The sequence below is a fragment of the Flexivirga endophytica genome (assembly GCF_014640635.1).
In the GTDB taxonomy this organism is placed as follows: Bacteria; Actinomycetota; Actinomycetes; order Actinomycetales; family Dermatophilaceae; genus Flexivirga; species Flexivirga endophytica.
The window spans coordinates 56,621-137,638 of the sequence record NZ_BMHI01000008.1 but is presented as its reverse complement, the minus strand read 5'-3'; the positions used below and the strand labels follow the sequence as shown (position 1 = coordinate 137,638).

78 protein-coding genes, 1 pseudogene and 1 riboswitch (1 of these 80 running past the window's edge) are annotated in these 81,018 nt (G+C 68.3%); of the genes and pseudogenes, 28 read left to right on the top strand and 51 right to left on the bottom strand.

Features of this window, described 5'->3' with window-relative positions; all coding sequences use genetic code 11:
• Positions 1 to 82: 82 nt before the first annotated feature.
• The 5 genes from purH to IEX71_RS21650 form a co-directional block, all read right to left on the bottom strand.
• Positions 83 to 1,690: a bifunctional phosphoribosylaminoimidazolecarboxamide formyltransferase/IMP cyclohydrolase gene (purH, locus tag IEX71_RS21670; RefSeq protein WP_188839170.1), complete on the bottom strand. Its 1,608-nt coding sequence runs from the start codon at positions 1,688 to 1,690 to the stop codon at positions 83 to 85.
• A 29-nt stretch (positions 1,691 to 1,719) separates the two neighbouring features.
• Positions 1,720 to 1,796, bottom strand: a riboswitch (ZMP/ZTP riboswitch).
• A 1-nt stretch (position 1,797) separates the two neighbouring features.
• Positions 1,798 to 2,430: a phosphoribosylglycinamide formyltransferase gene (gene purN / locus IEX71_RS21665; RefSeq protein ID WP_229749946.1), complete on the bottom strand. Its 633-nt coding sequence runs from the start codon at positions 2,428 to 2,430 to the stop codon at positions 1,798 to 1,800.
• 14 nt (positions 2,431 to 2,444) lie between these two features.
• Positions 2,445 to 2,780, bottom strand: coding sequence for a TraR/DksA family transcriptional regulator (locus tag IEX71_RS21660; protein ID WP_188839169.1), 336 nt, complete (start codon positions 2,778 to 2,780; stop codon positions 2,445 to 2,447).
• Between the two features lie 67 nt (positions 2,781 to 2,847).
• A complete protein-coding gene (locus IEX71_RS21655; protein WP_229749945.1) occupies positions 2,848 to 3,819 on the bottom strand; it encodes a putative endonuclease domain-containing protein in 972 nt (323 codons plus the stop codon).
• Between the two features lie 127 nt (positions 3,820 to 3,946).
• Positions 3,947 to 5,170, bottom strand: coding sequence for a cell division protein PerM (locus IEX71_RS21650; RefSeq protein WP_188839168.1), 1,224 nt, complete (start codon positions 5,168 to 5,170; stop codon positions 3,947 to 3,949).
• 162 nt (positions 5,171 to 5,332) lie between these two features.
• On the opposite strand from IEX71_RS21650, the gene IEX71_RS21645 reads away from it, so the two are divergent.
• The 3 genes from IEX71_RS21645 to IEX71_RS21635 all read left to right on the top strand — a co-directional run bounded on the left by IEX71_RS21645 (position 5,333) and on the right by IEX71_RS21635 (position 7,417).
• Entirely contained in the window at positions 5,333 to 5,695 is a 363-nt protein-coding gene (locus IEX71_RS21645) for a DUF192 domain-containing protein (RefSeq protein ID WP_229749944.1), read from the top strand.
• On the top strand, positions 5,692 to 6,351 hold the full coding sequence (locus tag IEX71_RS21640; protein WP_188839167.1) for a prepilin peptidase: 660 nt from the start codon (positions 5,692 to 5,694) through the stop codon (positions 6,349 to 6,351). The genes IEX71_RS21645 and IEX71_RS21640 overlap by 4 nt, the downstream gene beginning before the upstream one ends.
• A 61-nt stretch (positions 6,352 to 6,412) precedes the next feature.
• On the top strand, positions 6,413 to 7,417 hold the full coding sequence (locus tag IEX71_RS21635) for a hypothetical protein (RefSeq protein WP_188839166.1): 1,005 nt from the start codon (positions 6,413 to 6,415) through the stop codon (positions 7,415 to 7,417).
• 78 nt (positions 7,418 to 7,495) lie between these two features.
• On the opposite strand, the gene IEX71_RS21630 is transcribed toward IEX71_RS21635, so the two are convergent.
• Both IEX71_RS21630 and IEX71_RS21625 read right to left on the bottom strand, forming a co-directional pair.
• Positions 7,496 to 8,863 (bottom strand): hypothetical protein, encoded by a 1,368-nt coding sequence (locus IEX71_RS21630; protein WP_188839165.1) that lies wholly within the window; start codon positions 8,861 to 8,863, stop codon positions 7,496 to 7,498.
• Positions 8,860 to 9,315, bottom strand: a complete 456-nt coding sequence (locus tag IEX71_RS21625) for a hypothetical protein (RefSeq protein ID WP_188839164.1) — start codon at positions 9,313 to 9,315, stop codon at positions 8,860 to 8,862. The genes IEX71_RS21630 and IEX71_RS21625 overlap by 4 nt, the downstream gene beginning before the upstream one ends.
• Before the next feature lie 332 nt (positions 9,316 to 9,647).
• On the opposite strand from IEX71_RS21625, the gene cpaB reads away from it, so the two are divergent.
• The 9 genes from cpaB to IEX71_RS21580 all read left to right on the top strand — a co-directional run bounded on the left by cpaB (position 9,648) and on the right by IEX71_RS21580 (position 17,813).
• A complete protein-coding gene (gene cpaB / locus IEX71_RS21620) occupies positions 9,648 to 10,382 on the top strand; it encodes a Flp pilus assembly protein CpaB (RefSeq protein ID WP_188839163.1) in 735 nt (244 codons plus the stop codon).
• Entirely contained in the window at positions 10,379 to 11,992 is a 1,614-nt protein-coding gene (locus tag IEX71_RS21615; RefSeq protein WP_188839162.1) for a CpaE/TadZ family protein, read from the top strand. Before cpaB ends, IEX71_RS21615 begins: the two co-directional genes overlap by 4 nt.
• Positions 11,989 to 12,327: a TadE/TadG family type IV pilus assembly protein gene (locus IEX71_RS21610; protein ID WP_188839161.1), complete on the top strand. Its 339-nt coding sequence runs from the start codon at positions 11,989 to 11,991 to the stop codon at positions 12,325 to 12,327. The genes IEX71_RS21615 and IEX71_RS21610 overlap by 4 nt, the downstream gene beginning before the upstream one ends.
• On the top strand, positions 12,324 to 13,679 hold the full coding sequence (locus tag IEX71_RS21605; protein WP_188839160.1) for a TadA family conjugal transfer-associated ATPase: 1,356 nt from the start codon (positions 12,324 to 12,326) through the stop codon (positions 13,677 to 13,679). Before IEX71_RS21610 ends, IEX71_RS21605 begins: the two co-directional genes overlap by 4 nt.
• Complete coding sequence (locus IEX71_RS21600) at positions 13,676 to 14,608, top strand: type II secretion system F family protein (RefSeq protein WP_188839159.1); 933 nt, start codon at positions 13,676 to 13,678, stop codon at positions 14,606 to 14,608. The genes IEX71_RS21605 and IEX71_RS21600 overlap by 4 nt, the downstream gene beginning before the upstream one ends.
• Positions 14,605 to 15,507 (top strand): type II secretion system F family protein, encoded by a 903-nt coding sequence (locus IEX71_RS21595; protein ID WP_188839158.1) that lies wholly within the window; start codon positions 14,605 to 14,607, stop codon positions 15,505 to 15,507. Before IEX71_RS21600 ends, IEX71_RS21595 begins: the two co-directional genes overlap by 4 nt.
• Before the next feature lie 46 nt (positions 15,508 to 15,553).
• Entirely contained in the window at positions 15,554 to 16,666 is a 1,113-nt protein-coding gene (locus IEX71_RS21590) for a sensor histidine kinase (RefSeq protein ID WP_188839157.1), read from the top strand.
• A gap of 16 nt (positions 16,667 to 16,682) precedes the next feature.
• Positions 16,683 to 17,360 carry a response regulator gene (locus IEX71_RS21585; RefSeq protein ID WP_188839156.1) on the top strand — a complete coding sequence of 226 codons (678 nt, stop codon included), beginning with the start codon at positions 16,683 to 16,685 and terminating at the stop codon, positions 17,358 to 17,360.
• Between the two features lie 243 nt (positions 17,361 to 17,603).
• Positions 17,604 to 17,813, top strand: a complete 210-nt coding sequence (locus IEX71_RS21580) for a hypothetical protein (protein WP_188839155.1) — start codon at positions 17,604 to 17,606, stop codon at positions 17,811 to 17,813.
• 120 nt (positions 17,814 to 17,933) lie between these two features.
• Here the strand turns inward: IEX71_RS21580 and IEX71_RS21575 are convergent, their stop codons facing one another.
• The 10 genes from IEX71_RS21575 to IEX71_RS21530 form a co-directional block, all read right to left on the bottom strand.
• Positions 17,934 to 18,569, bottom strand: coding sequence for a hypothetical protein (locus tag IEX71_RS21575; RefSeq protein WP_188839154.1), 636 nt, complete (start codon positions 18,567 to 18,569; stop codon positions 17,934 to 17,936).
• The gene (locus IEX71_RS21570) at positions 18,566 to 19,198 is read right to left on the bottom strand and encodes a hypothetical protein (RefSeq protein ID WP_188839153.1); all 633 of its coding nucleotides are present in this window, start codon (positions 19,196 to 19,198) and stop codon (positions 18,566 to 18,568) included. Before IEX71_RS21570 ends, IEX71_RS21575 begins: the two co-directional genes overlap by 4 nt.
• Complete coding sequence (locus IEX71_RS21565) at positions 19,198 to 20,247, bottom strand: OmpA family protein (RefSeq protein ID WP_188839152.1); 1,050 nt, start codon at positions 20,245 to 20,247, stop codon at positions 19,198 to 19,200. The genes IEX71_RS21570 and IEX71_RS21565 overlap by 1 nt, the downstream gene beginning before the upstream one ends.
• 50 nt (positions 20,248 to 20,297) lie before the next feature.
• Positions 20,298 to 20,969, bottom strand: coding sequence for a pilus assembly protein TadG-related protein (locus IEX71_RS21560; protein WP_188839151.1), 672 nt, complete (start codon positions 20,967 to 20,969; stop codon positions 20,298 to 20,300).
• A 58-nt stretch (positions 20,970 to 21,027) separates the two neighbouring features.
• Positions 21,028 to 21,210, bottom strand: a complete 183-nt coding sequence (locus IEX71_RS21555) for a hypothetical protein (protein ID WP_188839150.1) — start codon at positions 21,208 to 21,210, stop codon at positions 21,028 to 21,030.
• Positions 21,211 to 21,376: 166 nt separating this feature from the next.
• Positions 21,377 to 22,261, bottom strand: a complete 885-nt coding sequence (sucD, locus tag IEX71_RS21550) for a succinate--CoA ligase subunit alpha (protein WP_188839149.1) — start codon at positions 22,259 to 22,261, stop codon at positions 21,377 to 21,379.
• Between the two features lie 36 nt (positions 22,262 to 22,297).
• Entirely contained in the window at positions 22,298 to 23,470 is a 1,173-nt protein-coding gene (sucC, locus tag IEX71_RS21545; protein ID WP_188839180.1) for an ADP-forming succinate--CoA ligase subunit beta, read from the bottom strand.
• A 410-nt stretch (positions 23,471 to 23,880) separates the two neighbouring features.
• The gene (locus IEX71_RS21540) at positions 23,881 to 26,433 is read right to left on the bottom strand and encodes an FtsX-like permease family protein (RefSeq protein ID WP_188839148.1); all 2,553 of its coding nucleotides are present in this window, start codon (positions 26,431 to 26,433) and stop codon (positions 23,881 to 23,883) included.
• A gap of 88 nt (positions 26,434 to 26,521) precedes the next feature.
• Positions 26,522 to 27,247, bottom strand: a complete 726-nt coding sequence (locus IEX71_RS21535; RefSeq protein ID WP_188839147.1) for an ABC transporter ATP-binding protein — start codon at positions 27,245 to 27,247, stop codon at positions 26,522 to 26,524.
• On the bottom strand, positions 27,244 to 27,837 hold the full coding sequence (locus tag IEX71_RS21530; RefSeq protein ID WP_188839146.1) for a PadR family transcriptional regulator: 594 nt from the start codon (positions 27,835 to 27,837) through the stop codon (positions 27,244 to 27,246). The genes IEX71_RS21535 and IEX71_RS21530 overlap by 4 nt, the downstream gene beginning before the upstream one ends.
• Before the next feature lie 201 nt (positions 27,838 to 28,038).
• On the opposite strand from IEX71_RS21530, the gene IEX71_RS21525 reads away from it, so the two are divergent.
• Positions 28,039 to 28,848: a M23 family metallopeptidase gene (locus tag IEX71_RS21525; RefSeq protein ID WP_188839145.1), complete on the top strand. Its 810-nt coding sequence runs from the start codon at positions 28,039 to 28,041 to the stop codon at positions 28,846 to 28,848.
• Positions 28,849 to 28,959: 111 nt separating this feature from the next.
• On the opposite strand, the gene pcrA is transcribed toward IEX71_RS21525, so the two are convergent.
• Genes pcrA through IEX71_RS21510 form a run of 3 tightly spaced genes read right to left on the bottom strand, consistent with a single transcriptional unit; the run spans position 28,960 to position 33,034 of the window.
• Positions 28,960 to 31,365 (bottom strand): DNA helicase PcrA, encoded by a 2,406-nt coding sequence (pcrA, locus tag IEX71_RS21520; RefSeq protein WP_188839144.1) that lies wholly within the window; start codon positions 31,363 to 31,365, stop codon positions 28,960 to 28,962.
• Between the two features lie 45 nt (positions 31,366 to 31,410).
• A complete protein-coding gene (locus IEX71_RS21515) occupies positions 31,411 to 31,746 on the bottom strand; it encodes a TfoX/Sxy family protein (RefSeq protein WP_188839143.1) in 336 nt (111 codons plus the stop codon).
• A 40-nt stretch (positions 31,747 to 31,786) separates the two neighbouring features.
• Positions 31,787 to 33,034: an MFS transporter gene (locus tag IEX71_RS21510; protein ID WP_188839142.1), complete on the bottom strand. Its 1,248-nt coding sequence runs from the start codon at positions 33,032 to 33,034 to the stop codon at positions 31,787 to 31,789.
• Positions 33,035 to 33,127: 93 nt separating this feature from the next.
• On the opposite strand from IEX71_RS21510, the gene IEX71_RS21505 reads away from it, so the two are divergent.
• Positions 33,128 to 33,739, top strand: a complete 612-nt coding sequence (locus tag IEX71_RS21505) for a TetR-like C-terminal domain-containing protein (protein ID WP_188839141.1) — start codon at positions 33,128 to 33,130, stop codon at positions 33,737 to 33,739.
• Between the two features lie 26 nt (positions 33,740 to 33,765).
• On the opposite strand, the gene IEX71_RS21500 is transcribed toward IEX71_RS21505, so the two are convergent.
• The gene (locus IEX71_RS21500; protein WP_188839140.1) at positions 33,766 to 34,779 is read right to left on the bottom strand and encodes a DUF2804 domain-containing protein; all 1,014 of its coding nucleotides are present in this window, start codon (positions 34,777 to 34,779) and stop codon (positions 33,766 to 33,768) included.
• 626 nt (positions 34,780 to 35,405) lie between these two features.
• On the opposite strand from IEX71_RS21500, the gene IEX71_RS21495 reads away from it, so the two are divergent.
• Positions 35,406 to 35,765, top strand: a complete 360-nt coding sequence (locus IEX71_RS21495; RefSeq protein ID WP_188839139.1) for a hypothetical protein — start codon at positions 35,406 to 35,408, stop codon at positions 35,763 to 35,765.
• A 375-nt stretch (positions 35,766 to 36,140) separates the two neighbouring features.
• Here the strand turns inward: IEX71_RS21495 and IEX71_RS21490 are convergent, their stop codons facing one another.
• Together IEX71_RS21490 and IEX71_RS22870 are read right to left on the bottom strand one after the other, a co-directional pair.
• Entirely contained in the window at positions 36,141 to 36,773 is a 633-nt protein-coding gene (locus IEX71_RS21490) for an HNH endonuclease (protein ID WP_229749943.1), read from the bottom strand.
• Between the two features lie 49 nt (positions 36,774 to 36,822).
• Positions 36,823 to 37,416 (bottom strand): annotated as a pseudogene (locus tag IEX71_RS22870) (DUF222 domain-containing protein); the annotation flags it as partial.
• A gap of 315 nt (positions 37,417 to 37,731) precedes the next feature.
• On the opposite strand from IEX71_RS22870, the gene IEX71_RS21480 reads away from it, so the two are divergent.
• Positions 37,732 to 38,286 (top strand): GNAT family N-acetyltransferase, encoded by a 555-nt coding sequence (locus IEX71_RS21480; protein ID WP_188839137.1) that lies wholly within the window; start codon positions 37,732 to 37,734, stop codon positions 38,284 to 38,286.
• Here IEX71_RS21480 and IEX71_RS21475 read toward each other — a convergent pair.
• Together IEX71_RS21475 and IEX71_RS21470 are read right to left on the bottom strand one after the other, a co-directional pair.
• Positions 38,279 to 38,845: a dihydrofolate reductase family protein gene (locus IEX71_RS21475; RefSeq protein ID WP_188839136.1), complete on the bottom strand. Its 567-nt coding sequence runs from the start codon at positions 38,843 to 38,845 to the stop codon at positions 38,279 to 38,281. The genes IEX71_RS21480 and IEX71_RS21475 overlap by 8 nt on opposite strands.
• Before the next feature lie 55 nt (positions 38,846 to 38,900).
• The gene (locus IEX71_RS21470; RefSeq protein WP_188839135.1) at positions 38,901 to 39,683 is read right to left on the bottom strand and encodes an exodeoxyribonuclease III; all 783 of its coding nucleotides are present in this window, start codon (positions 39,681 to 39,683) and stop codon (positions 38,901 to 38,903) included.
• Positions 39,684 to 39,733: 50 nt separating this feature from the next.
• On the opposite strand from IEX71_RS21470, the gene IEX71_RS21465 reads away from it, so the two are divergent.
• The 3 genes from IEX71_RS21465 to IEX71_RS21455 all read left to right on the top strand — a co-directional run bounded on the left by IEX71_RS21465 (position 39,734) and on the right by IEX71_RS21455 (position 42,151).
• The gene (locus tag IEX71_RS21465) at positions 39,734 to 41,086 is read left to right on the top strand and encodes a serine hydrolase domain-containing protein (protein ID WP_188839134.1); all 1,353 of its coding nucleotides are present in this window, start codon (positions 39,734 to 39,736) and stop codon (positions 41,084 to 41,086) included.
• An 18-nt stretch (positions 41,087 to 41,104) separates the two neighbouring features.
• Positions 41,105 to 41,770, top strand: a complete 666-nt coding sequence (locus tag IEX71_RS21460) for a DedA family protein (protein ID WP_188839133.1) — start codon at positions 41,105 to 41,107, stop codon at positions 41,768 to 41,770.
• Between the two features lie 135 nt (positions 41,771 to 41,905).
• Complete coding sequence (locus IEX71_RS21455; protein ID WP_188839132.1) at positions 41,906 to 42,151, top strand: hypothetical protein; 246 nt, start codon at positions 41,906 to 41,908, stop codon at positions 42,149 to 42,151.
• Positions 42,152 to 42,364: 213 nt separating this feature from the next.
• On the opposite strand, the gene IEX71_RS21450 is transcribed toward IEX71_RS21455, so the two are convergent.
• Entirely contained in the window at positions 42,365 to 43,027 is a 663-nt protein-coding gene (locus IEX71_RS21450) for a LuxR C-terminal-related transcriptional regulator (protein ID WP_188839131.1), read from the bottom strand.
• The gene (locus IEX71_RS21445; protein ID WP_229749942.1) at positions 43,024 to 44,277 is read right to left on the bottom strand and encodes an ATP-binding protein; all 1,254 of its coding nucleotides are present in this window, start codon (positions 44,275 to 44,277) and stop codon (positions 43,024 to 43,026) included. Before IEX71_RS21445 ends, IEX71_RS21450 begins: the two co-directional genes overlap by 4 nt.
• Positions 44,278 to 44,402: 125 nt before the next feature.
• Here IEX71_RS21445 and IEX71_RS21440 point away from each other — a divergent pair, with 125 nt between their 5' ends.
• Positions 44,403 to 45,782: a PspC domain-containing protein gene (locus IEX71_RS21440; protein ID WP_188839129.1), complete on the top strand. Its 1,380-nt coding sequence runs from the start codon at positions 44,403 to 44,405 to the stop codon at positions 45,780 to 45,782.
• On the top strand, positions 45,779 to 46,195 hold the full coding sequence (locus IEX71_RS21435; protein WP_188839128.1) for a hypothetical protein: 417 nt from the start codon (positions 45,779 to 45,781) through the stop codon (positions 46,193 to 46,195). The genes IEX71_RS21440 and IEX71_RS21435 overlap by 4 nt, the downstream gene beginning before the upstream one ends.
• A gap of 4 nt (positions 46,196 to 46,199) precedes the next feature.
• Here IEX71_RS21435 and IEX71_RS21430 read toward each other — a convergent pair whose 3' ends face one another.
• The gene (locus tag IEX71_RS21430; RefSeq protein WP_188839127.1) at positions 46,200 to 47,306 is read right to left on the bottom strand and encodes a glycosyltransferase family 4 protein; all 1,107 of its coding nucleotides are present in this window, start codon (positions 47,304 to 47,306) and stop codon (positions 46,200 to 46,202) included.
• Positions 47,307 to 47,366: 60 nt separating this feature from the next.
• Between IEX71_RS21430 and IEX71_RS21425 the strand changes: the two genes are divergently transcribed.
• Together IEX71_RS21425 and IEX71_RS21420 are read left to right on the top strand one after the other, a co-directional pair.
• Entirely contained in the window at positions 47,367 to 48,170 is an 804-nt protein-coding gene (locus IEX71_RS21425; RefSeq protein ID WP_229749941.1) for a PIG-L deacetylase family protein, read from the top strand.
• Positions 48,167 to 49,327, top strand: a complete 1,161-nt coding sequence (locus IEX71_RS21420) for a lysylphosphatidylglycerol synthase transmembrane domain-containing protein (protein ID WP_188839125.1) — start codon at positions 48,167 to 48,169, stop codon at positions 49,325 to 49,327. Before IEX71_RS21425 ends, IEX71_RS21420 begins: the two co-directional genes overlap by 4 nt.
• On the opposite strand, the gene IEX71_RS21415 is transcribed toward IEX71_RS21420, so the two are convergent.
• The 8 genes from IEX71_RS21415 to IEX71_RS21380 form a co-directional block, all read right to left on the bottom strand.
• Positions 49,324 to 50,184, bottom strand: coding sequence for a phosphatase PAP2 family protein (locus tag IEX71_RS21415; RefSeq protein WP_188839124.1), 861 nt, complete (start codon positions 50,182 to 50,184; stop codon positions 49,324 to 49,326). The genes IEX71_RS21420 and IEX71_RS21415 overlap by 4 nt on opposite strands.
• Before the next feature lie 208 nt (positions 50,185 to 50,392).
• A complete protein-coding gene (guaA, locus tag IEX71_RS21410) occupies positions 50,393 to 51,970 on the bottom strand; it encodes a glutamine-hydrolyzing GMP synthase (RefSeq protein WP_188839123.1) in 1,578 nt (525 codons plus the stop codon).
• Between the two features lie 34 nt (positions 51,971 to 52,004).
• Positions 52,005 to 52,379 carry a DUF3817 domain-containing protein gene (locus tag IEX71_RS21405; protein ID WP_188839122.1) on the bottom strand — a complete coding sequence of 125 codons (375 nt, stop codon included), beginning with the start codon at positions 52,377 to 52,379 and terminating at the stop codon, positions 52,005 to 52,007.
• Positions 52,372 to 53,166 (bottom strand): SURF1 family protein, encoded by a 795-nt coding sequence (locus IEX71_RS21400; RefSeq protein WP_188839121.1) that lies wholly within the window; start codon positions 53,164 to 53,166, stop codon positions 52,372 to 52,374. Before IEX71_RS21400 ends, IEX71_RS21405 begins: the two co-directional genes overlap by 8 nt.
• A 175-nt stretch (positions 53,167 to 53,341) precedes the next feature.
• Complete coding sequence (locus IEX71_RS21395) at positions 53,342 to 55,069, bottom strand: GMC oxidoreductase (protein WP_188839120.1); 1,728 nt, start codon at positions 55,067 to 55,069, stop codon at positions 53,342 to 53,344.
• Positions 55,066 to 56,688 carry a succinic semialdehyde dehydrogenase gene (locus IEX71_RS21390; RefSeq protein ID WP_188839119.1) on the bottom strand — a complete coding sequence of 541 codons (1,623 nt, stop codon included), beginning with the start codon at positions 56,686 to 56,688 and terminating at the stop codon, positions 55,066 to 55,068. The genes IEX71_RS21395 and IEX71_RS21390 overlap by 4 nt, the downstream gene beginning before the upstream one ends.
• Before the next feature lie 66 nt (positions 56,689 to 56,754).
• Positions 56,755 to 57,876 (bottom strand): GuaB3 family IMP dehydrogenase-related protein, encoded by a 1,122-nt coding sequence (locus tag IEX71_RS21385; RefSeq protein ID WP_373284666.1) that lies wholly within the window; start codon positions 57,874 to 57,876, stop codon positions 56,755 to 56,757.
• Positions 57,877 to 57,936: 60 nt separating this feature from the next.
• Complete coding sequence (locus IEX71_RS21380; protein WP_188839118.1) at positions 57,937 to 59,328, bottom strand: MFS transporter; 1,392 nt, start codon at positions 59,326 to 59,328, stop codon at positions 57,937 to 57,939.
• A 379-nt stretch (positions 59,329 to 59,707) separates the two neighbouring features.
• Between IEX71_RS21380 and IEX71_RS21375 the strand changes: the two genes are divergently transcribed.
• Together IEX71_RS21375 and IEX71_RS21370 are read left to right on the top strand one after the other, a co-directional pair.
• Positions 59,708 to 61,234 (top strand): fatty acyl-CoA synthetase, encoded by a 1,527-nt coding sequence (locus IEX71_RS21375; protein ID WP_188839117.1) that lies wholly within the window; start codon positions 59,708 to 59,710, stop codon positions 61,232 to 61,234.
• Positions 61,235 to 61,297: 63 nt separating this feature from the next.
• A complete protein-coding gene (locus tag IEX71_RS21370; RefSeq protein WP_188839116.1) occupies positions 61,298 to 62,545 on the top strand; it encodes a phosphodiester glycosidase family protein in 1,248 nt (415 codons plus the stop codon).
• 103 nt (positions 62,546 to 62,648) lie between these two features.
• Here IEX71_RS21370 and guaB read toward each other — a convergent pair whose 3' ends face one another.
• Complete coding sequence (gene guaB, locus IEX71_RS21365) at positions 62,649 to 64,184, bottom strand: IMP dehydrogenase (RefSeq protein ID WP_188839115.1); 1,536 nt, start codon at positions 64,182 to 64,184, stop codon at positions 62,649 to 62,651.
• A gap of 88 nt (positions 64,185 to 64,272) precedes the next feature.
• On the opposite strand from guaB, the gene IEX71_RS21360 reads away from it, so the two are divergent.
• Positions 64,273 to 64,941, top strand: coding sequence for a hypothetical protein (locus tag IEX71_RS21360; RefSeq protein ID WP_188839114.1), 669 nt, complete (start codon positions 64,273 to 64,275; stop codon positions 64,939 to 64,941).
• A 151-nt stretch (positions 64,942 to 65,092) separates the two neighbouring features.
• Here IEX71_RS21360 and shbA read toward each other — a convergent pair whose 3' ends face one another.
• The 10 genes from shbA to IEX71_RS21310 all read right to left on the bottom strand — a co-directional run bounded on the left by shbA (position 65,093) and on the right by IEX71_RS21310 (position 76,009).
• Positions 65,093 to 65,671, bottom strand: coding sequence for an RNA polymerase sigma factor ShbA (gene shbA / locus IEX71_RS21355; RefSeq protein ID WP_188839113.1), 579 nt, complete (start codon positions 65,669 to 65,671; stop codon positions 65,093 to 65,095).
• Between the two features lie 291 nt (positions 65,672 to 65,962).
• Positions 65,963 to 67,570, bottom strand: a complete 1,608-nt coding sequence (gene groL, locus IEX71_RS21350) for a chaperonin GroEL (protein WP_188839112.1) — start codon at positions 67,568 to 67,570, stop codon at positions 65,963 to 65,965.
• Positions 67,571 to 67,668: 98 nt separating this feature from the next.
• Positions 67,669 to 67,965, bottom strand: coding sequence for a co-chaperone GroES (gene groES, locus IEX71_RS21345; protein ID WP_188839111.1), 297 nt, complete (start codon positions 67,963 to 67,965; stop codon positions 67,669 to 67,671).
• A 239-nt stretch (positions 67,966 to 68,204) separates the two neighbouring features.
• Positions 68,205 to 69,197: a hypothetical protein gene (locus IEX71_RS21340; protein ID WP_188839110.1), complete on the bottom strand. Its 993-nt coding sequence runs from the start codon at positions 69,195 to 69,197 to the stop codon at positions 68,205 to 68,207.
• A gap of 32 nt (positions 69,198 to 69,229) precedes the next feature.
• A complete protein-coding gene (locus IEX71_RS21335; protein ID WP_188839109.1) occupies positions 69,230 to 70,327 on the bottom strand; it encodes a hypothetical protein in 1,098 nt (365 codons plus the stop codon).
• A gap of 140 nt (positions 70,328 to 70,467) precedes the next feature.
• Positions 70,468 to 71,502, bottom strand: coding sequence for a hypothetical protein (locus tag IEX71_RS21330; protein WP_188839108.1), 1,035 nt, complete (start codon positions 71,500 to 71,502; stop codon positions 70,468 to 70,470).
• A complete protein-coding gene (locus IEX71_RS21325) occupies positions 71,499 to 72,623 on the bottom strand; it encodes a hypothetical protein (protein ID WP_188839107.1) in 1,125 nt (374 codons plus the stop codon). The genes IEX71_RS21330 and IEX71_RS21325 overlap by 4 nt, the downstream gene beginning before the upstream one ends.
• Positions 72,624 to 72,682: 59 nt before the next feature.
• The gene (locus IEX71_RS21320) at positions 72,683 to 73,666 is read right to left on the bottom strand and encodes a ribose-phosphate diphosphokinase (protein ID WP_188839106.1); all 984 of its coding nucleotides are present in this window, start codon (positions 73,664 to 73,666) and stop codon (positions 72,683 to 72,685) included.
• A 347-nt stretch (positions 73,667 to 74,013) separates the two neighbouring features.
• Positions 74,014 to 74,667, bottom strand: a complete 654-nt coding sequence (locus tag IEX71_RS21315; protein WP_229749940.1) for a potassium channel family protein — start codon at positions 74,665 to 74,667, stop codon at positions 74,014 to 74,016.
• A 13-nt stretch (positions 74,668 to 74,680) separates the two neighbouring features.
• Positions 74,681 to 76,009 (bottom strand): TrkH family potassium uptake protein, encoded by a 1,329-nt coding sequence (locus tag IEX71_RS21310; protein ID WP_188839104.1) that lies wholly within the window; start codon positions 76,007 to 76,009, stop codon positions 74,681 to 74,683.
• A 61-nt stretch (positions 76,010 to 76,070) separates the two neighbouring features.
• Here IEX71_RS21310 and IEX71_RS21305 point away from each other — a divergent pair, with 61 nt between their 5' ends.
• Both IEX71_RS21305 and IEX71_RS21300 read left to right on the top strand, forming a co-directional pair.
• Complete coding sequence (locus IEX71_RS21305) at positions 76,071 to 77,297, top strand: class I SAM-dependent methyltransferase (protein WP_188839103.1); 1,227 nt, start codon at positions 76,071 to 76,073, stop codon at positions 77,295 to 77,297.
• A 14-nt stretch (positions 77,298 to 77,311) separates the two neighbouring features.
• The gene (locus IEX71_RS21300; RefSeq protein ID WP_229749939.1) at positions 77,312 to 78,610 is read left to right on the top strand and encodes a glycoside hydrolase family 3 N-terminal domain-containing protein; all 1,299 of its coding nucleotides are present in this window, start codon (positions 77,312 to 77,314) and stop codon (positions 78,608 to 78,610) included.
• Between the two features lie 29 nt (positions 78,611 to 78,639).
• Here IEX71_RS21300 and tsaD read toward each other — a convergent pair whose 3' ends face one another.
• The 4 genes in view from tsaD to tsaE are tightly spaced (at most 19 nt apart) and all read right to left on the bottom strand, a layout consistent with a single transcriptional unit that may run on beyond the window.
• Complete coding sequence (gene tsaD / locus IEX71_RS21295) at positions 78,640 to 79,686, bottom strand: tRNA (adenosine(37)-N6)-threonylcarbamoyltransferase complex transferase subunit TsaD (protein WP_188839102.1); 1,047 nt, start codon at positions 79,684 to 79,686, stop codon at positions 78,640 to 78,642.
• On the bottom strand, positions 79,683 to 80,147 hold the full coding sequence (gene rimI, locus IEX71_RS21290) for a ribosomal protein S18-alanine N-acetyltransferase (RefSeq protein ID WP_188839101.1): 465 nt from the start codon (positions 80,145 to 80,147) through the stop codon (positions 79,683 to 79,685). The genes tsaD and rimI overlap by 4 nt, the downstream gene beginning before the upstream one ends.
• Positions 80,144 to 80,821 (bottom strand): tRNA (adenosine(37)-N6)-threonylcarbamoyltransferase complex dimerization subunit type 1 TsaB, encoded by a 678-nt coding sequence (gene tsaB / locus IEX71_RS21285; protein ID WP_188839100.1) that lies wholly within the window; start codon positions 80,819 to 80,821, stop codon positions 80,144 to 80,146. The genes rimI and tsaB overlap by 4 nt, the downstream gene beginning before the upstream one ends.
• A gap of 19 nt (positions 80,822 to 80,840) precedes the next feature.
• Positions 80,841 to 81,018, bottom strand: partial view of a tRNA (adenosine(37)-N6)-threonylcarbamoyltransferase complex ATPase subunit type 1 TsaE gene (tsaE, locus tag IEX71_RS21280; RefSeq protein WP_188839099.1) — the end only. 287 nt of this gene lie beyond the right edge of the window; the window shows 178 of its 465 coding nt (coding positions 288-465); the start codon falls outside the window, past its right edge; it ends in the stop codon at positions 80,841 to 80,843.

Here is an 81,018-nt window from a genome sequence, read left to right as displayed (position 1 = left end):
CGAGGCCGGCCGGAGGAGGAGCGGCGCACAAGAACACAGCCATTGAGCTGTGGCACCGCGAGCTCGCTCGCGGTGCCACAGCTCAATGTGCGAAGTGCCGGGTGCCGGTGAAGTACATGGTCACGCCGGCTTCGACGGCGGCGTCGATGACCGACTGGTCACGCATCGAACCACCAGGTGCGACAACGGCTTTCACGCCGGCGTCGAGGAGGACCTGTAGGCCGTCCGGGAACGGGAAGAACGCGTCCGAGGCAGCGACGGAGCCGCGGGCCCGCTCCTCGCCGGCGCGGTTGACCGCGAGGTGGCAGGAGTCGACCCGGTTGACCTGGCCCATGCCGACTCCGACGGAGGCACCGTCGGAGGCGAGCAGGATGGCGTTGGACTTCACCGCTCGTATGGCGCGCCAGGCGAACTGCAGGTCGGCGAGCGTAGCCTCGTTCGCGGCCTCCCCGGACACGAGCCGCCAGTTGGCTGCGTCGTCGCCACCGGTGATGTTGCCGTCCTCGTCCTTGATCTCCGCGTCCACCTTGTCGACCCGCTGCATCAGCATCCCGCCGCTGATCGGCCGGATCTCCACCGGGTCACGCTGCTGCGCGTCCTCCGACGACAGCTTGAGCAGCCGGATCGCCTTGCGCTTGCTGAGGATCTCCACGACGCCGGGCTCGAAGTCCGGCGCAACGACGACCTCGGTGAAGATGTCCTTCACCGTCTCTGCCATCTCGACCGTCACCGGCCGGTTGGTGGCGATCACGCCGCCGAACGCCGACATCGGGTCGCAGGCGTGCGCCTTGCGGTGCGCGTCCGCGATGTCCGAACCGACTGCGATGCCACAGGGATTCGCGTGCTTGATGACCGCGACGGTGGGCTGGTCGCCGTGGTCGTATGCCGCCCGCACCGCGGCGTCGGCGTCGACGTAGTTGTTGTAGGACATGGCCTTGCCGAAGAGCTGCTCGGCCGAGGCGATGCCGGGCCGCCAGTGGCGGTAGAGCGCGGCGCCCTGGTGGGGGTTCTCGCCATACCGCAGGTCCTGTGCCTTGCCGAAGGTCGCGCCGGACCAGTTCGGGAATCCGGTGCCGTCGCTGGTGTCGACATAGACGTTGCTGATCCAGTTGGCGACGGTGTTGTCGTAGTCGGCCGTGTGCTGGAACGCCTGCGCTGCCAGCAACTTTCGCTCATCGAGCGTGAAGCCGCCGGCGGCGACTGCGTCGAGGGTGGCCCCGTACGCGTCCGGCGAGGTGACGATCGCGACGCTCGGGTGGTTCTTGGCCGCGGCACGCACCATCGACGGACCGCCGATGTCGATCTGCTCGATGCACTCGTCCGGAGTGGCGCCGGAGGCGACCGTCGCCCGGAAGGGGTAGAGGTTGGAGACGACCAGCTCGAACGGCGCAACGCCGAGTTCGTCCAGCTGCGAGAGGTGTTCGGGGATGCGGGTGTCGGCCAGGATGCCGGCGTGGACCTTCGGGTGCAGTGTCTTGACGCGCCCGTCGAGGCACTCGGGGAAGCCGGTGAGGTCCTCGACCTTGGTCACCGGGATGCCGAGGCCCTCGATGAGGGCGGCGGAGCCACCGGTGGAGACCAGCTCGACGCCGGCTTCGTGCAGGCCGCGGGCGAGGTCTTCCAGCCCGGTCTTGTCGTAGACGGAGACGAGTGCGCGCTTGACGGGACGACGATCTTGGGGCTCGGACATGACTCTCCTTGCAGGGGTGCCTTGACGGGTGCGCGCACCCAGGCGGGCGATGCACGCGACTCCACTCCCTGGTGGTTACCCACCTGCGCCAGTCGTGTGACCGCAGTTTATCCGATGCGCACGCGTCGGCCGTCCACGGCGAAACCGTCCCGTGCCAGTCGGCCGACCCACTCCACGAGTTGGGGTCGCTCGGCCTGCTTGATCCGCTCGGTCAACGAGTCGACGGTGTCGTCGTCCTGCACCGGCACGGCGCACTGGGCGACGATCGCGCCGGTGTCGACGCCGGCGTCGACGACGAAAAGCGTTGCACCGGCGAGCTTCACGCCATACTCCAGGGCATCACGCGGGCCGTGTATGCCGGGAAAGCTCGGCAACAATGCGTTGTGACTGTTGAGGTAGCGGCCGCCGAACGACGCCAGGAAACGCTCCCCCACCAGCTTGAGGAAGCCGGCGGAGACCACCAGCGAGGGCTCGTATGTCGCCACCTGCTCGGTCAACGCGACGTCCCAGGCGGTCCGGTCCGGATGATCCTTGACGCGGCAGACGAACGTCGGCACCCCTGCGCCCTCGGCCCGGGCCAACCCCTCGATGTCGGGGCGGTCGGCCCCGACAGCGGCGATGCGCACGCCATACGCGGGATCCTGCGCGGCGTCGAGCAACGCCTGCAGCAAGGTCCCCGATCCGGAGACGAGAACGACGATCGGCACCGGCTGTCCGCTGTACTCGCGAGGGGAGGTCACCGCAGAAAACTACCTCAGCTGCCCGCGCACCCGATGCACAGCGTGGTCGTCGGCAACGCCTCCAGCCGTGCGTCTGCGATCGGGGTGCCGCACCGCTCGCACGTGCCGTAGGTGCCGGCCTCCACCCGGGCCAGCGCCGCATCGATACGCACCAGTTGCGCACCGGCATCGCGGCGCAGTGCATCGACCATCGCGCGGTCCACCGCGATCGTGTGTCCCTCGGGGTCGTGCTCGTCGTCGGCGTTGCTGTCCCGCAACGCGGCGACGACATCGTCGAACGTCTCGTCGAGCAGCCCGGCCCGCTGGATGACTTCCCGGCGCAGCTCGGTCAGCAGCAGCTCGGGGTCCATGGTCCTACCGTAGGCTCAGCACGACCTTTTCGTTGTGCCGAACGCGCCCCATGGAGCGCGTTCGGCACTACCGAATCTGGTTCCGCGCCAGCACGTCATACATCTGACGGACCTGCGCCAGAAATTCGTTCGGCGTCAACCGCAGACCGATCACCGGGATGCGGATGACCCGCTCGCCGGCGACGACCCGGTCGTTCTGCCGGAGCGCGTCGTCGATCGGATTGAGCGCGAGCGCGTGGTGCCCGCCATCGATCTCCACGACCAGTCCGACATCGTCCCAGCTGACGTCGAGGTAGACGCGACCCTTCGGGCCTTCCCGCACCACTTGGCGCGTCGGCTCCGGCAATCCGACCGCACGCACCATGCGCGTGAAGTCGAGCTCGCCCAGGGAGTGTGCTCCGTCCGTGACATCACCGATCACCGCACCCAGGAACGCCCGTCGTGGCGACCGGGTCACCCCGCGCCAGGCAAGTCCCAGTCGCGCCGGACTGGTCAACCGTTGCTGCACCGACAAACAGATCAACAATGCCGCCTGGCGGTTCGACACCGCCCACTGTCCAGCGTGGATCGCCGCGACCTCGGTGGCCACCCGCGGGATCCCGGCTCTGACGTTGGGCGACGGGACGGCCACCCGGTGCAGGCGGACACCCTCAACCGGATGATGCCGGTTGTCGGCAGCCAGCGACACGTCGATCAGCGCGTGGGTGAAGCCCGTCAAGCCATCCGCGATCAGCGCGGATGCGCCGTCCAGCCGAGCTCCGGAGCCGCTCTCCCACACCGCACGCCACAGCAGCGCTTCGGGTCCGAGGTCGGGTCCGGTGACTGCCACGGTGTGTCGCCCGGCGCGGAACCACCGACCAGCCTCCATCTCGTGTCGTATGCCGTGCCGGTCGATGCCGTGCTGTGCCAACGTCCGGCGATGCACGACGCCACCGTGCTCGGCAGCAAGCTCCCGAGCGATCGTGCGACGCTGCACGCCATACAGCAGCGGTCGGCCGACGATGGTGCGCTCGACGGCTGCGCCCGCTGCTGCATCCATTCCGAGAGCTTCGCCGATTTCCGCGACCGACGGCAGAACGCCTGTGGACAGCCGTCCTCCCCAGCGACTCGATCGTGCCGAACGCGCTGTATACGGCGCATTCGGCACGATCGAGTCCGCTGACCGGTCAGCGGCGCAGCGCGCGCTTCCAGTGCAGGAAGAGCGTCGCGAGCAGCGCGCCCAGCAGCAACTCGACGACCAGCAACGGCACGATCATGAGCGACGGACCGACGTAGTCCAGCGAGCCGCCACTGACACCTGCAGTGGACAGCCAGCTGAGCAGCAGCACCATCGCGACGGTCATGCCGGCCGCCTGTGCGGCGGTGATCGCCTTGGTCCGCAGGGACGCGTAAGTGGTCAGGTTGCCCAGCGAGCGGTAACCGACGAAGACTCCGAGCAGCACCGGCAGGAGCGGCGCGGCAACGGTGATGGCGGGCAGTGCTCCGGCTCCGGGCACCGCTCCGAGCACCGGGATCATCGGCAGCAGGCCACCGTGCACGGAGGTGCCGCCGACGCTGACCGCGCCCAGCTGCATCGATGCACCGGTGGTCCAGCCGGCCGACCAGACGAGCAGATTGGGCAGGGCCGCGAGTTGGCCCAGCCACAGGACCACGCCGCCGAGCAGGCCTGTGTCCAGTTGTCCGCTCAGATCGCCGACCTGCGAAGCATGCGTCACCAGCAGCAACAAGACCACGACGAGACCGACGCCCAGGTAGCCGAGCAGGCCCTCCGTCGCCGGGCGCAGCGCGCGCCGCGTCGACAGCGAGATGCGCTGACCCACAAACGTTTTGGCCTGCTCCGCGACGGGTTCATCACTGCGCAGCAACGCCCACACGCAGCCCGCGAAGCCCACCACGAGAGCGCCGGGGAACACCGTGAACAGGTTGGGGTGTGCCGGGCCGCTCAGCGAGAGGCCGGTGATGACCAGCCCCGACACGACATAGCCCGCGATGTATGCCGCAGGCCCCTCCCACCACGCGCCAGCGCGTCCGGACAGGTGCGTCAGCATCGCCTTGGCCGCCATCCGGGCGAACACGACGGCGAGCGCCGTCAGCACCAGCGGCGCGAACGTCACCGAGTGGGTCGCCGCATCGGCCGCGACGGAGACGTGACCGCGATGGGCCAGCGCCCAGCCGTCACCGGCGAAGCTCAGCGCATCGGTCCACGACGTCGTGCTGCGCGCGTCGGCCGCCCAGGCTGCCATCACCGGGACGATCAGGAGGAGGCCGAGGGTGACGGCGCCGACGGCGCCATACCCGGCGGCGATGGACAGTTGACGCCAGTCCCGCGGCTCGTCGGACGAGGCGAGGGACGTCGGCAGAGTGGTGCGAACGCGATCAAGGAGACTCATGTGGGCTCCATGGTCGCCGCCACCGTCGCCGGAGTCCTGGCGACTCGCCGGTAGCTGTCATATCCGGGTGCGGCGGAACGGGGTCCGCGGACCCAACCACGCCCCCCGCGTGGCGGCTACTCTCGGTGCGCGTCGCACCATGGCGCAGGGAGAGGGGAATCCGTGGGCACCAGGACATTCGGGCCGGGACCGCACCGGTTGCTGTGCAACGGCAGGGCGGTCGGGGCATGTGCCGTCGCCGACACCGCGCGCAGCCGGCGCAAGGGACTGCTCGGCACCGACGAGGTCGAGGGAGCTCTCTGGCTGACCCGCTGCCCGTCGGTCCACATGGTCGGCATGCGCTATCCGATCGACGTCGCCGTGCTCGACAAGGAGGGCACCGTGCTGCGCGTCGCCACCCTGCGGCCATGGGTCGGTATGACGCGGCCGCGCCGGCGCGCAGCCGTCACGGTGGAAGCGGCGGCCGGGGCACTGGCTTCGTGGGGCGTGGAACCAGGTGACCGCCTCGCCGTCGAACGAGGATGAATGCCTGGCTTGTCGGCGCCATCGCGTGCTGCATCGCCCTCCCTGTCGGCGTGCTCCTGCGTCGCAAGCTCCTGACGGCGGCCCATCGACGCGAGGACGAGGTGGATACGCCGCCGCGAGCGCACCTCTGGGTGGTCGTCGTCCTGCCGGTGGTCGCGTTGCTGGTCGGTCACGCCCTGGCCGACGCCCATGACCCGGTCGTCGCCGCCGCCTACTGCCTCAGCCTGCCGTTGCTCGCCGCGCTGACCGCCATCGACCTCGACGTGCACCGGCTGCCGGATGCGCTGACCTTCCGCCTCGCACCCGTCGCGGTCGTCATCGCCGCGGTGGCCAGCGTGTCGACGGGCCACTGGTTCGCCCTGCTGCGCGCGGTCGTGGCCGGCGCAGTGCTCGGCGCGGCATACCTCCTGTTGCTCCTGGTGTCCCGCGGCGGCGCCGGGCTGGGCCTCGGCGACGTCAAGCTCGCGCTCGGGCTGGGCACCCTGCTCGGCTGGTTCTCCTGGTCCACCGTCCTGAGCGGCACGTTCGCCGGGTTCATCCTGGGCGGCCTGTGGGCGGCCGGCCTGCTCATCACCCGGCGGGCGACACGACACAGTTACATCGCGTTCGGGCCGTTCATGATCGGTGGCACCGTGCTGGCACTTCTCGCGTCATAGCCATGACGAAGGGCCGTCGTTCGCAGACGTCGCCCGTGGACAGCACGTCCGAGAGGAAGAGATGAACCAGCTTTCCGCGCCCATGCTCGGGGTGATCGCACGGGGCGGTGCCGGTCCGACCGGTGACGCACCGGCGGTGACGGTGACCGACCCGGGCTCGCCGACCTGGGCCAACGATCTCTTCCGCAGCAGGGGTGCCGCCGGTGATGCCATCGTCTTCGTGCCCGACCTGGAACGCGATCCGCGGATCGGTCAGGGCACCCAACTCGACGAGCTGCTGCCGGAGCAGAGCCCGCAGGTCGCCGTCGTCCCCCTGCCCACCCACGTCACCGGTGTCCTGGCCGCCATCCGGGACTGCGCTCCGCGCCTGCAGCATCGGGCGGAGTTCATCGCAGCGGTCCGCGCCCACGTCGCCAGTTCGTATGCCGGTGCGTGGCTGAAGCGGGTCGGCAAGCTCGAGTCGCCGAGTCCGTCCTTCGGGCAGCACCTCGGGTCCTGGTGGCCGTTCCACGGCGGTTACTTCGTCACGCTCCAGCCCACCGCGGAGGTCCGGCGACGTCCGGAGGCCGCAGTGCCGAACGCAGCCGCAGTGCGCGTGTTGCGCACGAGCAGCGCGCCGGACCGGCGGGTCGGTGAGCGACTGTGCTCGGCGTATGCCGTGCAACACCAAGAGGTTCTGGGCGCTCCACACCGGCTGGCCGCGCGTTGGGGCCTGGACCGGGCTGTCGAGTATGTCGTCAGCCCCGAGCCCGCCGCGCTGCAGTTGTCGCCACCGGACGGGCGCTGCCCGACCTGTGGTGATCCGGTCTGGGCCCAATGCGCGTTCTGCCACCTGACCCCGCCGCGACTGACCCACTGGATGTCCGTCCAGGTCCCGGGTGTCGCGCCCGTCATACCGACTGCACCGGTGCCGCCGGCCTCGCCGCCGCCCGCCCAGGGGCAGCCGCCGGCCGACCCACAACCGGTCAAGCGGGCGTTCCAGCTGCCGCGGGCCCGCCCAGCCGCGCCGCCGGCCGACAACCCCTGGTTGGCCACGGGCGACCGGTCGCCCGGCGACGCCCGCTGACGCCTCCGCGCCTCGTCACTCGTGCATGGCGATGCGGCCGGCAGCTTCTACGCTGCCGGCCGCAGTTGCCTATCGGGGTCAGGCTCCTCCGCCGCAACCCGGCCAGTCCACGAACTGCGTGCCGTCCCAGTACTGTCCGCCGGTAGCGGTCAGGTTGCTGGTGTTGACCTCGACCGATCCGCCGACCTCGGCCAGCAGCTTCGCGTCGAAGTCCGCACCGTAGCTGTGGCTGTCCTCGGTGAAGTCCTGCTTGGTCACGTAACCGTGGTCCCGTGCCGCGTCGGCGAACGCCACTGTCGTGGGCACGGTCGCGACGGCCCCGGCCACTGCGGCCGGCGGGTAGATCATCGAGCCGCCGAGTGCGAGACCTTGAGCGAGTAAGAAGTTGTTCGCGACGCTCGCGTCCTGAGCGTTCTTGATCGGAAGCGTCATCGTCGTCTCCTGGTAGCCGGCCGCGTCCGGCTTCCCGCCGGCGTACCCGTCCTCGGTGGCGTTCGCGGTGCCGGCCATCATCGTCTTGACCGTGACGCCGGTGACCTTGCCGTTCTTGTCCCTGGTCACCTGGGTCAGCAGCTTCATCTTGCCGTCAGCGGCGGCCTTGGCCTGCTTCGAGTTCTCGCCATACAGCATCTCGGCCTGGACGCTGCCCTTCACCTCCGCCTGGTAATAGGCAACCGTCGAGCCGTCGCTGTTCTTCTGGTAGCCGAGGCCTTCGGCGACACTGACCTTGGCGGCCGCGCCGTCGGCGACCGCGGTCACGTTCGCCGCTGCACCGCCTTCGATACCGCCCTCGATGAACTCAGAGGTGGAGTCCGGCAGGTCCTTCTTGACCCCGGCCAGATCCAGCGCCTGGTCCGAGAGCCACCGGAACGGTCCGTCGTGCCCGACCATGTGGTCCTCGACGGTGTCCTGCATCAGGGCGCTCATCACGTTCTCGAGCTCGGCACGCGAGTGGGCGGTGTAGACCTTGCCCTCGGTGAACTGGAGGCCGATGTGCGCGTTGGCGTTGGCGCTCGCGCCGTACTTGTTGTTGTCCCACGTCCCGGTCACATCGAATCCCACGCCGACCCCGATCGACGCGCCCCCGGTCTCTGCGTTGGTGATGCGGTAGGTACCGTCGCTCATCTTCTCGACCTGGTACTTCTGGCCCTCGCTGCCGGTCACGATGAAGCTCACCGAGACCTTGGCGTCCGCGGACTGGGCGCTGACGACGCACGCGTCCTTCGGCTGGTGCGATATCGCCTCGGGGCTACTCGCGTGGCAACTGCCCTGGCCGAGTGTGACGACCTTGCAGATCGCGGCACGCGCCTGGCTGGCAAGCGCCGGCGCACCCGTCGTCATCGAGGCGACCAGCGCCAGCACGAGCAGCGCAGCAAGCGCCAGCATGCCGGTGGTCTCGAGTGTCGCTTGGCCCCGATCGTCGCGAATCCTCTTGCGGCACATCATGATCGGTACCCCTCGCTCACGTAACTGTTCGCGTGGAGCGAGCGGCTGGCTTCCGGACGCACGAGGCGTGCGCCGAGAGTGACGGTGAGTGCGCCGGTCAGGACCAGCAGCAGAAGCAGGTCGACGACTGCGGCCAGCAGACCGGAGCCCAGCACCACCTGGGCGACGTACGCGCGTCCGCCCCAGGTGGCCGGATCGAGCAGGAAGCCGATCGCCGAACCCAGCATCACCGAGCCGGCGAAGGTATGACGCTGCCCGAGGCGCACACTGCGGCCGGCAAGGATCACCACCGTCGCAAGCACCACGACGGTCAGCACGGCGACCCGCATCACGTAACCGCGGCTGATGTCGTTCCCCGCCCCGGCGATCAGTGCACCGGACAACGCTGCCACGGTGCCGCCCACTGCGGTGATCACCGCGGCGCGCCACACCGTCCCCACCTGAATGTCCATCGTCAAACTCCTCCACGAGCAGCCGATCACCTGTGCCGGCCGTGCCCGCAATGCTTCCGATGCGGACACCGGCGGCGATGGGTCCGAGACCCCCAAGGCAGACCCAGCTCCGGTGGGACCAAATGTGGGCCCACGGTCCCTTACGCAACCGGGCCCGTTGGCGAACTCTGTAGGTGCAGCCGGTCGCATGTCCAGGGTTGCGTGGCCCGGTGCCGGTGAGATCCATGGAACCGATTTGCGTTCTGCCACATCGATATTCGGGTGAGCAGCGCAATGCGCGTCACTTATGGAACGACATACAGGGCGCACCCGTCGGAAGGAAAACCAGAGCGATGAACCCGCGTCAGCGCAGGGGCATGGTGTTGATCATCATCGCGGTCCTCGGAGCCATCGGAGTCTTCGCCGGGGTCTCGTCATACGTCAGCAACGTGAACACCCAGGTCGGCTCGAAAGTCACCGTATTGGCTCTCAAGAAGTCCCGTTCGGCGTTCGCGGTGATCCGGCAGAGCGACCTCAAGACGGTCGAGGTTCCGAAGCGGTGGGTCGGCGCCCGGTCGATCACGGACCCGAGTGAGGTCGTCGGCCACAAGCTCGCCGTCAGCGTCTCGGCCGGAGCCACGCTGACCTCGGACCTGCTGGTCGCACCGACCGACCAGACGCAGCACCAGCGGTTCATCACCATCAAGGTCGACTCCGTGACGGGCGGCGCCAACAACCTGCGCGCCGGCGACTCGGTGGACGCCTACGCGGTCTATTCGGACGTGGAGGGCCTGCCCAAGCAGGTGCGTGTGCTGGTGCACGACGTGAGGGTCATCTCCGTCAGTTCCCCACAGTCAGAACAGGGTTCGTCGAACAGCAAGGGGTCCGGCAACTCCCCCGCCAACTACATCGCCGTGACTCTGGCACTCACCGCCGAAGACTCGATGGCGGTGACCTACGCCTCGGCGTTCGCCGCCGACCTGCGCGTCGTGAAGCTACCGCCGGTCAGCCACCAGGACCCGAAGAAGGACGATCCGTATGACGCCACGAAGCTCGGCGGCAAAGCGGTTCCGGAGGGATCGAAATGACCAAAACCGTCGTGATCGGCTGCGCCGATCAGGCCCTCGCCTACGAATTGCGTTCTCAACTGGACGAGATCGGCGACCTCGAGATCGGCTACATCGCCGAGACGACCACTGAGTTCAGCGCCGCGGTGATCCGCCTCGAGCCCGACGTGGCGATCCTGCACGACGCCGTCGGCCCGCAGACCGCGATCGACGCCGTGCGCGAGTTGTCGCTGCGTCGTCCGACGATGTCGACGATCGTGGTGTGCAGCGACCCGTCACCGGAGTCGCTGATGCCACTCGTGGAGGCCGGCGCACGGGGGATCCTCACCTATCCACTGGCGTTCGAGGAGGTCGAGGCGAGGTTGCGCGCGGCCACCGAGTGGTCGCGTGCGATGACCGATGTCGTTGCGGCGCCTCATGATCCGGTCAGTGGTGTCGGGGCACGGGTGATCTGTTTCGCCGGCTCCAAGGGCGGTGTCGGGACGTCGACGGTCGCCACACACATCGCGCTCGACGTCGCCCGCGAGGTGCCCAACTTCCGTGTCGCGCTGCTCGATCTCGACCTGGAGAAGGGCGACGTCTCCAGCCTGATCGACGTCCGCTACCGCAGCTCGATCGCGGACGTCGCGCGGGTGTCCGACGACCTCAACGTCCGCACCATCGCCGACGCGGTCGTCCCCCATGACTCCGGTCTGCACCTCCTGCTGACACCGCATCAGGTGCAGGAGGTCGAGTTCATCACCCCGCAGTCGGTGCGGGTCATCATCGCGACTCTCCGGCAGGCCTACGACCTGGTCATCATCGACGGCGGCTCGCACGTGACGCCGACACAGGTCGCCGCCGTCGAGCTGGCGGACGAGGTCGTCATGGTCACGACACCCGACGTCCTCTCCCTGCGCGGCGTACGACGCAACCTCGACTCCTGGGACGGACTCGGTGTGCGCAAGGCCGACACCACGCGCGTGCTGGTCAACGACAGCAGCAAGCGCAACGCGATCCAGGCCGACCTGGTCCATCGTCTCGCGCAGGCGCCGGTCATCTCGGTGGCGCTTCCATCGCTACACAAGCAACTCGAGGCAGCCGTCAACTCACGCGACCCACTCACACTGCGGGAGAGCTCCTGGTGGAAGGCGCTGCGCGCCATCGGCAAGGAGATCGAACTTGTGCCGGTGAAGCCGCGCACCGACATCGCCGCCGAGGCGATCAAGGCGGAGATCACCACCCGGCGCGACGAACGCCGGCGTGGTCGCGGCAAGCGCTGGCAACGGGGTGCCAAGCCGTCCGGCGCCGAATCTGGCCAGATCAGCATCGAGACGGTCGGCCTGTTGCCCACCATCCTGCTGGTCTGCGTCTTCCTCTGGCAGATCGCGCTGGTCGGTATGTCGTCCATCTACGCCTCGCACGCCGCCGACGCCGCCGCGCGTCAGGCGTCGATGGGTCAGGCGCCCGGACCGACGGCATACGAGAAGGTCCCCAGCTACTTCCGCGACGGCATGTCCGTGGACCCGAGCTCGAAGGCACCGGCCGACGGCGTCGTCCACGTGCACGTGAAGGTGCCGATCTTCGTGCCCGGCGTGCTGTCCGGGCCGTGGTCGATCGACGCCACGCGCAAGGTGGTGCAGGAACCGTGAGCCGTCACGCACCGGCTCGCCGGGACCGTGGCGTGGCCAGCATCGAGATCGTCGGACTGCTGCCGCTCGTCGCCCTCGTCGTCTCGATGGTCCTGCAGTTCGTCGCCGCGGCATACACGGCGAACGCGGCGGAGTCCGCCGCACGCGCCGCTGCGCGTGCCTACTCGCTGGGTCAGGACCCGACGACCGCGGCCCGCCGGTCCCTCCCGTCCGGGATCGGTCCGGCGAAGGTCACCGTCCACGGCCCGGACCATGCAGCCACCGTCACGGTGCACATCCCCCGGACGAGCGTGCTGCCGCTGCACGACGTCAGCAAGACGGTCGTGATGCCATGAGGGGCCACTTCTCCACCGCATCGGACGAACGCCACGCGGTTGCCCCGCGGGCCGGACGTCGCGAAGCCACACCCGTCGATGACGCCGACGAAGCGGTGATCCGCAGGTTCAAGGCGATCCTGCTGGAGGAGATCGACCTGGGCGAACTGAGCCGGATGGACGCCTCGCAACGGCGGGTCCGTCTCGAGCGGGTCATGGCGCATCTCGTCTCCCGCGAGGGACTGATCCTCAGCTCCCGGCAGCGCAATCAGCTGGTCCGCCGAGTCGTCGACGAGGCCGTCGGGCTCGGTGTGCTCGAGCCGCTCCTCGCCGACGACACGATCAGCGAGATCATGATCAACGGCCATCACGAGCTGTATGTCGAGCGTTTCGGCAAGCTGCAGAGGCTCCCCTCGGCGTTCTCCAGCGAGGAGCAGCTGGTGCAGACCATCGACCGGATCGTCTCGACCGTCAACCGTCGGGTCGACGAATCGAATCCGATGGTCGACGCGCGGTTGCCGCCGGATGCTCGTATGCCGCGTGGCGCCCGCGTGCACGTGGTGCTCCCGCCGCTCGCACTCAACGGCCCCGTGGTCACGATCCGGTTGTTCCCGAAGGCCTACGGTCTCAGCGAACTCCTCGCCCGGGGAACGCTGGACGAGACCACCGCAGAGTTCCTCCGCCGGTGCGTGCAGGCACGACTGAACGTGATCGTGTCCGGTGGCACGGCCTCCGGCAAGACCACGATGCTCAACGCGCTGTCCGCGTTCATCCCCGACCACGAGCGCATCATCACCATCGAGGACGCTGCGGAGCTGTCCCTCGAACAGGAGCACGTCATCCGGCTGGAGACCCGGCCGGCAAACGTGGAGGGCAGCGGCGCGGTGCCCATCCGGGAGCTGGTCCGCAACTCACTGCGCATGCGTCCCGATCGCATCGTGGTCGGCGAATGCCGTGGCGGCGAGGCATTGGACATGTTGCAGGCGATGAACACCGGCCACGAGGGGTCACTGACGACGGTGCACGCCAACACCGCCGGCGACGCGCTGACCCGGCTGCAGACGCTGGCGTCGATGAGCGACGTCGAGATTCCGTTCCAGGCGCTGCACGAACAGGTCAACCAGGCGGTCGACGTGATCGTCCAGCTCCAGCGCGGCTCGGACGGCGCTCGTCGTGTCGTGTCGTGCGACTACGTCGTCTCCGAGTATGACGCGCCGTTCCGGCTGCACTCGCTGATGCGATGGGACCCCACCGTCGCGGGATCGGGCTCGGCGCCCGGCGGATTCGTCCTCGGCTCCGCTCCCGCGCGTCTGCGGGATCGACTGGAGTCGACCGGGGAGCGCCTGCCGGACGGAATGCAGGTGGCGCAATGACGACGAACAGTCCGGTCCTCCTCCTGGGTGCGACCCTGCTCGTCGCCGCGGTCTTCGTCGCAGGCGTCCGCGACATCGCGGGAGTCCTCAGCGAACGAGCCCGGCTGCACGACCTGATCCTCGCCGAGGACGACGCGCCGCAGACCAGCGGATTCAGCGCCCTCGACGCCCGTTTCCGACGGACCCGTCCCGGCCAGTGGGTCACCACCCATCTGCTTCTCGCCGGCATCAAACGATCGCCGCTGCAGGTCGTGTTGTTGTCCACTGCGGCCGCGTTCCTCGTCGCTCTGATCCTCGACAAGCTGCTCGCGCCCGCCTTCGGGATCCTCGGACTCGCGTTGTCCGTGCAAGGCCTCCGTGTGTTCCTGCGCCGAGCACGTGAACGGCGCCGGGAGGCCTTCATCCTGCAGATGCCCGAACTGGCCCGGGTGCTGGCGAACGCCACCGGTGCCGGGCTGTCCATCCGCACGGCTGTCTCCCTCGCGTCGGACGAGCTCGCCGAGCCGGCGTCGGAGGAGTTGTCCAGGGTGGCCCGGGCCATGCAGTTCGGCGACTCGTTGGAGAACGGCCTGACCGGCATACACGATCGGCTGCCCTCCCGCGAGATCCAGGTGCTGGTCTCGACGCTGCTCGTCTCTTCCCGCAGCGGTGGCTCGCTGGTCACCTCGTTGCGCGACATCGCCGACACGCTCGAGGCGCGCAAGGAGACCCGCCGGGAGATCCGCACCACGCTCGCGCAGGCGACCCTCACCGGCTACATGGTGGCTGCGATGGGTCTGCTGATGCTGGTCATGCTCAACACCATCAACTCCGGCACCGTGGAGAAGATGACCACGTCGCCCTTCGGCCAGGTCGCCCTGGTCGTCGCCGGTGGCCTTTACGGGCTCGGGCTTTTCCTCATTCGTCGCATCACCCGGATCGAACCATGAACGACTTCATGCCCCTGTGGGCCGGCCTCGCGGTGACCACCTGTTTCGTCGTCTTCCTGGTCGGCTACCGCTGGCTGCGTTCCGACGCCGCCGAGGGACTCGCGGTCGAGGACCTGGTCCTGCTGCGCGGCGCCCAGCAGGACGAGGCCAAGGGCTTGCGGCCGCTGGAGAAGCTCGCGTCCCGTTTCGTCCCGGCGGTCCGCCGGGCGCTCGGCCCGAAGCGGACGGCCGACCTGCAGCGCCGCATCAACGAGGCCGGCCGCCCGAACGGTATGACGATCGACTCGTTCCTGCGGCGACTCGTCATGTGGTACCTCCTGACGCTGCCGCTGTGCCTGATCTTCCTCGGCCAGGGCAACCTCCTGATGGCGCTCGCGCCCCTGGGCGTGCCGTTGCTGATGACCTTCGGAGGCCTGAGTGGTGCCCGCCGCAAACGACGTGAGGCCATCGACAACAACCTGCCCGACTTCCTGGACATCCTCGCGGTGACGGTGAAGGCAGGCGTGGCCTTCCGGCCCGCCCTGGCACGGGTCGGCGAGCGCTTCGGCGGACCGTTGGGTGACGAGATCACCATCGTGCTCGGACAGTTGCAGAACGGCGCCAGCATCCGGCAGGCCTTCACCGGCCTGAAGGAACGCAACGCTGCGGCATCGATGACACAGTTCGTCGCGGCCTTCCTGCAGTCCGAGGAACTGGGTGCGCCCCTGGCCGACACGCTCAACACCATCGCGTCGGACATGCGACGTGAGTCCGCTCAGCGGATGCGCCGCAAGGCGGCCCGCGCCGCTCCGCAGATCACGCTGGTCACGTCGCTCATCCTCGTGCCCGCCGTGCTGATCATGGTGCTCGTCGGCATCGTGATCGGCTCCGATGCCGATCTGAGTGGTCTCCTTGGTTGAGCATCTGAATCCGGCTGCGCCACTGTCGAATCGATTGTTCCGCACGGTGGTGCGCAGTGCCCTGTTCATCAGGCTCGCGGCACTCGTGCTCGCCGTCTCGGCGTCGGTCTCAGGCAGTCGGAGCGCCGGCTTCTGGGTGTGGGCACTGCTGCTCGCGGCCCTGACCCTCGTGGGCGTGACCGACCGCGTCGACGGGATCGGCTGGCTGCGGCGTCACCCGGCGCTTGCGATGCTGGATGTCGGCGTGGTGACGATCATGATCTCGGCCTCCGGCCCGGACAACGTCCTGCTGCTCGCCACCTTCCCCACCGCGTTGCTCATCGGTGCGCTCTTCCCCTGGTTCGTCGGAATGCCCTTGTTGTTGGTCCTGGAACTGGGCTACCTCAGCGCGGTGCAAGCGCACACGGGGTTGACCGGGGCGCCATACATCGCAACGGTCGGAGTGCCGTTCGTCTACCTCGCGATGGCCGGCATCGGATTCGCGATGAGCTACGGCACGCGGCAGCTGGCCGAGATGTTCGTCGAACTGCAGCGCGTGCAGGGCGATCGCGCGGCCGCCGACGAGCGAGCGCGGCTGGCACGCGACATGCACGACTCGCTGGGCAAGACGATGCACGGGATCGCTTTGACCGCAACGTCATTGCCGCACTGGATCGAGCAGGACCCGCATCGGGCGAACACCCTCGCGGCCGACCTGGCGGCGCACGCGGAACGTGGCGCGCAGGAGGCGCGAGCGATTCTCGTCGGCCTGCGCACCCACCAGAGCGACCGGCCGCTCGTCGAGGTGCTCACCGAGCGTTGCCGGGAGTGGTCCGAGACGACCGGCATACCCGTCCACACCAGCAGCGAAGGTGTCGCCGATGTCGGCGACCGCGAGCGCGAGGTCGTGCTGGCGGTGCTCGCCGAGGCCCTCGAGAACGTCCACCGGCACGCGGCCGCGGAGACGGTCGAGGTGGTCTTCTCCGGTGACGCGCAACAGATCGCCCTGCGCATTCAGGACGACGGGGTCGGTTTCACCGACAGCTTCGCCGGGGCGGTCAAACGCAAGCGGTTCGGCCTGCTCGGCATGCGCGAGCGTGCCGTGGCCGCCCACGGCTCCTTGTCCATCGCACGTGGTGCCCCGCGGGGCACCACCGTCCAGCTCTCCCTGCCCAGATGAAGGAGCACCTGCCGTCATGACGACCACGGACACCGGCGGACCGGAGCACACGGTCCCCGGCACCAACCACCTACGAATCGCCGTCGTCGACGACAACGAGATCATCCGCGTCGGACTGCGCAACATGCTGGAGGTCGACGCCTCGCTCGAAGTGGTGGGCGAGGCCGGCGACGGGCGTGCGGCGATCAGCCTGATCCGGCGAGAACTCCCGGATGTCGCGCTGGTCGACGTCCGGATGCCGTTCGCAGACGGGATCAGCGTCGCGCAGGACGTCCACGAGATCACCAAGGTGCTGATGCTGACGTACTCCGACGCCCCTGACGTCATACGCGGCGCACTCACCGCGGGCGCGCGTGGCTATCTCGTGCACGGTGCGTTCTCGCCGCAGGAACTGTCGGCCGCGATCCGGTCGGTCGCCCAGGGCGGATCGGTGCTGTCCCAGCCGGCGATCGACGCCGTCCACAGTGCCCTCACCTCATCGGCACCGCTGCCGGACACGAGTCGGCACGATGTCTACTGCCTCAGCCGCCGCGAGCTGGAGATCATGGATCTCATCGCCGCCGGCCTGGCCAACGGCGACATCGCCGGCAAGCTCTTCCTCGCCGAGAAGACCGTCAAGAACCACGTCAACCACATCTTCGCCAAGCTCGGTGTCACCACCCGCTCTGCTGCCGTGTCTCTGTGGCTGACGTGAAGATTTCGTTCCTCATCTTCCCGTCGACCACCGTCACCTTGGATGCGCGCCTCCAGCGCGACGCTGACGTGAGGACGGCCCTCGGGCCCAGTGCGATCGGTCGCACAGATGGGCCCGGGAATGGGCCTGCAGGCCCTGCCGGGAAATAACGCACTCGCCTAATGTTTTCTTCATCAGGAAAACAAATTCCCCGAGGGGGGACGGGAACAAAACTTCCCGATGAATTAATCAAGGAGAAGACCAATGACTCGTGCACTTGTTTCCACCCGGATCCGTCTCGCCCACGCTTTCGAGAACCGCGCCGAGAAGGGCCAGGGAACCCTGGAATACGTCGGTATGATCGCCCTCGCCGCCCTGTTGGTCATGGCCATCGTGACCGCCTTCGGTAACGGCACCGCGCTGGGCACGAAGGTGACCTCCGCCATCACCAAGATCACCGGCATCGGTGGCTGAACACCCTCAAGCCGAAAGGTGACCGTCTCCATTCAGGAGGCGGTCACCTTTCTTTGTGTATGCCGTCGGATATTCGTGAGCACCTTTGCGTCGATCGTCAATTTGCACGAATGCGTTGATTCAGCTGTCGTCTGTTGCCGCACCCGTGCGCAATGAGCCGCAGATAGCGTCGACGTCGAGTGGATCGGCCAGTGCGTGCGGCGCCTTGGCCGTCACGGAGACGTACTGCCCGGTGCTGGTGGTGCCCATCAGGACCAGCGTCTGCATGCCCGGCGACACGTTGTGATCGGTGTAGGCGAACTGGTAGGCGTCACGCAGCCCCGGCCAGGTCACTCGCACCATCCGCAGGTCCTTGACGTGCTCGACGTCGAGCAACTGCCCGCGGAAGGCCTGCGCCTCCTGCTTGGCCGACTTCGTGTGCTCGGAGGCGGACCAGGTGATGCCGATCGCGACCCGTTGCTTCCCCTCGCGGCGGGACGACGCGTAGGTGACGGTCGTCGACTTGCTCTGCTTGACCTCGTCACCCTGTTTGTCGAACGTCGACGGCATCGCGATCGACACCGGGCCGTGGGTGACCCGGTCCGCACCGGCGGGGCCGGACGAGGGCGGGAAGATCGGCTTCGTCGCCTTCGCCGCCGAGCGTGGCAGCGACGTGGACGGTGTCACGGACGCCGGGGTGTCGCTCGATCCCCCGCCGCATCCGGCGGCGAGCACGATGACCCCCAGAGCGGCCGGAATGCCGAGCAGCCGTTTCACGACGAGCTCACCTTCACACCGGTCATCGTCGTGAAGCCGGGCAGCGTCACGTTCACCGATGAGGTGCCCACGGGCAGCGGCGGCAGGACGGCATACAGCACGGTGCCAGCGGCGTTGACCGAGTCCGGGAGACTGCTGCAGGCACAGCCGTTGTCCAAGCCGTTCCCGCCGGCTGGGACGAACGTGTAGGGGTGCAGCGTCGACTTCGTCTTAGGGTCGACCAGGCCGAGGAGCCGGGTGTCGAAGAGCGGCGGCCGGGCGAACTGGAACGACTTGGTGTTCGCCGTCGTCGACGAGGCGCTCTTGAGCCGCCAGGTGACCCGGGTCGCCTGGGGCGACCTCATCACCTGAAGTATCTCCGCCACCACGGTCGACGAACCACCGCTCGCCTTCAGTGAGCCCCGGCTCGTCGCGAGGACCGGCAGCTTGTCACTCGAGCCCATGACCTTCGCGATCGCCGCGTCCGCGGCGGAGGGGCCTTTGGCGCTCGATGTTCCCGATGACGGGACGGCAGCGGAGCTGCTGCCGGCCGAGGAGGTCACGGTGGACGGCGAGTCGTCGCTGCAGCCGGCAACGCCAAGGGTCAACAGGGCGGCCGCGGACAGGACGACCGCTCGGGATGCGCGCATCACTGGCCACCACCCGTCTTGAAGGTCACGGTGACCCTCCGGTTGAGCTTGCGCCCGTCGTCAGTGGCGTTGTCGGCGACCGGGTCCTTCTCGCCCTTGCCGGAAGAGCTGAAGGTCAGGCCCTTCTTGTGCACCAGCTTCTGCAAAGCCTTCTGCACCGACGTCGCCCGCCGCTCCGACAGGGTCTGGTTGAACGACTCGCTACCGCTGCTGTCGGTGTAGCCGACGACGGACACGTTTCCGGCGCCCTTCGCGGACAACTCGGCAGCCACCTTCTGCAGAGTCCCCTGCGCCTTCGGCGTCAGGCTCGCCTTGCCGTAGTCGAAGAGCACATCGCTGTCCACCGAGATCGCGGTCTCGTCCGAGGACCGCTTGGTCGCGGTGTCGGGGTCGGCCACGTTGCTGACCAGCGGACGGATGGATGGCTTCGGGTCCGCCTGCTTGATCGACGCCTCGTCCGGCAGTTGCGGCCAGCCGCCGCCCAAGATGACCGGCGCCTTCGCGCTCGCCGGTGACGGCAGCTCGTCGGTCACCGGCACATCGACCACCAGATTGCCGAAGCCGAACCGCACGGTGACGCTCTTGAGGTCTTTCGGAAGTGGTGGCAGGATCGCCCAGCCGACCTCCGGCTTCGAGGTGCCGCCGTAGTCCGTGATGTCGGATTGGTTGCTGCACAAGCATTTTCGGTCGCTGGTGCCGAGCGGCAGATAGAGCTTCAGACCACTCGTGTCGACGACACTGACGGACCAGGCGGCCCCGACCGGGTATGACGAAGCCAGCCCGACGGTCGGCATGACCGCGCCCGGGCTGGCGCCCTTCCCGCCGATCGAGTAGTAGACGGCGGTGCCGCCGGGCACGCGCACCACGGCGTGGATCGCGCCGTGGACCTCGGCGTTGGAGGGATCGTTGTAACCGTTGTAGACGAAGGTGCCCGCGATGGGGATGTCATCGGTGCCGGCAGCGGATGCCGGGGCTGCAACGGCGCCGGTCAACAGCACGGCGACCGATGCGGCGAGAGCACCTCCTCGGACTCGCACACTGGAAAGCACGTCGGGTGGTTCCTTTCTCCGGGGGCAGAACTTCTCGGGCAGGACGTCGGTCAGTCCACCAGGCGAGCCTTCAACATATTGCGCAGCGCCTGCGGATCGTGGACGACGAGGTGCCCGTCTTTGAGGTCGTAGTCGATCGTCGTACCGCCGCAGACCAACTGAACCGGCTCGGGCGGCGCGCTGCTGCTGGGAGTCGGCGCCGGTGACGAACTCGACGAACTGGGGCTGGGTTTCGGCGTCGGCGTGGGTTTCGGCAAACCGACGAAGTGGCACGCGCCCCACGGAACCCCGGTGCGGGCGACAGCCTTCGCCTTGGAGTGCTGGCCGCCGGACAGGGCCTTGTTCGACGCGACGGCGACCGCCGCTTCGTCACGGCGCCAGTCATAGCAGTAGCTGGTCACGTGGGCACCGTTGCTCTGCGCGAGTCTGCGGGCATCGGACTCCCCCAGCCCGCAGAAGAACGTCTTGGGTTCGAACGGCCCGACCGGCAGGGTGCTCACGTCCTGGATCACGTGCTCGATCACGTCATCGGCGCCGGCGAGGGCCGCAGCGTCGGCGGCGTTCTGCGCGCTGGACTTCTGGTTGACCGCGGAGCCGATCGGCAGCATCACCCAGAAGGTGACGGCGACCAGCGCGAGTACGGCGCAGATGATCAGGCCGGTCGCCACCTGGCCACTGTCATCCTCGGCTCGACGACGAAGACGTTGCTTCGTGGTGCTCACCCGGCGTTCCTCCCTGTCGGCCAATCCGCTTCCCGGCTTCGACGCGAGAAGTGCCCGATCAGATCCCGGTGATTTTGCCCAGGGCACCACTGACGACGTCGGCGAGGCTCGTCCCCTTACCGAAGGCTGCGACGATCGCCAGGACCAGCAGAGCAGCCAGCGCGATCATGCCGACATACTCCAGCGTTCCCTGGCCGCGCTCACCGCGCGAGCCCGGCCGAGCAGCGCCTCGTGTGGTCATCCGAACCTCCTGTCGTGGACCCCCGACAGTCCACGGCATGTTGCGAAAAACCAGGCTACTGAAGGGAACCGATCGGTCACAGGGCCCACGGGCCCAGGAGATTGTGCGGAGAAACGACGAACCGGCCGCCGGAACAGTGTTCCGACGGCCGGCTCGAAAGCGCTTGTCAGGCGAGGTTCTTCAGGATCTCCCGCATCAGCTCGGCGGTCTCGGACGGCGTCTTGCCGACCTTGACGCCGGCGGCCTCGAGGGCTTCCTTCTTCGCCGCGGCGGTGCCGGACGAGCCGGAGACGATGGCGCCGGCGTGGCCCATGGTCTTGCCCTCGGGGGCGGTGAAGCCTGCGACATACCCGACGACGGGCTTGGTCACGTGCTCCTTGATGTATGCCGCGGCGCGCTCCTCGGCGTCTCCGCCGATCTCACCGATCATCACGATGGCCTTGGTGTCGGGGTCGGCCTCGAACGCCTCGAGCGCGTCGATGTGCGTGGTGCCGATGACCGGGTCACCGCCGATGCCGATGCCCGTGGTGAAGCCGTAGTCACGCAACTCGTACATCATCTGGTAGGTCAGCGTGCCCGACTTGGAGACCAGGCCGATCGGACCCTTGCCCGCGATGGTGTGCGGCGTGATGCCGGCCAGCGACTCTCCCGGCGTGATGATGCCGGGGCAGTTCGGGCCGATGATCCGGGTCTTCTTGCCGATCGAGTAGTTGTAGAACTCGGCGGAGTCCTTCACCGGGATGCCCTCAGTGATGACGACCAGCAGCGGGATCTCGGCATCGATCGCCTCGATCGCGGCGTCCTTGGCGAACTTCGGCGGCACGAAGGCGACCGACACGTTTGCGCCAGTGGCCTCCATGGCCTCCTTGACGGTGCCGTAGACGGGCAGCTCCTTGCCGCCGATCTCCGCGGTGGTGCCGGCCTTGCGGGCGTTGACGCCGCCGACGATGTTGGAGCCGGCCTCGAGCATCAGCGCGGTGTGCTTGGAGCCCATGCCGCCCGTCATACCCTGGACGATGATCTTGCTGTCAGCATCCAAAAAGATTGCCATTATTGGTGATTCCTTAGTTTCGTATGCCGTCAGCGGTCACTTGGAGGCGAGCTCGGCGGCCCGGGCCGCAGCGCCGTCCATCGTGTCGACCTGGGTCACGAGCGGGTGGGCCAGCTCGTTGAGGATCGCGCGGCCCTGCTCGACGTTGTTGCCGTCGAGACGCACGACGAGCGGCTTGGTCGCGTTGTCACCGAGGATCTCCAGCGCACCCTTGATGCCGTTGGCGACGTCGTCACACGCGGTGATGCCACCGAAGACGTTGACGAAGACGGACTTGACCTGCTCGTCACCGAGGATGACGTCCAGGCCGTCGGCCATGACCTGCGCGTTGGCGCCGCCGCCGATGTCCAGGAAGTTGGCGGGCTTCACGCCATACTGCTCGCCGGCGTAGGCGACGACGTCGAGCGTGGACATGACCAGACCCGCGCCGTTGCCGATGATGCCGACCTGGCCGTCAAGCTTGACGTAGTTGAGGTTCTTGGCCTTCGCCTTGGCCTCCAGCGGGTCGGCGGCAGCGGTGTCCTCTAACGCCTCGTGGTCAGGGTGGCGGAAGTCGGCGTTCTCGTCGAGCGTCACCTTGCCGTCGAGGGCGACGATGTCGCCGGCGCCGGTCTGCACGAGCGGGTTGACCTCGACCAGCGTCGCGTCTTCCTCGCGGTAGACGTCCCACAGCTTCTGCAGCACCGGGGCGATCTTGGCGCCGAGCTCGGCGTCGAAACCGGCGGTGTCGACGATCTCCTTCGCCTTGGCCGCGTCGATGCCGACGTTGGGGTCGACGGCCACGCGAGCCAGCGCGTCCGGGCGTTCGACAGCGAGCTGCTCGATCTCCATGCCGCCCTCCTTGCTGCACATCGCAAGGTAGCTGCGGTTGGCCCGGTCGAGCAGCACGGAGAAGTAGTACTCCTCCTTGATATCCGCGCCCTGCGCGATCATCACCGTGCCGACGGTGTGGCCCTTGATGTCCATGCCGAGGATCTCTGCCGCGCGATCACGCGCTTCCTCCGGCGACTTGGCGACCTTCACGCCACCGGCCTTGCCGCGGCCACCGGTCTTGACCTGTGCCTTGACGACGGTCACACCGCCGGACTTGGCACCGATCTCGGCAGCGGCCTTCTCGGCCTGCTCGGCAGTCGTGGCGATCTGTCCGGCCAGCACCGGTACGCCGTGCGCCTCGAACATGTCGCGCGCCTGATATTCGAAAAGATCCACGCGGAATCCGTCCTCGTCCCGGGAGTCGACCTCGCGCATCGGGCGGGCGCCGTATGGCGCCGTCGCGGTACGAGGCAGGCCCCCTCATTGATTCGGTGATGAACTTCTGAAGGGATGAGGTCTCCGCGCTCGCCGGGGCGACGTGTCCGGGACCTCGTTGTCCAGTTCGGATGCTAGTGGCCCCAAGGCCGAAGGCGCAGGTTGACCCCGGGGCTACCGCCGAGTACGTGACTGAACTCACGCGATTCAGGCACCACGCACCCCGCCCGGCCCCTCCACAACAAGCCACCCCTTTTCACCGACAGGACAGGCGATGACCGAAAGGACAGCCGATTCGGGCCCAAGTCGGTCCGAATTGGCTGTCCTCTCGATGAACGGGTGTCCTGTCGGCACAGGGGGTCGTGGTCGACTCAGGTGACCCGCCGGGTCATCGGCACCCGACCCCGGGTCGCGAGCGCGGCTAGTGCCGCGGCGAGCAGCGGCACGCCGATCGCGACCACCAACAGTTGGAGCCACGGTATGGCGGTCACCGTGTGGTGGGAGTTCTGATTGGTGACGAGACTGACCGGGTTGCTGACCGCGATCCCGGCCACTGCTCCGACCGCGAGTCCGAGCACCGCCCCGAACAACCCGACGACCGCGGCGTTGGCGCCGGCAATCTTTCGGCGCAGCGACGCCGGCGCGCCGAGCGACGCGAGTGTCGCACTGTCCGCACGGGATTCGGCGTTTGACAACGCTGTCGACGCCAAAGTGGCGACCAGCACGAGCAGACCGAACACCCCACCGATGAGCCAGTACAGCCACGCGCCGACCGAGTCATAACCACGCTCGACATACAGATAGCTGCCCTCGGTGAGGCGTTCGTCGATCTGCTGCTGCGCGGAGGCGGAGATCCCGTCGGGTGCGCGCACGAGCAGCCGGCCGACCGCACTGCCGCCCGGGAGCCGGTCGGCGGTGTGCGTCGACACCAGCGCCGCGGCGGCCACGCCCGACCTGTACGTGCGGTAGGCGCCGTCCTTCGTCGGCATCGACTCGAAGGTCTTCAGCGTCGAACGGTAGGCCGGGAGCGTGGCACCGCCGCGCCCCGACGCGACGAGTCGGATCGTGGTTGTGATCGACCGCGGCGCACCGGCCGGCAGCAGCGCGCGACCGCTCTGGAGCACTGCGATGTCACGGGTGTCGAGCCGGAAGATCCGGGCGAGCTGCTCCGGTGTGGCGGCGATGATCTCGGCGTCCGCCAAGGCGTTCGACCTCGCGCGCACCGTCCGCAGCGGCACCACGGTCGCATCGGGTACGGCGTGCCGGACGATCGCCGCCGCGGAGGTCGCTTCCGTCGTACCGCCCTGCATGACCGTGACGAGCGCCTCCCCGGCAGGCAGCGACGGCTGGTAGGCATCGCTGCTCGCGCGGTCCGAGCTGGCGAACGCGATGGACAGCGTGGTCAGTGCGGCGACGGTTGCCAGGATCGCCCCCACGGTCGCAACGGCCCGACCTCGTTGGCGACTGACATCACGTGCCGCGACCCGGAATGGCAGCGGCAAGTGCCGAGCAATCAGGCCCAGACGAGTGAGCAGCCAGGGTGCCGTCATGAGGGTGCCGGCGAACAACGCGACCGTGCCGACGATGGTGCCGCCCATGAGCCCCGGCGACAGGTCTTGCGCGTTGATCCCACTGCTGACCAGCGTCGCCGTCAGAATGGCGCCACCTGCCACTGCGATCACCAGGCCGAGAATGGGCCAACCGACCCGAACCTTCGCGGCGGAGACGTGCCCGCGGAGCACGGCGACCAGGTTCACTCGCGACGCGGCAATGGCCGGCACGAACGCCGCGATCAGGGATGCGACAACCGCGACTGCGAAGACCACAATGCCCCAACCCCAGCGCAATTCGACTGGTCCGGGCGTCGCTGTCGTCGGCGACCAGTGGCCGTAGAGCTTCGCTGCGATCGCACCGAGGACAGCTCCGAGCCCGATAGAGAGCAACGCCGCGAGGGCACCGAGCAGCAGCGCTTGTGCAAGGACATATTTACGCAGTTGCCGTTTGGTCGCACCATTGCTCGCCAACTGTGCAAGCGCCCGTCGGTGACGGGATCCGCTGGCCGCGAACGCCGGTCCTGCCAACAGCGCGATCACGATGACGAGCCCGATGCCCAGCAGCACCCACACTGCAGGCGGCACAGGGCTGTAGTTCATCTCATCCGTAACAGGGTCGGCCTCGGCCTGCGCCGGGTGATGGATGACCTCCCGGCTCGCGACCGCCAGCCCGTAGCGGTTGAGGTGTTTGACCTCCGGCCACCGGACCGGATCACCACGCTCGAGCAACCAGTTGGTCGCGTCAGAAGTGGGCAGCGTGACCAAGTCCTCCGCGTTCGGTGTCTCCACCCGACCGACGACGGTCAGCCGCGTCTGGTGGCCGTCGCCATAGACGATCGTCAAGGTGCCGTTGGTAGGGATGCCATGTGCTGCACCCGCTCGGGAGACCAACACCTCGTGCGCATTCGTCGGCCAATGCCCGCTGCTGAGCGAAGCCATCCCGTCATATGCCTGTTTGCGGCCGTCGATGCCGAGGAAGTTCGCGTTCACCTGGCGGTCCCCAACACGTACCCGGTGAAGCGTCTTACTGACCGGCAGCACGGATCCACCGGTCACCTGCTGTATGTCATGAGCGTTCGGATGTTTCGGCTTTCCTGGGAACTGCAGCGACGACGCAGGGTCCGAAAACCCGCTCCCCCACGAGCCGGCGTCGACAGACTGCGTCAGTGCATCGCCGCCAAAATCGCCTGTACTCGTGATGAGTGCCTGACTCGACCCCATCGTGCGGGTGATGCCCTCGGCGCCATTCACGTCCTTCGTGAACGCGAACGTCCCACCTCCCGAGATGAGCAGCAACGGCAGGCCGATCAGCAGCACCACCAGCGCGGCCCGACCGCGGTGCTTGCGTATGTCGCGGGCGGCGAGCCGCAACGCGACTCGCCAGCCCCCGACATACCCTCCGAGGCCCCCTGAGCCCCGGAGTCGATGATCCGAAGTGCGCTCCCCCGAGCTGCTCACCTCAGATCACCCGGCTCAGCAGGGACTCCGGCGTTGCCGGGTCACCGGTCGTGTCGACGACCACGCCGTCACGCAGGAAGACCACGCGGTCGGCCCAGGCGGCGTGGCGTGACTCGTGTGTCACCAGCAGGCCCGCTGCTCCGTCGTCGCACTGATCGCGCAGGGTCCGCAGGACGGCTTCGCCGGTCGTGGAATCCAGCGCCCCGGTCGGCTCGTCGGCCAGCACGAGGCGGCGGTCGCCCACGAGCGCGCGGGCGATCGCGGCCCGCTGCTGCTGGCCGCCGGACATGTGCTCCGGGAAACGATCGGCGAGCTCGAGGATGCCGACCTTGCCCAATGCGTCCTTGGCTGCTGCTCGTGCCTTGCGGACGCTGAGGCCGTCCAATTCCAAAGGTAGAGAGACATTTTCGATCGCCGTCAACGACGGGATGAGATTGAGGTCCTGGAACACGAAGCCCATCGTCCGGCGTCGCAACCGGTCCAACCCGGCACGGGACAGCCCCGCAAGGTCGGCACCGTCCACGGACACGGTGCCGCCGGTCGGTGTGTCGAGTCCACCGGCGACATTGAGCAGAGTCGACTTGCCGGAGCCACTCGGACCCATCACCGCGACGAGCTCACCGGCGCTCACAGTCAGGCTGACTCCGCGCAGTGCGTGCACCGCGGTCTCGCCGGTGCCGTGCGTGCGTTCGACGTTCTCGAGGACCAGCGTGGAGGTAGTAGTCATCGGCGCGCCCCCTCACGCGCTCCAGCGTTCTCCGCGGTGGCGACGGGCGCCGTCCGCGAAGCTTTCGCCCGGGTAGGGGTGAGGCGGCTGATCCTCGCTTCCACGTGGTCCAGCCACCGCACCTCGGCCTCGTCGGCGAAGATCAGCGACTCGAGCACGAGCTCCCAGGCGAGGTCCTCGCCGTCCGCCCCGCGCTTCAGCCGGGTGAGGTCCCGCAGGTGGGTCATCGTCGCGGTGCGCTGGGTCTGCACGATCTGCTGCACGTCGACACCGGGCAGGGTCACCGCCAGAGCGAGCTTGATCGCCAACTCGTTGCGAGGTGTCTGCTCGCGACCCACTGGCACGCTCCACCACTGCTGGACCTCGGCCCGCCCCGCGTCGGTCAGCTGGTAGGCGATCCGGCCCTCCTCGTCGGCCGCGCCGGTGCTCACCACCAGTGCATCCCGCTCGAGCCGTCCGAGCGTCGTGTAGACCTGCCCGACGTTGAGCGGCCAGGTGCCGCCGGTGCGGTGCTCGAACTCTTGGCGCAGCTGGGCGCCATACATCGGGCCGCTTTGCAGCAGCGCGAGCAAGCTGTGTTTGATCGACATACGGAACCATCCCCCGACAGATCGGTGTATACCCGGTATTCACCGAGTTCAGAAGATGTATACCGGGTATGTATGCCGAGCGCAAGGCCCACGCGAGCGTCGGAAGTCAATCGGGCGGTTTCTCACCACAGCGGACTGCGAACCGCATAAAATGACGCGGGTGTGTTTCTCCGGCCGCCCCCCTCTGACGGTCCCGCATCGATGAGCGGCAATTACGAGGGACGGCATCGGCCGACTCCGGTCCGACCGCAGGGTCGGCATCGGGCCGTTGCGACCAAGAGCCAGTTCCGCCGCGTCGGCGTCCCTGCCGGGGTCGCGGTTGTTGCCACCGTCGGCGGCGCGATGGTCGCTGGAGTCACTCCGTTGCCGGTCGGCGGTCGGACCTTAGCGATCGACCCCGGACCCTATGACTCGAGTTCGGCCAGCACCATCAAGGCCAATGCTGCCAAGCCGACTCCGGTCATCACGCCGAAGCGCGCGCTGCCGGGAGGCGTGTCTCGAGATCGCACCGTCGAACGGCCGAAGCCGAAGCCGACGACCGGGAAGACTGCGAAGAAGACTCCGTCCAAGCCCAAGCCATCAAGTTCCCCGACGCCGCACGAGAGCCCGTGGACGTGTGCCGTTGCCGCATGCCAGGGACGGATGACGTCCGGCTTCGGCCCTCGCGTGTCACCCGGCGGGATCGGCTCGACCTACCACGAGGGCGACGACTTCGCGGTTGCGTGGGGCACGCCGCTGCTGGCGATGCACACCGGCACCGTCGTGTCGGCGGGCTGGGTGCCCGGCCTCGGCAACCACGTCACGATCGACTACGGAGACGGCGTCCAGAGCGTCTACGGCCACATGTCGCGGATCCAGGTCGTGCCTGGCCAATGGCTCGGCCGCGGCCAACTCGTCGGCCAGTCCGGCGACACCGGCAACTCGACCGGTCCGCACCTGCATCTCGAGATCCACCTGGGTGGCGTCCCGGTCAACCCTGCACCCTGGCTGCAGGCCCGCGGCATCTTCTGAAGGCGCCCAGAGTAGGCACCTCGAATTGGCCTGCCCCTCAGACGTGCCGGCCGAAGGACGGACCAACAACATCAGCAGCTTTGACACACAGACGAGGAACGAGTCTGTGTGTCAAAGCTTTTCGACCGGCGCATAGCGCAACAGCAACCGCTTGACCCCGGTGTCACCACCGAAGTCGATGTGCGCCATGGCCCGATCGCCCTGCCCCTCGACGCGTATGACGGACCCCATCCCGAACGTGTCGTGCGTGACCTTGTCCCCCGCATCCAGTGCGATGATCGGGCGGTTGCCCGGGCTGCGCACACCTGGCCGGGCCGCCAATCGCGCAACCGCGGGTGTTGAGGACGGCCGAGTCGCTGTCGTCGTCACGCGTTGCCAGTCGACGAGCCCCGACGGGATCTCGTCCAGGAAGCGCGACGGCGGGTTGTACTGCGGGGCTCCCCAGGCCGAGCGCACCTCGGCTCGCGACAGGTGCAGCCGCTCGCGAGCACGCGTGATGCCGACATACGCCAGCCGCCGCTCCTCCTCGAGCTCCTTCGGGTCGCCGAGCGCCCGCATGTGCGGGAAGGTTCCGTCCTCCATACCGGTGAGGAACACGACGGGGAACTCCAGCCCCTTGGCGGTGTGCAGGGTCATCAGCGTGACGACGCCGACGTCCTCGCCCTCCTCGTCAGGGATCTCGTCGGTGTCGGCGACCAGGGACACCTGCTCGAGGAAGTCCTCGAGCGATCCACCGGGGTAGTTCTCGTCGAATTCCTTTGCCACCGCGACGAGTTCGGCGAGGTTCTCGACGCGAGTCTCGTCCTGCGGATCAGCGCTCTGCCGAAGCTCGGACAGGTAGCCGGACTTGTCGAGGATCGCTTCGAGCAGATCACCGACGCCGGCATCGTCGGCAGCGTGCACCTGACCGAGCGACTCGAGCAGCTCGGTGAAGGCGTTGATGCAGGTAACGGATCGTGTCGCGATGCCGGGTGCGTCGCCGGCGCGTCCGAGTGCCGCGACGAACGGGATCCGCTCGCGCTCGGCCAGCGCCGAGACGCACGCTTCCGCGCGATCACCGATGCCGCGCTTGGGCACGTTGAGGATGCGCCGCAGGTTGACGGTGTCCAGCGGGTTGGACACCACCCGCAGGTAGGCGAGCGCGTCCTTGACCTCACGACGCTCGTAGAAGCGGGTGCCGCCGACCACCTTGTAGGGCAGTCCGACTCGGACGAAAACCTCTTCCAGTGCACGGGATTGGGCGTTGGTGCGGTAGAAGACCGCGACGTCCTTCGGCTTGACGCCGTGCTCGTCGCCGAGCACGTCGATCGTGCGCGCGACGAAGGCCGCCTCGTCGTGCTCGGAGTCCCCGACATACCCGATGATCTGCGCGCCATCGCCCGACTCCGACCAGAGGCTCTTGGGGCGCCGTCCTTCGTTCTTGGCGATCACGGCATTGGCGGCCTGCAGGATGTTCTGGGTGGAGCGGTAGTTCTGCTCCAGCAGGATCGTGTGCGCCTGCGGGTAGTCCTGCTCGAACTCCACGATGTTGCGGATGGTCGCACCACGGAAGGCATAGATCGACTGATCCGCGTCGCCGACGACGCACAACTCGGCAGGAGGAACGTGACCGAGCGCCGGGTCCGAAACCTCATGCCCCACAAGCTCTTTCACCAAGGCGTATTGGGCGTGGTTGGTGTCCTGGTATTCGTCGACCAGCACGTGCCGGAAGCGTCGCCGGTAGTGCTCGGCGACGTCGGGGAAGACGCGCAGGATGTTGACGGTGGTCATGATCAGGTCGTCGAAGTCGAGTGCGTTGGCCTGCCGCAGGCGCCGTTGGTATGACGTATAGGCCTCCGCCAGGGTCTTCTCCTGATGGCTGCCTTCGACGACCTGCGATGCGTAGGTCTCCTCATCGATCAGCTCGTTCTTGAGGTTGCTGACCTGATGGCTGAAGGAGCGCGGCGGGAAGCGCTTGGGATCCAGGTCGAGGTCGCGCATGACCAGGGCCATCATCCGCTGGCTGTCGGCCGCGTCGTAGATGGAGAACGTCGACTTCAGGCCGACCTTGCTCGCCTCGCGGCGCAGGATCCGCACACAGGCGGAGTGGAAGGTGGAGACCCACATCGACCGGGCGACCGGCCCGACCAGCGCCTCGACCCGCTCACGCATCTCGGCGGCAGCCTTGTTGGTGAAGGTGATCGCGAGGATCTGCCCCGGCTGCACGTGCCGGGCCGCCATCAGGTGCGCGATCCGATGAGTGAGGACACGAGTCTTGCCGGAGCCGGCGCCGGCGACGATGAGCAATGGCGGGCCCTCGTGCAGCACTGCTTCGCGCTGCTGCGGGTTGAGCCCGGCGACCAGACTCTCCGGGTCGGCGGTCGAAGGCCTCGCCGGCTCTTCCTCGGCCGCCGGCGCCTCCTTGCCGAGGCTCGCCCAGGTGGGGACGCCGCGCTCGTCGACGTCGGTGGGAACCGTCGCGGAAGCCGCATCGGAGGGAAGGCCGGGCAGGGGAAGGTCGTCGAAAAGGCTGCTCATCTCGGCGCCAAGCCTACTTGGAGGTACTGACCTCCCCGGAGGACGTCACCCGTGCTTCGGGGGCTGGCTGCGGGCGACCTCAAGGCCACGTTCGACCCATTCGACAAGCTGCTCGTCGTCGAGTTGCTCCTGGTCGACACGGAGCCAGCCCGTCATCTCGCGGCCCCCCATCTCCATCCGCGCCACGCCGTCGCGCAGGATCAACGTCTCGGAGTCTTCCGGATCGACCCGCGCCATCAGGCCGCCGTACCTGGACGCCGCGACCGCCAAGCGACCTCCGGTGAGGAAGGCGATCCCGCCGAACATCCGCTTGTCGGTCACGTCCAGGTCGTCCGTCAGCAACTCGCGGATCCGCTGGACGAGCTCTCCGTCATACGCCATGGACGTCATTGTGCTCGCCGCAACCGACAACCGTCCGAGTTCACGCGTCCGGGCGCGCACCCACGGCGGCCAGTTGCTGCGGGCAGGGCGCCGCAGAGCGGCGTGCTGCGCGTGCCGCTCGGGTGGCCAGCACTGCGGCGGCGACGACCAGCGCTACTTCGAGGACGCCATAACCGATCAACGTCGGCCGCAGACCCCAGTGCTGGACGGCAAGACCGGCGACGACGGCCGGGACGCTGAAGGCCGTGTAGCCCAGGACGTAGATCGCGGCGAAGGTCTGGCCGCGCTTGTTCGCGGGAGTGACGGCCGCGATGGCGGCGACCGCGGTCTGGAACGTCGCGCCGAAGCCGATGCCCGCCACCGCCGAACCGACGATGTAGACGGCAGTCGAGCTGAGGAGCACTCCGAGGACCGAGATCGCGACTCCCCCACCGAGCGAGGCGAGTCCGAGCGCACGACGCGCCGACTGCGGAACGGCTCGAATCACCAACAGCACCAGGCCTGCCGGCGTGAAGAAGGTTGCCAGCACGAGCCCGACGAGGAAGTGGTCGTCGACTCCGAACAGCCGCGAGACCGCCGACGACCCGAGTGACAGGTAGAGACCACCGAGCGCCCAGGTCGCGGCGACGGCCGGCGCCCAGGCGAGGAAGGCCGAGCGAGCCTCGGCCGCGACCCCGATGCTGGGTCGAGCGGCGCGGCGTATGGCACGCAGGTCGGTCCCCTGCCGTGGCTCCTCGGGAGTGAAGAGTCCCACCACTGCCAACAGGAGGTAGCTGCCGAACATGATCCAGAAGACAAGCTCACGTGGCGCCGGCGCGTGCTGCACGAGTCCGCCCGCCAGTGCCGCCCCGAGCGCGAGCCCGATGCCCGGTGCACCACCGGTCACGACAGAGCCGACATGCGGGTTGGGTTGGAGGTCGATGATCAGCGCACTGACAGCGCCGGTGATGATGCCGGTCGCGACGCCCTGCACGATCCGGGCGAGCAACAACTCACCGACTCCGGACGCGTTGGCGAAGACGACCATCGCGACTGCAAGCAGCACCAGGCCACCCACCAGCATCGGGCGGCGGCCGATGTGATCGGCCAGGGAGCCGACCGTCAGCAGGGTGGCCAGCAGCGCCACGACATACACGGCGAAGATCACGGTGAGCGTGAACGACGAGAAACCCCAGAGCTGTTGGTAGACCGGGTAGAGCGGTGACGGCGCCGCAGCGCCGGTCATCAGACCGACCAGGGCGATACCGGCGGTAGCGAAGCCGACCGGCCGGGACAAGCGGAACGACATACGATCCTCACTAATTGCAAAGGTCATTGCTTTAGAGGTAGGACAGTACGCCCCTTTGGCCTTAATGCCAAGACAACTGCAATAATGGCACGTATGCCGACGAAGTCCACCCGGGTGCCCACCCACGCGTCCACACCTGTGAAGCGCCGCCCCGGCGGCCGGAGCGCACGCGTGCAGGACGCCGTCTACAGCGCGGTCGGCAAACTTATGGCGACACAGCGCCCGGATCAGATCACCGTTCCGATGGTCGCCGAACTCGCCGATGTCAATCCGACGAGCGTCTACCGGCGCTGGGGTGACATCGACGCGCTGCTCGAAGAAGTTGCCGTCGCGGCGTTCACCCGCGAGGACGAGGTCCTTCCCGACACCGGATCGCTGGAGGGCGATCTTCGCGAGTGGGCACGGGTCATCACCGACGACATCGTCCGCCCGCACCGCACCCGTTACCTGCGCGCGATGGTGAACGCACGCGACGGTGTCGTGTTGGACGCCTGCCCGTGCTGGACCGCACGCCGCGAGCAACTCGCGGAGATGATCAGCCGGGCGCACACTCGCGGCGAACGCACGCCGTCGGTCGAGCAGGTCCTCGACCACGTGATCGCGCCGCTCTATCACCACGTGGTCTTCGCGTTGCCGGCCGATACCGCGTATGCCGAGCGCCTCGTCGATGACGTGCTGTCGATGCGATCCGCCGAAAGCCGCTGATCAAACTCAGGTTTCGAGCCTTCGGCTCACCACAACTGCTCGACGTGTTCGACCCAGCCGAAGATGTCGTCGACGCCATACAGGTGGCCGTCGACGTCGGTGACGCTGCCCGACCAGGCGCCGAAGCACTGCCAGGTTCGTGAGCGGATGACCTTCAGGTCGGTGGCCGCATGTCGCACGTGCTCGACAGTGAACGTCAGGTCGATGCCAGGTCCACGCACCCGCCAGGGCGCCCGCCAGTCGTCCTGGTCGTAGGTCCAGGAGAGCTGGCCGATCTTGGTGAGGCGATCGTCGACGAGGAGCGAATTCTCGGTGGCCCCGGTGCCATCCGTCCACCTGCCACCGACCTGAATGCCGATCACGTGCCCATCGCTGCGGCCAGATCCGGCGCCCCAGTTCCAAGTGGTCGATCGTGGCCACCGGCCGCGGCCGTGGTCGAGGGTCGCCCACGACCGACCGTCGGGCAAGTGGTGCTCGGCGCCGTCGATGATCAGGGAACCCGTCGCTGGGCGCGCGACGTCCTTGACGGTGTATTGGAAGAGGCGCTCGGACCACGGCACGACGACCCCGAGCCGCTCGTGCCCCTCGGAGAGCCCGGCGACGATGTCGAGCCCGATGCGGTCGCCACGCGCCTGCAATCGTGTCGCGCCGCCCAGCGGCGTGATGGTGATGTCGAGCTTGTTGGAGCGGAAGGTCGCCGGTCCGTCGTCGAGGCTGCCTGGCAGGGTCACACCACGCCCGAACGGCGTGACTGCGTCCTGGTTGATCTCGAGGCCGGCGCGGCGGTCGAGGATCCAGAGATTGTTGACGCCGGCGTAGTCGATGCTCGAAATCGTCAGCGCCACAACGTGATCCGGAGTCGTGACGGCCCAATATTCCCAGCGCTTGTTGCGGCCGAATCCGACTCGTCCGTGGCCGATGCGACTGGTGTCGTGCAGTGGCTGGGTGGTCCAGCCGACGGCGCCCGGGTTCAGCCGGCCAGCGGCGTCGGTGAGCCGGCACGGCGTCGTGATCCGCGGACTCTTGTATGACGTAGCCATCCAGCGATCATCGCAGCCCTCCGTGCTCGTCGAGTCCGGACCTCATAGGTCCCGACGAAGGTCGATTGCGTGCAGGTCGCAGGCGACGCACACGTCAACTCAACTCCGGGGCATCCATCCATCTGCTGCCATGCCAGTCGCCGGTTCGACCGCGCACCCGATCGCCTTTATGAGAAACATGAGGTGAACAATCGGAATCTCTGTCACTCACCTCCCAGGTGCTGGCCCTGGCTTATTCGTGACCTGACTCACAATCAACACAGATCCAAGGAATCCATGACGGAAATCACACGCCTCCTGTTTTGAGGAACATCTTTCCAACGGATACGATAAACGGGTAGTTGTCGATGCTCCCGAAGCCCTGATCTTCTAGGTGAGTTTGAGCACGTCCACCCGCACTCTGCATGCCTCGCCGAAGGACGCAGGGATGAGTCTGACCGGGCAACGTCGCAGGTCAGGCAGCTGCTACCGGATGATTCGGGGATCTGGTCCTGGCAGTAGAACCGTCCATCCGGTGCGGAGATCCGCGAAGCAGCATTTCGCGACACCACCGATTAGTCGATAGATTTGCCAACGCATACCGGTCTTACCCGCAGGCTCCTTTAACTAGTAGTGGAGGACGTTGAATGACTGATTTGAACGCACTGGTTGACATGTACATTGACGTCTGGAACGAGCCAGATGATGCTGCACGTCGCGCAAAGGTCGAGAAAGTCTTCGCCGACCAGGCGAAGCACGTCACCCGCTCAGGGAAGTCCGTGGGGCACGACGAAATCTATGCAAGCATCACCGATGCTCACGCGCAGGGCACTGGAGCCGGTGAGCAGAAGCTTCGGTCGGTGCGGGCTGTCACCAACCACCGTGGTGCGGTGCGTGTCAATTGGGACATGACGAACGCCGACGGTGAGTGGATGGCAGCAGGATTCGATTGCATGATCCTGTCGTCAGATGGTCGAGTCAACGTCGACCACCAGTTCGCTGCTTGAGAAGCGGCCGAAGCCCGCGTTGACGGGGCAGCCGTTCCGGCAGTTCGGCGCGCCATAGATCTCTGCCGAGGATGACACCTCGGACTCCGGGCGATTGCGGTCTTTCTGACAAACCGCTGCACTATTGAGGTCCTTGGTACGGCTCCCCGGTCCGGGCCGCTTGGATGTCCACCGAGGGGATGCCCGGCACGTCCGGAAGAAGTGCATTCGAAGTCGATCGACAAACGCTCTCGATTCGAACTTTCATGGCCACGCAGCCCTGCAAGGGCTGATCAACACCGTCCATCGGACCGAACATCGTGCAGCGCTGCCGAGAGGATCAGACCCGGCACCGATTTGCCTGATGAAGGCTGGCGGGCAGTCTTCAGCTCAGTCCTAGTCGTTGCTTCGGTCGTCTTCGTCGTCGAGGTCGTTACAGGAGACCGAGTGATGCCAGGTGATGTCCATCAGGGAGCGTTCGACGTATGACGTGGTGGGTGGCGGTAATCCTGGCGGTGCTGGTGGGTGGCTGGTGGCGGTGAATCCGCCCGCGTTGGTGGTGGTTTCGGCGGCGGTGCCGGTGACGTGGTAGTCCGGGTGTTCTTTGACGTAGTTGCAGCGGGCGCACAATCCTTGCCCGTTGCGTTCGGCGGTGGGACCGCCGGTGGCGTGGGGGTGGATGTGGTCGGTGTGCCGGATCGGCGCCCCGCACCAGGGTGTGCGGCAGACCTGATCACGGAACAGGATCAGCCAGGCCAGCAGGCCGGGGTAGCGCCGGGCGCGGGATTCCATCCCGATGATGTCGCCGGTGCCGGGGTGAGTGAACAACCGGCGCACCAGCGGGCCGGTCGGGTGGCCGTGGGTGAACCAGTCCCGCACCAGATCCGCCGGGACGGGCCCGTACCCGGGCACGAATCCTGGGGTGCCCCCGGTCAACGAGTCCAAGGGCATGAGCAGGTTGACCTGCACGTCGGTGGCGTTGTCGGCGCGGGTTCGGCCGGTGACGCGTTCCACGAGCGCGTCGGCCATGGCCATCCTTGACCGGCAGCAGCGCGGTCAGGTAGGCCATCGAGTCCGGTGCCGGCCGCAGGCTGACGCGGCGTTCGGACTCGGCTTTGATCCGGCGGGCACGGACCCCGTCGGGGTCGCGGTCGTAGGCCGCGGCCCGCGCCGCGGACACCAGAGTCCGGGTCGCGACCCGGCCGAGCCGGTCGCAGATCGCCGCATCCACACCGCGCCGGTCGGCCCGGGACACGTTGCTGGTCTCCCGGACCACCTGGGCCGCGTCCTCTTCACAAATCACCCCGGCCGCCAACGCCTCCATCGTGTGCGGCATGTCTTCGACCAAGGCGTGCGCGACCCCGACGAAGTGCTTCCCGCGTGCGCCGGAGCAGCGGCGGGCGAACCCCAGGTGCGACCCGACGACCTTGACGGTGTCCTTGGCCGGTACCCCGCGGGCCACGTCACACGCCTGCTGGGTTTCGTGGGCGGCGACCGCCAACCGGGCCAGGCGAGCACTGAGCGCGTGCTGCAGTTCGGCGACCGCGCGGGCTTCCTCCAATGGGTTGTCGGTGGCGATCGGCGCGTCGAGCCGGTCGTGGAACGCCCGCACCGCAGACGCGTCGAGGACGGCGACGTGGCCATCTCCCGCGTGTCGTGGCTGCTCGTTCATGTGTTCGATTATCCCATGAACCAGACTGTGGCACAAAACTTTTCGCGACTCCATGTTTTCCACATCCCTCCTCGGTGATACCGAATCCTGGAAGCGGATGAGGACAACCCGGGGCGGGTCTCGATACACCTCACCCTGTCCGACACTCGACCAGCGTGCGTGGACGGGAGGACCTCGAGACGACTGCTCCGCTTCGCTCCCCGTCTCCTCGGCCACCGCAGTGTGGGGTCCGGGTCTCGTTACGGACCCCTCAGGGAGCGCGGTTGTAGGAATAACTGATTGGCTGGACCCACTGCAGCGTGTCAGGATCCAGCCATGGCGAACGCGCGAATTCGGTTGATACAGCCCACTGTCGAGCTGCACGACGCCTTCCTGGAGTGTGCGTTCGAGTTCGGGTCCGGCCACCGCGACGGGTTCGCAACCGACTCCCTCACGGACGAGGATCTCAAGGACCGCGCCACGTTCGCCGCCTGGATCGCGACCCGGCTCTCGTACGCCGACGAGACGACCCTGCTGCCGCCCGATCGCGTGCACGACACGCTCTCCTGGATCGTCGACGAGCGAGAGCCGCAACGCATCCTCGGATCCATCTCGCTACGGCACCGGCTGAACGATTTCCTGCTCCAGGTCGGCGGCCACATCGGGTATGGCGTCCGGCCCTCGGCGCGCCGTAAGGGCGTCGCGACCGCGGCCCTCACTCTGGCGCTGGACCAGGCGAAAGCCCTCGGCCTACGACAGGCCCTGATCACCTGCCAGGACGACAACACGGCATCGGCTCGCACCATCGAGCGGAACGGCGGTGCGCTCGAGGACATCCGCGAGACGCCGGATCACGGCACCGTCCGTCGCTACTGGGTGCAGCTCAACTAACCGCGCGAGCAACCTTGTATCGCAGGTCCACCCGCTGACCGACCTGCTGCACATCGACGAGTGTCAGCCGCTCGGAGGTGATGCGCCGGGGAAGCACCTGCGCTCCGCCACCGAGCGCGACCGGGACCATGCCCAGGCAGATCTCGTCCAGTGCGCCCGCGTCGTCGAACGCCCCGACGAGCTCGCCGCCGCCGAGCAGCCACACCTTCCGCGTCCCCGCTGCTTCCCTCAACGCGTCGAAGTGATCGGCGACCTCCCCGGACACGAACCGGATGTCGACACCCGGGATGGACGGCAACTCTCGGTGCGTGAACACCCAGGCCGGGCGGTCGCGATACCAATCACGCCATTTGTCGGGATGCTCCAGCAACTGCTCGTGCTCGAGCATCCACGTGTAGGTCGTCGCGCCCATCACCAGGACACCGATGCCGTCGATGAAATCCGGTATCGCCGAGTCGTTCTCGACGACCGGCACATCGAAGAGCCACTGCAGCGAGTTGTCGGTGTCGGCGATGAATCCGTCGATGGTGCAGGCCGTGAAATACGTGAACTCGGTCATCGACCGGACGCTACCTCCGACCTCCGACACGATCGGCCGACCTCAACAGGCCGGCTCAGTGGTGGTCGACGACCACCGCAGCGTGGTCACTCCACCGTTCGCTGTATGACGCCGCCCGGCCGATCACGTGCCGATCAACCCGTGCGGCCAGCGACGGCGAGTCCAGGACGTAGTCGATGCGCCAGCCGCTGTCGTTGTCGAAGGCCTTCCCACGCCAGGACCACCACGTGTAAGGACCGTCCACGTCACCGACCTGCTCGCGCACCACGTCCACCCAGCCGGCCTCGAACCACGACGTGAGGTACTTCTGCTCCTCGGGAAGGAACCCGGACTTGCCGCGATTCCCCTTCCAGTTCTTCAGGTCTCGCGCCGTGTGGCAGATGTTGAAGTCGCCGGTGATCACGGCGTCCCCGGTGACGAGTTCCGCCATACGCGCACCCATCGCCTCGAGGAACGCGAACTTGTCGTCCTGCTTCGGCGTGCCCGCCTCGCCGGTGTGGACGTATGCCGACACGACCGTCACCCGAGCGCCGCCGACATCCACCGTCGCCTCGACCCAGCGACCGTCATCCTCGAAACCTGGCAGCCCGTGCGCGTTCTCGATGATCGGGTGCTTGCTCAAGACCGCGACTCCGGCCCGACCCGCGGCCGCCGCTGGAGCCTGAACGACGTTCCACGACGCGAAGACCGTGCCCTCCAGCGCCGTGGTCAACTGCGCCTCCGACGCCCGAACCTCCTGCAGTGCCAGCACATCCGCGTCCTGCGCAGCCAGCCAGTCGAGGCCTCCCCTACGCACGGTTGCTCGGATGCCGTTCACGTTCGCTGAAATCACTCGCACGCTGAGGACTCTCTCACCCCGCTCCGCTGTGCGCGTGATTGGATCGATGTATGCCGCTCGACCCACACCTGACACACCTCTTCGACGCGCGCCTCGCAACCGCTCAGCGCACCAGCCGCGCACCCTCGGCTGCAGCGGCGCTCATCGCCGGCGGAGAGGTCGTCTGGTCGGGTGCCGTGGGACACGTCGATGGACGAGACAGTGGCGAAAAAGCAACCACCGCAACGCAATACCGCATGGGATCGATCACCAAAACCTTCACCGCGGTGCTCACCTTGCGACTGGTCGACGACGGCCTCGTCGCCCTGACCGACCCGGTTGCCCAACACCTGCCGGAGCTGACCGACAAGCTCCCGGGCGTGCGGGTCAGCGAGCTGCTGACCCACGGCGCCGGCCTGCCCGCCGAGACCGACGGCACCTGGTGGGAACGCAGCCACGGGCGCACCTGGGACGAGCTGCAGTCGAGCATCCGACCGCTGCACCGACCCGGCCGCCGCTTCCACTACAGCAACGTCGGCTTCGCGATCGCCGGCGAGCTGGTCGGCCGCCTACGCAAGAGCACCTGGTGGGACAGCCTGCAGCAGGAAGTCCTGCAGCCACTCGGCCTGCGCGAGACGACATACGCACCGACGGACGCGGCGGCCCCCGGCCTCGCCGTGCACCCGTATGCCGACCTGCTGCACGAAGAGCCCGCGACCGAGACGCTGGCGATGGCACCCGCCGGGCAGCTGTGGTCGACGGTGCACGACCTGGCCGCGTTCGCGAAGTTCCTGGCGTATGGCGATGAGCGTGTCCTCTCCGACGAATTGCGGCGCGAGATGCAGATCCCGGCCCTGATCAACGACGACCCGGGCTCGGCATACACGCGGGCCTACGGCTTCGGACTCGACATCATCAACTCCGGCGGGCAGCGCTTCATCGGGCACGGCGGGTCGATGCCCGGTCACCAGTCGACGCTGAAGATCGACCCCGGGACCGGCGACGGCGTCGTCGAGCTCGTCAACAGCACCGCCGGGCTCGCCCTCGACACGATCGGCCTGGTGCGCGAGCTCCGTGAGCACGTGCCCCAGATCGCAAGCGCCTGGACCGCCGATGCCCCGGCACCCGAAGCGCTCGACATCGTGGGCACGTGGTTCTGGGGCCCGCGACCACACGTCCTCACCGTCGAGGGCACCCATCTGCGGCTCGCGCCGGTCAGCGGCGGTCGCGGCTCCCGGTTCGCGTCGGATGCCGCCGGCGGCTGGGTCGGTCTGGACGAGTATTTCGCCGGCGAACGACTCACCGTGCACCGCGACGGGCGCGGCGGGGCGCCATACCTCGATCTCGGCAGTTTCCGGTTCACCCGGACCCCGTACGATCCTGCTGGGGACATTCCCGGCGGCGCCGGAACAGGCTGGCGTTGACCGACGTTAGGTAACTCGATGGATCACTGGCTGACGACGATCCCGCCCATGGCGGTCTACCTCATCGCGGGCCTCGCCGTCGGCATCGAGAGTCTCGGAGTGCCGATCCCCGGTGAGACGATCCTCGTTGCCGCTGCCATCCTGTCGTCCCGGCACGAGGTCGCCATCAGCCCGCACGGCATCGCGATCGCCGCGATCCTCGGGGCGGTCATCGGCGACACGATCGGCTACACCATCGGACGCCGTTACGGCCAGCGCCTCTTCGGCTATCTCGAACGCCGCTTCCCCCATCACTTCAGCCGTGACCTGGTCGACTATGCCGAGCACGTCTTCCAGCGATGGGGCATGCTCGCGGTCTTCGTCGGCCGGTTCATCGCGTTGCTGCGCATCTTCGCCGGCCCGCTGTCCGGCTCGCTCAAGATGCACTACCCGCGCTTCCTGCTCGCCAACGCGAGCGGCGCGATCTGCTGGGCGGGCGGCACGACATACCTCGTCTACTACGTCGGCAAGGCGGCCGAGGAATACCTCAAGAGCTTCTCGTATGTCGGCCTCGGCCTGGCCGTCGTCATCGGCCTGCTCGGCTCCACGGTGCTGCGCCGCAAGCTCGAGCGCAACGTGAAGGTCTTCGCCGCGCAGCGTGCCGAGGCGGAGGCCGAGCAGGCGACGCGGCAGACGGCCGAATAACCGGTCGCCATACGCCGCGATGTCGGTGCGGCGAATGTTGGTGCCGCAACGGCGGTGCCGCAATGTCGATCAAGCGGCCGACCGACGGTGGTACGAAGCTGAAGTCATCAGCAACCACCACCTGAGGAGGACGCCATGAGCGACCCGAATGCACTTCCGATCAGCGACCCGCTGCGGCACACCGCCAAGATCCAGGTCCGGCTCACCGAGCTCGCCGACCACCTGCGCGGAGACGTCACGAAGATCGACGAACCACAGGCCAAGGCGCTCTTCGAGACCACCGCCGAGGTCCTCCTCGGCCTGCGCAACGCCTTCGCCGACTACGAGAAGGGCGACGAGGACGCCTGGATCCATTCGCCGACAGGCTCACAAACACGCTGACAGGCTCAGAAAATCGCCCGTGACAAGCGGCTCGTTCTGAGCCTCTCGACAGCCTTCTGAGGCTCTCGGCGAGGCGGGCCGGCGGGCGGCGCGCTCAACGCGCCCGAATGACAAGCGGACGCCCGTTGTCGCGACGACCGGGGCGAGCGCGGAGCAACGCGAGCCTGCGCGTGTGCGCCACGATCGGCCCGCGAGAAGCGACAACAAAAAGGTTCAGAGCAGGCGGCGCGCCATCGCCCAAGAGGTCAGCTCGTGCCGAGAGGACAGCTGCAGCTTCCGCAGCACCGAAGACACATGTGTCTCAACGGTTTTCACCGAGATGAAGAGCTCCTTGGCGACCTCTTTGTATTGGTAGCCCCGGGCGATCAACCGCATCACCTCGCGCTCACGCGCCGACAGCCGGTCGAGTTCCTCGTCGACCTCGGCGATCTCGCCGGCTGTCGCGCCGAACGCGTCGAGCACGAACCCGGCCAGCCGCGGGCTGAAGACCGCGTCACCGTCCTTGACCCGGTGGATCGCCGAGATGAGGTCGGTCGGGCTGATCGTCTTGGTGACATAACCGCGGGCGCCGGCGCGGATGACCGCGATGACGTCCTCGGCGGCGTCGGAGACCGACAGCGCGAGGAAACGGACCGGCTCCCCCGCCTCGGTCTGCACTCCCGCACAACCGACGACGACGTCCGAGCCGCCGTTGCCGTTGCCACCGGGCAGGTGCACGTCCAGCAGCACCACGTCGGGACGGGTCTCCCGGATGACCTTGATCGCGACGTCGACGTCCGGTGCCTCGCCGACAACGGTCACCGAGTCGTCCAGCTCGGCCTTCACGCCGGACCGGAACATCCGGTGGTCGTCCACCAGCACCACATTCGCAGTCATCTCTCGTCCTTCACTTCGTCGTCGGATCCGTCCCGGTCGCCCGCTGCGGCGGGATCCGTCAGCGGCATACGCAACCGCACCTCGGTGCCGTCGTCCAGCCGGCGCACCTGCGCCTCGCCACCGTGGCGGTCCATCCGTCCAACGATCGATTCGCGCACCCCGAGCCGATCCTCCGGGACCTCGGCCGGGTCGAAGCCCGGACCATGGTCGCGCACGAAGGCCTCCGCCTGCGTCGGCCCGACCTCGAGGTAGACCGACACCGGCGGTTCCCCGTGGCGGACGGCGTTCGCGAGCGCCTCGCGCAGCGCCCGGACCAGGGCCACCCCGGCGTCCCCGAGTGCCCGGTCGCCGGTCACCACCACATCGACCGGTATGCCGTGCAGCGTCTCGATGTCGCTCGCGACCTCCTTGACCGCGGTCGCCAACGTCTCGTCGGTCGGGGCGTGCTCGGCATACAGCCAGTCGCGCAGCTCGCGTTCCTGGGCCCGCGCGAGCAGTTGCACCGCCTGTGGGTCGTCGGCGCGGCGCTGGATGAGCGCGAGCGTCTGCAGCACCGAATCGTGCAGATGCGCTGCGATGTCGGCCTTCTCGGTCGCGCGGATCCGCTCGGCCTGCTCAACCCGCAACGTGTCGAAGAAGCGCGCGATGAACGGAGCACCGAGGATGCCGGCGCCGAGCAGCACGACGAGGACACCCACCGTGACGTCGCGCAGCCTGGTCAGCCCGCCGCCCTGCGAAAGCAGCAGAATCAGCCCCATCACCGCCATGCCGATGCCGATGACCGTGCGGATCCGTGTCTCGCGGCGGTCCCCCGCACTGATCCACTGCCGCCGCTCGGCGGTCCCGAGGCGGGACCACACCAGCACCAGACCGACGCCGATCACCAGCAACGGCAGCGTGAACGACAGCCGCGCAACGGACCGGATCGCCCCACTCGCGGCCAGCCCGCCGATCACCAGCACGGGGATGCCGATGGTGAACAGCCGTCCGCGCGAGATGCCGCTGCCCTCCTTGTCGAAGGGTCTGACCAGCGCCGGGCCGTCCGACTGCGGCATCGTCAGCCAGAGGAAGACATAGACCGGAAGCCCGAAGAGGAAGACGAGCGAGACCGCGGTGATGACGCGCAGGCTGGTCAATGGCACGCCGAGATGGCGGCTGACGCCTGCGCACACGCCGGCCAGCACCCGTCCCTCGGTGGGTCGGGCCAGCGGCGGGCGCTGCAGCTCTTCGACCCCGATCGTCTCGCTCACATTGCCAGTCTGACCCACTTCGCGGTCCACACCGAACGATCCGACCGCTTTTCGGGGGCGCCTCAGGGGATCGTCAGGGTCGACCCGCATGGCAGCGGGCGCCGTTCGCCGCCATCGTGGTGGGTATGACGCAACAGACCCATCCGGGCCACCACCCGCCGCACCAGCGTGATGCGCTGGACCGGCTCTTCTCCGCCGCACGCCGACTCGGCGTCGTACGCGACAGCAACGAGAAGTGGCTGGGTGGCGTCGCGGCCGGACTCGCCCGCCGGTGGGCGGTCGACCCGCTGATCGTGCGTGCCGGCCTGATCCTCATCACCTGCATCTTCGGGATCGGCATTCCGGCCTACTTCCTCGCGTGGACGCTGCTACCGGACGAAGCCGGCGAGATCGTCGCGGAGAAGGCGGTGCGGCACGGCCACGCGTCGTCGATCGTGCTGTGCATCGTCGCCGTCGTCCTCTCGGTGGGCGGCTTCGGTGCGTTCTGGTCGGTCGGCTCCGGCTGGGGCCTGAGCGGTCAGGCCCTCGGGCTTGGCCTCCTGGCGTGGGCGTTCCTCGCCTGGAACGGTCACGGTCCGGGCGCACGCCGCGACGGCGAGTCGATGCAGGAGTGGAGCGCCCGGCTCGGCGACGGGATCCGCACCGACCGCTCCGGCACCCCGCACCGAGACGAGTCGGGTCCGTCGACCGGCAACCGGGCCGCGGCCGCCGGAGCGGCAGCTCGCGCGGCAGCCATCGACCTGCGCAAGCCCAGTGCGGGCAACGATTGGACTCCGTGGTCGACGCCGGCCAACGCGCCGCCGGACACCGCACCGGCCGTACAGACCCCTTGGAACACGGTCGCACCCACTCGTAGCAAGCGTCGTGGACTGGGCGCTCCGCTCAGCTTCGCGATCCTCGGAATCTCAGTGCTGGCAGGCGCATTCACTGCGTTGGTCCTTGTCGGCACCTCCCACGGCGACAGTGCCCTGCAGGTGGGCCTGGCCGCCGGAGCCGCCGTCGCGGCGCTCGCGCTGGTCATCGGGGGACTGGCGGGGCGCCGTGGCGGTGCGCTCGCACCGTTGGCGACGGTCGCCGCGGTGCTCGCACTCCTCGCGTCGGCGGCCGCGCCCAAGGGCATGCCGTGGACGGGGACCATCGGCGACGAACCCTGGCGCCCGACGTCCGTCGCTCCCGGCACCCAGCACAACTTCGCGATGCGGATCGGCAACGGTGACCTGGACCTGAGCGGTCTGCGCAGCACCGACCTTGCGTCACACACCCGGCTGCACGCACGGGTCAACGTCGGCCAACTGACGATCACCGTTCCCGCCGACACGACCGTGCGGGTCAAGGGCTACGCGCACATCGGCGAGATCGAGGTGATGCGCGGCAAGGACCGCATCGTCGGCCACGGCGGCATCGACACCCGTCGCACGTTGACCGTCGGCGACGGAGCCAAGGTCATCGACCTGGATGCGAGCGTCGGCATCGGCAACATCACGATCAAGGAGCAGGCGAAATGAGCATGGAGCCGCACCGGCCGCAGGGCTACCCGACCGACGAGCTGCCGACCTACCGGAAGGTTTCGACGCACCCCGAGCCCTCGCCCGAGCCCGCGGATCCGACCGGTTCCCAACAGTCTTCGTGGAGTGGGACGGGCGAGCTCCCCGTGACCGGCCGACCGGTGTCGACACCGGCTGCAGTGATCCGCCCCCGCGGTCCGCATCTGCCGACGGTCCTGTCCGGTGTGATGATCCTCCTGCTGGCCGCGCTGGTCGTCGTATGGCGAGTGCTCGACAACCCGGACTGGGCGATCGTCGGGATCAGCTTCGGTCTGGCCGCCGGAGTCGTCCTCGTGCTGTCAGGCGTGATCGGTTTCGTCGTGCACCATGCACGCGCCGACCGCGACTTCGACCGAATGCTGTCGGGGTCATGACCGGTCAGTGCCGGGCGGACCGCCTCGCCCGGTCGTACTCCCCGATCACGGTCGCCAACACGTCGTCCCACCCGAACGCAGGCGCCACACTGCGGCCGTATGACGAAAGCCGTTCTCGCAGTGCGGGATCCGAAGCCATCCGGGCCAGCGCCGACGCGAACTCCCGGTCGTCGGCGACGACCAGACCGGTCCGCTCGTGCTCGACCAGATCCGCCACCGCACTCTCCGCCCGGGTGACGACCGGTAGTCCGCAACTGCGGGCTTCCGCCGCGGCGATGCCGAACGCCTCGAGCACCGCCGGCGCGGCATACACGTCGGCGGAGCGGTAGAGATCGCGCAGCGCCGTGGGCGACAGGCGCCCCGGCAGCTGGCACCACGGCGGCCGTCGGGTGTCGAGCCGTCGGTGCAACGGCCCGTCACCGGCGATCGTCAACCGAATGTCCTGCCCCGCCATGGCCCGCGCGCGCTGCACCATGTCGACCAGTTGTTGCGGTCGCTTGCGCGCCGCGAGCCGCATGGCGCTCACCACATGTGTCCCGTTCCCACGCAGCGCCCGCTCGTCGCCGGCGCACCAGAACGAGTTGTCGATGCCGTTCGGGACGATGCTGACCTCGGCACCCGCGACACGCTCCAGCGGAGTGGCTGCCACCCGCGACACGGCGGACAGCGCGACTCCTTGCCGCGCCCAGCGGCCGGTGTATCCCAGCGCCCGGACGATCGGCTCGGAGCGACCCGTCACGCTGTGCCACGTCGCGGCCACTGGCAGGCCGGCTCCGAGGGCAACAACGACGCCGTCCATCGCGAAGGGACTCACCACGCCGAGATGCGCATGCACCACGTCGAAGTCGCTGTGCTGCAACGTCTTCCGAAGAGCGGCGCGGGCTCGGGGGTTGACCAGCAGACCGCCGGGAAGCTCGTGATGGAGACCCAGCCGATGCACCGGGAAACCGTCGTCCGGCACTTGACCGGGCGTGATCGTGAAGACTTCGACGGCATGCCCTCCGCGGACGAGCGCACGGGCCAGGCCGTGCACCTGCACCTCGATGCCACCGAGTCTGGGCGGATAGCAATCCGACAGCAACGCGACCTTCATCGATCCCCAGACTGCCATGCGACCCGAACTTCACCATCGAGTGTGCTCGACAAGGTGGCATGGGGAAGGATGGACCCGATGTCCTACACCTTGGTGGCGTTTCACGCACACCCCGACGACGAAGCGCTGCTGACTGCCGGCACCCTGGCGAAGGCTGCCGCTGCGGGTCATCGCGTCGTCCTCGTGGTGGCCACCGACGGTGCATTGGGTCTGACCTCCGGTGCGCTGCAGGACGGGCTCGGAGAGCGTCGCCTGCACGAGCTGCAGCGCAGCGCCGCCGCCATGGGCGTCGCGCGCGTCATACATCTCGGATATGCCGACTCGGGCATGGTCGGCGAGGTACCCGCCGACCCGCCCGGCGGTCGGCGGTTCGTGCGCGCCACCGGAGCCGCCGCGCTGCTCGCCGACATCCTGCGCGCCGAACACGCCGATGTGCTGATGTCGTATGACGCCGCAGGCGGCTACGGCCACCGTGACCACGTCAAGGTCCACCAGGTCGGTGCCGAGGCTGCGCGGCTGGCCGGCACCCCTCGGGTCGTCGAAGCGACCGTCCCCCGCGAGCTGCTGACCCGCGCTGTGCGCGCCGTCTCGCGCGTGCACCGGCTGCCCAGCGACTTCGACCTCGAGGTCTACGAGCGTGCGTTCACACCGCGCGAAAAGATCACCCACCGCGTCGACGTGCGCGGCCAGATCACCGCTAAACGGGCGGCGATGAAGGCTCACGCTTCGCAGGCAGCGGCCGATGACGGGGCCGATCGAACACTAAGTGGGTTTCTGCGGATCCCCCGGCCAATTTATGATGTCGTTTTCGGACGGGAATGGTTTCGCGATCCAGCGCACACCGGTCCGATCAGGGACGACATCTTTGCGGGGTTGGGATGAAGAGCTCGAGGCGCAGCACGACGCCCCCGAGCGCCGCAAAACGGACCGTGCAGATCGACGACATCGTCGCAGCCAACAAGCAGACCTTCGACGAAGACGACGGCACCTCGCCGACGATGCCGAAACTCAGCTGGCGGCTGGTCATCCACGCCATGTTGGGTATGGCGCTGGCCGCCGTCATGATCGGCGCGCTCCCCTGGTTCACCTCGACGACATGGGGTGAGATCGGGCACCACCTCGACCTGGTCGGCCCCAAGGCGTCGCTGGAGTGCATGGGCATCATGCTGCTCGGCCTGGCGGTCTACACCTTCACCCTGTCGGCGGCGCTGCCCGGGCTGTCTCACCTGAAGGCCTCCATCATCAACGTCTCCGGCTCCGCAGTCAGCAACGTGCTGCCCGGCGGCGGCGCGGTCGGCATGGCCTCGACATACATGATGTTGCGCTCGTGGGGCTTCGCCCGGCGCAACATCTCCACCGGCCTGATCGTCAGCGGCATCTGGAACGTCCTCTTCCGGGTCGGCCTGCCGCTGGTCGGCATCGCCGCGGTGTCCAAGTCGACCGACACATTGCCCTCGATCGTGCGCCGCGGCGCGTGGTGGGGCGGCATCATCGGGTTGCTGCTGCTGATCGGATTCGTCGTTGCCCTGATCCGGCCGACGTGGACCGCGTGGCTGGGCGAGCAGCTCGACGATCGCGTCGGGCCACTGGTCGCCCGGATGCGCCGCGGCGCCAACAAGGGCAAGCCGATGAACCTCAAGCACATCCTGCTGGACCAGCGGGCCCGCATCAGCACCGTCACCAAACACGGCTGGTTCCCGATGTCGTTCGGGGTGATCGGTCAGCTGGCGTTGTGGTTCCTGCTCTTCTGGCGGGTGATGGAGGCGGTCCATGTCGACCTGCCGGTTGCGGACCTCTTCGCGGCATACGCGATCGGACGGCTGATGACGGCCATCCCGTTCACGCCCGGCGGATTGGGCTTCACCGAGGCCAGCACCGTGGTGATCCTGGTCTTCTGGGGCGCCAACCCGGCCGCTGCCGGCGCCGGTGTCGTGGTGTTCGCGATTTTCACGCACATCGCCGAGATCCCGATCGGTGCGCTCGGCTGGCTGGCCTGGTGGGCGATGCCCAAGACAGGCATCGCGGCGAAGGTTCCTTAGGCGACCACGCGGTCGACGGCGACGGACACCCAACCGACGACGACCGCGAACATCGCGCCCAGCAGTCCGAGGGTGACGACGGCCAACGGCAGATCGTGTATGCCGAAGCTCGGTCGGACACCGATGATCACGACCAGCACCCCGGCGAGCACGACCCCCACCAGCGAGGATCCGGCCAGCAGACCGGGACGGCGGGCGTTCGGTGATCGACGCTGCAGCCCACCTGCGACGGCCAGCGCCACGGCGGCCCAGCCGAGGCAGACCATGCCGGCCGCCAGCACGTCGCCCGGCCGGTGCCAGTGTGCCGCCACCGTCCCGGCACCGACGAAGGTCGCGAGGGCGGCGGCACCCGCGGTCACCAGCGCCCGCCAGCGATGCGACGCGATGATGACTGCGGCCAGCGCGAGAGACAAGCCGACCGTGGTGTGCCCGCTGGGCAGCGTGTTGCGGTCCGAAACTGACTGCAACACTTGGTATTTGAGCACTTGCGTGGTGATGTTCGCGCCGGCGATCAGCACCCCTGCGGACACGGCGACCGCCCACCGGCGTCGCAGCATCGCCACCACGACGCATACGGCCAGACACACCGCGACGCTGACATCGGTCACGAGCCCGAGGAGGTCGAGGATCCGTGACCATGCCTCGGGAGTCGTCCCGAGGGAGAGCATCATCCGCTGGTCGTGATCGAACCCGGTGACCGAGTGGATGGCATAGCGCACGACTACCGCCATACCGACGACCGCACAGGCAGCCATCACCGCTGCATGCACCCACGCAACCCCGCGGCGTGGCCGGGGCTCGGGGTGCATCTCCTGCGCCCCGCCCTGACGCACGGGTGTCATCGGCGCCGTCATCATGGACGCATCCTCGCCCCTGACGGTGTGCGCTCGCCGAGGAGTTCTTGTGGGCTCGCTGTGCGGCCGCCGATCGTCCTCGGGCTCGTTCATTCGGGGCCCCCGCGAAGTATTCGGAGGAGCGGGTCGGGGTCCCTGCGAAGTATCGGAGCGAGGTACGAGCGGAGAACTTCGTGGGGTGACGGAGCGGGGGAGAAACTTCGTGGGGTTGTCACTCCCACTCGATGGTGCCCGGCGGCTTGCTGGTCACGTCGAGCACGACCCGGTTGACGTCGGGGACCTCGTTGGTGATGCGGCCGGAGATGCGCGCGAGCACGTCATACGGCAGGCGGGTCCAGTCGGCGGTCATGGCGTCCTCCGACGACACCGGGCGCAGCACGATCGGGTGGCCGTAAGTGCGGCCGTCGCCCTGCACGCCGACCGAGCGCACGTCGGCCAGCAGCACGACGGGGCACTGCCAGATCTCGCCGTCGAGACCTGCGGCGGTCAGCTCCTCGCGGGCGATGAGGTCGGCCGCGCGCAGGATCGACAGTCGCTCACGGGTGACCTCACCGACGATGCGGATACCGAGGCCGGGACCGGGGAACGGCTGGCGCTGGACGATGCCGTCGGGCACGCCGAGCTCGGTGCCGACCTGCCGGACCTCGTCCTTGAAGAGCAGCCGCAGCGGCTCGACAAGGGTGAACTGCAGGTCGTCGGGCAGTCCCCCGACGTTGTGGTGGCTCTTGATGTTGGCCGCGCCGGTGCCGCCACCGGACTCGACCACGTCCGGGTAGAGCGTGCCCTGCACGAGGAACTTGACCGGATGCTGCTCGTCGCCCCGGTCGGTCACGACATCGCGTGCCGCCTGCTCGAAGACGCGGATGAACTCGCGGCCGATGATCTTGCGCTTCTGCTCCGGATCACTCACTCCCGCAAGGGCGTCCAGGAACTGATCGGCGGCGTCGATGACCACCAGGTCGACGCCGGTGGCGTCGACGAAGTCCTGCTTGACCTGCTCGGCCTCGCCGGCACGCAGCAGCCCGTGGTCGACGAAGACACACGTCAGCTGGTCGCCGATCGCGCGCTGCACCAGAGCGCCCGCGACGGACGAGTCGACTCCACCGGACAGGGCGCAGATCGCGCGCGCGTCACCGACGCGTTCGCGGACGTCCTCCACCAGCTCCTCGACCATCGCCTTCGGTGTCCAGTCGGCCTCCAGGCCGGCACCGCGCAGCAGGAAGTTCTCCAGGACGCGCTGGCCGAATGTCGAGTGCATGACCTCGGGGTGCCACTGCACGCCATACAGCTTGCGCTCGTCGTCCTCGATCGCAGCCACGGCGGCGCCGGGTGTGGTCGCGGTGACGCGCAGTCCCTCGGGCGCCTTCGACGCCGAGTCGCCGTGGCTCATCCACACCGACTGCTCCGGCGGTTGGCCGTTGAAGAGCGTGGAGGCGGTGTCCTCGATCTGCGCCTGGGTGGCGCCGTACTCGCGCAGTCCGGTGTGCTCCACCGTGCCGCCGAGGGCACCGACCATCGCCTGGAACCCGTAACAGATGCCGAAGACGGGCACCCCGGCGTCCAGCAGTGCGGCGTCGAGCTCGGGGGCGCCGTCGGCGTAGACCGAGGACGGACCTCCGGAGAGCACGATGGCGGCCGGGTTCTTGGCGAGGATCTCCTGGGCCGGCATCGTGTGTGGGACGACCTCGCTGTAGAGGTGGGCCTCACGCACTCTGCGCGCGATCAATTGCGCATATTGGGCGCCGAAATCGACGACGAGGACGGGCTTTTCGGTGAGCGGCGCTGTCACGCTCCCGATTCTATCGGCCAGCCGCCGAATCTCCTCATGCGCCGGCGTCGTGCAGCAGTGCGCTCACCCCGGCGTTGACCTTGCGCTCGAGCCAGAAGGACAGCACCGGAACGAAGGCTGTGCAGATGTAGCCGATCATCCGCACGGCGGTCCAGCGCAGTTTGGTGCCCAGGTTGTAGACCGACGCCATGAACGCCATGAACAGCAGCCCGTGGATCGGGGACCACCACGCGAGCGCCTCGTTGTGGAAGCCGTAGTGCAGGATCAGCTCGACGCACAGGATCAGCAACGCGACACCGGCGATGACCGCCATCACCCGGAAGAACTTCAGCGCACCCGCGACCTTGTTGAGGTCGTCGGTCGGGCGCAGCTCGCCCGCCGGGGTGGTGAGTGCCTGCGTCTCAGACATGACTTCCTTCGGTCTCGTTGTTGATGGCGGGGCTGTCCCCCGCACGATTGTCCGGCGCGGCTTCGCCGGCGCGGAGTTCGGGGTGGGCCTCGCGGCGCAGCTCCCGGAAGTAGATGAAGATCGCGAAGGCGGCGAAGCTCCACCACTGCAACGCGTAGCCGGCATTGACCAGGTTGAGTCCGCCGTCGCCGGGTCGCGGTGGCGGGAACGGCTGCACGCCGGCGGTGTGCTGCGCCGGCCGCTCGTCGGTCAGGAAGACGAAACCGTTGTAGATGTTGCCGCCCCAGTGGGTCAGCAGCGCAGGCAGGTCGACCGTGGTCAGCTGTCCGCGCGGCGAGTCACCCGACGACGGTGCCTCGCCGGGCGCGAGCGCGCCGGTCACGGTGACCAGCTCGGTGCTCGGGGCAGTTGCCTGCGAAGGCTTGGCGACGAAGCCGCGCACGACCGGGATCCGCGCCCCGGTGCCGTCCACGACGACGGGCGTCACGACCCAGTAGCCATGCGTGCCGTGCAACACCCGGCCGCTGACCAGCACCTGCCCGTCCGGGGCGTAGTGACCCTTGAAACGGACCGGTTCGAGCGATCCGTCGTCGGGGAACTGCTGCTGTGGGCGCAGCACCGAGTTGAGCGAGGCCACCGGACGGTTGCTGTCGTCCTGCATGGATTTGGTGCCGCGGTCCTGGGCGACTCCCCACTGCCACAGCCCGGCCACCACACACCCGGCGCAGAAAACCAGCGCGAGGGTCAACAGTCCCAGCATGCGGGGCCGGACGACTGCGCGAAACACGTTCGCAGGATACGTGAGAGGCCTGTGACTGCTCTGGCCGCGCCGGTGCGGTCGGGCACCCCATTCGCCGAGAGGACAGGCGATTATTGAGCGGATAGGCGATTCGGCCCCTCAGACCACGAAATCGCCTGTCCTCTCGATCAACGGGTGTCCCCTCGGCGAGTGGGGTGAGCCCTCACCCGGCGGCGGGGACCTGCGGCATACCGAGATCGACGCCGGGCACCCGGGCGGGCGGTGCAGGAATGCGTTCGTATGACGCGCTCTGCTCCGGACGCGCGTCGTGCTCGCCCTTGGCCGGCCACATGGCGATGGCGCGCTCCGCCTGGGCGGTGATCGTCAGGGACGGGTTGACGCCGAGGTTGGCGCTGACCGCAGACCCGTCGACCACGTGCAGGCCCGGGTAGCTCCAGACCCGGTGATAGGGATCGATGACGCCGTGCTCCGGGTCCGCCGAGATGGCGACGCCTCCGAGGAAGTGAGCCGTCATCGGCATACCGAAGAACTCCGGCCAGCACACGCCCGCGATCGCGTCGACCTTGCCGATCTTCTGCAGCTGATCGGTCATCGCGCGAATCGCCTTGTGCCCGGCGGGGATCCAGCGCGGGTTCGGCTCGCCATACCCCGGCTCGGTGGTGAGACCGATGCGGCCGAAGCGGCGGCGCGGCTTGACGGTGATCGAGTTGTCGATGCTCTGCATGACTAGCGCGATGATCGTGCGCTCGCTCCAGTGCGGCCCGAGAACCCGTGCCGCGCGCACCGGGTTCCTGAGCAGTTGTGCGAGCAGCTCGGCGGTGCGGCCGATCACGTTCTTGTCGCCGTTGACCAGGAACGTCGACATCAGGCCCATCAGGTTGGAGCCCTTGCCGTAGCGGACGTTCTCGATGTGGGTGCGCTCGTCGATGTGGAAGGACGTGGTGATCGCGACGCCACGTGTGAGGTCGACGTCGTCCGGCACGCTCACCGCGGCCGCACCGCCGAGTTCCTCGGAGTTGGTGCGGGTGAGGTCGCCGAGCTGGTCCGACAGATGCGGCAGTCGCCCGGTGACCTTCATCCGGTGCAGCAGGTTCTGGGTGCCCCACGTGCCGGCCGCGACGACGACCTGCTCGGCCGTGACGCTGCGGCGGTCCTTGGCGACCCAGGCGCCGGTGCGTTCGGTGGTCACCCGGAAGCCACCGGCGACCGGCTCGACCTCGACGACCGTGCGCAACGGCTCGATGGTGACACCGCGGCGCTCGGCGAGCGCCAGGTAGTTCTTCATCAGGGTGTTCTTGGCGCCGACCCGGCAGCCGACCATGCAGTTGCCGCACTCGGTGCAGCCGGTGCGCTCGGGGCCTTCGCCACCGAAGAAGGGGTCGGGCACCTGCTTGCCGGACTCGCCGAAGAACACACCGACCGGTGTCTTGCGGAAGGTCGAGCCGACACCGAGCTTGTTGGCGGTGTCCTTCATCAGCTGTTCGACGGGTCCGTTGCACGGGTTCTCGTCGACGACGCCCAGCATCCTGCGGGCGACCTCGTAATGCGGACTCAGCTCCGCGTCCCAGTCGGTGATGTGGCCCCACTGCTGGTCGTTGAAGAACTCCGGCGGCGGCTTGTAGAGCGTGTTGGCGTAGTTGAGCGAGCCACCGCCCACACCCGCGCCGGCGAGGATCATCACGCCGGGCAACTGGTGGTAGCGCTGCACGCCGAAACACTTCAACCGCGGCGCCCAGAGGTATTTGCGCAGGTTCCAGGAGGTCTTGGCGAACTCGTGGTCCTCGAAGCGACGCCCGGACTCGTAGACGTGGACGTCATAGCCCTTCTCGGCGAGCCGCAGCGCGGAGACGGAGCCACCGAATCCGGACCCGATCACGAGCACGTCGTGGTCGAATCCCGTTTGTCCCGTGGTAGATCGGAGGTTGTTCATGAAAGACGCATTCCTTTCATCACGCGCATGCCGGTCGCCATCGAACGCGCCCAGACCTTCTCCGGCACACCCGGCGGGATCTTGAACGGCGTGCCGTGCTGGACGGAGATGTTCTGCGACTCGGTGTATTTGAGGATGCCCTCGGCGCCGTGGCGACGGCCGAGTCCGGACTCCCCCATGCCGCCCATCGGCGAGCCGTTGCTGCCCCAGGCTGCGATATAGCCCTCATTGACGTTGACCGTGCCGCAGCGGATCTGCTCGGCGACGCGACGACCGCGGCGGGTGTCCTTGGACCAGACGGAGCCGTTGAGGCCGTAGTTGGTGTCATTGGCGAGCGCGATCGCCTCCTCGTCACCGCTCACGCGATAGACGGCGACGACCGGCCCGAACGTCTCACCCATCCGGCAGTCCATGCCGGACGTCACGCCCTCGAGCACGGTCGGCTCGTAGAAGTAGGGCCCGAGCTCGGGCCGCGCGTGTCCACCGGCGAGCACGGTCGCACCCTTGGCACGCGCGTCCTCGACATGCTGGGTCACCCGGTCCAGTTGTGCCTGGGAGATCAGCGAGCCCATGTCGACGCCCCAGGACAGGTCGCCGCCGAGCGTGAGCTTGCGGACCCGTCCCAGGAAGTGCTTCAGGAAGTCGTCCGCGATCCGCTCGTGCAGGATCAACCGCTCGATCGAGATGCACAACTGCCCCGCGGAGGAGAAGCAGGAGCGCACCGCGCTCTCGGCGGCGTTGCGCAGGTTGGCGTCGTCGGCGACATACAGGGCGTTCTTGCCGCCCAGCTCGAGGGAGGCGCCGACCAGTCGCGCCGCAGCACGCTGGGCGACCTTGCGGCCGGTGGCGGTCGAGCCGGTGTACATGACGTAGTCGGCGCGATCGAGCACCGCTTCGCCGATGGTCTGCCCGGGGCCGAGCACCACTTGCAGGAGACCCTTGGGCAGGCCGGCCCGGTCCAGCAACTCGACCGCGCGCAGGGCGGTCAGCGATGCCTTCTCGTCGGGACGGAGCACGACGGCGTTGCCGGCGATCAGGGCGGGCAGGGCGTCGGTGATCGACATCGACAGCGGGTAGTTCCACGGGCCGACCACGCCGATCACGCCGCGGGGCTGGTGCAACTCGGTCGACTGCGTCAGCACGGGTATGGCGCCCAGGTGCTTGCGGGGCTTGAGGTAGTCGTCAGCCTTGCGGGCGTAGTGCCGGCAGATGCCGGCCACGTCGAGGATCTCCTCGAACGCGTGCTTCCGAGCCTTGCCGGACTCCAGCTGGATGAGGTCCAGCAGATCGTCCCGGTTGGCCAGGATGAGGTCGTGGTAGCGCAGCAGCACCCGTGCACGGTCGCGCACCGAGCGCGCCGCCCAACCGGTCTGTGCGTCACGCGCTGCGTCATACGCCTGCTCGACGTCGGTGACGGTGGAGACGGGCAGCTTCGCGATGACTCCGCCGGTGAAGGGCGTGAGGCAGTCGAAGGTCTGCGCGTCCGCGCCTGCCCGGACACGTGCGGCGAGACGTGCCGGCAGTGTCGGGTCGACGGTGTGGGGTGCCGGGCTCGGCCGTTGCTCGTCGGCCGGAGTCGGGGTTTCCGTGGTCGCCGTGGTCTGGAGCTGATCCGTCATTACCCAAGAGTAACGTGGCGGCGCTCACAGTGGGTGGGGAGCGTTGAGCTTCTTACCCGCCCGTAACTAGGAACGCTGGTATGGCGCGACCAGCGTCTCGACGCGCTGGAACTCCTTGAGCTCGGAGTAGCCGGTGGTGGCCATCGCCCGGCGCAGCGCGCCGACCAGGTTGGTGGTGCCGTCGGCGCTCTGCGCGGGCCCGGTGAGGATCTGCTCGAGCGTCCCGGCGGTGCCGACCTCGACACGCTCACCGCGCGGCAGCGCCTCGTGATGCGCCTCGCTGCCCCAGTGGAATCCGTTGCCGGGTGCGTCGGTGGAACGCGCGAGCGACGCACCGAGCATCACGGCGTCGGCGCCGCAGGCGAAGGCCTTGACGATGTCACCGGACAGTCCCATGCCGCCGTCGGCGATGACGTGGACGTAACGGCCGCCGGTCTCGTCCATGTAGTCGCGGCGGGCCGCGGCGACGTCGGCGACCGCGGTCGCCATCGGCACGTGGATGCCGAGGGCGCGGCGGGTCGTGTGCGCCGCTCCTCCGCCGAAGCCGACCAGCACACCGGCCGCACCGGTGCGCATCAGGTGCAGTGCGGCCGTGTAGGTCGCGACGCCTCCGACGATGACCGGCACGTCCAACTCGTAGATGAAGCGCTTGAGGTTCAGCGGCTCGGCGCGACCGCTGACGTGCTCGGCCGACACGGTGGTGCCGCGTATGACGAACAGGTCGACACCGGCGTCGACGACGGTCTTCCAGTGCTCCTGGGTCCGCTGCGGTGACAGCGCGCCGGCGGTGGTGACCCCGGCCTCGCGAATCTCGTTGAGCCGCAGGGTGATCAGGTCGGGTCGGATCGGCTCCCGGTAGATCTCCTGCATGCGGGAGATGGCCTGCGCGGGGTCCAGCTGGGCGATCTCGCGCAGCAGCGGCTCGGGGCTCTCGTAACGGGTCCACAGACCTTCGAGGTCGAGGACCGGTAGACCGCCGAGCTTGCCGAGCTCGATCGCGGACGCCGGGCTCATCACCGAGTCCATCGGCGCTGCCACGACCGGCAGATCGAAGTGGTAGGCGTCGATCTGCCATCCGACGGACACGTCCTGCGGGTCGCGCGTGCGGCGCGACGGCACGATCGCAATGTCGTCGAAGGAGTATGCGCGGCGGCCCCGCTTGCCTCGGCCGATCTCGATCTCAGTCACCAGAGCAGGCTACCGATCCGGCGGACGGACGGGCCGGACGGTCCGCAGTTCGGCTGTCGGCTACTGGTCGCCGGCCACGACATACGCCTCCTTGGCGGCTCGCGCCGGCGTGACCGGCTCCAGGCGGTGTGACACGACGACGCCGAGCAGCGCCGCCAGGATCGCGAGCACCAGGCCGCTGACGAAGGCGGCGACGTGCGAGTGCGGCGTCAGCCCGCCGAAGACGATCGCGGACACCGCGAGCAGCACGGAGGTCGTCAGCATCTCGGCAGTCTGCAGCGATGACGCGTTGCGACCCTGCTCGTCGGGTGCCGACATACCCATCAGCAGGACCGTGAGTGGCGAGTACGCCAGGCCGATACCGCCACCGCCGACGAGCCACGCGCCATACAGCACCCACGACGGGGTGGTCGGCCACGCGGCCGACAGTGCGACAGAGATCCCGATCGTCAGCAACACCAGGCCGGTTCGCGCCAGCCGCCGCTGGTCCGCGTAGGTGCTGCGCCGCCCGGCGATCCACGCCCCGAGGCTCCATGACAACGCGCCGACGGTCAGCACGACTCCTGCCTCGGTGGCGCCCATGCCGTGCTGGCGGGTGAGCATCAGCGGCAGGTAGATGTCGGTCCCGAGGAACGCAGCGCCGAGGAGGGCCCGGGTCGCGATGATGGACGGCATACCGCGCTGTCCGCGGATCGTGCCGGGCGGCACCAGCTTCGGCACGGAGACCACGAGCAGCACCAGGCCACCGATGGCGAGCACCACCGCCGGCAGCATCGGACGATCGGCCGCGACCGACAGGGCCACGGATCCCAGCGCGGCTGCGCCTGCTGCGACCAGTCGCCGTCGTACCCGCACCGCCGGTTCCTGCTCACGCACCACGTCCGGCAGTCGGCGCATCGCAGGCAACAGCAGCACCAGTGCGGGTATGGCGAGCGAGGCACCGATCCAGAAGACCCATCGCCAGGAGACGTTGGTGGCCAGATAGCCCGCGAGCGGCGGACCGAACAGCGACGGTGCGACCCACGCCGCGGAGATGCTCATGAAGATCTTCGGTCGCAGCGTCTCCGGGAATGCCATGGCGATCAGCACGTAGAGCGCGACGCTGTCGAAACCGCCACCGACACTCTGCACGGACCGGCCGATGATCAGCATGGTCATCGACTGCGCCGAGCCTGCGATCAACAGCCCGCCCACGAAGAGGCCGACTCCGGTCATGACCACTACTCGTGGACCGATGGCGTCCGCCCACGGTCCGGCGATCACCATCGCCAGCACGGCTGTCGCGAGCGGCACCGCGAACACCACCGGGTAGATGGCCAGCCCGTCCAACTCCTTGGCGGCGGTGGGCATGGCCGTCGCCACCGCGATCTGCTCGAAGGCGACGAGCACCTCCAGCAGGACGACGCCGATCAGCGTCATACGCCGGATCGGTGTCCACGGACTGTCGCTCACTCCGTGAAGGCTATGGCCTCAAGTCGACTTGAGCTCAAGCCACCCGAGCGCCGCGCACGAGTTCCGGCCGTGCATTTGTCGACCCAGTGTCAGGTCGCGTACGTCGCCGACCGGCGTCTCCGCACACGGCTCGACACTGGGGAGACTTGTGCGCGGTACGAACCGGCATATCCGCACACAGCTCGACACTGGGGAGACTTGTGCACGGTACGAACCGGCATATCCGCACACAGCTCGACACTGGGGAGACTTGTGCACGGTACGAACCGGCATATCCGCACACAGCTCGACACTGGGGAGACTTGTGCACGGCAAGCGGCACTCCGGCACTCGACCGAAACCGGTCCCCCGCCGCCGCGCTCTGTGGTGAAGTGGCCGCATGAGCGATCTCGCGCACGCCCAGAGCAACACTGTCGACGACGTCATCCGCCGGTCCGCGAGCCGCTTCGGCGACCGGGTCGCGCTGCGGTTCGAGGACCGCGTCTGGACGTATGCCGAGCTCGACCGCGCGGTCGACGCGGTGGCGGCATACCTGAGGTCGCTCCAGCTCGAGCCGGGTGCGCGGGTGGCGGCATACGGGAAGAACTCCGACGTGTATGTCGTGGCGTTCCTCGCCTGTTCGCGGGCGGGTCTGGTGCACGTCCCGATCAACTACAACCTGGTCGCGCGCGAACTCGACTACCTGCTGGACCAGTCCGGCAGTTCAGCGATCCTCGTCGACGAGGCCCTGCAGGGGCGGCTTGCGGGCGTGGAGCACGCACCGCACATGGTCCTGCCATTGCGTGGCGAGAGCTCCGTGCTGCAGGTGGCGCTTGGGGGCACCGCGGATCCTGAGACGCCGCAGGTGTTTTCGGGGTCGAGCGACGACACCGTCGTCCAGCTGCTCTACACCTCGGGCACGACCTCGGCGCCCAAAGGCGCGGTCATGACGCACCGGGCACTGCTCAGCGAATACATCAGTTGTGTCCAGGCGCTCGACTTCGCCGCGGACGACGAGACGTTGCACGTGATGCCGCTCTACCACTCGGCGCAGATGCACGTCTTCGTCCTGCCCGGCCTGATGGTGGGCAGCAGCAGCACGATCCTGGAGGTGCCCGCGCCCGACGACATTCTGCGACGCCTGTCGGCGGACGGTCATCGGGCGTTCTTCGCTGCGCCGACCCTGTGGGTGGCGCTGGCCAACCACCCCGACTTCGACCGGCTCGGCCTCGGTGACCTGCGCCGTGCCTACTACGGAGCCTCGATCATGCCTGTGCCCGTGCTGCGCCGACTGCAGGACCGCTCCCCCGGCCTGGGCTTCTACAACTGCTTCGGACAGTCCGAGATCGGCCCTCTGGCAACGGTTCTCGGCCCGGATGAGCATGCCGACCGGCCGGACAGCGCCGGTCGGCCGGTGCTCTTCGTGGAGGCACGCGTCATCGACGGTGAGGGCAACGAGGTTCCGGCGGGTGACCAGGGTGAGATCGTCTACCGATCGCCGCAGTTGTGCGATGGCTACTGGGACAACCCGGACGCATCAGCAGCAGCCTTCGAGGGCGGTTGGTTCCATTCCGGCGACCTCGTCCGGCGCGACGAGCAGGGCTACGTCTTCGTGGTCGACCGGATCAAGGACGTCATCAACACCGGTGGCGTGATGGTCGCGTCCCGGGAGATCGAGGACGTCCTCTACACACACCCGGCGGTCGCCGAGGTCGCGGTCGTCGGTGTGCCGGACGAGAAGTGGATCGAGATGGTGACGGCATACGTCGTCACCAAGGGCGAGGTCACCGCGGACGAAATCGTCGCGCACGCCCGGACCGGCCTGGCGCCGTTCAAGGTGCCCAAGCGCGTCGAGTTCGTCGACGACCTGCCGCGCAACGCCTCCGGCAAGATCCTCAAGCGCGAGCTGCGCGACACCGCCGGCTGAGCACCACCCAACGTTCACGTCGCTGTCACTCGCCGCGCCCGAGCGGTGCGGGATGTTCGAGCCATGACCCGAAACCGCACGACCGTCATCGCCGCAGTCCTCATCCTCACCGCAGCAGCGGCGCCGGCCGCGAGCGCCAGCACTTCCGGCCGACCACCGACGTTGCCGCTCGGCGCATCGAATCTGACCGAAACCCGTTCGACGACGACCCTCGCCCGTGGTGTTACGTGGACGCACATCGTCCGCGGCACCACACCGGCCGATCCGGCCGACTACAACACGACCGACCAGGGACCGTGGGTCGTCAATCAGCTCCTGATCGACCCGCACACGGCGCACGGCCGACTGGAAGCGACCTACGGCAAGGACATCGCCACCGGCGACCGGGTCTCCGACCTCGTGGCGTCCTCCGGCGGGCTGATCGGCACCAACGCGTCCTTCTTCACCTACACCGCGAACAAGGACTACCCGGGCGATCCCGTCGGGCTCGGCGTGTATGGCGGAAAACTGCTCTCCGAGCCGACCACCGACAACGCCGAGCAGGATGTCGTCTTCGATGCACGCTCCGGGGCGATGACCTTCGGACGCACCCAGTGGTCCGGCAAGGTGGTCAACAGAAGCACCGGCGCGGCCTTCGCCCTCGACGGCATCAATCACCCACCGGCTGTCCCGGCAGGTTGCACCACGGATGTCCCGTGTGACGAGCAGGGCGAATCTGACTGGATCACAACAGAATTCGGCGCATCAACGCCCTCCGGGCCTGGCGAGGAGGTCGTGCTCGGGCGGAACGGGTGCGTCCTACGGGCCACCGCGAGCCGTGGCACGAGCCTGGCCGCCGGACAGACCGCGATCCAGGCGACCGGCTCCGACGCGACTGCCCTTGCTGTGCTGGCGAACCGGCGCACGTGCTTCCGGTTGAAGCAGTCGCTCAGCGACGAACAGGGTCGCGCGGTGCTGCTGACTCGCTCGACGTATGGCGTGAACGGCCGCTACCGCCTCGTCGCCGGTGGTGAGATCGTCGCACCGAGCGGGACGGGCAGCATGTTCGACCGGAACCCGCGCACGATCATCGGACGCACCCCGGACGGTCGCATCTCCCTCATCACGATCGACGGCCGGATGGCGACCAGCGTCGGCACGACGATCGCCGAGACGGCCGCAGTCGCGAAGTCACTGGGACTCTCCGACGCGACCAACCTCGACGGCGGCGGTTCCACGACCCTCGCCTCACCGACAGGAGCGCTCAACACTCCCAGCGGGAGCGGCGGAACCCAACGGCTCGTCGGTGATGCGTTGGTCTGGGTCCCCTGACCCGTCCTCGCCGAGAGGCGCACGTGAACGCCGACAGGCTCAGAACGAGCACCGAAACCGGTCGTTCTGAGCCTCTCGGTGCCTTTGTGAGCCTGTCGGCGAATCAGCGCGAGTAGTTCGGCGCCTCGACGATGCCCTGGACGTCGTGCGGGTGCGACTCCTTCAGGCCCGCGGTGGTGATGCGCACGAAGCGGCCGCGATCCTGCAGCTCCGGGATGGAGTTGGCGCCGACGTAGAACATCGACTGGTGCAGGCCACCGACCAACTGGTGCAGGACGTTGCCGAGCGGCCCGCGGTAAGGGACCCGACCCTCGATGCCCTCGGGGACGATCTCGTCGTCGCTGGCGACGTCGGCCTGGAAGTAGCGGTCCTTGGAGAAGGACTTCTTGCCGCGGGACGCCATTGCACCGAGCGAGCCCATGCCGCGGTAGGTCTTGAACTGCTTCCCCGCGACCAGCATCAGGTCACCGGGCGACTCCTCACAACCCGCCAGCAACGAGCCGAGCATCACCGAATCCGCACCGGCGACAAGGGCTTTGGCGATGTCACCGGAGTATTGCAGGCCACCGTCGCCGACGACCGGGACACCGGCCGGCTTGCACGCCAGGGACGCCTCGTGGATCGCCGTCACCTGTGGCACACCGACACCGGCGACGACTCGGGTGGTGCAGATCGAGCCCGGACCGACGCCGACCTTGACCCCGTCGACGCCCGCCTCGACCAGTGCGGCAGCGCCGTCGCGCGTCGCGACGTTGCCGCCGAGGATCTGGACGTGCTTGGTCGCGGGGTCGGACTTCAGCTTGCGGATCATGTCGAGCATGAGCCGCGCGTGACCGTTGGCGACGTCCGGCACCAGGATGTCGACCCCGGCTTCGACCAGTGTGGTGGCGCGCTCCCAAGCATCGCCGAAGTAGCCGATCGCGGCAGCGACAAGCAGTCGCCCGTCGCCGTCATACGACGCATAGGGGAACTGCTCGGACTTCACGAAGTCCTTGACGGTGATGAGGCCGGCCAGCTTGCCGTCGTCATCGACCAGCGGCAGTCGCTCGCGCTTGTGCTGGCGCAGCAGGGCGGTCGCGTCGTCGCGGCTGATGCCGACCGGACCGGTGACCAGCGGCGCGGACGTCATGACCTCGGACACCTTCGTGCCGGCCCACTCCGCGACCGGGGTGAAGCGCAGGTCACGGTTGGTGATGATGCCGATCAGGTGATTCTCGGTGTCGACGACCGGGAGCCCGGAGACGCGATATCGACCGCAGGTCTCGTCCAGCTCTTCGAGCGTCGCGTCCGGGCCGATCGTGACCGGGTTGGAGATGATGCCGGTCTGGGTGCGCTTGACCAGGTCGACCTGCTCGGCCTGGTCGGCGATCGACAGGTTGCGGTGCAGCACACCGATGCCCCCCTGGCGCGCCATGGCGATCGCCATACGGGCTTCGGTGACGGTGTCCATGGCTGCGGACACCAGCGGGACACGCAGGCTGATCTCACGGGTCAGCCGACTGGTGGTGTCGACCTCACTGGGAATGACATCGGTCTCGCCGGGCAGCAGCAGCACGTCGTCATACGTGAGACCCAGCTGGCCGAACTTGGCCGGGACGTCGAAGGAATGGGCGGGCGCGGGCGACTCCTCAAAAGCCATTTTCAAAGTGTAGAAGGCGCGCCGGAGCGCTCGCACACAAGGTCAGTCGCTGCTGGGTGAGTCACTCGGACCCGAGTCACTCGAACTCGTGCTCGGCGACTCACTGCTCGACGACGTCGCGCTGCTGGAGAACGACGGCGGCGTAGTGCTCGACGTGGTCGGCTTCGGGGTCCGGGTCGGCTTCGGGGTCCGGGTCGGCTTCGGTGGGTGCGTCGGTCGTGTCGTCGACGACGCCGAGGGGCTGCCCGATTTGCTGCTCGAGGGCGAATCCGAAGCCGACGAACTCGATGTCGAGCTCGTCGTGGAGCTCGGCCTCGAACTGGCGGTGGACGACGACGTCGAGGACGACTTCGCCGTCGCTGACGGCGGCGAACTCACCGTGGTCGCGGGCCAGCGAGGGGGCGCGGTGCGGCCCGCCCGATGGTGCTTCGAGATGACGGTGCCGGGCAGCACACGGTGCGGCGTGCGCGACGTCGAGCTCTGCGCGCTGGTCGTCGTGCTGGTGCTGCTGTCCTCGGTGGTCGACCCCGGGCCGACCGGTGCAGCCGTAGACACCGCGGCGTTGGTGCTCTCGGGACCCGCTGCCGCTCCCGATCCGAAGTCGGCGCTGCGATGGGAGAAGCCGAACTGCTCGGCCACCCGGGTCAGCCCGGAGACCCCACCGACTGCGGCCGCCACCCCGGACATCGACAACGCCGCAACGGCGATCGCCGCGACGACGCCGGCACGCATCGGAGCGCGTTTGGTCCGGGCATAGCGTCCGGCAGGGGCCGGCCGGTCCGGTGCGTCGATCTCGCGCACCCAGGAGGAGAGGGTGTCGGTCGTCGCATCGGTATGGCGCGGCGCCCGGCGATTGCCGAGCGCATCGAGCAACTCGTCGTCACGCCGTATGTCGTCGATGTTGGGCGTCACGGCGCGCTCTCCGCGTCCCCGAGGAACCCGCGCAGCCGGGCCAGTGCCCGGTGCTGTGCGACGCGTATGGCGCCAGGGGTCGTCCCCAGCGCGTCGGCCGTCTCGTCGGCGGACAATCCGACCGCGACTCGCAGGGTGAGGATCTCGCGGTGCTGCGGTGACAACCGGTCCAGCAGCGCCCATACCTGCGCCGACTGCTCGTCCGCGACGGCGCACTCCTCCGGGCCCGGCGTCTCATCGACGGTCTCGGGCAACTCATCGGTCGGAGTGGGGCGACGGATGACGCCACGCTGCACGTCGGCCACCTTGTTGGCGGCGATGCGGTAGACGAACGCCTCGAACGGCGCGCCGCGGTCGGTGTAACGAGGCAGGGCGGTCAGCACGGCCACGCACACCTCCTGCGCCGCATCCGCCGCGGCATCGGCGGCGGCCGAGAACGGACCCAGCTTGCCGCGCGCATATCGCACGGCCAGTTGGTGGACGGCCGCCATGAGTTCATTGGTCGCGGCCGCATCGCCATCTCGCGCAGCCGCTGCCAGATCACGCAACGACGTGTGCGTGTCCGACGATGACATCGGCGCTGGGCGCGAAAACGTTACGGGGGCAGGGCTCACCGCACCGGCCAAGTCGTGGTCGGCAGTCGATCGTGGAGTCCCCGAGCTCACGTCGTCCCAACGTTCGGTTGCTGAAAGCGGTGCACATCCCTTGCGCACTCGTTCAAGAGTAGGTCTTGGACCTGGTTCGCACCTAGTCCGCCTGGAATCCACCCGCTGTTGCGATGCGGTCGCAGAAAACACCGGCGCCCGGGCGAAGCCTGCGCTTCACCCGGGCACCGGTGTTGTTCGATCCCTCGGAAGGGTGGGAGGTCAGTGACCGTGGCCGTGGCCGGCCTCGGGCTCCTCGTCCTCCTTCTTGTCCACGACGAGCGTGTCGGTGGTCAGGACCATCGACGCGATCGAGGCGGCGTTGCGCAGTGCTGAGCGAGTGACCTTGACCGGGTCGATGACGCCCTGCTTGATGAGGTCGCCGTACTCACCGGTCGCGGCGTTGAGGCCGCTGCCGACGGGCTGTTCGCGCACCTGAGCGACGGCGACATAGCCCTCCAGGCCGGCGTTCTCGGCGATCCAACGCAGCGGCTCGACCGTGGCCTTGGCGATGAGCGCGGCACCGGTGGCCTCATCACCCTCCAGGTCCAGCTTCTCCACGACACTCGCGGCGTGCACGAGGGCCGAGCCACCGCCGGCGACGATGCCCTCCTCGATGGCCGCACGGGTCGCCGAGATGGCGTCCTCGATGCGGTGCTTCTTCTCCTTGAGCTCCACCTCGGTGTGCGCACCGACCTGGATGACGCAGACGCCACCGGCCAGCTTGGCCAGGCGCTCCTGCAGCTTCTCGCGGTCCCAGTCGGAGTCGGTCCGCTCGATCTCGGCCTTGAGCTCCTTGACGCGGCCGCCGACGGCTTCCGCGTCGCCCTGACCGTCGACGATCGTGGCGGTGTCCTTGGTGACCACGACACGGCGGGCCTGGCCCAGCATGTCCAGGTCGACCTGGTCCAACTTGAGTCCGACCTCTTCGGAGATGACCTGGCCACCGGTCAGGATCGCGATGTCCTGCAGCATGGCCTTGCGGCGGTCACCGAAGCCGGGCGCCTTGACCGCGACGACGTTGAACGTGCCACGGATCTTGTTGACGACCAGCGTCGAGAGTGCCTCACCGTCGATGTCCTCGGCGATGATCAGCAGCGGCTTGCCGGCCTGGACGACCTTCTCCAGCAGCGGCAGGACATCGGCGATGGCCGAGATCTTGCCCTGGTTGATGAGGATGTAGGCGTCCTCGACGACGGCCTCCATGCGCTCGGTGTCCGTGACGAAGTAGGGCGAGATGTAGCCCTTGTCGAACTGCATGCCCTCGGTGAACTCCAGCGCGGTCTCCGCGGTGGAGGACTCCTCGACGGTGATGACGCCGTCCTTGCCGACCTTGTCGAACGCCTCGGCGATCAGGCCACCGATCGTCTGGTCCTGCGCGGACAGGGCGGCGACCTGCGAGATCTCTTCCTTGCCCTCGAGCTCGCGGGCGTCGGCCAGCAGCTGCTCGCTGATCGCGTCGACGGCCTTGTCGATGCCGCGCTTGAGCGCGGCCGGGCCGGCGCCTGCCGCGACGTTGCGCAGACCCTCGTGGACCATGGCCTGGGCCAGCACGGTCGCGGTGGTGGTGCCGTCACCGGCGATGTCGTTGGTCTTGGTGGCGACTTCCTTCGCCAGCTGGGCGCCGAGGTTCTCGTAGGAGTCCTCGAGCTCGATCTCACGAGCGATGGTGACACCGTCGTTCGTGATGGTCGGTGCGCCCCACTTCTTGTCGATGACGACGTTGCGGCCCTTGGGACCGAGCGTCACCTTGACGGCGTTGGCGAGGGCGTCGACGCCCCGCTCGAGCGCCTTGCGCGCGGAGTCGTTGAACTCCAGTTCCTTTGCCATGATTGGCCTTTCGTAAGTTCAGTGAAGGTATTCGGCGAAGCCCCGGCTCCCGCTCGGTGCGAGCGCGAGCCGGGGCATCGGTTGCGAAGAGCGCGGTCTTACTTGGTGACGACCGCGAGCACGTCGCGGGCCGACAGGATGAGCAGCTCCTCGCCGGAGTACTTCACCTCGGTGCCGCCGTACTTGGAGTAGATGACGCGGTCGCCGACAGCGACGTCCAGCGGGACGCGCTGGCCGTTGTCGTCGATGCGACCCGGACCGATCGCCAGGACCTCGCCCTCCTGGGGCTTCTCCTTGGCGGTGTCCGGGATGACCAGGCCGGAGGCGGTGGTCTGCTCGGCCTCGACGGACTTGACGACGATGCGGTCCTCGAGCGGCTTGATGTTCACCGACACGGTGTGACCTTCCTGTTGAGAGGCCCGAAATCTCGGGCGCGGATGCGAACCCTGGTCCGAGGCCAACCGGTCGTATGTCGTGGGCGCCGTCGCGGGGGTCGACCACGAAATGCGGTTGGCACTGTCCCAGGAAGAGTGCCAGCACTGAATCTAGGCGCTCGTTAGCACTCATGCAACTCGAGTGCCAAAACTCGTCCGCCTGCCGGCCGGGCCGGCTGTTCCGGGACGTTCGGCGTCACTCATTCGGCCGGGTAGGTCACCTCCCCGCGCACGTCGATGTCGTGCCGCGCCGGCTGGTCGGGCAGCTCCGTCCGTGCCCGGTCCAGGCTCATCGGGAGCCGGTAGCGCAGCCGAACGGTCGACGCCTCGTCCTCCGGCACCAGCCAGGCCCGGTCGGCGAGTTGCACCGAGTCGCCACGGACGACGTCCTTGCCGGACAGCTTCGGCTGCGCCGCTACCCCGTCGGCCGAGACCGAGACGGTGGGCGGACCCGATGGCAGGTAGCGCGCACCCTGGGCATCCGAGCCGGGCGGATAGACCGTCGCGAGGCGTTCGGAGCGCATCACTCCTGCGGCGTAGAGAACGAGCCACTCCTTGCCGACCGGTGCCGCGCCGAGTCCGGGGACATAGACGGAGCGACGCAACGGCATCGAGCACTCGACGTTGAGGAACGTCCGGTCCGGATGCCGCTCGGACGGATCCTTGCAGCCACTGCTCGGAGACGCGTTGACCATGCCGGCCGATCCGGACGTGGCGCGCACCGTGCGGCCGTCATACCTCGCCTCGATCCGGGTCTCGGACGCGTCACCCTGCACGACGACGACGGTCGAGGAGCCCTCGTCGTTCGAGCGCACATCCTTCGCCAGCCAGTACCGCCGGCCGCCGGTCACCAGGATGAGGTCGGCGCCGGGATCGCGTCGCTGCTGCGGGGTTGCCGCCCGCCAAACCGGTGGAGCGCCCAGCCGGGTCTGCGCCCAGCGGACCTGCACCAGCGTGGCGCCGTCGGGTGCCTTCACCTCGTCGTCGAAGGCACCCGCGGTGTCGCCGTGACCGACCCATACGTTCAGCCGGGTCAACGGCAGCTGGACGTTGAAATCGCGCGTCGTGCCGTGGTCCTCCACGGACCGGTCGTCATACCTGTCGCCGACGTGCACCGTATGGCGACCGAACACAACCCAGCCGATGGTCCCGAGCACAACCAGCACGACGAGCAACGGCACCTGCCACCGCACCGGACTCCTCCGCCTCGCACTCGCCGTGGCACTCATCGCCCTTCCCCCGCCGAACCGGCGACGGCAGGGTGGACATCCCTGCGCTGCACCTTGAGCGCAACGACTCTCGGCGCAGCACGGTCGCCCGAACTGCGCCGCAGTGTGGCGCTGAGCGCGGATTCCACGGTCGCGCGGTCGCCACTGCGGATCGAGAAGACGTATTCGCCGCCACGCGGGGCGCTGTACCCGTACGCCTTCCCGGACTCGCCTGGCTTGCGCAGCACCTTCGCCGGAGCCTTCCCCGCCACGGTGACCGCGAAGCGCGAGGCGCCCTGCACGGCATACTGCGCACGGCGGCCGCCCGACTTCCACAGCGCCGCATCGTCGTTCAGGTAGTAACCCACGGAGCGGACGACGAACCATTCCCGCCCTCGGGGCGCCCAGCCGAGACCGGCCAAGTACGGCACCCGGAACGCATCGTGGTCCCTGACCTCTGCGTTCCAGCTGATCGACGACGCCGGATCGGCCGGTTGCTTCTGCTGGAACGACAGTGCCGGTTTCGGTCCGAACGGCCATGCACCGTTCGTGTACAGCGATGCGAATGAGCCGGCGTGGCGGCGCCCGCTGAGCAGTTCGACCGCCTGACCACGCCCCGCGAAACGCACCTCGAGGACGACGTCGTCGGCATCGCCGAGAAGTGCCACGACCGCCTGCTGCTCCCCGGCCGTGCCCACGATCCTCGGGTCGACGGTCACTGTCCTGCCGCGCGAGCGGACAGCAAGTGTGCTCGGGGCATCACCGAGACCCTCCGCCGTCGGCGCTGCGGACCTCGTCGACGACCAGGCCACTCGGACCAGCACACCGCCGCGCGGCGCCCGGATCCTGCCGTCGTCGTCGAACCGAGCGGCCCGCCCGGCGGTCGCCTGCACGACCAGCGCGGCGTTGGGCACCTGGAACTGCGCACTGCTGCTGACCGCCGGACCGGAGATCGCGGCATTCTCCGACCTCACCGCGCCGGTGTCGAGGCGGTCCTTGCGGATCTTGTGTATGACGACACCGGCCACTACCACCGCGAGCACGACGACCAGAGCCGTAGCCCACACCGCTCGCCCGCGCCACGCCGGGCGCGCCTTCTCCCCTGTTCCTCCCACGTGCATTTCCCCCTGTGCGCGGCGTGTCTCACCACACGCCGACGAAATCCGGCGACCGGTCGGCCGCCTGCGGGAGAACGCTGCCACCGCTCACTTTCAGCGCGCTTGCACGGCGCTATACCGGGGCCGGCGGTGGCCGACTACGCGGCCGGATAGGTCGTCGTCGTCGACACGTCGACCTCGCCCTTCGCCGGCGCACCCGGCCAGTCGCTCTCGGAGCGGTCGAGCGCGGTGGGCAGGCGATAACGCAGCCGCACCGTGGACGACCGGTCCTCGGGAACCAACCAGGCCCGGTCGGCCAACTGCACCGCATCCCCGGTCACCTTGTCCGACCCGGCGACACGTGGCCCGGTCGTCACACCCTCGACCGTGACCGAGACCTTCGGCGCACCGGACGGGATGTATTCGGCGCGCTGCTCGTCGTCGCCGTACACACTGATCGCACGGTGCTCGCGCGTGACGCTCGCACCGCTGACGACCAACCACTCCTTGCCCGCCGGGGCGACGCCCAGACCGGCGACGTAGAGGCTCCGGTATGCCGGGAGGTTGCACGCGACCCATGAATACGTCTTGTCCACGGTGTCCTGGCAGCCGGTGTAACCCTCCGCGCGCGGCGCCCGCGGACTGATCGTTCCCGTGCGTTCCTGGATCGTGCGACCCGCGATCCGGGCTTCGACCCGCGCGTCCGATGCGTCACCTTCGACGACCACGACGGCGGACGTCCCTTCGTCGGCCGTCGTGACCGACGTGGCGATCGGGTAACGACGGCCCCCGGTCACCAGTGTCAGGTCCGCCCCGGGATCACGCCGCTCGCGAGCGCTCGCACCGGACCACACGACGGGCCCCAGGAAACTCGTCGTCGGTGACCAGGAAACTTCGACCAGGGTGGCACCCTCCGGCGCCCGCACCAGGTGGGATCGCTCGCCGACCTCGCGGGCGGAGCCGACAGTCACGATCAGTGAGCCGAACGCCACCGGCAGGGTCATCCGCTCGGGCTCGGCCTCGGTCTGCCCCGAGAAGACCGTGATGCCGTCGAGGCGGTCGCCGACCTGCACGCCACGGTGTGTCTCGTGTGTCCGCCAGCCGACGGCGCCGGCCACCAGGGCGACCAGCACCACAGCAACTACGACCCACGGCCAACGCCGTCGCGACCTGCCGCCCGACGTCGCGCTCATCGCCGTACCCCGATCGTCGGGTCCTGAACGGCCGGGTACGAGGTCGTTGTTCGTGGCTGGATCGTCGTGCGCGCAGGAGCTTTCGCGTCGCTGCGCGGCCCTCGCTCCAGCGATACGCCGACCGTGACGACGGTGGTGACCGCCGCACCGGCTTCCGCTGAGAAGACGTAGTCGGCCGAGGTCGTGCTGATGTCACCGGACGCCCGGGTCTGCGGCTGACTCAGAACCTTCACCGGCTTCTTGCCTGCCACGGTCACGGACACCGTCGGCTTCTCGGCCACCGAGTAATACGCGCTGTGCTCTCCGTCCCGCCAGGTCGCCGCCTCCGCAGGAACACGGGCCCCGGCACCACTGGCCAGGATCCACTCGCGGCTCGGCGCCGCCCAGCCGAGTCCATCGAGATATGGGGTCCGGATGAGCCGGCCGGAGAGCGCCTTGCAGTACCACCGGAACGGCGACCTGACGTCGGTCGGCTGGTCCTGCTCGATCGCAACGACCCGGTTGTTCACGACCTCGGCGCCATACAAGGATGCGAACCGGCCCATGTCGCGGCGCCCGCTGAGCAGTGACACCGTCTGCTTCCGGCCGGCGAACTCCACCTCCAGTTTCAGGTCGCCGAGGTCGCCGCGCAGCGCCACCACCTTCTGGTCCCTGTCGTCATCGTCGTACGACGTCCTCGTCGTCGGCACGATCTTCCGGTCGACGACGACGGACGTGTCCTTCGAGCGAATGCGCAGGCTGCTCCGGTGTGCGTCCACCAACGTGCTGTCCACGTTGCCGGACCTGACCGCCGACCAGTCGAGATGCACCAGCAGCCCGTCCCGCGGTGCCTTGACCCTGGTGGACTCGTAGGTCACGTCGTCCAGTTTCGAACCGCGCCGGCCGGCCTCGACATTCACCAGGATCCTCGCGCCCGGCACGGTCAGGCTGTAACTCTCGGAGAAGTAGCCGTCGGACATCGAGTAGTCGCCGGCACGACTCGCGCCGGCTGTGAGCCGGCCACGGTCGTCATACTGCCGCCACAGCAGTCCCCCGCCGACGACAAGGGCGAGAACCACGACGCCCCCGATGACGGCCATCGGACCGCGCCGCTTCCACCACGGCAGCTGTTCTTCATCCACGAAGCTGTGGACGTTGCGCCTGCCGTTCCGGTTTCATCGCCGCAACCGGAAGGTCCCGATCAGCCGAACGGCAGTTTGGCCGCGGGCGGCGCATGCGACGGATCGACGCCGTCGAAGAGGCTGCTGACCGACTCTCCGGCGTGGATCCGCGCGATCGCCTCGGCGAACAGCGCGGCCACCGAGCGCACGTGCAGCTGCGGCCAGTTCGCCGGGGTGGGCACGGTGTCCGTCGTGACGACCTCACCGATCAACGGATGGCCGGACAGGCGCTCGACCGCCGGTCCGACGAACAACCCGTGCGTGCAGGCGATGTCCGCCGACGTGCAGCCGCGCTCGGCCAACCGGTCCAACAGTTCGACCACCGACCCGCCGGTGGCGATCTCGTCGTCCAGCACGATGGCGCGCTTGCCGTCGACGTCGCCCACGATGGTGTCGATGACGACCTTGTCGTCAGAGATGCGCTTCTTGGAGCCGGCCGCGACGGGCAGGCCGAGCAGCCGGGCGAACTGCTGCGCGGTCTTGGCGTTGCCGAAGTCCGGCGACACGATCACCGAATCGGACAGGTCGTCACGGGAGCGGAAGTACTCGGCAAGTTCCCCGATGGCCGTCAGGTGGTCGACCGGGGTGGAGAAGAAGCCGTGCACCTGGGGCGCGTGCAACGCCATGGTGATCACCCGGTGGACGCCGGCGGCCGCGAGCAGGTCCGCCACGAGCCGCCCGCCGAGCGAGATCCGCGAAGCGTCCTTCTTGTCCGACCGGGCGTAGGCGAAGTAAGGAATGACCGCGGTGATGCGTTCCGCGGACGCCCCCCGCGCCGCGTCGATCATCAGCAGCAGCTCCATCAGGTGGTCCTGCGTGGGCGGGACCAGCGGCTGCACCAGATAGACGTCTCGCTGGCGGCAGTTGGCCAGCAACTGGGCCTGCAGACAGTCGTTGCTGAAGCGGGTCATGTCGACATACGACCGTGGCACGCCGAGATGGGTGCAGATGCTGTCGGCCAGGGCGGGGTGGGCAGATCCGGAGAATACGACGATCTCGCGCACGAGCGGCAAGCCCTTCCAAGCGGGGATTCAAGCGGTGGATTCGGATTGCACCACGACTCTAATGCCGACCGCGGACGGGCGCCCGCCGATGCATTGCCGATTGGAGGAAGAGCGGGGTCCCCGCGAAGTATCGGGGGAGCGTGTCGGGGTCCCTGCGAAGTATCGGGGGAGCGAGTCGGGGTCCCCGCGAAGTATTCGGGGAGCGAGTCGGGGTCCCCGCGAAGTATCGGGGGAGCGAAGCGGAGGAGAACTTCGTGGGGTGACGGAGCGGAGGAGAACTTCGTGGGGTGACGGAGCGGAGGAGAACTTCGTGGGGTGACGGAGCGGAGGAGAACTTCGTGGGGTGCTCAAGCCCGGCCGGAGAACTGCTGGAGACGTTCGGTCGACCCGGTGATGACCAGCTGGTCGCCCTTGCCGATCACCGTTTCGGGACGCGCGTCCTCGAAGGTGCCGCCGGGGTGCTTCACCGCAACGACGGTGACGCCATACTTCCCGCGCAGGTTGAGCTCGGCGAGTGTCTTGTCGGCGAACTTCGCCGAGCACGACATGCGCCCGATGCCGAAGCCGCTCTCCAGCTCGTAGTAGTCGGCGAGGGATCCGACGAGCAGTCGCCCGATCCGAGCGCCCATCTCGCGCTCCGGCAGCACCACATGGTGTGCGCCGATGCGATGCAGGATGCTCGCGTGCTGCTTGGTCATCGCCTTCGCCCAGATGCTCGGGACACCCAGGTCGGAGAGGTTGGCCGTGGTCAGGATGCTCGCCTCGAGGTTGGAGCCGATGGCCACGACCGCACGCTCGAAGTCGCCGGCACCGATCTGCCGCAGCGCCTCCACGTCGGCGCTGTCGGCCTGCAGGACGTGCGTGAAGCGGTCGGACCACTTCTGCACCAGCTCCAGCGACAGGTCGATCGCCTCCACGTCCCAACCCTGCTCGATCAGCGTGGTCGCCACCGCGGTGCCGAACCTGCCCAGCCCGATCACCAGCACACTGTGTGGGTCCAACGCTGCGCGCCGTTTAACCGACAATGGGGAATTCCTCGGGTAGTTGGTAGCGGCGCTTGCTGCGTCGCATCGCCAGCGCGGTGCCGACAGTCATCGTGCCGACTCGGCCGATGAACATCAACGCGATCAGCACGAAGTGCGCGGATTCGGGCAACTGACCGGTCAGATTGGCCGAGAGCCCGGTGGTCGAGAACGCCGAGATCGTCTCGAAGAGAACCAGCTGCATCGGCTGGTCGCTGATCGCCAGGATGGTGATCATGCCGATCATGACGGCGCCGACCCCGAGCAGTGCGACAGTCAGTGCCTGACGCTGCACAGCGGTCGGTATGGCGCGATGCCCGACACGGGCCTGCGGCTCGCCGCGCACCTCGGAGATGATCACCGCGCCCAGCAGGAAGAAAGTCGACACCTTGATGCCGCCGGAGGTGCCGGCACTGCCGCCACCGATGAACATCAGCACGTAGTTGATGGCCATCGTCTCCGGTCGCACCCCGGTGTAGTCCACGGTCGAGAAACCTGCTGTCCGCGGGAAGACCGCGCCGGCAACGGAGTTCCAGACCTTGTCGGTGAAGTTCAGGTGCGCCAACGTGCCGGGGTTGCGCCATTCGAACACCAGGAACGTGACCAGACCGACGAAGAACAACACGACCGAGCCGCCGAGCGTCAACCGCATGTGCATCGACCACTCCTTCGGCCGCCGGCGCCGCATCAACTCGAACCAGACCGGATAACCCAGGCCGCCGATGAACACGCCCGCGCAGAGCATCGCCAGCGTCCACGGGTCGTGGATGAAACGGGTGGCGCCTTCGGAGTAGAGCGTGAAGCCGGCGTTGTTCACCGCGGAGACGGAGTGGAACAGGCCGTCCCAGGCGGCACGGCCGAGGCTCTCGTCATACGCGAAGTGCAGCCGGAGCGCCATGAACACCGCGAGCAGTGCCTCGAGCAGCAGGTAGAAGCGCACGATGATCCGGATCATCGACCGGGCGTGCGCGGGCGTGTCGGTGTGGGAGTCGGCCTGGGCCGCGAGCGTGCCCTCGATACCCATCCGGCCGTGCAGCAGCTGCAGCAGCCGGGCCGACAGGGTGACTATGCCGAGGCCGCCGGCCTGGACGAGCAACAGGATCACCACGTGGCCGAGAGGATTCCAGTAGGTCGCCACGTCGACCGGCGACATACCGGTGATGCAGGTGGCGCTCGCTGCGGTGAACAGCGCGGTGCTGAACTTCGCGTGCCCCTCGTCCACGGTCGTGAACGGCAACGCCAGCAGCAACGTGCCGATGGACACCGAGATGGCGTAGAACGCGACCACGGTGCGCGCCGGACCGAACCGAGCTCGCCTCATACGCGACACTTAACAGCATGAGAGGTGATCAAGGTGCTCCGCTGTCGTGGAGTGATACCCGGTGACGCCCGCGCTACTGGCCAGATTGCTCAGCGGCGAGGGCGCGGCGTTGCTCGCGTCCCTGCCGCCGTATGACGAGGCGGCCGCCTTCACCCTCGCTGATCGCCTCCGGGCGGACGGCTTCGACCCGGACCTCGTGGCGGCTGCGCTGACCCAGTCACGGCTGCGGGCGCGTGCGGAGCGCAAGTTCGGCGCCGCCGCGCACAGCATGCTGTTCACCGTCGACGGCCTGGAGCAGGCCACCCGACGCCAGATCGCGCAGTTGCACGCACGCCGGCTGAGCGACTCCGGCGCCCGGCAGGTCTTCGATCTCGGCTGCGGCGTGGGCGCCGATGCCCGCGCATTCGCGACGGCGGGATTGCGGGTGACCGCGGTCGACGCCGACGAGGTCACCGCCGGCGTCGCCGAGTTCAATCTCCGGCCGTTCGAGCATGCCCGTGCGCGGTGCGATCTGGCCGAGAACGTCGCGATCCCGGATCAGCAGCTCGCCCGCGACGTCGCCGTCTGGCTGGACCCGGCGCGCCGTACGCCGGGTGTGAGCGACATGCAGGGGCGCACCCGTCGCACCTTCCGGTTGGATCAACTCGCGCCGTCCTGGGACCTGGTCCGTGAGCTGTGCGCGGGCGCGGCCACGGCCGGCGTGAAGCTGTCGCCGTCGTTCGCGCATGCCCAGATCCCGCCCGGGACGCAGGCGCAGTGGACGTCATACGAGGGAGAAGTGCTGGAGTGCGTGCTGTGGTGGAACAACGCCGCCTGGGACGCCGGGCGATCAGCCGTCGTGGTGAGCGACCAGTTCGCCTATGAGGTGCTCGAACGCGACGCCGCGGGCGCAAATCCGGAGACGGCCCGGCTCGACCGGATGCACGGCTATCTCTACGAGGCCGACCGTGCAGTGATCCGCGCCGGGCTCAGCGGTGCGTTGGTGCGGCGCGTCGACGGCGTCGAGCTCGACACCGGCGTCGGGATCGTCACCTCACCGCGTGAGGTGCTCGTCCCGTGGGCCAAGAAGTATGCCGTGATTGACGCGATCCCCTTCAACGTCAAGGCATTGCGGTCCTGGGTGCGCGACCACCGGATCGGCCGCCTGACCATCAAGAAGAAGGGTGCCTCGGTCGATCCCGAGCAGCTGCGGCGGCAGCTGCGCCCACGCGGTGACAATGACGCCACGATCCTGGTCACCCGCGTCGGCGGCGCCCAAGCAGTGCTCATGCTGTCGCCGCTGCGGTGAGTTACCGTCTAACCGTGTCTGCCTCCCGACGACTCGTGCGCGCCGCGAGCGCCTGTGTCGTGTCCGCATTCGTGGTCGCAGGCTGTTCGTCCGGTTCCGGCAGCGAAGGCAGTGGCCCGACGAGCGCTTCCGACCCCGCGACGTCCGCAACCTCCACCTCCCGTATGCCGAGCACGTCCACGCCGTCGAGCACCCGCACGTCGGCACCCGCGAGCAAGACGCCGAAGCCGTCCGCGAAACACTCGACCTCGGTGGCGCCGTCACCGACCAACAGCTGTGTGCAGCGCACCTATGACCGGCTGTCGCCCGCGCAACGCGTCGGTCAGTTGCTGATGATCGGCTTGGACGCCAACTCCCCCGCGTCCGCGGACGATCGGCAGATCGCACAGCAGCACGTCGGCAACGTGATCTACCTCGGTGGCTGGACCGGCGCCCCGCGACTGCGCTCCACCTCGAATCACCTGCAGTCCCAGGCAACTTCGTCGGCAACCGGCAAGGTCCCGTTGCTGATCGCCGCCGACCAGGAAGGCGGCTCGGTGCAGCAGTTGAAGGGGGCCGGCTTCAGTCCATTGGTCTCGGCGCTGCAGCAGGGACGGATGAGCGCGGCCCAACGCACCGCCTACGGCAAGCGGATCGGCACGCAGCTCAGGGCCGTCGGCGTCAACCTCAACCTCGCGCCCGTCGCGGACACGGTGCCGCCCTCGATGACCAGATCCAACGCCCCGATCGGCCAGTACGCCCGCGAATACGGTCACGACCCGTCGACGGTCGCGGAGTCTGTGTCGGACATCGTCCGCGGACTGCACAGCGGTGGTGTCGGCGCGACCGTGAAGCACTTCCCGGGCCTCGGTCGGATCACCGGCAACACCGATGTGACCACCGCGGGCACCACGGACACCCGGACGACGTCGACCGACAGTTACCTCAAGCCGTTCTCCGCGGGCATCAAGGCCGGCGTCGGGGCCGTGATGATGTCGTCAGCGCGTTACGCGAAGATCGACCCCACCGAGCAGGCGACCTTCTCCCACAAGATCATCAGCGGCGTGTTGCGGCAGCAACTCGGTTGGCACGGCGTCGTCATCACCGATGACATGAATGCCGTTGCGGTGCAGGGCATTCCGGCAGGTCAACGCGCGGTTCGATTCATCGCCGCGGGCGGCGACATCGTGCTCACCGGCCGGGCGGCCGACGCCGCTCCGATGGTGCGCGCGCTCACCGCACAGGCTGCGTCCGACAAGAAGTTCGCCGGCAAGCTCTGGGCCTCCACGAAACGGGTGCTGGCTCTGAAGCAACGACTCGGCATGCTGTGTTGAATTGCTCTACCGCAACAGCCACGCTCGACTCAGGACGCCTTCGTCTGACTCACCGGCATCGACGAATCCGCAGGCAGATCAAGAGAACTCGGCTCGAGCCCACGCTGCACCATCTGTGACCCGAGCGCCGCGACCATCGCACCGTTGTCGGTGCACAACCGCACGCGCGGCACGCGCAGGCTGATCCCAGCGGCATCGCAGCGCTCCTGCGCCATGGCACGCAGCCGCCGGTTGGCGGTGACACCACCGCCGATCTGCAGATCGCCGACGCCATACTCCTGGCAGGCGTCGATCGCCTTACGGGTCAACACATCCGCGACCGCTTCGTTGAAGCTGGCTGCCACGTCGGCCACCGGGACCGGCTCACCTGCCGCCTGCCGCTCCTGCACCCAGCGGACCACCGCGGTCTTCAGCCCGGAGAAGGAGTAATCGAAGCGGTGGCGTTCCAGGTCCTTGCGCGAGGTCAGCCCACGCGGGAAGCGGATCGCATTGGGATCTCCGTCCTCGGCGGCGCGCTCGATGTGCGGGCCACCGGGGTAGGGCAACTCCAACACGCGGGCGACCTTGTCGAAGGCCTCCCCAGCCGCGTCGTCGATGGTGCCACCCAGCTCGACCACGTCCGACGCGATGTCGCGCACCAGCAGCAGGTTGGTGTGACCACCCGAAACCAGCAGTGCCGCAGTGGGTTCCGGCAACGGCCCGTGATCGAGCACGTCAGCACAGACGTGCGCGGCGAGGTGGTTGACGCCGTACAGCGGCTTGTCGAGCGCCCAGGCGAGCGCCTTCGCGGACGCGACACCGACCATCAGCGCACCTGCGAGCCCGGGCCCCGATGTCACCGCGATGGCGTCCACATCGCGCAGCGAGTGCCCGGCTTCCGCGCAGGCTCGCTTGATGGTGGGCAGCAACGCCTCGAGATGTGCGCGGCTGGCGACCTCCGGGACGACTCCGCCGAACCGGGCGTGCTGGTCGACGCTGCTGGCGACCACGTCGCCGAGCAGGGTGTTGCCGCGCACGAACGCGACGCCGGTCTCGTCGCAAGAGCTCTCGACACCGAGGATCAGTGGGTCGTTCATTGTTCAGAGTCCCCTACTAGGTGTGCGCGCATGATGTGTGCGTCGACGTTGCCCGGGTGGTAGTAGCCGCGTCGGGTCCGGATGTGCTCGAAACCTGTTCGTAGATAAAGGTTTCGGGCGGGCTCGTTGTCGGCTCGGACCTCGAGCAAGAGTGCTTCCGCGCCGCTCTCACGTGCCTGGCTGCGCAGCCGGTGCAACAGCGTGCGACCCAACCCGTGTCGCTGCTGCCCGGGAGCCACCGCGATCGTCATGACGTCGGCCGTGCTGCCGGCACAGTCGATGCCCCCGTATCCGACGATCGTGTCGTCCACGGTCGCGACGGTGTAGTGGCGTCGCGGACGTCCCGCCAGCTCGGACCACCAGGACCGCGTCGACCACGCGTCGTGCTCGAAGAGCTGCTCGTCCAGCGCGGTGAGCTGCTCGATGTCCGGCCATTGCATCTCGCGCAGCTGCACAGTCATCGTGGCAGCACCGACTTCTGGGCGGTCGCCGGCTTCGCGTCGGGCTGACGCAGGTAGAGCGGTTGCAGCGGCAACAGGTCCCGACCGGCGGCCAGCTCCCGCACGGCGTATGACGCGAGCGCGCCCGCCGGCACGTCGAGCGGTGACAGCGCCGCGGCGAAGAACTCGGGGTAGAGCGTGGGGCCACGGCCGGCTGCGGGCAGCGATCGGATCTCCTCGGGCAGCTCCTCCGGGCGGGAGACCTGCGGCATACCGGAGGTCCGCTCGACGGACTCGCCGGTCGTCCGGTAGCGGGCCCAGTAGACCTCCTTGCGCCGCGCATCGGCGGCGACGACGAAGTCGGCCGGCGGGGTGTCCGCCCGTGCGACGGCATACGCCAGGGCGTCCAGGCTGCACACTCCGTGCACGGGTATGTCGAGCGCGAGTCCGAGTGTCCCGGCGGTCGCCAGGCCGACCCGCAAACCGGTGAACGGTCCCGGCCCGACGCCGACCGCGATCGCGGTCAGGTCGACGGGTGACTTGCCGGCCGCGGCGACGACCGAGGAGATCATCGGCGTCAGCGTCTCGGCGTGGCGGCGGGAGTCGACCAGCGACTCCTCGGCGACGACGTGATCGCCGTCGTGGAGGGCGACGGTGACGGCCGAGGTGGCGGTGTCGAGAGCGAGCAGCAGCACCGCACAAGGGTACGGCGCGTCAGTCCGTGGACAGTCCCCGCACCAGGTCCGCGAAGCGCTCACCGGTTGGCAGGAGGGTCACCACGCGGGCGTCACCGTCCGGCTCGAGCACCAGCTCCAGGTGGGCGTCGGCCAGGTCCTCGGCCAGGCCCGAACCCCATTCGACGACGGTGACGGCTCGCGCGATGTCGGCGTCG

What these genes read in the sequence shown, in the direction of transcription:
- IEX71_RS21535 (WP_188839147.1), bottom strand. Translation starts at nt 27,247, where the DNA reads ATGACTACTACCTCCACGCTGGTCCTCGAGAACGTCGAACGCACGCAC.
- sucD (WP_188839149.1), bottom strand. Translation starts at nt 22,261, where the DNA reads ATGGCAATCTTTTTGGATGCTGACAGCAAGATCATCGTCCAGGGTATG.
- IEX71_RS21435 (WP_188839128.1), top strand. Translation starts at nt 45,779, where the DNA reads ATGAGCATGGAGCCGCACCGGCCGCAGGGCTACCCGACCGACGAGCTG.
- IEX71_RS21605 (WP_188839160.1), top strand. Translation starts at nt 12,324, where the DNA reads ATGAGGGGCCACTTCTCCACCGCATCGGACGAACGCCACGCGGTTGCC.
- IEX71_RS21640 (WP_188839167.1), top strand. Translation starts at nt 5,692, where the DNA reads ATGAATGCCTGGCTTGTCGGCGCCATCGCGTGCTGCATCGCCCTCCCT.
- IEX71_RS21655 (WP_229749945.1), bottom strand. Translation starts at nt 3,819, where the DNA reads ATGGATGCAGCAGCGGGCGCAGCCGTCGAGCGCACCATCGTCGGCCGA.
- IEX71_RS21330 (WP_188839108.1), bottom strand. Translation starts at nt 71,502, where the DNA reads ATGAGCGCGACGTCGGGCGGCAGGTCGCGACGGCGTTGGCCGTGGGTC.
- guaB (WP_188839115.1), bottom strand. Translation starts at nt 64,184, where the DNA reads ATGGCTTTTGAGGAGTCGCCCGCGCCCGCCCATTCCTTCGACGTCCCG.
- groL (WP_188839112.1), bottom strand. Translation starts at nt 67,570, where the DNA reads ATGGCAAAGGAACTGGAGTTCAACGACTCCGCGCGCAAGGCGCTCGAG.
- IEX71_RS21425 (WP_229749941.1), top strand. Translation starts at nt 47,367, where the DNA reads ATGTCCTACACCTTGGTGGCGTTTCACGCACACCCCGACGACGAAGCG.
- IEX71_RS21505 (WP_188839141.1), top strand. Translation starts at nt 33,128, where the DNA reads ATGCCGACGAAGTCCACCCGGGTGCCCACCCACGCGTCCACACCTGTG.
- IEX71_RS21405 (WP_188839122.1), bottom strand. Translation starts at nt 52,379, where the DNA reads ATGTCTGAGACGCAGGCACTCACCACCCCGGCGGGCGAGCTGCGCCCG.
- IEX71_RS21525 (WP_188839145.1), top strand. Translation starts at nt 28,039, where the DNA reads ATGAGCGGCAATTACGAGGGACGGCATCGGCCGACTCCGGTCCGACCG.
- IEX71_RS21580 (WP_188839155.1), top strand. Translation starts at nt 17,604, where the DNA reads ATGACTCGTGCACTTGTTTCCACCCGGATCCGTCTCGCCCACGCTTTC.
- IEX71_RS21600 (WP_188839159.1), top strand. Translation starts at nt 13,676, where the DNA reads ATGACGACGAACAGTCCGGTCCTCCTCCTGGGTGCGACCCTGCTCGTC.
- IEX71_RS21595 (WP_188839158.1), top strand. Translation starts at nt 14,605, where the DNA reads ATGAACGACTTCATGCCCCTGTGGGCCGGCCTCGCGGTGACCACCTGT.
- IEX71_RS21615 (WP_188839162.1), top strand. Translation starts at nt 10,379, where the DNA reads ATGACCAAAACCGTCGTGATCGGCTGCGCCGATCAGGCCCTCGCCTAC.
- IEX71_RS21500 (WP_188839140.1), bottom strand. Translation starts at nt 34,779, where the DNA reads ATGGCTACGTCATACAAGAGTCCGCGGATCACGACGCCGTGCCGGCTC.
- IEX71_RS21450 (WP_188839131.1), bottom strand. Translation starts at nt 43,027, where the DNA reads ATGACTGCGAATGTGGTGCTGGTGGACGACCACCGGATGTTCCGGTCC.
- IEX71_RS21585 (WP_188839156.1), top strand. Translation starts at nt 16,683, where the DNA reads ATGACGACCACGGACACCGGCGGACCGGAGCACACGGTCCCCGGCACC.
- IEX71_RS21650 (WP_188839168.1), bottom strand. Translation starts at nt 5,170, where the DNA reads ATGAGTCTCCTTGATCGCGTTCGCACCACTCTGCCGACGTCCCTCGCC.
- cpaB (WP_188839163.1), top strand. Translation starts at nt 9,648, where the DNA reads ATGAACCCGCGTCAGCGCAGGGGCATGGTGTTGATCATCATCGCGGTC.
- IEX71_RS21495 (WP_188839139.1), top strand. Translation starts at nt 35,406, where the DNA reads ATGACTGATTTGAACGCACTGGTTGACATGTACATTGACGTCTGGAAC.
- purH (WP_188839170.1), bottom strand. Translation starts at nt 1,690, where the DNA reads ATGTCCGAGCCCCAAGATCGTCGTCCCGTCAAGCGCGCACTCGTCTCC.
- IEX71_RS21630 (WP_188839165.1), bottom strand. Translation starts at nt 8,863, where the DNA reads ATGATGTGCCGCAAGAGGATTCGCGACGATCGGGGCCAAGCGACACTC.
- IEX71_RS21455 (WP_188839132.1), top strand. Translation starts at nt 41,906, where the DNA reads ATGAGCGACCCGAATGCACTTCCGATCAGCGACCCGCTGCGGCACACC.
- IEX71_RS21510 (WP_188839142.1), bottom strand. Translation starts at nt 33,034, where the DNA reads ATGTCGTTCCGCTTGTCCCGGCCGGTCGGCTTCGCTACCGCCGGTATC.
- IEX71_RS21465 (WP_188839134.1), top strand. Translation starts at nt 39,734, where the DNA reads ATGCCGCTCGACCCACACCTGACACACCTCTTCGACGCGCGCCTCGCA.
- shbA (WP_188839113.1), bottom strand. Translation starts at nt 65,671, where the DNA reads ATGTCATCGTCGGACACGCACACGTCGTTGCGTGATCTGGCAGCGGCT.
- IEX71_RS21370 (WP_188839116.1), top strand. Translation starts at nt 61,298, where the DNA reads ATGACCCGAAACCGCACGACCGTCATCGCCGCAGTCCTCATCCTCACC.
- IEX71_RS21440 (WP_188839129.1), top strand. Translation starts at nt 44,403, where the DNA reads ATGACGCAACAGACCCATCCGGGCCACCACCCGCCGCACCAGCGTGAT.
- IEX71_RS21660 (WP_188839169.1), bottom strand. Translation starts at nt 2,780, where the DNA reads ATGGACCCCGAGCTGCTGCTGACCGAGCTGCGCCGGGAAGTCATCCAG.
- IEX71_RS21480 (WP_188839137.1), top strand. Translation starts at nt 37,732, where the DNA reads ATGGCGAACGCGCGAATTCGGTTGATACAGCCCACTGTCGAGCTGCAC.
- IEX71_RS21390 (WP_188839119.1), bottom strand. Translation starts at nt 56,688, where the DNA reads ATGACGGATCAGCTCCAGACCACGGCGACCACGGAAACCCCGACTCCG.
- IEX71_RS21395 (WP_188839120.1), bottom strand. Translation starts at nt 55,069, where the DNA reads ATGAACAACCTCCGATCTACCACGGGACAAACGGGATTCGACCACGAC.
- IEX71_RS21490 (WP_229749943.1), bottom strand. Translation starts at nt 36,773, where the DNA reads ATGGCCGACGCGCTCGTGGAACGCGTCACCGGCCGAACCCGCGCCGAC.
- IEX71_RS21530 (WP_188839146.1), bottom strand. Translation starts at nt 27,837, where the DNA reads ATGTCGATCAAACACAGCTTGCTCGCGCTGCTGCAAAGCGGCCCGATG.
- IEX71_RS21515 (WP_188839143.1), bottom strand. Translation starts at nt 31,746, where the DNA reads ATGGCGTATGACGGAGAGCTCGTCCAGCGGATCCGCGAGTTGCTGACG.
- IEX71_RS21420 (WP_188839125.1), top strand. Translation starts at nt 48,167, where the DNA reads ATGAAGAGCTCGAGGCGCAGCACGACGCCCCCGAGCGCCGCAAAACGG.
- tsaD (WP_188839102.1), bottom strand. Translation starts at nt 79,686, where the DNA reads ATGAACGACCCACTGATCCTCGGTGTCGAGAGCTCTTGCGACGAGACC.
- IEX71_RS21475 (WP_188839136.1), bottom strand. Translation starts at nt 38,845, where the DNA reads ATGACCGAGTTCACGTATTTCACGGCCTGCACCATCGACGGATTCATC.
- IEX71_RS21570 (WP_188839153.1), bottom strand. Translation starts at nt 19,198, where the DNA reads ATGCGCGCATCCCGAGCGGTCGTCCTGTCCGCGGCCGCCCTGTTGACC.
- rimI (WP_188839101.1), bottom strand. Translation starts at nt 80,147, where the DNA reads ATGACTGTGCAGCTGCGCGAGATGCAATGGCCGGACATCGAGCAGCTC.
- pcrA (WP_188839144.1), bottom strand. Translation starts at nt 31,365, where the DNA reads ATGAGCAGCCTTTTCGACGACCTTCCCCTGCCCGGCCTTCCCTCCGAT.
- IEX71_RS21310 (WP_188839104.1), bottom strand. Translation starts at nt 76,009, where the DNA reads ATGAGGCGAGCTCGGTTCGGTCCGGCGCGCACCGTGGTCGCGTTCTAC.
- IEX71_RS21375 (WP_188839117.1), top strand. Translation starts at nt 59,708, where the DNA reads ATGAGCGATCTCGCGCACGCCCAGAGCAACACTGTCGACGACGTCATC.
- IEX71_RS21555 (WP_188839150.1), bottom strand. Translation starts at nt 21,210, where the DNA reads ATGACCACACGAGGCGCTGCTCGGCCGGGCTCGCGCGGTGAGCGCGGC.
- IEX71_RS21635 (WP_188839166.1), top strand. Translation starts at nt 6,413, where the DNA reads ATGAACCAGCTTTCCGCGCCCATGCTCGGGGTGATCGCACGGGGCGGT.
- IEX71_RS21460 (WP_188839133.1), top strand. Translation starts at nt 41,105, where the DNA reads ATGGATCACTGGCTGACGACGATCCCGCCCATGGCGGTCTACCTCATC.
- IEX71_RS21625 (WP_188839164.1), bottom strand. Translation starts at nt 9,315, where the DNA reads ATGGACATTCAGGTGGGGACGGTGTGGCGCGCCGCGGTGATCACCGCA.
- IEX71_RS21415 (WP_188839124.1), bottom strand. Translation starts at nt 50,184, where the DNA reads ATGATGACGGCGCCGATGACACCCGTGCGTCAGGGCGGGGCGCAGGAG.
- IEX71_RS21430 (WP_188839127.1), bottom strand. Translation starts at nt 47,306, where the DNA reads ATGGCAGTCTGGGGATCGATGAAGGTCGCGTTGCTGTCGGATTGCTAT.